Origin of the sequence: Natrinema limicola JCM 13563 (genome assembly GCF_000337475.1) — an archaeon.
Lineage (GTDB): Archaea > Halobacteriota > Halobacteria > Halobacteriales > Natrialbaceae > Natrinema > Natrinema limicola.
Genome location: NZ_AOIT01000010.1, coordinates 114,695 through 223,970 on the forward strand (window position 1 = coordinate 114,695; position 109,276 = coordinate 223,970).

The 109,276-nt window shown below is 63.2% G+C and carries 121 protein-coding genes, 3 tRNA genes, 1 other RNA gene and 1 pseudogene (1 of these 126 only partly in view); 60 read left to right on the top strand and 66 right to left on the bottom strand.

All coding sequences use genetic code 11. The features are described from left to right. Window positions 1-490: 490 nt before the first annotated feature. The 6 genes from C476_RS00720 to rnpB form a co-directional block, all read right to left on the bottom strand. Window positions 491-1,696 (bottom strand): putative manganese transporter, encoded by a 1,206-nt coding sequence (locus C476_RS00720; RefSeq protein WP_083857015.1) that lies wholly within the window; start codon window positions 1,694-1,696, stop codon window positions 491-493. A 182-nt stretch (window positions 1,697-1,878) separates the two neighbouring features. After that, window positions 1,879-2,322: a metal-dependent transcriptional regulator gene (locus C476_RS00725; RefSeq protein ID WP_008008855.1), complete on the bottom strand. Its 444-nt coding sequence runs from the start codon at window positions 2,320-2,322 to the stop codon at window positions 1,879-1,881. A gap of 4 nt (window positions 2,323-2,326) precedes the next feature. Next, window positions 2,327-2,665 (bottom strand): helix-turn-helix domain-containing protein, encoded by a 339-nt coding sequence (locus C476_RS00730; protein ID WP_008008858.1) that lies wholly within the window; start codon window positions 2,663-2,665, stop codon window positions 2,327-2,329. A gap of 148 nt (window positions 2,666-2,813) precedes the next feature. After that, a complete protein-coding gene (locus C476_RS00735; protein ID WP_008008860.1) occupies window positions 2,814-3,173 on the bottom strand; it encodes a hypothetical protein in 360 nt (119 codons plus the stop codon). 104 nt (window positions 3,174-3,277) lie between these two features. Beyond that, a complete protein-coding gene (locus C476_RS00740) occupies window positions 3,278-3,466 on the bottom strand; it encodes a hypothetical protein (protein ID WP_008008863.1) in 189 nt (62 codons plus the stop codon). A gap of 209 nt (window positions 3,467-3,675) precedes the next feature. Beyond that, an RNA gene (rnpB, locus tag C476_RS01405) (RNase P RNA component) lies at window positions 3,676-4,056 on the bottom strand. A 249-nt stretch (window positions 4,057-4,305) separates the two neighbouring features. On the opposite strand from rnpB, the gene C476_RS00745 reads away from it, so the two are divergent. Beyond that, window positions 4,306-4,905 carry a TIGR00296 family protein gene (locus C476_RS00745; protein ID WP_008008864.1) on the top strand — a complete coding sequence of 200 codons (600 nt, stop codon included), beginning with the start codon at window positions 4,306-4,308 and terminating at the stop codon, window positions 4,903-4,905. Window positions 4,906-4,973: 68 nt separating this feature from the next. Here the strand turns inward: C476_RS00745 and C476_RS00750 are convergent, their stop codons facing one another. The 4 genes from C476_RS00750 to C476_RS18250 form a co-directional block, all read right to left on the bottom strand. Continuing rightward, entirely contained in the window at window positions 4,974-5,243 is a 270-nt protein-coding gene (locus tag C476_RS00750; protein WP_008008866.1) for a hypothetical protein, read from the bottom strand. A gap of 91 nt (window positions 5,244-5,334) precedes the next feature. After that, window positions 5,335-6,555, bottom strand: a complete 1,221-nt coding sequence (locus C476_RS00755) for a nicotinate phosphoribosyltransferase (RefSeq protein ID WP_008008867.1) — start codon at window positions 6,553-6,555, stop codon at window positions 5,335-5,337. A gap of 139 nt (window positions 6,556-6,694) precedes the next feature. Continuing rightward, a complete protein-coding gene (locus C476_RS00760; RefSeq protein WP_008008869.1) occupies window positions 6,695-8,350 on the bottom strand; it encodes an Hvo_1808 family surface protein in 1,656 nt (551 codons plus the stop codon). A 61-nt stretch (window positions 8,351-8,411) separates the two neighbouring features. Then, window positions 8,412-8,579, bottom strand: a complete 168-nt coding sequence (locus tag C476_RS18250) for a hypothetical protein (protein WP_193788153.1) — start codon at window positions 8,577-8,579, stop codon at window positions 8,412-8,414. A 115-nt stretch (window positions 8,580-8,694) separates the two neighbouring features. On the opposite strand from C476_RS18250, the gene C476_RS00765 reads away from it, so the two are divergent. Together C476_RS00765 and C476_RS18800 are read left to right on the top strand one after the other, a co-directional pair. Beyond that, on the top strand, window positions 8,695-9,267 hold the full coding sequence (locus C476_RS00765; protein WP_008008872.1) for a cysteine hydrolase family protein: 573 nt from the start codon (window positions 8,695-8,697) through the stop codon (window positions 9,265-9,267). A gap of 117 nt (window positions 9,268-9,384) precedes the next feature. Beyond that, window positions 9,385-9,549, top strand: a complete 165-nt coding sequence (locus tag C476_RS18800) for a hypothetical protein (RefSeq protein WP_008008873.1) — start codon at window positions 9,385-9,387, stop codon at window positions 9,547-9,549. Window positions 9,550-9,660: 111 nt separating this feature from the next. Here the strand turns inward: C476_RS18800 and C476_RS00770 are convergent, their stop codons facing one another. Together C476_RS00770 and C476_RS00775 are read right to left on the bottom strand one after the other, a co-directional pair. Next, complete coding sequence (locus tag C476_RS00770; RefSeq protein ID WP_008008874.1) at window positions 9,661-10,152, bottom strand: PaaI family thioesterase; 492 nt, start codon at window positions 10,150-10,152, stop codon at window positions 9,661-9,663. Window positions 10,153-10,184: 32 nt separating this feature from the next. Beyond that, the gene (locus tag C476_RS00775) at window positions 10,185-11,081 is read right to left on the bottom strand and encodes a hypothetical protein (protein ID WP_008008875.1); all 897 of its coding nucleotides are present in this window, start codon (window positions 11,079-11,081) and stop codon (window positions 10,185-10,187) included. A gap of 56 nt (window positions 11,082-11,137) precedes the next feature. On the opposite strand from C476_RS00775, the gene C476_RS00780 reads away from it, so the two are divergent. Continuing rightward, window positions 11,138-11,836, top strand: a complete 699-nt coding sequence (locus C476_RS00780) for a lipoyl protein ligase domain-containing protein (protein ID WP_008008876.1) — start codon at window positions 11,138-11,140, stop codon at window positions 11,834-11,836. A gap of 76 nt (window positions 11,837-11,912) precedes the next feature. Beyond that, window positions 11,913-12,434 (top strand): DUF7529 family protein, encoded by a 522-nt coding sequence (locus C476_RS00785; RefSeq protein ID WP_008008877.1) that lies wholly within the window; start codon window positions 11,913-11,915, stop codon window positions 12,432-12,434. A 3-nt stretch (window positions 12,435-12,437) separates the two neighbouring features. On the opposite strand, the gene nadC is transcribed toward C476_RS00785, so the two are convergent. The 3 genes from nadC to nadA are packed head-to-tail and all read right to left on the bottom strand — an operon-like array spanning window position 12,438 to window position 15,928. Then, complete coding sequence (gene nadC, locus C476_RS00790) at window positions 12,438-13,253, bottom strand: carboxylating nicotinate-nucleotide diphosphorylase (protein WP_008008878.1); 816 nt, start codon at window positions 13,251-13,253, stop codon at window positions 12,438-12,440. 1 nt (window position 13,254) lies between these two features. Beyond that, on the bottom strand, window positions 13,255-14,793 hold the full coding sequence (locus C476_RS00795) for an L-aspartate oxidase (RefSeq protein ID WP_008008879.1): 1,539 nt from the start codon (window positions 14,791-14,793) through the stop codon (window positions 13,255-13,257). 1 nt (window position 14,794) lies between these two features. Then, window positions 14,795-15,928 (bottom strand): quinolinate synthase NadA, encoded by a 1,134-nt coding sequence (gene nadA / locus C476_RS00800; RefSeq protein ID WP_008008880.1) that lies wholly within the window; start codon window positions 15,926-15,928, stop codon window positions 14,795-14,797. A 400-nt stretch (window positions 15,929-16,328) separates the two neighbouring features. Here nadA and C476_RS00805 point away from each other — a divergent pair, with 400 nt between their 5' ends. Both C476_RS00805 and C476_RS00810 read left to right on the top strand, forming a co-directional pair. Next, entirely contained in the window at window positions 16,329-16,799 is a 471-nt protein-coding gene (locus tag C476_RS00805) for an MGMT family protein (RefSeq protein WP_008008881.1), read from the top strand. A gap of 121 nt (window positions 16,800-16,920) precedes the next feature. Then, window positions 16,921-17,358, top strand: a complete 438-nt coding sequence (locus C476_RS00810; protein ID WP_008008883.1) for a DUF5790 family protein — start codon at window positions 16,921-16,923, stop codon at window positions 17,356-17,358. A 62-nt stretch (window positions 17,359-17,420) separates the two neighbouring features. Here C476_RS00810 and C476_RS00815 read toward each other — a convergent pair whose 3' ends face one another. After that, on the bottom strand, window positions 17,421-18,158 hold the full coding sequence (locus tag C476_RS00815; protein ID WP_008008885.1) for a creatininase family protein: 738 nt from the start codon (window positions 18,156-18,158) through the stop codon (window positions 17,421-17,423). Window positions 18,159-18,259: 101 nt separating this feature from the next. Here C476_RS00815 and C476_RS00820 point away from each other — a divergent pair, with 101 nt between their 5' ends. Beyond that, window positions 18,260-18,604 carry a DUF5789 family protein gene (locus C476_RS00820; RefSeq protein ID WP_008008887.1) on the top strand — a complete coding sequence of 115 codons (345 nt, stop codon included), beginning with the start codon at window positions 18,260-18,262 and terminating at the stop codon, window positions 18,602-18,604. A gap of 54 nt (window positions 18,605-18,658) precedes the next feature. Here the strand turns inward: C476_RS00820 and C476_RS00825 are convergent, their stop codons facing one another. Both C476_RS00825 and C476_RS00830 read right to left on the bottom strand, forming a co-directional pair. Beyond that, window positions 18,659-20,623 (bottom strand): ABC transporter ATP-binding protein, encoded by a 1,965-nt coding sequence (locus tag C476_RS00825; RefSeq protein WP_008008889.1) that lies wholly within the window; start codon window positions 20,621-20,623, stop codon window positions 18,659-18,661. Window positions 20,624-20,720: 97 nt separating this feature from the next. After that, window positions 20,721-21,263 (bottom strand): DUF192 domain-containing protein, encoded by a 543-nt coding sequence (locus C476_RS00830; protein WP_008008890.1) that lies wholly within the window; start codon window positions 21,261-21,263, stop codon window positions 20,721-20,723. A gap of 62 nt (window positions 21,264-21,325) precedes the next feature. On the opposite strand from C476_RS00830, the gene C476_RS00835 reads away from it, so the two are divergent. Beyond that, a tRNA-Val gene (locus tag C476_RS00835) sits at window positions 21,326-21,399 on the top strand. Between the two features lie 262 nt (window positions 21,400-21,661). On the opposite strand, the gene C476_RS00840 is transcribed toward C476_RS00835, so the two are convergent. Next, entirely contained in the window at window positions 21,662-22,108 is a 447-nt protein-coding gene (locus C476_RS00840; protein WP_008008891.1) for a DUF7344 domain-containing protein, read from the bottom strand. A gap of 221 nt (window positions 22,109-22,329) precedes the next feature. Between C476_RS00840 and C476_RS00845 the strand changes: the two genes are divergently transcribed. Next, a tRNA-Phe gene (locus C476_RS00845) sits at window positions 22,330-22,403 on the top strand. 202 nt (window positions 22,404-22,605) lie between these two features. Here C476_RS00845 and C476_RS00850 read toward each other — a convergent pair. Continuing rightward, on the bottom strand, window positions 22,606-22,881 hold the full coding sequence (locus tag C476_RS00850) for a DUF7577 domain-containing protein (RefSeq protein ID WP_049911520.1): 276 nt from the start codon (window positions 22,879-22,881) through the stop codon (window positions 22,606-22,608). Window positions 22,882-23,003: 122 nt separating this feature from the next. On the opposite strand from C476_RS00850, the gene C476_RS00855 reads away from it, so the two are divergent. After that, window positions 23,004-23,864, top strand: a complete 861-nt coding sequence (locus tag C476_RS00855; RefSeq protein ID WP_008008894.1) for an aldo/keto reductase — start codon at window positions 23,004-23,006, stop codon at window positions 23,862-23,864. A gap of 23 nt (window positions 23,865-23,887) precedes the next feature. Here the strand turns inward: C476_RS00855 and C476_RS18805 are convergent, their stop codons facing one another. Both C476_RS18805 and C476_RS00860 read right to left on the bottom strand, forming a co-directional pair. Further along, window positions 23,888-24,055, bottom strand: coding sequence for a hypothetical protein (locus tag C476_RS18805; protein WP_008008895.1), 168 nt, complete (start codon window positions 24,053-24,055; stop codon window positions 23,888-23,890). 233 nt (window positions 24,056-24,288) lie between these two features. Beyond that, window positions 24,289-24,360 (bottom strand) — tRNA-His (locus C476_RS00860). Between the two features lie 147 nt (window positions 24,361-24,507). Here C476_RS00860 and C476_RS00865 point away from each other — a divergent pair. From C476_RS00865 to C476_RS00880, 4 genes are all read left to right on the top strand, one after another. Continuing rightward, entirely contained in the window at window positions 24,508-24,963 is a 456-nt protein-coding gene (locus C476_RS00865) for a DUF5814 domain-containing protein (RefSeq protein ID WP_008008896.1), read from the top strand. A 79-nt stretch (window positions 24,964-25,042) separates the two neighbouring features. Further along, on the top strand, window positions 25,043-25,435 hold the full coding sequence (locus C476_RS00870) for a hypothetical protein (protein WP_008008897.1): 393 nt from the start codon (window positions 25,043-25,045) through the stop codon (window positions 25,433-25,435). A 56-nt stretch (window positions 25,436-25,491) separates the two neighbouring features. Further along, window positions 25,492-26,718 (top strand): hydroxymethylglutaryl-CoA reductase (NADPH), encoded by a 1,227-nt coding sequence (hmgA, locus tag C476_RS00875; protein ID WP_008008898.1) that lies wholly within the window; start codon window positions 25,492-25,494, stop codon window positions 26,716-26,718. A gap of 138 nt (window positions 26,719-26,856) precedes the next feature. Then, window positions 26,857-27,264: a hypothetical protein gene (locus tag C476_RS00880; protein WP_241430457.1), complete on the top strand. Its 408-nt coding sequence runs from the start codon at window positions 26,857-26,859 to the stop codon at window positions 27,262-27,264. A gap of 47 nt (window positions 27,265-27,311) precedes the next feature. On the opposite strand, the gene C476_RS00885 is transcribed toward C476_RS00880, so the two are convergent. After that, window positions 27,312-27,836 carry a DUF5817 domain-containing protein gene (locus C476_RS00885; protein WP_008008900.1) on the bottom strand — a complete coding sequence of 175 codons (525 nt, stop codon included), beginning with the start codon at window positions 27,834-27,836 and terminating at the stop codon, window positions 27,312-27,314. 215 nt (window positions 27,837-28,051) lie between these two features. Between C476_RS00885 and C476_RS00890 the strand changes: the two genes are divergently transcribed. Continuing rightward, window positions 28,052-28,390, top strand: coding sequence for a cupin domain-containing protein (locus C476_RS00890; RefSeq protein ID WP_008008902.1), 339 nt, complete (start codon window positions 28,052-28,054; stop codon window positions 28,388-28,390). A gap of 74 nt (window positions 28,391-28,464) precedes the next feature. Beyond that, a complete protein-coding gene (locus C476_RS00895; protein WP_049911522.1) occupies window positions 28,465-29,832 on the top strand; it encodes an NRAMP family divalent metal transporter in 1,368 nt (455 codons plus the stop codon). 33 nt (window positions 29,833-29,865) lie between these two features. On the opposite strand, the gene C476_RS18645 is transcribed toward C476_RS00895, so the two are convergent. The 3 genes from C476_RS18645 to icd form a co-directional block, all read right to left on the bottom strand. Then, entirely contained in the window at window positions 29,866-30,018 is a 153-nt protein-coding gene (locus C476_RS18645; RefSeq protein ID WP_160162884.1) for a hypothetical protein, read from the bottom strand. Window positions 30,019-30,081: 63 nt separating this feature from the next. Continuing rightward, window positions 30,082-30,525, bottom strand: a complete 444-nt coding sequence (locus C476_RS00900; RefSeq protein ID WP_008008906.1) for a GNAT family N-acetyltransferase — start codon at window positions 30,523-30,525, stop codon at window positions 30,082-30,084. A gap of 183 nt (window positions 30,526-30,708) precedes the next feature. Continuing rightward, window positions 30,709-31,971, bottom strand: a complete 1,263-nt coding sequence (gene icd, locus C476_RS00905) for an isocitrate dehydrogenase (NADP(+)) (protein WP_008008908.1) — start codon at window positions 31,969-31,971, stop codon at window positions 30,709-30,711. A gap of 746 nt (window positions 31,972-32,717) precedes the next feature. Here icd and map point away from each other — a divergent pair. Next, complete coding sequence (map, locus tag C476_RS00910) at window positions 32,718-33,614, top strand: type II methionyl aminopeptidase (protein ID WP_008008910.1); 897 nt, start codon at window positions 32,718-32,720, stop codon at window positions 33,612-33,614. Between the two features lie 121 nt (window positions 33,615-33,735). On the opposite strand, the gene C476_RS00915 is transcribed toward map, so the two are convergent. Continuing rightward, entirely contained in the window at window positions 33,736-33,936 is a 201-nt protein-coding gene (locus C476_RS00915) for a DUF7835 family putative zinc beta-ribbon protein (protein ID WP_008008912.1), read from the bottom strand. 247 nt (window positions 33,937-34,183) lie between these two features. On the opposite strand from C476_RS00915, the gene C476_RS00920 reads away from it, so the two are divergent. Further along, window positions 34,184-34,723 carry an HIT family protein gene (locus tag C476_RS00920; protein WP_008008914.1) on the top strand — a complete coding sequence of 180 codons (540 nt, stop codon included), beginning with the start codon at window positions 34,184-34,186 and terminating at the stop codon, window positions 34,721-34,723. A gap of 217 nt (window positions 34,724-34,940) precedes the next feature. On the opposite strand, the gene C476_RS00925 is transcribed toward C476_RS00920, so the two are convergent. The 3 genes from C476_RS00925 to C476_RS00935 all read right to left on the bottom strand — a co-directional run bounded on the left by C476_RS00925 (window position 34,941) and on the right by C476_RS00935 (window position 37,174). Continuing rightward, window positions 34,941-35,303, bottom strand: a complete 363-nt coding sequence (locus tag C476_RS00925; RefSeq protein ID WP_008008916.1) for a winged helix-turn-helix domain-containing protein — start codon at window positions 35,301-35,303, stop codon at window positions 34,941-34,943. A gap of 190 nt (window positions 35,304-35,493) precedes the next feature. Beyond that, on the bottom strand, window positions 35,494-36,747 hold the full coding sequence (locus C476_RS00930; RefSeq protein WP_008008918.1) for a tRNA (N(6)-L-threonylcarbamoyladenosine(37)-C(2))-methylthiotransferase: 1,254 nt from the start codon (window positions 36,745-36,747) through the stop codon (window positions 35,494-35,496). Window positions 36,748-36,826: 79 nt separating this feature from the next. Further along, window positions 36,827-37,174, bottom strand: a complete 348-nt coding sequence (locus tag C476_RS00935) for a DUF7471 family protein (protein ID WP_008008920.1) — start codon at window positions 37,172-37,174, stop codon at window positions 36,827-36,829. Between the two features lie 232 nt (window positions 37,175-37,406). Here C476_RS00935 and C476_RS00940 point away from each other — a divergent pair, with 232 nt between their 5' ends. Further along, window positions 37,407-37,934: a winged helix-turn-helix transcriptional regulator gene (locus C476_RS00940; protein ID WP_008008921.1), complete on the top strand. Its 528-nt coding sequence runs from the start codon at window positions 37,407-37,409 to the stop codon at window positions 37,932-37,934. Window positions 37,935-37,946: 12 nt separating this feature from the next. On the opposite strand, the gene C476_RS00945 is transcribed toward C476_RS00940, so the two are convergent. Beyond that, on the bottom strand, window positions 37,947-38,972 hold the full coding sequence (locus tag C476_RS00945) for an AI-2E family transporter (protein WP_008008923.1): 1,026 nt from the start codon (window positions 38,970-38,972) through the stop codon (window positions 37,947-37,949). 117 nt (window positions 38,973-39,089) lie between these two features. Here C476_RS00945 and C476_RS00950 point away from each other — a divergent pair, with 117 nt between their 5' ends. Beyond that, entirely contained in the window at window positions 39,090-39,830 is a 741-nt protein-coding gene (locus C476_RS00950; RefSeq protein WP_008008926.1) for a DUF547 domain-containing protein, read from the top strand. 36 nt (window positions 39,831-39,866) lie between these two features. On the opposite strand, the gene C476_RS00955 is transcribed toward C476_RS00950, so the two are convergent. Continuing rightward, a complete protein-coding gene (locus tag C476_RS00955) occupies window positions 39,867-40,403 on the bottom strand; it encodes an amphi-Trp domain-containing protein (RefSeq protein ID WP_008008929.1) in 537 nt (178 codons plus the stop codon). A gap of 105 nt (window positions 40,404-40,508) precedes the next feature. On the opposite strand from C476_RS00955, the gene C476_RS00960 reads away from it, so the two are divergent. Together C476_RS00960 and C476_RS00965 are read left to right on the top strand one after the other, a co-directional pair. Further along, window positions 40,509-41,309 carry a hypothetical protein gene (locus C476_RS00960; protein WP_049911530.1) on the top strand — a complete coding sequence of 267 codons (801 nt, stop codon included), beginning with the start codon at window positions 40,509-40,511 and terminating at the stop codon, window positions 41,307-41,309. Between the two features lie 95 nt (window positions 41,310-41,404). Then, entirely contained in the window at window positions 41,405-41,620 is a 216-nt protein-coding gene (locus C476_RS00965; protein ID WP_008008932.1) for a universal stress protein, read from the top strand. 74 nt (window positions 41,621-41,694) lie between these two features. Here the strand turns inward: C476_RS00965 and C476_RS00970 are convergent, their stop codons facing one another. From C476_RS00970 to C476_RS00990, 5 genes are all read right to left on the bottom strand, one after another. Beyond that, a complete protein-coding gene (locus tag C476_RS00970; protein ID WP_008008934.1) occupies window positions 41,695-42,423 on the bottom strand; it encodes a nucleoside phosphorylase in 729 nt (242 codons plus the stop codon). A gap of 96 nt (window positions 42,424-42,519) precedes the next feature. Next, a complete protein-coding gene (locus tag C476_RS00975; RefSeq protein ID WP_049911523.1) occupies window positions 42,520-42,822 on the bottom strand; it encodes a HalOD1 output domain-containing protein in 303 nt (100 codons plus the stop codon). 148 nt (window positions 42,823-42,970) lie between these two features. Further along, a complete protein-coding gene (locus C476_RS00980) occupies window positions 42,971-43,852 on the bottom strand; it encodes a carbohydrate kinase family protein (protein ID WP_049911524.1) in 882 nt (293 codons plus the stop codon). A gap of 88 nt (window positions 43,853-43,940) precedes the next feature. Beyond that, window positions 43,941-44,762, bottom strand: coding sequence for a DUF63 family protein (locus tag C476_RS00985; RefSeq protein WP_008008940.1), 822 nt, complete (start codon window positions 44,760-44,762; stop codon window positions 43,941-43,943). Between the two features lie 186 nt (window positions 44,763-44,948). Beyond that, window positions 44,949-45,980, bottom strand: coding sequence for a ribose 1,5-bisphosphate isomerase (locus C476_RS00990; RefSeq protein WP_008008943.1), 1,032 nt, complete (start codon window positions 45,978-45,980; stop codon window positions 44,949-44,951). A gap of 72 nt (window positions 45,981-46,052) precedes the next feature. Here C476_RS00990 and deoC point away from each other — a divergent pair, with 72 nt between their 5' ends. The 4 genes from deoC to C476_RS01010 all read left to right on the top strand — a co-directional run bounded on the left by deoC (window position 46,053) and on the right by C476_RS01010 (window position 52,168). Then, window positions 46,053-46,694 (top strand): deoxyribose-phosphate aldolase, encoded by a 642-nt coding sequence (gene deoC, locus C476_RS00995; RefSeq protein ID WP_008008946.1) that lies wholly within the window; start codon window positions 46,053-46,055, stop codon window positions 46,692-46,694. 38 nt (window positions 46,695-46,732) lie between these two features. Further along, entirely contained in the window at window positions 46,733-48,142 is a 1,410-nt protein-coding gene (locus C476_RS01000) for an HPP family protein (protein ID WP_008008948.1), read from the top strand. A 584-nt stretch (window positions 48,143-48,726) separates the two neighbouring features. Next, entirely contained in the window at window positions 48,727-49,932 is a 1,206-nt protein-coding gene (locus C476_RS01005) for a Cdc6/Cdc18 family protein (protein WP_049911525.1), read from the top strand. 778 nt (window positions 49,933-50,710) lie between these two features. Then, a complete protein-coding gene (locus C476_RS01010; protein WP_008008953.1) occupies window positions 50,711-52,168 on the top strand; it encodes a DUF1254 domain-containing protein in 1,458 nt (485 codons plus the stop codon). Window positions 52,169-52,407: 239 nt separating this feature from the next. Here C476_RS01010 and C476_RS01015 read toward each other — a convergent pair whose 3' ends face one another. After that, on the bottom strand, window positions 52,408-53,592 hold the full coding sequence (locus C476_RS01015) for an NAD-binding protein (protein ID WP_008008954.1): 1,185 nt from the start codon (window positions 53,590-53,592) through the stop codon (window positions 52,408-52,410). 205 nt (window positions 53,593-53,797) lie between these two features. Here C476_RS01015 and C476_RS01020 point away from each other — a divergent pair, with 205 nt between their 5' ends. The 3 genes from C476_RS01020 to C476_RS01030 are packed head-to-tail and all read left to right on the top strand — an operon-like array spanning window position 53,798 to window position 56,667. Next, window positions 53,798-55,069, top strand: coding sequence for a hypothetical protein (locus tag C476_RS01020; RefSeq protein WP_008008957.1), 1,272 nt, complete (start codon window positions 53,798-53,800; stop codon window positions 55,067-55,069). Window positions 55,070-55,106: 37 nt separating this feature from the next. After that, complete coding sequence (locus C476_RS01025) at window positions 55,107-56,354, top strand: TrkA C-terminal domain-containing protein (RefSeq protein ID WP_008008958.1); 1,248 nt, start codon at window positions 55,107-55,109, stop codon at window positions 56,352-56,354. A 31-nt stretch (window positions 56,355-56,385) separates the two neighbouring features. Then, window positions 56,386-56,667 (top strand): ubiquitin-like small modifier protein 1, encoded by a 282-nt coding sequence (locus tag C476_RS01030; RefSeq protein ID WP_008008960.1) that lies wholly within the window; start codon window positions 56,386-56,388, stop codon window positions 56,665-56,667. Window positions 56,668-56,714: 47 nt separating this feature from the next. Here the strand turns inward: C476_RS01030 and C476_RS01035 are convergent, their stop codons facing one another. From C476_RS01035 to gatD, 3 genes are all read right to left on the bottom strand, one after another. Then, window positions 56,715-57,665 (bottom strand): GNAT family N-acetyltransferase, encoded by a 951-nt coding sequence (locus tag C476_RS01035; RefSeq protein ID WP_008008961.1) that lies wholly within the window; start codon window positions 57,663-57,665, stop codon window positions 56,715-56,717. Window positions 57,666-57,706: 41 nt separating this feature from the next. Next, complete coding sequence (locus C476_RS01040) at window positions 57,707-57,886, bottom strand: hypothetical protein (RefSeq protein WP_008008963.1); 180 nt, start codon at window positions 57,884-57,886, stop codon at window positions 57,707-57,709. 83 nt (window positions 57,887-57,969) lie between these two features. After that, complete coding sequence (gatD, locus tag C476_RS01045; RefSeq protein WP_008008965.1) at window positions 57,970-59,226, bottom strand: Glu-tRNA(Gln) amidotransferase subunit GatD; 1,257 nt, start codon at window positions 59,224-59,226, stop codon at window positions 57,970-57,972. A gap of 175 nt (window positions 59,227-59,401) precedes the next feature. Between gatD and mfnA the strand changes: the two genes are divergently transcribed. The 9 genes and pseudogenes from mfnA (at window position 59,402) to C476_RS01090 (ending at window position 70,504) form a co-directional block, all read left to right on the top strand. After that, the gene (gene mfnA, locus C476_RS01050; RefSeq protein WP_008008967.1) at window positions 59,402-60,487 is read left to right on the top strand and encodes a tyrosine decarboxylase MfnA; all 1,086 of its coding nucleotides are present in this window, start codon (window positions 59,402-59,404) and stop codon (window positions 60,485-60,487) included. A 136-nt stretch (window positions 60,488-60,623) separates the two neighbouring features. Continuing rightward, on the top strand, window positions 60,624-62,723 hold the full coding sequence (metG, locus tag C476_RS01055) for a methionine--tRNA ligase (RefSeq protein WP_008008968.1): 2,100 nt from the start codon (window positions 60,624-60,626) through the stop codon (window positions 62,721-62,723). Between the two features lie 119 nt (window positions 62,724-62,842). Beyond that, complete coding sequence (locus tag C476_RS01060; protein ID WP_008008970.1) at window positions 62,843-63,607, top strand: potassium channel family protein; 765 nt, start codon at window positions 62,843-62,845, stop codon at window positions 63,605-63,607. 225 nt (window positions 63,608-63,832) lie between these two features. Beyond that, the gene (gene pyk, locus C476_RS01065) at window positions 63,833-65,590 is read left to right on the top strand and encodes a pyruvate kinase (RefSeq protein ID WP_008008972.1); all 1,758 of its coding nucleotides are present in this window, start codon (window positions 63,833-63,835) and stop codon (window positions 65,588-65,590) included. 89 nt (window positions 65,591-65,679) lie between these two features. Continuing rightward, complete coding sequence (locus C476_RS01070) at window positions 65,680-66,027, top strand: DUF7312 domain-containing protein (RefSeq protein WP_008008974.1); 348 nt, start codon at window positions 65,680-65,682, stop codon at window positions 66,025-66,027. A 121-nt stretch (window positions 66,028-66,148) separates the two neighbouring features. After that, window positions 66,149-66,766 (top strand): NfeD family protein, encoded by a 618-nt coding sequence (locus C476_RS01075; RefSeq protein WP_008008977.1) that lies wholly within the window; start codon window positions 66,149-66,151, stop codon window positions 66,764-66,766. A 69-nt stretch (window positions 66,767-66,835) separates the two neighbouring features. Then, window positions 66,836-68,075: pseudogene (locus C476_RS01080) on the top strand (SPFH domain-containing protein). 216 nt (window positions 68,076-68,291) lie between these two features. Further along, window positions 68,292-69,563, top strand: a complete 1,272-nt coding sequence (locus tag C476_RS01085; RefSeq protein WP_008008981.1) for an RNA-guided endonuclease InsQ/TnpB family protein — start codon at window positions 68,292-68,294, stop codon at window positions 69,561-69,563. A 323-nt stretch (window positions 69,564-69,886) separates the two neighbouring features. After that, window positions 69,887-70,504, top strand: a complete 618-nt coding sequence (locus C476_RS01090) for a winged helix-turn-helix transcriptional regulator (protein WP_008008983.1) — start codon at window positions 69,887-69,889, stop codon at window positions 70,502-70,504. Between the two features lie 28 nt (window positions 70,505-70,532). Here the strand turns inward: C476_RS01090 and C476_RS01095 are convergent, their stop codons facing one another. The 3 genes from C476_RS01095 to yjjX form a co-directional block, all read right to left on the bottom strand. Next, complete coding sequence (locus C476_RS01095) at window positions 70,533-71,195, bottom strand: HAD family hydrolase (RefSeq protein ID WP_008008986.1); 663 nt, start codon at window positions 71,193-71,195, stop codon at window positions 70,533-70,535. 117 nt (window positions 71,196-71,312) lie between these two features. Beyond that, a complete protein-coding gene (locus C476_RS01100; RefSeq protein ID WP_049911526.1) occupies window positions 71,313-71,534 on the bottom strand; it encodes a DUF7123 family protein in 222 nt (73 codons plus the stop codon). Between the two features lie 223 nt (window positions 71,535-71,757). Next, entirely contained in the window at window positions 71,758-72,282 is a 525-nt protein-coding gene (gene yjjX, locus C476_RS01105) for an inosine/xanthosine triphosphatase (RefSeq protein WP_008008990.1), read from the bottom strand. Window positions 72,283-72,500: 218 nt separating this feature from the next. On the opposite strand from yjjX, the gene C476_RS01110 reads away from it, so the two are divergent. The 3 genes from C476_RS01110 (at window position 72,501) to C476_RS01120 (ending at window position 74,813) form a co-directional block, all read left to right on the top strand. After that, a complete protein-coding gene (locus C476_RS01110) occupies window positions 72,501-73,481 on the top strand; it encodes a transcription initiation factor IIB (protein ID WP_008008992.1) in 981 nt (326 codons plus the stop codon). A gap of 58 nt (window positions 73,482-73,539) precedes the next feature. Next, a complete protein-coding gene (locus tag C476_RS01115) occupies window positions 73,540-74,214 on the top strand; it encodes a type I 3-dehydroquinate dehydratase (protein ID WP_008008993.1) in 675 nt (224 codons plus the stop codon). 167 nt (window positions 74,215-74,381) lie between these two features. Next, window positions 74,382-74,813, top strand: coding sequence for a zinc ribbon domain-containing protein (locus tag C476_RS01120; RefSeq protein ID WP_008008995.1), 432 nt, complete (start codon window positions 74,382-74,384; stop codon window positions 74,811-74,813). A 98-nt stretch (window positions 74,814-74,911) separates the two neighbouring features. Here the strand turns inward: C476_RS01120 and C476_RS01125 are convergent, their stop codons facing one another. Continuing rightward, entirely contained in the window at window positions 74,912-76,102 is a 1,191-nt protein-coding gene (locus tag C476_RS01125; protein WP_008008996.1) for a 3-dehydroquinate synthase II, read from the bottom strand. Window positions 76,103-76,418: 316 nt separating this feature from the next. On the opposite strand from C476_RS01125, the gene C476_RS01130 reads away from it, so the two are divergent. After that, window positions 76,419-77,093 (top strand): HAD family hydrolase, encoded by a 675-nt coding sequence (locus tag C476_RS01130; RefSeq protein WP_008008998.1) that lies wholly within the window; start codon window positions 76,419-76,421, stop codon window positions 77,091-77,093. 33 nt (window positions 77,094-77,126) lie between these two features. Here the strand turns inward: C476_RS01130 and C476_RS01135 are convergent, their stop codons facing one another. Both C476_RS01135 and C476_RS01140 read right to left on the bottom strand, forming a co-directional pair. Continuing rightward, window positions 77,127-77,660, bottom strand: coding sequence for a hypothetical protein (locus tag C476_RS01135; RefSeq protein ID WP_008009000.1), 534 nt, complete (start codon window positions 77,658-77,660; stop codon window positions 77,127-77,129). A gap of 129 nt (window positions 77,661-77,789) precedes the next feature. Continuing rightward, window positions 77,790-78,362 carry a SprT family zinc-dependent metalloprotease gene (locus C476_RS01140; protein ID WP_008009003.1) on the bottom strand — a complete coding sequence of 191 codons (573 nt, stop codon included), beginning with the start codon at window positions 78,360-78,362 and terminating at the stop codon, window positions 77,790-77,792. Between the two features lie 180 nt (window positions 78,363-78,542). Here C476_RS01140 and C476_RS01145 point away from each other — a divergent pair, with 180 nt between their 5' ends. Both C476_RS01145 and C476_RS01150 read left to right on the top strand, forming a co-directional pair. Next, on the top strand, window positions 78,543-79,496 hold the full coding sequence (locus C476_RS01145; RefSeq protein ID WP_008009005.1) for a cation diffusion facilitator family transporter: 954 nt from the start codon (window positions 78,543-78,545) through the stop codon (window positions 79,494-79,496). 108 nt (window positions 79,497-79,604) lie between these two features. Further along, window positions 79,605-81,050, top strand: a complete 1,446-nt coding sequence (locus C476_RS01150; protein WP_008009006.1) for an amidase — start codon at window positions 79,605-79,607, stop codon at window positions 81,048-81,050. A gap of 134 nt (window positions 81,051-81,184) precedes the next feature. Here C476_RS01150 and C476_RS01155 read toward each other — a convergent pair whose 3' ends face one another. The 8 genes from C476_RS01155 to dapA all read right to left on the bottom strand — a co-directional run bounded on the left by C476_RS01155 (window position 81,185) and on the right by dapA (window position 88,381). Continuing rightward, on the bottom strand, window positions 81,185-81,979 hold the full coding sequence (locus tag C476_RS01155; protein ID WP_008009008.1) for a 2-amino-3,7-dideoxy-D-threo-hept-6-ulosonate synthase: 795 nt from the start codon (window positions 81,977-81,979) through the stop codon (window positions 81,185-81,187). 24 nt (window positions 81,980-82,003) lie between these two features. Then, window positions 82,004-82,936, bottom strand: a complete 933-nt coding sequence (gene trpA, locus C476_RS01160) for a tryptophan synthase subunit alpha (RefSeq protein ID WP_008009010.1) — start codon at window positions 82,934-82,936, stop codon at window positions 82,004-82,006. Continuing rightward, window positions 82,933-84,246, bottom strand: a complete 1,314-nt coding sequence (gene trpB, locus C476_RS01165) for a tryptophan synthase subunit beta (RefSeq protein WP_008009012.1) — start codon at window positions 84,244-84,246, stop codon at window positions 82,933-82,935. Before trpB ends, trpA begins: the two co-directional genes overlap by 4 nt. Window positions 84,247-84,271: 25 nt before the next feature. Next, window positions 84,272-85,072 carry an indole-3-glycerol phosphate synthase gene (gene trpC / locus C476_RS01170; protein ID WP_008009014.1) on the bottom strand — a complete coding sequence of 267 codons (801 nt, stop codon included), beginning with the start codon at window positions 85,070-85,072 and terminating at the stop codon, window positions 84,272-84,274. 191 nt (window positions 85,073-85,263) lie between these two features. Next, entirely contained in the window at window positions 85,264-85,677 is a 414-nt protein-coding gene (locus C476_RS01175) for a ribbon-helix-helix protein, CopG family (RefSeq protein ID WP_008009016.1), read from the bottom strand. A gap of 84 nt (window positions 85,678-85,761) precedes the next feature. Further along, a complete protein-coding gene (locus C476_RS01180; protein ID WP_008009017.1) occupies window positions 85,762-86,403 on the bottom strand; it encodes an RPA family protein in 642 nt (213 codons plus the stop codon). Window position 86,404: 1 nt separating this feature from the next. After that, entirely contained in the window at window positions 86,405-87,334 is a 930-nt protein-coding gene (locus tag C476_RS01185; protein ID WP_008009019.1) for a hypothetical protein, read from the bottom strand. A 156-nt stretch (window positions 87,335-87,490) separates the two neighbouring features. Beyond that, a complete protein-coding gene (gene dapA, locus C476_RS01190) occupies window positions 87,491-88,381 on the bottom strand; it encodes a 4-hydroxy-tetrahydrodipicolinate synthase (RefSeq protein WP_008009021.1) in 891 nt (296 codons plus the stop codon). Between the two features lie 114 nt (window positions 88,382-88,495). On the opposite strand from dapA, the gene C476_RS01195 reads away from it, so the two are divergent. The 3 genes from C476_RS01195 to C476_RS19275 all read left to right on the top strand — a co-directional run bounded on the left by C476_RS01195 (window position 88,496) and on the right by C476_RS19275 (window position 89,426). Beyond that, window positions 88,496-88,807 (top strand): DUF7091 family protein, encoded by a 312-nt coding sequence (locus tag C476_RS01195; protein WP_008009022.1) that lies wholly within the window; start codon window positions 88,496-88,498, stop codon window positions 88,805-88,807. An 87-nt stretch (window positions 88,808-88,894) separates the two neighbouring features. Continuing rightward, window positions 88,895-89,083 (top strand): glycosyltransferase family protein, encoded by a 189-nt coding sequence (locus C476_RS19270; RefSeq protein ID WP_008009025.1) that lies wholly within the window; start codon window positions 88,895-88,897, stop codon window positions 89,081-89,083. A 49-nt stretch (window positions 89,084-89,132) separates the two neighbouring features. Beyond that, complete coding sequence (locus tag C476_RS19275; protein ID WP_008009027.1) at window positions 89,133-89,426, top strand: hypothetical protein; 294 nt, start codon at window positions 89,133-89,135, stop codon at window positions 89,424-89,426. 29 nt (window positions 89,427-89,455) lie between these two features. Here C476_RS19275 and C476_RS01205 read toward each other — a convergent pair whose 3' ends face one another. From C476_RS01205 to C476_RS01220, 4 genes are read right to left on the bottom strand one after another with little or no spacing between them, the layout of a single operon-like run. Continuing rightward, the gene (locus tag C476_RS01205; RefSeq protein ID WP_008009031.1) at window positions 89,456-89,656 is read right to left on the bottom strand and encodes a hypothetical protein; all 201 of its coding nucleotides are present in this window, start codon (window positions 89,654-89,656) and stop codon (window positions 89,456-89,458) included. 1 nt (window position 89,657) lies between these two features. Beyond that, window positions 89,658-91,400, bottom strand: a complete 1,743-nt coding sequence (locus C476_RS01210) for a b(o/a)3-type cytochrome-c oxidase subunit 1 (protein WP_008009032.1) — start codon at window positions 91,398-91,400, stop codon at window positions 89,658-89,660. Beyond that, a complete protein-coding gene (locus C476_RS01215; RefSeq protein WP_008009034.1) occupies window positions 91,387-92,181 on the bottom strand; it encodes a cytochrome c oxidase subunit II in 795 nt (264 codons plus the stop codon). Before C476_RS01215 ends, C476_RS01210 begins: the two co-directional genes overlap by 14 nt. Then, on the bottom strand, window positions 92,178-92,405 hold the full coding sequence (locus tag C476_RS01220) for a hypothetical protein (RefSeq protein WP_049911527.1): 228 nt from the start codon (window positions 92,403-92,405) through the stop codon (window positions 92,178-92,180). The genes C476_RS01215 and C476_RS01220 overlap by 4 nt, the downstream gene beginning before the upstream one ends. Window positions 92,406-92,505: 100 nt before the next feature. Here C476_RS01220 and C476_RS01225 point away from each other — a divergent pair, with 100 nt between their 5' ends. The 3 genes from C476_RS01225 to C476_RS01235 are packed head-to-tail and all read left to right on the top strand — an operon-like array spanning window position 92,506 to window position 96,058. Next, window positions 92,506-92,718, top strand: a complete 213-nt coding sequence (locus C476_RS01225) for a hypothetical protein (RefSeq protein ID WP_008009038.1) — start codon at window positions 92,506-92,508, stop codon at window positions 92,716-92,718. A gap of 14 nt (window positions 92,719-92,732) precedes the next feature. Beyond that, entirely contained in the window at window positions 92,733-93,611 is an 879-nt protein-coding gene (locus C476_RS01230; RefSeq protein WP_008009040.1) for a sulfite exporter TauE/SafE family protein, read from the top strand. A gap of 2 nt (window positions 93,612-93,613) precedes the next feature. Continuing rightward, a complete protein-coding gene (locus C476_RS01235) occupies window positions 93,614-96,058 on the top strand; it encodes a heavy metal translocating P-type ATPase (RefSeq protein ID WP_008009042.1) in 2,445 nt (814 codons plus the stop codon). 29 nt (window positions 96,059-96,087) lie between these two features. Here C476_RS01235 and C476_RS01240 read toward each other — a convergent pair whose 3' ends face one another. Then, a complete protein-coding gene (locus tag C476_RS01240; RefSeq protein ID WP_049911531.1) occupies window positions 96,088-96,327 on the bottom strand; it encodes a CDGSH iron-sulfur domain-containing protein in 240 nt (79 codons plus the stop codon). Between the two features lie 146 nt (window positions 96,328-96,473). On the opposite strand from C476_RS01240, the gene C476_RS01245 reads away from it, so the two are divergent. Beyond that, complete coding sequence (locus tag C476_RS01245) at window positions 96,474-96,764, top strand: DUF7521 family protein (RefSeq protein ID WP_049911528.1); 291 nt, start codon at window positions 96,474-96,476, stop codon at window positions 96,762-96,764. 548 nt (window positions 96,765-97,312) lie between these two features. Continuing rightward, window positions 97,313-98,497 (top strand): NAD(P)/FAD-dependent oxidoreductase, encoded by a 1,185-nt coding sequence (locus C476_RS01250; protein ID WP_008009049.1) that lies wholly within the window; start codon window positions 97,313-97,315, stop codon window positions 98,495-98,497. A gap of 64 nt (window positions 98,498-98,561) precedes the next feature. Here C476_RS01250 and C476_RS01255 read toward each other — a convergent pair whose 3' ends face one another. Both C476_RS01255 and C476_RS18810 read right to left on the bottom strand, forming a co-directional pair. After that, window positions 98,562-99,035, bottom strand: coding sequence for an Hsp20/alpha crystallin family protein (locus C476_RS01255; protein ID WP_008009050.1), 474 nt, complete (start codon window positions 99,033-99,035; stop codon window positions 98,562-98,564). 165 nt (window positions 99,036-99,200) lie between these two features. Next, window positions 99,201-99,359, bottom strand: a complete 159-nt coding sequence (locus C476_RS18810) for a DUF7559 family protein (RefSeq protein WP_008009052.1) — start codon at window positions 99,357-99,359, stop codon at window positions 99,201-99,203. Between the two features lie 112 nt (window positions 99,360-99,471). On the opposite strand from C476_RS18810, the gene C476_RS01260 reads away from it, so the two are divergent. Both C476_RS01260 and C476_RS01265 read left to right on the top strand, forming a co-directional pair. Then, window positions 99,472-101,199, top strand: a complete 1,728-nt coding sequence (locus tag C476_RS01260) for a radical SAM protein (RefSeq protein ID WP_008009054.1) — start codon at window positions 99,472-99,474, stop codon at window positions 101,197-101,199. A 113-nt stretch (window positions 101,200-101,312) separates the two neighbouring features. Then, window positions 101,313-101,723, top strand: coding sequence for a TRAM domain-containing protein (locus C476_RS01265; protein ID WP_008009056.1), 411 nt, complete (start codon window positions 101,313-101,315; stop codon window positions 101,721-101,723). A 298-nt stretch (window positions 101,724-102,021) separates the two neighbouring features. Here the strand turns inward: C476_RS01265 and C476_RS01270 are convergent, their stop codons facing one another. The 3 genes from C476_RS01270 to C476_RS01280 all read right to left on the bottom strand — a co-directional run bounded on the left by C476_RS01270 (window position 102,022) and on the right by C476_RS01280 (window position 103,973). Next, window positions 102,022-102,741 carry a YkgJ family cysteine cluster protein gene (locus tag C476_RS01270; RefSeq protein ID WP_008009057.1) on the bottom strand — a complete coding sequence of 240 codons (720 nt, stop codon included), beginning with the start codon at window positions 102,739-102,741 and terminating at the stop codon, window positions 102,022-102,024. 29 nt (window positions 102,742-102,770) lie between these two features. Next, on the bottom strand, window positions 102,771-103,592 hold the full coding sequence (locus tag C476_RS01275) for an MBL fold metallo-hydrolase (RefSeq protein ID WP_008009059.1): 822 nt from the start codon (window positions 103,590-103,592) through the stop codon (window positions 102,771-102,773). Between the two features lie 99 nt (window positions 103,593-103,691). Beyond that, complete coding sequence (locus C476_RS01280) at window positions 103,692-103,973, bottom strand: MarR family transcriptional regulator (RefSeq protein ID WP_008009061.1); 282 nt, start codon at window positions 103,971-103,973, stop codon at window positions 103,692-103,694. Between the two features lie 210 nt (window positions 103,974-104,183). On the opposite strand from C476_RS01280, the gene C476_RS01285 reads away from it, so the two are divergent. The 3 genes from C476_RS01285 (at window position 104,184) to C476_RS01295 (ending at window position 106,856) form a co-directional block, all read left to right on the top strand. Beyond that, on the top strand, window positions 104,184-104,891 hold the full coding sequence (locus C476_RS01285) for a class I SAM-dependent methyltransferase (RefSeq protein ID WP_008009063.1): 708 nt from the start codon (window positions 104,184-104,186) through the stop codon (window positions 104,889-104,891). Between the two features lie 49 nt (window positions 104,892-104,940). Next, window positions 104,941-105,888: a glycosyltransferase family 2 protein gene (locus C476_RS01290; protein WP_008009065.1), complete on the top strand. Its 948-nt coding sequence runs from the start codon at window positions 104,941-104,943 to the stop codon at window positions 105,886-105,888. 197 nt (window positions 105,889-106,085) lie between these two features. Further along, a complete protein-coding gene (locus C476_RS01295) occupies window positions 106,086-106,856 on the top strand; it encodes an SIMPL domain-containing protein (RefSeq protein ID WP_008009066.1) in 771 nt (256 codons plus the stop codon). Window positions 106,857-107,037: 181 nt separating this feature from the next. Here C476_RS01295 and carA read toward each other — a convergent pair whose 3' ends face one another. Next, a complete protein-coding gene (carA, locus tag C476_RS01300) occupies window positions 107,038-108,117 on the bottom strand; it encodes a glutamine-hydrolyzing carbamoyl-phosphate synthase small subunit (RefSeq protein ID WP_008009068.1) in 1,080 nt (359 codons plus the stop codon). A gap of 102 nt (window positions 108,118-108,219) precedes the next feature. On the opposite strand from carA, the gene C476_RS01305 reads away from it, so the two are divergent. Next, on the top strand, window positions 108,220-108,633 hold the full coding sequence (locus C476_RS01305) for an Lrp/AsnC family transcriptional regulator (RefSeq protein ID WP_008009069.1): 414 nt from the start codon (window positions 108,220-108,222) through the stop codon (window positions 108,631-108,633). A gap of 221 nt (window positions 108,634-108,854) precedes the next feature. Further along, window positions 108,855-109,276 carry the 5' portion of a PAS domain-containing protein gene (locus C476_RS01310; protein ID WP_008009071.1) on the top strand. 1,453 nt of this gene lie beyond the right edge of the window, so the window shows 422 of its 1,875 coding nt (coding positions 1-422); it begins with the start codon at window positions 108,855-108,857; the stop codon falls past the right edge of the window.

The window sequence follows — 109,276 nt, forward strand, 5'->3', positions numbered from 1 at the left end:
TCGTTCGGTCCTGACGTGCCTGACGCTCACTGCGTTCGCGTCAGACTCCGTCAGGACGTTTCTGCCGACACCAAACCGCGAGCAGAGCGAGCGGCTGGTGTCGGTAAAACTCTAACGCGGAGATTTGAGCAGACAAGTTGCAGCCCGGAACGGCGCGTTGCGCCGCATGCCCGGAACATCTTGGCGTGTTCAAATCTCCGTCAGGATGCTCACTCCTTTCGAGTACGTCACGTTGTTCAACAGCCGCGCTTGCGTTCGATCCTATAGTAGCCACTGAAAGTCAATGCACACTCGATCGCACGACGGCTGTGCGATCGGCGTGTAAATCGTTTCCGTTGTTACTATAGCATCCCAACGCTTGCTCGCGCTCGCGTTGGACTCCGGCAGGACGTCGTGACCAATGTAACACCGACGAGCCACCGCCAGGAAGCGCCGTGGGCGAGCACTATAGACGATGCGATCGGTGTGAAAATCGAGTCAGAACCGTAGTTTACCCGGCCAGTGCGAACCAGAATTGGGGAAGATCGAACAGCTGCCAGAGGATGTGAACGGCACCACCGGCGACGGCAGCGGGGATCACCGTATAGATCGTCGCGACGATCGCTGCTCGGTAGTCGATCGCCAGCAGCGGGAAGAACGCATCGCCGTCCTGACTAATCGCGTTGGCGAGAAGTGCCGAAAACGGGATCGCACCTTCGCCGTACGCTGTGGCGATCCCGACGTGCACGCCACAGCCCGGTAATGCCCCGATGAGAGCACCGCCGATGGGTGCAAGCATCCCCGCAGTCGGCAGTTGTGCAAACTGGACGTCGGCCATGGTCGCGAGTTCGAACGCGAGGAGTGCGACTGCGACCCAGAGCACGATCCGGCTCGTCGACGCGGCACTCCGCCACAGCGCGGACATGAATCGATACAGACCGGTCCGATCGGTGGCCGGCGCCGTTCCGCGGGCGTACACGTATCCGGAGAGTGCGATCCCCGCCACGCCGACGGCCGCTATGACGTCGGTTTCCCAGAGGACGAGCTGTGGCTCGGATTGCGTGAGGAGTGCGCGCATACTGACGCCCAGTCCGACGAGGGCGATCGTCCACCACGAAACCAGCACGACCCACGACCACAGGTTTGCCGCGGTGGCGACCGAACTGGCCGGCCGACGGGCAGTGCCACAGGCCGCGTGCCCGGATCGAGTGGCCATGCCGCCGTCGGCGGCCGTCGCCGGCTGTCTGACGATCCGATCGATTCGGGCCGTCCCAGTCCCGTATTTTTCTATTAGCAGCCCGGAGAGAACCGCCGTCACGAATGCGATCCCGTACGCGATCGGGGCCACTTCGGGTGCGACAGCGAGCAAGACGAACGCCGAATCGCCGGCCGTCGCCGCCAACGTCGCGACGACGGTTCCGAACCCGACGGCACCACGACCGTACAGTGGCATCACGGCGATCGCTCCCCCACAGCCAGGAATCAATCCGAGTACCGCTCCAACAACCGGCTGGAGGGACTCCGACTCACTGAACCAGGATACAATCGTGTCATTGACGAGGATCCGTCCAAGTTCGACTACTAGGACCGACAGTGCAACGAGCGACCCGATGATCGCCCACGTTTCGATGGCTACCCCCGAGAGCATCTCCACGATCATCTCCAACCACCAGCCAGACATCCCCTGCAATCGGGGCACCGATGTGAATACCACCATTCGAGTCTCCCTGCAGCGATCGTTCGTCGCATCTTTGTTTTTAGGTTGCCCTAAAACAACTTAACCGTTACAGACGACGAAACCGTTTCGGGTTTGATACGCGCTCTCGATCCGGCTTGTGAAATTATCGCTGATAATCGAGCGGAAGGGGGAACCGCGAAACCGTCACTGCCCGTCGTCGATCACGAGACCAGTATATTGCACTCGTCGGGCTCGGTTGCCTCGCAGTACTCGCTGCATGGCTGATCGAATCGGTCGCTGAGTTTGCAAACGTCCTCGTGCGAGAGCAGTCGGCCGATACGATAGGCCTGTTCGCTCTGTAACTGGACGCGTGACGTGGCCTCGAAAAACCGTTGGACAGCACAGCGTCGCCAGCGGAATTCCCGGGCCACGCGCTCGCCACACGCTGTTAGCTCGGCACCGTAGTACGGTTCGTGCGTTACCAGTCCCTCCTTCTCGAAGCTGTCGAGCATTTCGGTAACGCTCGCCGCGCTGACCTCGAGGAAGTCGGCGAGTTCGCTGTTGCTAATCGGTGGGTCGTCGGCCAGCGTCAGGGTCAACATCCCACAGAGATATCGGCCTTCACTGAGGCTGATTGTCCGCTCGTCGTCACTTGTGGTTGCCATCGGCCTAGTTCGGGGTTTCAGTACTCACCGAATCGATCGTTCCGTCCCCGCGACCGTCTGCTCGCCAGTAGACGACCGTCCGACCGGTCTTTCGTCGGCACAACTCGCCGTCGGAGACGAGTCGATTGAGTTTCCGTCGTGCGGCTTCCGTCGTGATCCCGAGGCCGTCCGCGACATCGGTCGTCGTGACGACCGGGCCAGCGACGTCGTCGAACACTGCGAGCACGTCGTTGCCCCCGATCGTCTGGACGAACTGTCCGTCCTCGTCACGCAGCCGTTTCCGTCGTCGCTTTCGGCGGCCGGTCGTTCTCGCTCCCCGCTCTTGTCCGTGTCCGGATGCCATCACGTTCACTACCCGTGGCGGTACCTATACCCTGTTGCTAGTACCAATATTGTATTCGAAACAGCTCTCTCTCTCCCACAAACCCGAAACGCGAGTCCCTTCGAGGCGCGCTCTCGAGGTTGCATCGGCACCGACGTACCTGCTTGTGTCAGAGTTTGTTAAACTCGATATCGTCTTCGTCGACACGGGCTTGTAACGAATCGCCGTCTTCGACGTCGAATTCCCGTTCACCGGACGGACCGCCTTCGACATCGACGCTGAGCGTGTACGTACCCGACGACAGCACCTCGTCGTGTTCGAACGCATCGTCGGGCTCGATGGCCGCACGTTTGGATAACAATTCCTCGCCATCGGTGTCGACGAGCGTTATGTCGGCCCTCAACTCGCTATCGGTTCGGTTGAATACGACCACGTCCGGATTCCCGCCGAGGATACTGCTACAGCCCGCCAGAAACGTTGTTCCGGCAATCGCTGTCCCGACGAGGGTGGCCCTTCTAGTCGTAGCCATTAGCCATGCAATAATATTCTACCAACCATATTAAAATCATTAAGAAAATAGGAACATAATACAATCCAGATATGAACGTCGCAGCGGATCGCTGCCGGGCGGGATCATCCTAGGCGATCACGAAGGACCAGCAAAGCGCCGCCGACGACGAGGACGACGGCGATGACCGTTGGTGCGAGTTGTCCACCTCCCCACTCCCACCCGAGTAATCGGGTTCCGACGATCGCTATGATCACGATGACGACACCGAGTACTGTCCCCGGTGACGGCTGGCTGTTGAAGTCGGAGGGCATATCCACTTCCGCAGACGATAATTCAATATAAAATTCTTTTCTAGAATGACAGGGCATGTCTCCCCGAGCGTGGGCTTTCCCTCAGAGTCACGGCGTCATACGGTCTGCTATCACTGGGTACCGGCGCACCCACGACCCGTCCTGCGGGTGCGCCGGAACTGACTGATCGGAGTCCGTATCAGCTACTCGCCTCGGTCTCCGTAGAAACTGGGTGAGAGGAGTAAGCCCCCTTCTGTTCATCCCGGCATTCGGCTGAGCGTCCACGCCGTCCGCGGCGATGCCGCGGGGTGTTCGGGCTACCACGGCGCGGACTTGCACCGGTGAGGGTTCGCCGTTCCATCGATCCTCGGCCGTCAGTGCGTGGTCGGTCACGTCGAGCGTGACCTGCGGAGTTCAACCGCGAGCAACATGCGACCACGCTTCCCTCTGCGGGTTAGCTCCCCTTCCTCTCGGTCGGGTTCGCGCGCATCATCGGTCGGGCCGAGACGTGTCGTTTCTGTTCCAGAGCCAGCGGTCTCCCGCTCCGGACTTGCGTCCGGTCACCTGCCCGAACAGGTGGGGGGACTTTCCTCGCGGGCGTTGGGCAACCCAGAGGGTTGGCCAACGTTACGAGCGTGATGCGTCCCGAAGGGACGATCACGTTACGAGCGTGGAGCGACTCGGAGAGTCGGTCCACGAGAGGTGGTCGCGCCGTTGCCGGCGCGACCATCGCGGCAGCCAGGCTCTCTCTCCCAGTCATTCTAGGGTCGGTTGCCGAATAAGTCCCCCGATTGGGACTCCAAAAAGCGCCCATCGACGAATGGAAGCGCTTTAGGACGACTACTGCCATGGTTATCTGTATGTCCCAGGGACAGGGCGTCGACCTTTCCTACGAGGACGGTGCACGTGCGGTCGAACTCGCGCGCGAAGCCGTCAACTCTTACGTACGACACGGGCAGCGAGAACAACCGGGCAGCATGCGCGAAGCCTTCTACGAGCGAACCGGGGCGTTCGTCCGCCTCGAGTCGACCCGCGGCCGTGGCAGCCTGCGTGGCTGTGCGGGTGGCTATCGCTCTGGCGATCAGCTCGGCCACGTCATCGTCGACGCGGCGATCGAAGCCGCCAGTGGGGACTCCTGTGGCTCCGAGGTGAGTCCCTCTGAGCTGTCGAACCTGACGGTCTCGGTCTGTATCGTCAGAAACGTCGTGCTGACCGACGACCCGCTAGCCGACCTCGAGGTCGGCACCCATGGCGTTGCCGTCGACGGCGGCGATGGCGGCTGGCTCTATCCGACGGTCCCAGTCGAAAACGGCTGGACCGCCCGCGAATATCTCGAGCGCACCTGCCGGAAGGCAAAGCTCGCACCGGATGCATGGCAAGACGACAGCGTCGGCGTCACGCTGTTCGAAGGCCAAGTGTTCCGCGAGCGCGAGGCCGACGGCAGCATCGAGCAGGTCTGAACGGGCTCACGGTTCTTCGAGACACTCAGTACGCCGATAGCAATGCGCAACGCAGTCCGGTCCCGCGCCTAGCTCGTGTCGTCGCTCGATTCGGCTGCTCGATCGGGGTCCAGCCGCTCGAGTTTCGCCTCGAGCAGGGCGTTCAGCGCCGCGAACACGTAATGGACGGTAAACCAGAGGACGAACAGGTTGACGATGAGGATCAGCGGGATCGAGAGCAGTGTCGGTCCCGGGAGGAGGACCACCGTACAGACGCCACCGACCGCAAAGACGATGACGAGGCGGATCGCAAGCTGCGTCGCGATTCGAGAGTGTGGGGGGTCAGCGGCGGCGACCATCGATGATCGGTTTTCTCGCGTCCGGCAAAAAGTCAACTATCGTACCTTCGTTGGCGTCTTTTCGCGCTTGCGTCCAGTCCAGTTCAGGCAGCTATCGGTCGGGTGACGGCGTCTTGTGGTCGAATCCGACCGCCTCGGCGTCGGCCAGACATCGCTCGGTCGCCGTCTCGAGGTCGAACTCGCGGACGATCTCGCCGTCGCGGACCAATGGCTCGAGCAACGATTCACCGTCGGCTGGCCCGTCGCGGTCGGCGAGCGTGACGTGGTGGCCGCCGTCGGGGGTTCGATAGACGTCTTTGACCCCAGAGAGTTTCCCGCGCTTGGAGATGGGTTCGCCGTCGTCGCCGGACTGCGTCCGGCTGCTTGAGGGATCTTCCGATCCCTCGCTGATTTCGACGATGTCCAGACTGAAGTCCACCGAGTCGGCACTGGTGATGTGGCTGCCGACGCCAAAGCCGTCGGCGACGTCGTGCAGTTCTCGGATCGTCTCGGGGGTGAGCCCGCCGCTACAGAAGATGTCGACGTCATCGTAGCCCCGTGCGTCGAGTTCCCAGCGGACTTCGCGGATGATGTGTCGGAAATCGCCGCGTCGGGAGCCAGTCGTGTCGATGCGGACGCCGTCTAGGTCCTCGCCGAGCGTCTCGGCGGCCAGCAGACTCTCGCTTTTCTCGTCCCAGAAGGTGTCGACCAGCGCGGTTCGGGGGACGTCGTCGCCGACAGCCTCGTCGAACGCCGTCCAGGCCTCGTCTTGGTGGCCCTCACCGAAACAGAACATGAGTGCGTGAGGCATCGTTCCGCCTGCCTCGCGGCCGAGGATCTCCCCTGCTGCGACGTGTGAGAACCCATCGAGGCCGGCGAGCAATGCGGCGCGTTCGACGGTCGCCGCGATCGACGGGTGGACGTGGCGCGCGCCGAACGACAACACCAGCGACTCGGGGGCTGCCAGTCTGGCCTCGAGTGCGGCCGTCGCGAAGCCACTCGGCTGGGAGAGGAAGCCGAGCAGCGAGGTCTCGAGTGCGGCAAACTCGAGGTACGGGCCTTCGATTCGGAGGACGGGGCCGCCGTCGAACAGCTGGCCGTCTGGAAGCGCGTCGATATCGACGGCGCGGCCCTCGAACAGCGTCGCCACGTCTTTTACGCCGGTGAAGACCTCGAACTCCCCGGTCGGGAACTGGTCGGCGGTCACTTCGGCGACGACGTGGGGGTTTTTCCCCGCGTGCTCGAGCGTGGCCCGCGTGCGCTCGAAGTAGGCATCAGTCGCGTCCCCCTCGAGAATAGCCTCTGCGGGAACGGTTCCGAACGGGTTTGACATATCGCCGGTTTCCCGTGGGAGGCAAAAAAGCTACCCGTCTGCCGGCGCGCAACGGCGATGAACGGTCGCCGTCAATTCGATATGGAAGCGTTTCCGACGCAACCAGTCGATTGAATGAGAGATGTCGCGAGGACAGTCGCTATCGCCTGCGGCCGACGGCAAGCCAGATACCGATTCCGAACACCGTGACTACGATCGCGCCGACCGCGGCTGTCATCCCGAAGCCGGCGGTCGATTCGGGCGCGGCACCGGCGTCGACGTTCGACAGTGCTGCCACCGACGGAGCGCGGACGATCGTCGCCGTCGTCCCGTTTCGCTCGAAATAGTACGCGCCCGAGTAGCCGCCATCGTCGATCACGAACGTGTTCTGACGAGCTGCGACGGGCTCGGCACCGTGGTTCTCGAGCAGTTCTCGATATCCCTCGAGGAACTCGCCGGTATCCTCGGCCGACTGCCACTTCGTTCGCCAGACGTAGCCGGCCTGGCCCGCCGCGTCGGCGGGATCGGTCGTGTTGTCGATCTCATCGGTGGTGTAGATGACCAGTTTGTCGCCGGCCCAGCCGTCGGTGTAGTCGTGGTCGTAATTGAACCCGCGACCGCCGCCCATGACGTCGAGATCGGTCCTGTCGAGCACTGACGGTTGCTCCTGAGTCATCGCGTCGGCGGCGAACATCGCCACCATCCCTGCTTCACCGATGGTGTCGTTTGCCACCACACCGTCGACGGTGAGCTGTCGCCAGCCGTCGCTCGAGCGGTCGGGGACCGAGACGGCGGCCGGCTCGCGCTCGGAGCCGGGATGGATGACTGCCGACGTGGTTGCCGGCGGCTCGTCGTAGGCCGCGTTGACCGCCGACCAGCCCTCGCCTTGCTGGCGCAGGTAGTCGATGTAGTCTGGCCCGTCGCTGTAGGGCTGGTAGATAGCGAAGTAGATGCCCCAATTGACGTCGAACTGGCCGGATCCCCCGTCGCTACGGGGTGTAAGACAGTCCCACGTGACGCCACAGCGACGCTCGTATTCGCGTTCGACCCAGCTCGCATCGCCTTCGATCAACCCCTTCGTCGCTAGGGTCGCGTCCTGTGTCGAGCCGTTGAGTTCCGAGAGGTTGAACCGCTGGTCTTGCAGGGCATGGACGAGCTCGTGGCCGAGCGTGAGTTCGTCCAACGCCGGTGTGTCGGGATTTTCGGAGACGATAACGATCTCGTCAGTCTCGGGATCGTAGTAGCCCTTGACGGCACCGCCGTACACTGTCTTTGTCGCGTTGACCGCCGTCGTGTCCCGACCGACTGTAAACAACGCTTCGTAGCCGATGTTCTGTTCTACCCGTTCGGCTGTCGTATAGTTCTCGAAGCGCTCGTCGTTGGTCTGCCGGTAAGTTTCGCGGGAGACGACGTCGACGGCGACTCCCTCTTTGAACGTTTGGCCCCGAAGTACCTCGACGCGGGCCATCGCTCGGTAGACGACGGGCTCGAGTTCATCGTCGTCGACGACTGTGTCCGACTGGTTGTCGACCGGGAAATCGTCGTCGTACCAGTAGCCTTCGACGTAGCCGACGGTGTTCTCGGTCGATGGGTTCTCGGGGCGGTCGTCCGGTGGGGCAACCGCGGCGGTTGTGGCCGTGGTCGATTCCAGACGAGGGGTCGGTTCGGCTCGATCGACACTGGCGGCAGTCGTCCCGCTGGAAGCTGCGGTCGCGCTGGCTGCGAGGACCGGGCCAGCGAGGCCGCTTGTCACCAGCGCTCCGACGAGGACCAGTACGAGGAGGACGACGGACGTGCGGGGGCGCGTCGATGGCATCTGACGTGACTAGTGATCCATTTGAATAGAAGTGCAAAAAGCACGACGGTCAGACCGCCACTCACTCGGCGTCGGTCGACGCCGCCCGCCAACCAGACAGGACGCTCAGAACCGCAGCCACGAGGCCGGCCAGCAGGGCGAGCGCTCGCCGGTGCATCGACGCCTGCAGCTCGTAACTCCGGTCGCGCGCCTGATCGTTGAACGGTAGCCACTGAAAGTCAATGCACACCCGATCGCATGACGGCTGTGCGATCGGTGTGTAAATCGTTTCAGTTGTTACTATAGAACCGGGGCTGCAGCGGACACGAACGTTTTCACGACTCCGCCCGTACGACCGTCTAGCTATGCGCCTCGAGCCAGACCGCACAGCAGTGGTGGTCGTCGACATGCAAAACGGGTTCTGTCATCCCGAAGGATCGCTGTACGCGCCGGGCAGCGAGGCCGTCATCGAGCCGATCGCAGACCTAGTCGATCGCGCCCGCGAGGCCGGCGTCCAGGTAATCTTCACCCGCGATGTCCACCCACCGGAACAGTTCGACGACGCCCACTACTACGACGAGTTCGAGCAGTGGGGCGAACACGTCCTCGAGGACTCGTGGGAGGCCGAGATCGTCGACGAACTCTCCGTCATGGCGGGCGATCAGATCATCGAGAAACACACCTACGACGCCTTCTACAACACCGAACTCGAGGGATGGTTGAATGCCCGCGACATCCACGATCTGGTGATCTGTGGCACCCTCGCGAACGTCTGCGTGCTCCATACCGGCGGCAGCGCGGGTGTGCGGGACTTCCGGCCGATCCTGGTCGACGATTGTATTGGCGCGCTCGAGGACGAACACCACGAGTACGCCTTAGAGCACGCCGACTGGCTGTTCGGCGAGGTCGAATCGAGCGCCGATCTCGAATTCGCCTAATTGCGACAGCCGTCCCACCGGCTTTTTCGTCGCCGGCGATCCAACGTGCGGTATGAACGGCTTGCTGCTACGTCGTGCGCTCTCGACGATCCAGATGTGGACGGACGGTGACGGTCGATGAACCAACAACAGTTGCGACCACTATATCTGCTCGGCATTGCGGCCAGTGCGTACGCGCTCTGGTATTTTGTCACGGCAGGCTCGAATCTGTATGCGATCGTGTTCGGGCTCGTGACTGTCACTCTCGTGGTACGGCTCCGAAAACTGACTGCTGACTCCTGAGGCGGACTCCTGTCAGTCAGTCAGTCAGTGCCGGTGGGACCGTGACCGCCCTGCAGTCCAACCGGGACATCGGGACAGCAGACCGTCTGAGTCGGTGTCGTGGACTCGCACTTACTGTGACCGAAAGACCCGGTATGCGCCCTGTCCGATGGCGACGACTTTCGTCTCCCCGTCTGGCGTCGTACTTTCGACGGTGACCTCGCTGACACCGACGCTGCTACCAACTCGGATCACGTCTGCAGTCGCAACGAGATCGCCCGTCGCCGGGCGCAGATAGTTGACGTTCAGGTTGATCGTCGCGATCTTCGTCTCGAAGGGGTCGTCCATCGCCGTCCGAAGCGAGAGCCCACCGACAGTGTCGATGAGCGTCGCCGCGACGCCACCATGGAGGTCCGCCCGCTCGTCGGGGTCGGCGGTTGGCCGCGTGTTCGTCAGCTTCTCGTCGTAGGGAATCGACATCGTCATCGTCCCATCGCCGACGTTGTCGACGCTCGTATCGAGCCACGCGAGGAACTCGTGGTCCTCCTCGAGAGAGTATTGGAGCAGACTCTCGAGGTCGTCGAACTCGTCGAACACGTCCGCCGGTGGCGTCTCCTCGGTCATAGCATCTCGTCTGTGAGCGACGGTCTTGACGGCTACGTTTCTCGATGTCTCTCTTCGTCTCGGTCGCTCGAGCGAACCCGCACCTGAACCCGGTTGCCGACCGCGAACGACCGCTCGGGACAGATCAGTTTCGCGCCGAAGTCGCCGTCGCGCGCACAGAACAGCGACAATCCGGTGATCGGCTCGTCGTTTGCCATCACGGTCACGTCGTCCCACGTGATCGTGCGGCCGTCGGCGACGCCGAGTCGATCGCCGTTGAGCGCGACCACGGGGTCGGTGTCGTCGTCACGCTCGAGCACCCCACCGCCGTCGTAGTGTGGCAACCCGCCGTCTAGGACGCCACCCCCGTCGGCGCGCACGCCGACGAAGCCAGTGCCGGGTTCGGGGTGTGCGGGTGCATCGAGCACGGCGTAGGTGTCGCCGGTCGAGACGACGCGGCCGGTGCCGTCCCACGCGAGCGGCCGGACCGAGACGCCGAGTTCGAGCGGGAGCGACCCCGACGCTCGATAGGGGTTCTGCTCGGGGCCGCGAACCCCCACGTGGAGGTGGTTGTCGACCCACGGCGCGAAAAAGCCCGCCCGGACGAGTCGGCCGAGCGACTCCCCTCGTTCGACAACGTCGCCGGCCGCGACCGACGGCTCGACGTGGAGGATTCTGACTGTCAGTCCCGCGAGTGGACTCGAGTCAGTGGGCTCGAGCAGGATCAGGTGATCGTGTTCGGGCGCGTAGGGTTTCGGCGGTGCGCGGACAGTGCGGGTCTCGCGGACGATGCCGGCGACCGGGCTCGGCGCGGCAGTCGTCCGCCCGTCGACCAGCGTCCCGGGATAGAGATCGATCGCACAGCCACCGTCGTGGGCGGGATACGGCGAGTTGTACAGCGAGAAGCGCTCGTACTGCGCCAGCACGGACGCGGGAAGCGTGACGGCCATCGGATATGAACGCTGGGTGGCGGGAGCGTTTAGACCCACCGGGTCTAACTCGTGGTATGCGCGTCTTTCGTGGCCGGGCAGGGTCCATCGAGACTGATCGCGAGGCGAGCCGACGGCTGCTTTCGATCGCCGCCGACGGCGAATCCGCCGTCCGCGTCTGGACTCCCCATCGACAGGTCGCCTTCGGCCGTCGGGACGCTCGCCGCGAGGGGTACGACCGCGCCCGCGCGGCCGCCGACAAACGTGGGTTCCCGCCGATCGAGCGCGACGTCGGCGGCCGTGCGGTGGCCTACGACGGCGCGACGACGCTGGCGTTTGCCCGTGCTGAGCCGGTCACGGACAGCAGGACTGGCACGACCGAGCGGTACGAGCGCGCCACGACCGCCCTCGAGCAGGCGCTTCAAAACCTCGGCCTCGAGCCAAGCCACGGCGAGCCCGACGACTCGTTCTGTTCCGGCACGCACTCGCTTTCAGTCAATACGCGCGCGGACGGGCGAGAGCGCAAGGTCGTCGGCATCGCCCAGCGCGTTCGCAGTGACGCTGCCCTCGTCGCCGGAATCGTGCTCGTGGCCAATCGTGGTGATCTCGCGGCCGTACTCGAGGCGATCTACGACGCACTCGACGTGGCGCTCGAACCGGCGTCAGTGGGGAGTATCACAGCCGCAGGCGGGCCGTCCGATCCCGAGCCCGTTCGCGCGGCGATCGAGGACGCGCTGGTCGGCGACGCGACCGCCGTTTCGATCGAATCGCTATGAGCGGCTGAGATACTGTTTTTTGCTTCGCGGTGTTCGACTCGCATATGACGAGCCGATCACGACCGGAGGGAGCGCAATGACGACGGACGAGTCAGCCGATGACGGGCCGGACCTGACCGAATCCCTGTGGAACGATCTCCTCGAAGATACACGAGCGGTCGCAGATGAGTACCGCGAGGACGGCTGGGACGTCGCCGTCCTCGAGCCCACCGACATCGCACCGGTCGACAGCGAGGAGCGAGTCGGCCTCGATGTGACGGTCAGCGCAGACGAGTACGACGTCGTCGCTGGACTCGTCGAGGACGGAGACGTGACGATCACCGCAGCGGACGTGTACTATCGACCGCTCGCCGCCGAGGAGACCGACCAGCGAGTCGCCCTCGCAGTCGAGCGCGACGACGACAGCGAGACGGCGATCTTGGTCCCACTCGCCTACGACATCACGGCCTGTCGCTCCGTCTTCGAAACGGCGCTGCTCGAGGAACAACTGCTGGTGCACGTCCTGGCCGATCCGGACGACGGCTGGGTCAGCTTCTCCCACGACGATCCGTCGCTGTTTCTCGAGGAGTCGGACGTTCGAGCCTGGGACGAAGAGTAATACTCACTCCCCGGTTCGAAACGACAGATCGAGCGACGGCGCGGAGTGGGTTAGCGACCCCATCGAGATCACGTCGACGCCCGTCGCGGCGTAGTCGGGCACGTCCGCGAGGGTGATGCCGCCGCTGGCTTCGGCCAGCACGCTCTCGTAGTCTGTGAGTTCGTCGACGGCCGCCGCCGTCTGTTCTGGCGTCATGTTGTCGAGCAAAACGATGTCTGCACCCGCTTCGGCCGCCAGCGGGGCGTCGGCGACGGTCTCGACCTCGACCTCGACTTTCGTCGCGAACGACGTTCGCTCCTGAAAGCGTTCGACGGCGTCCTCGAGTCCCAGTTCGGCGACGTGGTTGTCCTTGACCATCACCATGTGGGAGAGATCGAGCCGGTGGGTGTCACCACCGCCTGCGACGACCGCGCGCTTCTCGATGCCGCGCAGACCGGGCGTGGTCTTTCTGGTCGCCGCGATGGCGACGTCCTCGGATTCGGTTCGCGCCTGTTCGACCGCCTCGCGGGTCCGCGTCGCGACCCCCGAGGCATGGCCCGCGATGTTGACGGCGACGCGCTCGCCGCGCAGCACCTCGCGGGCACCCCCGACGACCCGGAGCAGTTCGTCACCGGGTTCGACCGCGGTGCCGTCCATGAGCCGATCGGTCACGGGCACGTCGAGGTACTCGAAGACGGCCGCCGCGGCCTCGAGGCCAGCGGCGACGCCTGCCTCTTTCGCGACGAGCCGGCCGACCGTCTCGCCGGGAACCTGATTGGTCACGTCGTGGTGGCCGACGTCCTCGCGGAGCCAGCGTTCGATCTGTGTGTCGGTGATCATCTCAGTCGTCCGCCGTCGGTTCGACCGTCGATTCGTCGGCGTCCGTCGCGACGTAGTGACAGCCCACCGACTCCGTATTCTCGCCGGCCGCACGCGCGATCAACAGCGCGACGACGCTCGCGTTCCGGAGTTCGTAGAGGTCGCGCGCCGTCCGCGTTCGAATGTATGCGTCGACCTCACCTTTCAACCGCCGAAGGACGGCACTCGCGCGCGCGATCTCGTCGGGGTCGCGCTCGAGGCCCAGATACTCGTCCATCGTCTGCTGGAGGCGCGTGAACTTCTCGGCCGCGAAGCGTTCGGGCAGTTCGGGATCCCGATTCAGTAATTTGGGTGCCTCGACGACCTCGGGATCGAACCCGGTTGCGTCGTCGCCCGCGCGTAGGCCCCAAACGAGGCCCTCGAGCAGGCTGGTACTCGCCAGCCGGTTCGCGCCGTGGACGCCGGTGCGGGCACACTCGCCGACGGCGTAGAGCCGATCGAGCGAGGTGCGACCGCGGTCGTCGACATCGATGCCGCCACACAGGAAGTGTTCGGACGGCGCGACCGGAATTTCGTCGCCCTCGATGCCGCGATCGCGACACTTCTCGGCGATGGCAGGGTAGTCGGTCTCGAACTCGAGCGGGCTGACGTCGAGGACGACCTCGCCAGTTGCCTCGCGTTCGGCCTCGACTGCGCGGGCGACGACGTCCCGCGGTGCGAGGTCGCCCTGTGGGTGGTAGTCGTCCATGAATCGCTCGCCGTCGCCGTTGCGAAGCACCGCACCCTCGCCGCGCAGCGCCTCGGAGAGGAGGAACGGGTCCTCGCCGTCGTAGGCAGTCGGGTGGAACTGGATATACTCCATGTCCGCGATGTCCGCGCCCGCAAGCGCGGCCATGGCGATGCCGTCGCCGGTGGCGTCGTCGGGGTTGGTCGACCGGCTGTAGAGCGCGCCGACCCCGCCGGTCGCGAGCACCGTTGCACCTGCGTAGATCGGTTTGCCAGTCGGTTCTTCGTCAGAGACCACGCCGTGGACGCGGCCCTCGTTGGTGATCAACTCGAGTGCCGCGGTGTCCTGACGAACCTCGATACGATCGTGGTCGTCGACGTACTGCAGGAACGGCCGGAGGATGTGCGTGCCCGTCGCGGCGTCGACGTGGAGGATGCGGAACTCCGAGTGGGCGGCCTCGCGCGTGTAGTCGAGGTCGCCGTCGGCGGTCTCGTCGAAGCCGACCTCGAGCGTATCGATGAGCACGTCCTCGACGGCGTCGTCGGCGTGGTTGACGAGGGTGTCGACGGCCGCGGGATCGGCGGTACCGTCGCTGGCTGCGATGATGTCCCGTTTGAGGCTCTCTGAGTCCCCGCGCGTCGTCGAGATCCCGCCCTGTGCCCAGTCGGTGCTGGCGTCGTCGGGTTTCGTCGCTTTCGTCAGCAGGAGGACCTCCGCGCCCTCCCGTGCGGCCGACAGGGCGGCCGCACAGCCCGCGATACCGCTGCCGACGACGAGCACGTCGGTCGTTTCGCCGTCTGTCGTCGTCGCCGTGCTGGTGGTAGTTTCAGTCATCTTAGATCTCGAGCATCCGATCGAGTGCGACGCCCGCGAGTTCTTTCTCCTCGGGGGCGACCTCGATCACGTTGTGTTCGCGGCCCGCCGCGAGTTCCTCGAGCACCCAGGTCAGATAGTTGGGGTCGATCTGGCGCATGGCGTTGCAGTCCATGCAGGCGTCGCCACAGAGCGGAACGACGTCGACCTCGGGGTGCCACCGCTGGAGGTGGTTCGTGAGGTGGACCTCGGTGCCGATCGCCCAGGTGTCGCCGGGGTCGGCCTCGGCGATCGTCTCACAGATCGTGGCCGTCGAGCCGGCTTTGTCGGCGGCTTCGACGACTTCGCGGCGACACTCGGGGTGGACGATGACCTTTGCACCGGGGTTGTCTTCGCGAACCTGTTCGATGTGTTCGACGCGGAATCGCTCGTGGACCTGGCAGTAGCCGTCCCAGAGGATGATGTCGCGGTCCGCCACTTCGGCGGCGTCTTTGCCCTCCGGATTCCAGGGGTCCCACTGGGCAATTTCGTCTTCCATGCCGAGTCGGTGGGCAGTGTTCTCCCCGAGGTGCTTGTCTGGCAGGAACAGCACCTTGTCACCTTTGTCGAAGGCATATTCGAACGCTTTGTGGGCGTTCGACGAGGTACAGACGAGCCCGCCTTGGCTCGCACAGAAGGCCTTCAGGTCGGCATAGGAGTTCATGTACGTGATCGGGATAATGTCGTCATCGGACGCGGCGGCGGTGATCTCGGCCCACGCGCTGTCGACCTGCAGCGCCTCGGCCATGCCCGCCATCGGACACGACGCCTCCATGCTCGGGAGGATCACTGACTGGTCGTCGTCCGTGATGATGTCGGCGCTCTCGGCCATGAACGTCACGCCGCCGAAGATCACGTATTCGGCGTCGGCCTCGGCGGCCTGCTTCGAGAGCTGGTAGGAGTCACCGATGAAGTCCGCGTGCTCGACGATCTCCCGTCGCTGGTAGTTGTGGCCCAAAATGACGACGTCGTCGCCGAGTTCGGCGAGCGCCGCCTCGATGCGTTCTGTCCGCTCGTTTTCTTCGAGATCGCGATATCGTGGCGGGAGTTGTTCGAGATTGTCGTATTTGAACAAACTGAGATCGGTTTCGAACTCCGCCGTTTCCATATTGGCCATTTCACGTCACCTATGGGTAACACCACATCACACGCGAGTATTGAATAACTTTTTCCTTCGAAAGTAGAATTCGGGAGAATACTATCCGTGAATACGCCGACCGAAAGTCGATAGCGCGGGATTTGGCCCGCCGGACGTCGTCCTCGAGAAGATGACTGCCGAGAGTGGCGACGACGAGCTAGCCGATCTGTGCTCGTTCTGTTTTCAACTCGAAGCTATACGACCGGACAACAATCAGTGAATACGCGATCGCGTCTCGACGACTGTCGCCGTCGGCGACAGCGTCGTGGGTGCGATCAGGGATGAACCGTTTTGTCCGGCAGTATAACAGGACCGATGTGAGCCGCCAGTGAGATCCAAGACCGGCGGCTATTCAAGTCCGGCTTGCCTACGGAATCGTATGGAGGACGTTACCGACGCTGGAATCTACGCGCGGGAATCGCCCTATCTCGATCGGTGCGTGCAAGTGGGGGCTGCCAGCGGGCGAGTCCTCAGCGTCTCGTTTCCGGACGTGCCCGACGCCGATGCCGAGGCGGATCATCCCGTTCTCGATCAGATCTTCGAGTACTTAGACGGCCTCGAGCCGGTCAGCTTCGACGACGTACAGGTCGCGATGACCATGCCGACCGACCAGCGGGCTGTTCTCGAGAGCGTCCGGGAGATCCCCTACGGCGATCAGGTCACTGTCGACACGCTCGCCCGGATGACCTCGGGGCTCGATCACGAGGACGACGACGACATCATCCTCGTCCGGACTGCACTCGACGAAAACCCGACACCGATCCTCATCCCGGACCATCGCGTGAGCGACGGCCCGAGCGCCGCGCCGCCGGACGTCGAACAGAAGCTCCGGTCGATCGAGGAACTCTGATCGGTTGAAGACCTCCCTTTCGAAATTCGGTCGCTGTTCTTCCGGCATTGATCCGCTCCGGCCCGATTTCACTTTCACTTTCGGGCTACCTTTTAACCATGGGCCCCGTGAACACGATGACATGAGCCAAGCGACGCTCGGCGACGACGAGGAACTGTTCGGAGAAGCGGCCACCGAGATGCGTGCGGACGTCGAGTCCTCGCTCGCGGACGCCTGGGGAGCACTCCCTGATGCCGACGACGTCTGGGAGACCGATGCCGACAACGTGTTGGGCGTGCTCAACGGCCTCAACTCGGCGCTCGAGGTCGGCGACGCCGAGGCCCACCTCCGCGATGCGAAAAAGTGGTTCACCATGGGCCAGCGTGCCGACGCCTTCGACGACGCCGACGACCTCAAGGCAGAAATCGCCGACCTGGAAGCAGCAATCGCGGATCTCTCACGGGCCAGCGAGCAGGTCGGCGACCTCACGTCGACGATTCCGGCGCTTCGCGGCACGCTCGAAGATGCCGGACTCGCAGACGACGCAGCTGACGATGACGCGGACGAAGCCGAGGAGTAATCGATTCCGTTCGGCCGACGTTCCGAATCGTCCCGGCTCTCGGCCGACCCGCCGTCCGATCCTTACCGATGGTCGGGCCGCGAGACGTCACGCTCGGCGACCGTCTCGAGCAGCCGAGCCAGCGAGTCGGCCGCTAACTCGAGCAGCGTTTCCCCGCGTTGGGCGTCGCCATCGGCCGGATCGCCGACGACACCGTTTTCCGAAAACTCCGCCGAGTCGTAGGCCAGATTGACGTGACTCGTCCAGTCGCCCCAGCCGTCGGCCGCGTCGGCACGGGCCTCCTCGATCCGATCCTCTCGGACCAGCTCCGGCTCACAGTGGCGAAGCAATGCCGTCTCTAAGGGGCCGCCGTGGCCCATGTCGGCGCTGTGCTCGCTGACGGCCTCGAACCAGGTGAAGGGGACGACGTAGGCGTCGCCGGCTCGCGTGAGCCGGCCACCGACCACCCGGAGGGCGTCGACGTTGCCGCCGTGGCCGTTGACGATGACGACGCGGTCGAAGCCGTGGTGTGCGAGGCTTTCGACGGCCTCGCCGACGTAGTCCCGGAAGGTGTCCTCGGAGACCCACATCGTCCCGGGGAACTGGCGGTGTTCCGCGGCGATCCCGACCGGAATCGCCGGTGCGCGCACGACCTCGCGATCGGTGCGTTCGATTCCCGCGTCGGCGACCGCCTCCGCGGTCAGCACGTCCGTCCCGAGAGGCGCGTGTGGGCCGTGTTGTTCCGTGCTCCCCACGGGAACGACGGCGAGATCGGTCTCGAGGTCTCGAACGTCCGTCCACGTCGCCGCTGTGAGATCCATGCACGAGTATACTATCGGCTGTACGTCAGTATGGCGGTTCGCCGACTCTCATGGCGAGCGCAGGCCCAATCCGTTTTCGGCCCCGTCGCGTCCCGTCATCTATGTCCGACAAGAGCCGCGAGCGCGGCGTCGAACTCGGCGACGTACAGGCGACGCTCACGAACGTGGAGTTCCCGATCGGTCACGACGAGTTACTCGACGCACACGGCGACGAGGAACTCCAAATGAGCGATACCACGACGACACTCGAGGAGGTCATCGGATCGCTTGGCGAAGATGAGTTCCAAGACTACGGTGCGGTCGAGGGAGCGATCATGAACATGGTCGGCGACGAGGCTATCGGTCGGAAAAACTACAGCGACCGCACGCCGCCCGCAATGGGCGAGGAGCGGCAAGATGAGGGCGCACCGGACACTGATGGGTACAGCGAGCAAGAGTCGTTCTAGGCGTCGCGTCGCCCTCCTTCCATCGCGTCGAACGATGGCTGTCGGCCGGCACTCTTAGTCGTCGTCACCGATTTCGGTCCGTGCCTGCCGGCGCTGCGCACGTTCGATGAACTCCTGTGGGAGTTCGTCGATCTCGCCGGCTTGCACCCCCCAGAGATGTGAGTAGAGTCCGTCGTTCCTGAGCAACTCCTCGTGTGTCCCGCGCTCGACGATCTCACCGCCCTCGAGGACGAGAATCTGATCTGCGTCCCTGATCGTCGAGAGTCGGTGCGCGATGGCGAACGTGGTTCGATCTTCCGCGAGCTCGTCGATCGACCGCTGGATGAGCATCTCGGTCTCGGTGTCGACGTCACTGGTCGCCTCGTCTAACACGAGGATCGCGGGATCTCTGAGGATCGCACGGGCGATCGAGAGTCGCTGGCGCTGCCCACCCGAGAGCTTGACGCCGCGTTCGCCGACCTCCGTGTCGTAGCCGTCGGGCAGGTTCTGAATGAACTCGTGGGCTTCGGCCATCTTCGCGGCTTCGATCACGTCCTCGCGGTCGGCGTCGAAGGTGCCGTATTTGATGTTCTCTGCGACGCTGCCATAGAAAAGGAAGGTATCCTGACTGACGTAGCCGATCGATTCGCGAAGACTCCGGAGGGTGACGTCCTGGATGTTCTGGCCGTCGATCCGAATCGCTCCCTCGTCGACGTCGTACATTCGCAAGAGGAGCTTGAGGACCGTCGACTTGCCGGCACCGGTCGGCCCGACCAGCGCGAGCGTTTCCCCACCCTCGACGGTAAAGTCGATGTTCTCGAGGACTGGCTCCGCTGTCTGTGAATCCTCCGTCTCACGGTCCTCGTAGCTAAACGCCACGTCGTCGTACTCGACGCGGCCGTCAGCCACCGTGAGGCTGGGCGCGTCGGGGTCTTCGCTGACTCGGTTGGGTTCGTCCATCAGCCCGAAGATGCGTGCGCTCGAAGCGCGAGCGCGCTGATACATATTGATTATTTGTCCGAATTGAGCCATCGGCCAGATAAACCGCTGCGTATAGAGAATGAAGACGACGAACATCCCGGTACTGAGCTCACCCGAAAACGGCCCCGGCGGGCCCGAGATGACCCAGAGGCCGCCGACGAGGAAGGTAATGACGAAGCCGATCCCCGCGAGCACGCGCAACCCGGGGAAGAACTTGATCCGCGTCCGGATCGCATCCCAGTTGGCGTCGAAGTACTCCCGAGAGACGTCTTCGACGCGGTCGGATTCGTAGGACTCGGTCGTACTCGACTTGATGACCTGAATCCCGCCGAGGTTGTTCTCGAGCCGGGAGTTGACCGTCCCGACGGTCGAGCGCACCTGTGCGTACTTCGGCTGGATGGTCTTGATGAACAGGTACGTAAAGCCGGCGATCAGCGGCACCGGCAGCAAGGCAACCAGTGCGAGCTGCCAGTTGATCGCCAGCAGTAAGCCGCCGATACCCACCACCATCACGAGCAGCCGAAACAGGGAGTTCATCCCGTCGTTGAGGAATTTCTCGAGGCGGTTGACGTCGTTCGAGAGGATCGACATCATCTCGCCGGTCTGTTTGTCGGCGAAAAAGCCCATGTCCAGTCGTTGCATCTCGTCGTAGGTGTCGGTCCGAATGTCGTGTTGGACGTTCTGGGCGAACGTGTTGAACCCCCAGTTTCGGGTCCAGTGAAAGATCGCCGAACACAGAAACGCCCCCGCGACGATCCCGATCGTCAGCCAGAACTGGGCGACTCGTCCGGTTGGGACATACGGTTCAATGAGACCCCCACCCACTGGAAACGCCGCCGCGTACGCGACCTCCTGACGGATCACGGCGTCGATCGCGATCCCGAGCATCAGCGGTGGCAACAGATCCAGGACTCGCGCGCCGACGCTCGCGATGACACCGATGACCGCAGCCCCGACGTAGTCACTCCCGTACTCGAGGAACAGCCGCTTCATCGGGTTCTCGACCTCCGCCCGTTGTTCCTCGAACGGATCGTCCTCGTCTCCGTCGGGGCGATTCATTGCACGGGAGTCAGGGATCGCCAGCAATAAGAATTGTCGACCGATCGAACCAGATCCGGCGTCGGCGGCTGTGGGTCACGCACGTTCTCGCTGTGGCTTACGCGCTGTCACCGGTACCGAGGCTGGTGATGGTCGTCTGATTCGACTCGAGATCGATGTCGACCTCGTCGCCGACTTCGATCCCGGTCTCGTTCGTGTAACCGCGTGGCACTTCAAGCACCCATTTGCCGCGGCCGGAGTACTCGAGATCGTTGCCGTCTTCGTTCGGGCCGGGCGCGCGGGCGTGGTGAATCGTCGTGATCTCGCCGTCCGCACCGATGAAGACGATATCGATATCGAAGTCCATCTCGCGCATCACGTAGGTCAGGTCTTGCTCGTTTTCGTAGATGAACAACATGCCATTACCCGGCTCGAGCGAGTCGTGGTCGCTCAGCCCTGTCCGGCGTTCACTGAAGGAGTCTGCGACGTCGACGTCGATAACCGCTTTCGGCTCGTCGCTATCGGCATCGTCGGCGACCCGTACCTCGCCGCTGTCGGGCCCCCACGGCGTCGAGACGAGCCCGGCCTGAACGAGGACGACACCGGCGATCGAGAGGACCGCGATCGCGAGCAATCCCTTGCCTACGCGCCCGATTGTCATACACGATAGCTGCACGGCCAGAGAGTAAAGGTTATTCGGACGGACCTACTCGTCTCGGATGCGGGCTCGTGGTCTAGCTGGTCATGACGCGGCCTTTACAAGGCCGAGGTCGGTGGTTCGAACCCGCCCGAGCCCATATTTCTGCCGCGAACAACTCGTGAGCGGCAGAAATCTGTCGTGAGCGGCGGGTTCGAACGAGAGAAGACGGAGCGAACGAAGTGAGTGACCGTCTTCACGTGGTTCGAACCCGCCCGAGCCCAGTTCTGGGGACCGACAGTGGGTCACGGAACGGTCTCCGAGGACACGTTCTCTAGCGCACGTCACGAACAGAAGCACACTACACCGCCGATCTCGCAGGAGTCCCCTCGAGTACCCGATTCGACCAGGGTTGCTCGTCGTCAGTGTTTGAGCCGCGCAACGTTTTCTCGAATCTGGCCGAGGAGGCCGTCTCCCGATCTGGGCTGGAGAGCCGAATGCAGCGTCGAGTTTTCCGGTTCGTCCTCGACGACGACCCGGAGATACGGCTCGAGTTGCTCGAAATTATCCGCGAGGACGACAGTGTGATTGTCTTCGTTGTGTTCGACGACACCCGCGTCGTCCAGCTTCGGGACGTGACACTGGACCGACGAGACGTAGACGCTCTTGTACTCGTTTTTTGCCACCTCCTCCGGTGGCACGTCGTGTTCCCAGCCGGCAACCGTCTCGGCCAGCGTCGACAGCTCGATGGGGTCGTCCTGTCCCCGGAGCGCATAGAGGAGGTACCGTCGCCGCCGGTTCGCCAGTAACTCGAGGATCGTGTCGGCATCGAGTTCGGTGGGCTCTTGACTCGAGGTAAGGGGTTCCATAACACGGTATTACCCTCCGGAGCGGAAAAGGGTGTCTTGAATATCCGATAATCTAACAGACGAACGGTAATCTCACATAGATCTCCGCGTATTGTCTCCGTTACTGGTTTTTCAGTACCATACTCAATATATTATCCCCCGCTTCAGTCTCCTGTAAGCAGCGTGGAACAACGATCGCGATTCGAAATCCTTTTTTATATCATGGACAGACATTGAGGCAGGCCGCCTTAGCTCAGACTGGGAGAGCACTCGACTGAAGATCGAGCTGTCCCCGGTTCAAATCCGGGAGGCGGCATTTTTCTGCGAACCAGTGAAAGAGCAGAGTAAGCATTTCTGGGCGGAGATCATCCGGGGAGCGGTATCCCGATTTTACGTGATTCTCGCTCGAGACGCGAGTGCTCAGCAGATGCTGTCAACGTGAAACGTACGTTCGCGGGGTGTCGCCGATCGACGTCGCGGTCCCGTTTACAGGCGCTGGTCGCGATGCCGTGGAGACGTCACAGCGGTTCGAGACAGTTTCGACAGTACGTAAATGCGGGATCGTTTTCCACACCGCACTGCTGACACGGGAGTCGCTTGCGGTCTTCAGTGGCGTCGTCAGACGCCGTTGGCTCTGCTATCGTCGCCTCCGCCTCGAGATCGTTGTGTCGTCGCTCGGACTGTCGCTCGAGGCCGTCCCGATAGATTCCTTTGAGCACCGGGATACTGATCCCGATCGCAGCGAGTAAGAGGCCGATGACCACTGCGGCGTAAATCTGTTCGGGAGTGGTCACAGAGCTACTACGGTCGCGGGCTGTTTAGTGCTGTCCACTGGTCGGAGCGCCGAACAGTGCTGGGTCTGGCAGAACGTTCGCAACCGCCAACGACTTTCCCGTTACGTCTCGGTACCCAACCTGTGAGCCACAACTCGATCACAAACGAAAGCGAGACGTTCGAGATTGGCGAGACGACTGTTCACCGACTCGGCTTCGGTGCGATGCGACTCTGTGGGGAGGACATCATCGGCGCGCCCGACGACGAGGAGGCTGCACGCAAGGTCGTCCAACACGCCGTCGACTGCGGCGTCGACTTTATCGACACGGCCGACTCCTACGGCCCGGCCGTCAGCGAACGATTGATCGGCGAGGCGATCGGCAACCGAGACGACGTGGTCGTCGCGACCAAGGCGGGGCTACTGCGAAACGACGCGGGCGACTGGATCGCGCATGGCGATCCGGACTACATTCGCAATCAGGTACTTACCTCGCTCGACCGGTTGCAAACCGACACGATCGACCTCTACCAGTTTCACCGGCCCGACGACGACACGCCCTTCGAGGACTCCATCGCGACGTTTGCGGAACTCAAAGACGACGGGCTCGTCGACGAAGTCGGCGTCAGCAACGTCTCGGCCGAACTCCTCGACCGCGCTCGCGAACAGGTCGAGATCGCGACCGTCCAGAACCGGTACAACCTGCACGACCGCGGGAGCCGCGAGGTCCTCGAGATCTGTGCCGACGAGGGCATCGGCTTCATCCCGTGGGCACCGATCGACGGCGACGATCTGGCCGCATACGGCGACCTCCTCGACGAGATCGCCGCGGCCCACGACGCGACGCGCCGGCAGGTCGCGCTGGCGTGGCTGCTCGAGCGGGCCGATGTCATGCTCCCGATTCCGGGCACGTCCAACCGCGATCATCTCGAGTCGAACGTTGCTGCCTCACGCCTGTCGCTGTCCGACGCGGAGGTGCAGCGACTGACTCAGGCTGCAGAGTGAGTGCCTGCGACTGTCGGCACGTCTCACTCGCCGACGTAGATCGTCTGCAGCCGCGAGCCACAGGACGGACAGCACAGTGTCTGCCATTTCGTCGGATCCAGCCCGCCTATCGTCTTCGTTCGGCGCACCTTGTCGAACGGGACCGTTTCACCACAGGACTGGCAGTCGAAGGGATCGTCCGTCTTGGTCATCGGCTGAGATAGCGCGTGCACACGTATGGGTGATACTGTCTGGAGGCGGTGGGGGACTGGTGTCCGTGCGTCCCAGACCGGGACTCGGTCCGAACACACGCGAACGGGGGCGCACCCTCGAGAGCCCAGCGATACCTGACGAGTTCCGTGACTCGAAGAGTAGTACGCAACAGAACGTCCGGGTGCGAGAACCAAACCACGTCGAGACGTGCTCACTTCGTTCGTCGGAAAAAGTCCGGGTGCGAGAATCGAACCCGCGTCTCAGCCTCCACAAGGCTGAAGGATAACCACTACCCCAACCCGGACGCGCTTACATCATATCCTACACGCGGTTGGCCTGAAATACGTTACGACTCCAGGATCGGAGTGTGCGATTCCATACCGCGCGATTTCGATCACACTACGCGCGACCGAGACGTTTTTCGGCACACGGCCGGTACCACCGGTAACGCGTGGCCATCACCGACAAGATCTACATCAAGAACCACCGTCAGCTCAGCTCCCAGCTCGAGACGAACATCCCCAAGGGAGCGTTCAAGGGTGCAACGCTCGATATGCTCTTTCAGGGCGAGGGCCTCGAGAAACTCGACGACGCGACCCGTGATCGCGTCCTCGATTTCACACAGGACTTTCTCGACTGTGGTTGTGACAACAACCCCTACTGTGGCTGCCCGGAGCGGAAGTTCATCCAGTACCTGCTCGAGTTGCGTGCCCAGGGGCTCGGGCCGGATGCGATCGTCGACGTGATGACCGACGACTACATGGTCTATGCCTACCCGGGCGACGTCCTCTCGTTTCTCGACAACGCCGTCCGCACCCTCGAGGCTGCGGAGGGCCTTGCCCGCGTCGACGGCGCAGACGAGGCCCGCGACGAGATCCAGCAGGCAAAGCGGGACCTCGCGCGCTGAGTCATCGCGCGCTCACACCTGGGCCGCTGAAACTGCAACTGAGCGCAAGGTTGACCTGTTCGGCCGGTGATCGGTCACTATGATCGATCGGGAGGGACGCGTCGTCTTCGGCTCGTTTCTGGCGTTCGTCCTCCTCGTCGCGTGCTCGGTCGTCGTCGAGCGCCAGACTGGGATCGCGCTCCGCGAGAGGCCACTGGTGTCTTTCGTTCTGGTCGGCGGCGTTGCCATTGCCCTGCCGCAGCTGTACCTTGCGTATACGGAGACAGGGGCACGTTCGCGGACGCGACTCCGATTTGCGGCCGTTACCACTGCTGTGTTCGCGGTCGCGTTCGCTGACGACGCAGCGGGCGTGCGCTATCTGCTGCTTGCGACGATCGGCACCGGCGCACTGCTTGGGCTTTTCTGTTACGAGGCGCTTTCGGGATATCGTGCCGTCAGCGACGATGTCTCGTTTGATCTCCAGGATCGGTGACCCTCGAGTCAGGAGAATCAGCAACTGTTAGGGTAGCCGACCGTCTCGACCCATCCATGACAGATCCCGAGGAACTCGCCGCGCGGGTGCGCGATGGCGACGTTCGCATTCACGAACTCGAGGACCATGCCGACTACGACACTGCGGCCGAAGCACGCCGGCTGCTCGTCGAACGCGAGACGGGAGCTGATCTCGAGGCCGTCGGCGACTACTCGTTCCCCGCCGAGCAAGCGGAGCCGAACATCGAGAACATGATCGGTGCAGCACAGGTTCCGATGGGCGTCGTCGGTCCCGTTCCTATCCACGGCGGCGCGGCCGACGGCGAGCACTACCTGCCGCTTGCGACGACCGAGGGCGCATTGCTGGCGTCGGTCAACCGCGGGCTGGGCGTAATCCGCGCGGCCGGCGGGGCCGACGCACGCGTCACGAAAAACGGGATGACCCGCGCGCCAGTCTTCCGGGTCGACGGCGTCGCCGAAGCCGCCGAAACCGTCGAGTGGGTCGAGGACAACCTCGAGACGCTCCGTGAGGCCGCCGAGTCGACGACGAGCCATGGCGAACTGCTCGACGTCGAACCCTACGTCGTCGGCGATTCCGTCTATCTTCGCTTTGCCTACGACACCAAAGATGCGATGGGGATGAACATGGCCACGATCGCCACCGGCGAGGCCTGCGAGGTCGTCGAGGCCGAAACCCCCGCCTCGCTGGTCGCGCTCTCGGGCAATCTCTGTTCGGACAAGAAACCAGCCGCGATCAACGCCGTCGAGGGTCGGGGCCGCTCCGTGACTGCCGATGTCGTGATTCCGGGCGAACTCGTCGAGGAGCGCCTGCACACCACCGCCGACGCCATCGCCGAGGCCAACACCCGCAAGAACCTGATCGGCAGCGCCAAGGCGGGTAGCCTGGGCTTTAACGCTCACGCCGCCAACGTCGTCGGCGCAGCTTTCCTCGCGACCGGCCAGGACGAGGCCCAGGTCGTCGAAGGCGCGAATACCATTACCACCATGGACACCCGCGAGCGCGAGGACGGTACCACCGACCTCTATGCCAGCGTCTCGCTTGCCTCCCTCGAGGTCGGCACCGTCGGCGGCGGGACGAAACTGCCGACCCAGGCCGAAGCGCTCGAGGTCCTCGGCCTGCGTGGCGGCGGCGACCCGCCGGGCTCGAACGCCGACGCGCTCGCCGAGATCATCGCTGTCGGCGCGCTCGCGGGCGAACTCTCCCTGCTCGGGGCGCTGTCCTCGCGACATCTCGCGAGTGCTCACGAGGATCTGGGCCGATAGGAGCGCTCTCGATCACGGACAGTAGCGGTATAAGTCAGAACCCAGTGTTCTAGAACTATCACAGAAATCGTCATGAGCCTCGGAAGGCGAGTTGTGGGGTGGCTGATCGTTATCGTGGGTCTGTTGGTTCCGGGTCTGGTGGCGACGATCTGCTGGGCTCCGTTTCTCGCGTCGAAGCGGCTCCGGTCACTGTTCAGCCGGTTGCCGCCGTTCGACTCGATGGGAGTCACGTACGTCGTCGTCGCTATCACAGCCTCACTTCCGTACGTTCTGGCCCTCGTTGGCGTGGCAGCGACTGCCGGTGAGAACGCGATCTGGGGGCCGCGGATCCTCGGTGTCACCCTGCTGCTCACCGTCTGCTACATCGTCGGGATTCCGCTTCTCGGCGTGTTCGGGCTTCCTCGAGCGGGGATCGACTGGGACCCGACCGGGTACGGTATTTCGACGTGGGCACTTCTCACCGCTGGTGCGGTCTGGTACGCGATGCTCTTCGCAGTTCCTGTCACGATTCTGGGGCTCGTCCTCTCGAGTCCCGGCGGGTGGTAGTGTGATACTCGAGGCTGCGTATCCAGCGGACAGCGACGTCCGCACTGTCACAGTAACCGATATCGGCCGCGACTCTCGCTGACGACGCCACGCCGCGTGAGTTTCTCGAGCGCCTTTCGCACGTACTCGGTCGATACCCCTCGCTCGCCCGCGTACGCGACGATCTCGTCTTCGGTCGGCTGCTCGAGGGCCTCGAGTGCCCGCTTTACGATTTCCTGTTTGCTCCCACGACGGGTCGGCCCGCGCGGATCGCGGTCGCCAGCCGCCTCGATTTCGTCGGCATCGAGGCCGGCTTCCTCGAGATATTCCGTCTCGTCGACGACGCCGTCGGCCACGTCGATCTCGAGCTCGGCAAAGGAATCCAGTTTGGCAAAGGCCTCACCCTCGCCCTGGCGGTTTGCGAGCATGGATGCGCGCACGTCGCGGGCGTGGGCGGCGTCGTCGGTCTCGACGAACTTCTTGCGCTTTTCGTAGGCCTTGCGCGCGCCACAGCGGGGACACTTGCTCGTCTCCGATCGCCCCTCGAGGATCCAGAGGTTCGAACACTCGCTACAGCCGACAACGGCGTACATAGCTGCCAGTGGGACGTCCCGGCAGTTCAACCTTCGGCAACCGGATCGGAAGTGATACTGTCGGGCAGCAGTCAATACGAAGTCGGTCGCGGATTCGCGGCCGTCTCCACCGGCGACGGCCGCAGCAGCACGACCGATCGTCACGTCGTTCTGTCCGGCAGTATGAAACAGGGCTTGCTGTGGGATTTTAGACGGTTGCCCTCGTCTCGAGGCGTATGGAGCGCGTTTCCCTGACCGATAGCGAGCCCTCGGAGGCAGCCGACGGTGTCCATCTGGCGCTGCTTGCCGGCACCGAGTCGATGAACGTCCAGCATTTCGAGATCGAACCAGGTGCGGTCGTCGAGGAACACAGCCATCCCCACGAACAGACCGGCTTCATTTGTGAGGGCGAGTTGACCTTCCTCGTCGATGGCGAGACGGTCGTTTGTGGCCCCGGCGACTCCTATGCGATTCCGGGTGAGCAGCCTCACGCGGCCGAAAACCGCGGCGACGAGACGGTTCACGGCGTCGATATCTTTAGCCCGCCACGGGAGAACCCGAACTGGCAGGAATAATCAGATTACTGTTGCATCTATCCACCACTACTGAATACCACGAGGTTATCACAGCTGAGTTGTAAGGCTCTCTCATGGCAACCGAACAGCGGTCTATGGAACGCGGCCGAATCAGTACGGCGCTCGAGCGACTCGGGCCGACGTGGCTCGCCGGCGCGATTGCGGCGGGGCCGGCAACGATGGGCAGCCTGCTAGTCGCGGGCGCGAGCTTCGGCTACGCCTTGTTGTGGGTCGTTGTCTGTTCGGCGGTGTTGGGTGCCCTCGGCCAGTATCTCGCCATGCGGTTGGGGCTGCTTACGGAGGACGGAATCGTCTCGGTCGTCGACCGCCATCTGGGATCGACCTGGGCCTGGGTGCTTGTAGTTGACGTCGTGTTGGCCGCCGGCTTGGCGCAGCTGATCATCATGAAAACGTTAGCCGAGGTCAGCGCGACGATGGTTGCCAGTGCGGGCGTCGACGTCACCGTCTTGGCCGATCCGCGCCTCTGGGGAGTCACGTGGGCCGTGATTCTCGCGCTGGGACTCGCCGGCGGCGGCTACCGGGTTGCCGAACTCGGGGCCAAGGTGCTCGTCTCGATGGTCGTCGTCGCGTTCGTCGCAGCCGCGTTCGTCGTCCCGATCGACCCCACTGCGGCGGCGGGCGGACTGGTGCCAGCGATTCCCGCAGGCGTCGATGGCGCACTCGTCGCCGCGGGCATCCTCGGCGGTGCGGTCCACATCACGCTGCTGACGATGCAAAGCTACACGATGCGCGCCCGTGGCTGGACCGTTCGTGATGCCGACACCGCAGTCGTCGATATTCTGAGCTCGATGCTTGGCGCGTTCGGGGTTTTCAGCCTCGCGGTCTTTCTCGTTGCGGCGAGCGTGCTCCCGGCCGCTGGTGTCGATCCCGCGACGATCGACGGGATCAGCGCCGCCCAGACCCTCGGCCCGGTCGCTGGCGAGTATGCGACCTGGGTGTTCCTCGCCGGCCTCCTTGGTGCGGCAGTCTCGACGCTCGGCGGGAACACGATCGTTCCACCGTACCTGCTCGCTGACAAACTCGGCTGGGAACAGTCGACAGACGACAGCCGGTATCGCGCCGCCGTCGCCGGCGTCGCACTCGTCTCTGCCGTCGGTGCGTTTCTTGGCGGCGCGTTCTTCCAGTTGCTCGTGCTCACGCTGGCCTTTGGCCTCGTCGGGACCCCCTTTGCCATCGCCATCATCCTCGTGCTGCTGAACGATCCCGACGTCGTCCCGGAAACGAACTCACGTGTGGCGAACGTCGGTGGGCTCGTGCTCTTCGTCGTCGCCGCCCTCCTCGCGGGTGAGTTCGTCCGCGGGGAACTCGAGACGATTTCTGACCCGCTCTCGGCGTTCGTCGTCGCCTTCGCGGTCGCGATGGCCCTGGCACTGCTCGGACTAGCGGGACGATACGTTCGCGATCGGGTCAGCGGGGACTGAACCACGTGTCACTGCTGGGGCGAAATCGAACCGTCACGGGAGCGCGGTTACCACACCGAAAAAGACGAGCAGCCCGAGTCCGGTAACGAGGGCCGCGATCCCGAGCGGAACGAGTATTCGGCCAGCTTTCCACATCGCGGCGATCATGGCTGCCATCGCCTTTGTTGGGGTATGTATAGCTGACATGTGGTAGTGGCTACCATATCGGAGGCCTTGAAAGTCAGTCAGACGAGTGACAGACGCCATGTCTCAGCGCCGCTCGAGTGGCTTTCGCATCTCGACGTGCGGAATGCCGGCTTCCTCGAATTCTCCGCCGTGGCGCTCGTAGCCGAGGCGGCGATAGAAGTCGGCGGCTTGTGTCTGTGAGTGTAGTTTGAGGGTCACGAAGCCGAGCGTCTCGGCATAGTCCTCGAGTCGTTCCATCAGCGCCCGGCCAACACCCGATCGACGCCGTGACTCGCGGACGGCGACGCGTTCGACCTTCCCGACGCCGTCTGCGTACTCGCGAAGCCGTGCCGCGCCGATGGGGTCGTCGCTGTCGTATGCGACGAAGTGAGTGGCCGTCTCGTCGTATGCGTCGTACTCTATGGCCTCGTCGACGCCTTGGCCCTCGACGAATACCTCATGGCGGACCGCGAAGGCGTCCTCGCGCTTCTGGTCGCTCGTCGCGATCTGTACCTCGAGTTCGTCCATCGCGAGCGGCTACGCCTGCCGGCGCTGAGAACGTTACGGGAACAGCGCGTAGAGACAAAGAAAACGGAAATCGCGGCTTCAAGAGCGGCAGAACGAGACGCGTTCTACCCCCTCAAAAGCTCGCTTTATGCGAACTTTTCGATGTCATCAGACACCGTTGTGTCTGATTGCTCGAAAACTGGCTTATGCCAGTTTCTCGATGTTGTTGACGACTTCCTCGGCGAACTCGCTGGTGGCGAGCTTCTCGGCGTCCTCGAGGTTGCGCTCGAGGTCGTACGTGACCTTGCCGGAGGAGATGGTCTCCTCGACAGCGTCACGGACGAGGTCGGCGGCGTCGTCCCAGCCCATGTAGTCGAACATCATGCGACCCGAGAGGATCATGGCGGTCGGGTTGACCTTGTCCTGACCCTCGTACTTGGGTGCGGAGCCGTGGACGGGCTCAGCCAGCAGGAGGCCGTCACCGAAGTTGGAACCGGGGGCGATGCCGAGGCCACCGATCTGGGCACCACAGGCGTCGGACATGTAGTCCCCGTTTAAGTTCATCGTCGCGATGACGTCGTACTCGTCGGTGCGGGTGAGGATCTGCTGGAGCATGTTGTCGGCGATGCGGTCGTTGACGACAACTGCGTCCTCGGGCGCTTCGCCGTCGCGCTCCTCCCAGAGGGTGTCCTCGGTGATGACCTCGTCACCGTACTCCTCGTTGGCGACCTCGTAGCCCCAGTCGCGGAACTGCCCCTCGGTGTACTTCATGATGTTACCCTTGTGGACGAGGGTAACGGTGTCACGGTCGTGCTCGAGCGCGTAGTCGATGGCGCGGCGGATCAGCCGCTTGGAGCCGAACTCCGTGATCGGCTTGACGCCGATGCCGACGGGGCCGTCGTGGATGACATCGTCTGCGCCCATCTCGTCTTCGACGAACTCTTTGACCTGCTGGACCTCGTCGGTACCGGCTTCCCACTCGATGCCGGCGTAGACGTCTTCCGTGTTCTCACGGAAGGAGACCATGTCCATTTCCTCGGGCGCTTTGACGGGCGACGGGACGCCGTCGAGATAGTAGGTCGGGCGGACGTTCGCGTAGAGGTCGAGCTTCTTGCGCAGCGCGACGTTCAGCGAACGGAAGCCGGCACCGACGGGCGTCGTCAGCGGGCCCTTGATCGCGACGCGGTGTTCCTTGATCGCTTCGACGGTCTCAGCGGGCAGGTTCTCGTCGTATTTCTCGCGTGCGGACTCGCCAGCGTACAGGCGCATCCAGTTGATCTCGCGGCCAGTGGCGTCTGCGGCAGCCTCGAGCACTTTCTGTGCGGCAGGGCCGACGTCGCTTCCGACACCGTCACCGTAGATGATCGGGATGATCGGGTTGTCCGGCACTTCGAGCTCGTCTTCGGTTCCTTCCTTCAGCGTGATCTTCTCCCCGTCCTCGGGGACGTCGATCTTGTCGTAGCTCATCTCGTCTGTACGGTTCGCCGACGGGGGTAAAAGGTCTACCATTTCTGTCTCCGACTGGCAAAACCTGCCCGATATTTACACGAGATGTATTTCTTGAAAATGCCGAAAACGAGGGTTTGAGGGGCCGGAACCGCGAAAATGGGATGGTAAATAATGTAGAATACCGTTAAATAAAGGGTGGGAAGAACTGTCTTTTTATATCACCCAAACGGGTAATTTGTTCGATAAGCAGATCTTCAGTGGCACTCTCTCGACGATGGCCCCCACTGGCAGATACGAAATAGTCTGGCACGTCCACGCGAGGAACAAACTATCATAATATAGTAACAACAGAAACTGGTTACGAACTGATCGCACAGCCCCCGTGTGATCAAGTGTGCACTGACGTTCAATGGCTACGATAACTGCCGCTTCGAGACCGCTCGAGCGACCCGCCGGGAGCGTTCGTGCCTGCGTGCGGTCTCGTGGCGACAGTTGGTTGCTCGAGCCGGCGTCTGTGATGACGTGCTCGGTTCGTGGCGTCTCTCACGCCACCGTACTCAAGGCGTGCATCCGGTATAACCCGTGGCGACTGTTTCGTGAAACGGCAGGGTATTATCCCGTATTACTTCCGTAACAGTCGAGCGCGCCGTCGGTCGCTCACCGCTCGCGTCCGGTCGCAGTGGCCACACGGACGGCGACACAGTGACAGCGCCGTCCGACGAGGAGACGGAACCTCTTTTTGTCGACCGGACCAACCCCGGTGCATGGCCGAATCCGAGGTCGACCTCGAGTCAGAGCAGTACGAGAAACACCGCGAGGCGGGCGAGATCCTCGCGCAGGTATGCGAGGAGGCAGCCGACCGCGTCGAGGTCGGCGCGAGCCAACTCGAGGTTGCCGAGTGGGCCGAAGACCGCATTCGGGAACTCGGCGGCCAGCCCGCGTTCCCCGTCAACATCTCCGTCGACGAGGAGGCGGCCCACGCAACCCCGTCGATCGGCGACGAGACGACCTTCGGCGAGGAGATGGTTAACCTGGACATCGGCGTTCACGTCGACGGCTGGCTGGCTGATACCGCTGTCACCGTCGACCTGTCGGGCACTCCCGAGCTCGCGGAGGCTTCCGAACAGGCGCTCGAGGCTGCCCTCGAGATCGTCGAACCGGGTGTCGAGACCGGCGAGATCGGCGCGGAGATCGAGGACGTGATCGACGGCTACGGCTACAACCCCGTTGTCAACCTCACGGGCCACGGCCTAGGTCACTGGGAACAACACACCAGTCCGAACATCCCCAACCGAGCCGTCTCGCAGGGGACGACGCTCGAGGTCGGCGACGTCGTCGCGATCGAGCCGTTCGCGACCGATGGCGGCGGCAAGGTCACGGAGGGGGCAAGCGAGGAGATCTTTTCGCTCCAGCGCGAGGGCACGGTTCGCAACCGGCAGGCCCGCGACGCGCTCGAACAGATCACCGAGGAGTTCCGGACGCTGCCGTTCGCGACGCGCTGGCTCGAGACGGATCGCCCGGAGATGGCACTCCGCCGGCTCAAGCGTAACGATATCGTCCACGGCTACCCCGTTCTCAAGGAAGACGACGGCTCCCTCGTCAGTCAGAAAGAGCACACGATCATCGTCACCGAAGACGGCTGCGAAGTGACGACGAAGTAAAGACGAACCTATCGGTAATCAGCATCGGTAATCGTCACAGTGAGACGGGAGACACCGCGGAGGAAGCGACGAACACGGGAGCCCAAGCAACGGGCGCTGGTGGCCGAACCGTGAGGGTCGGTTAGGCGTTGTTCATCCGTTGACTCGTGCGGTTGCCACACCGCTGACACTCGGCTACGCGGTAGGGCTCGCGAGAGAACTGCGCGTTCTCTTTCTTGAGGCTCTCGGTTCGGAGCTGGACGGACACCTCGTGGAGAGTTTCAAGATCGCATTCATCGCAGTACTCAGTCATCCCGTTAACGGAATCGTCAGTCGTTGCCATTGTCATATTACCTGCCGTAGCATTATCTTAAAACCCTGCTTTATTTTGTCGTGCGAAACGCAAAAATCGCAAGACTGCGGTACCATCGCCGAAAAATCCTCGTCGAACGTTCGAACCGTTTACGAGGAACGCGCGTTCCTTCAAGACCTAGTTGTAGTCATCTATAACACCTATCCAGGGTGTATCGAACTGCTTGAGCGGACATCCAGGCTGAAACCCTTTAAGACCTCCTCGAGAGATCAGTAGTATGGAGCAGGTGTTCGCACCATGGCGTATCGAGTGGATCAGACGCGAGGACAAAAACGCGGAGATCGAGGACTGTGTCTTCTGTGAACTTCCAGAGCAGGATACCGACCGGGAGAACCTGATCGTCGCGCGAAGCGACCACGCCTTCGTCATGCTGAACAACTATCCGTACAACCCGGGTCACACCATGGTGATCCCTCACGCACACACCGGCGAGTATGCAGCGCTTGAAGACGAGATTCTCCTCGATCATGCCCGCTTGAAACAGCGAACCTTCGATGCACTCGAGGCTGCACTCGAGCCAGACGGCTTCAATGCCGGCTTGAACCTCGGAAACGGGGCTGGTGGCTCGATCGACGACCATCTGCACACCCATGTCGTCCCACGCTGGCAGGGAGACACCAACTTCATGCCTGTGCTAAGCGGTACCACAGTAATCGTCGAAGCGCTCGAGGCGACGTACGAGCACGTCCACGAGGCGTTTGCCACACAAGAGGGAACGACTGTTCCCGACGCGGACAGCGCAGTCGTAATCGAGTAGCGGCGTTCGTCGGCGGGGTCGTCGCAGACAGGCATCTGGCACGCAGTGCCGATGCAACTGCGAGCAGCCCTGCGATCGCGCCGGGGCTCGAAACCGCCATCACCAACTGGAATCGTCCGGAACGAACGCGACCGTCATACGGACTACTGTCAGTCATTTCCGGTGCAACTGCGACCCGCACTGCGGGCCCACCGGGACATCGGGACAGCAGACCGTCTCAGTGTTCGCAGTACAACGTCTTGCCATTCCGGACACATTCGATCCGGATCGGCTCGTCGTAGGTCACCGACACGTGGTCGGCCGATCGAACGTAGATGGCGGGTGTCTCGCCGGACTGACGGTTGAGGTTGGTGAGCAGGCCGGACTCGTGGAGTCGGTCGACTTTTCGATAGGCCGTCGAGAGCGGGAGGTCGTGCTCCGCCGCCAGCTCACGGACCGTCGTCGGCTCGTCAGCGGACAGGAACACGGCCCGCGCGTCGTCGTCACTCAGCAACTCGATGATCTGGCCGGGGTTGCACCCGAGTTCATCGTCCCGCTGGGCGCGCGTACACGGGGAGAGTTGTCTGGCTGTCTCACTCATGCACGATCGGTCGCCGCGAGGCGGTTTATCTGCGGTTCCAATTCCCGCGAACTGAAGATTAGGTCACGCATTGACTCTCTCGAGTCGAATCGAACCTATCGTCCGGCGTCAGACCGACTCCTGTCAGTTATTGCCGACGCACCCGCGACCCGTCATGCGGGTGCGCCGATACCTCGCAACGACAGCCATCTCAGACCGGGTCGCCGAACGCGTACATGGTCTCGTGGGCCGTTATTTCGAGGTCGACGAAGTCGCCGGGCTCGAGGCCGTGCTCGCTTGCGTTCTGGACGATGATCTGTCGGTAGGCCGAATCGCGACACTTGACGGAGTCGGCGGTCCCTTCCTCGACGACGAGACAGTCATCGCGGCGCTGGCCGACCATCTCCGCATAGGCGTCGGCGACGAGGTCGCGTTTGAGGTCGCTCATCTCCTTCGAGCGTTCCTTTTTGACGGTCCCGCCCAGCCCTTTCATCTCGGCGGCGTCGGTGCCCGGCCGCTTCGAGAATCGGGTGACGTTGATTTTCTCCGGGCGCGTCTCCCGCAGCAACGCCATCGACTGTGCGTGGTCGTGGTCGGTCTCGGTGGGGAAGCCGACGATGAAGTCCGTCGACAGTGTCCAGTAGTCGAGGGTGTCGTCGAAGGTGTCGACGACCTCGAGGTATTCTTGGACCTGATGCTGGCGGCGCATATCGCCGAGGACGTCGTCGCTTCCGGACTGGACCGGCGCGTGGAGGAAGTCGTAGAGTTCGTCGTTCGCAGCGAAGACGTCAGCGAGTTCCTCACGGATGCCGTGGATGCCCTTCGGGTTGGCCATCCCCACGCGGACCCGGAAGTCGCCATCGATGGCGCAGATTTTCTCGAGCAAGCGGTGAAGCTTGCGTTCGCCCTCGTCCCAGCCGTAGACGCCGGTGTCCTGGCCCGTGATGCGGATCTCCTTTGCGCCGGCGTGGATCAGCGCGCGGGCCTTTTCGACGTTTTCCTCGATCGACGGAGAGTCGATCTTGCCGGTGGCCTTTTTGGTAATACAGTACGAGCAATCGGACATACACCCGCGCGCGATCGGGAGGATACCGACGACGCCATCGAGAATCGGTTCGGCGTCGGGGGTCGTCGTCGGACACTCGCCGTTGGTGACGGCTTCGGGGACCTCGTCCCAGTGGAGGACCTGGCCGTCGATGTCGGCCTGGGCGAACTCCTCGCCCTGCGCGAGAGCCATACAACCGGTAATAAAGAGATCGGCCGTCTCGTCGGCCAGTTCCTCGGCCCGTCGGAGCATGTTGCGCTCGGTCTTTTCGACGACGGTGCAGGTGTTGAGGATCGCGACATCGGCCTCGTCCGGTCCGTCGACCCGGTAGTGACCCGCATCACGGAGCCGTCGCTCGATCTCGCGACTCTCCCCGCGATTCGACGTACACCCATACGTTTCGATGTGATACCGGGCCATCCGTTTCGTCCAACTGTCGGGGACCGGACGGCAAAAGCCCGACGGATCGGAGCAGCGACAAGCGATCTCGATCCGTCGATTAGTCGTCGAAGCCTCGAGACACGCGTCGGCTCGAGGAACCGCTCCGATAGACCACATAGAGGAGCAACACCGCGATGAGGAAGTCGAACCCGTGCTCCATGAGGTGATGGACAGTCATCGGGGTGAGTCCGAGGACGGTCCCCAGTCCGATCACCGAACGGACGACGAGGATTCCCAGCACGGCTGTGATCAGGACGTAGCGGGCCGACCGACGCTGCGAGTACGCGACAAGGCCGATGACGAACAGTGCCGTCGTTCCGATGACGGCGAGGATGATGACGGCGACGAGGATCGGCGCGAGTTGCGGATCGAGCCACTCGTCAGCAAACGACAGCGCAAGCACCATGTGATCGACATTTGAACTGGGAAGGGCAGTAACCTATTCCCTTTGGTCTGTCTGTGAAAAGCTCGTGACTGACCGCAATGCTCGGTCGGCGGCCAGAACAACGGCTTTCCCGGTTGTTTTCGGGTTCATGCATCGTACACGGGCGGTTCTCGGCGAGTGGGAACGCGGGAAACCCGTTATATGTCCTGCACCGCTAGGCACGGGTACGACCCATCAGGGGGGAAACAGTGATATGACCGATACGCGAGATGAGATCCACGCTCACATCCGAGCCAATGCCGGCGTTCATTTCAACGAACTCGTCAGAGAGTCGGCGTTCGCGCCGGGACAGGTCCAGTACCACATCCGTCGACTGCTCGAGGACGATCGCCTCGTTCGGGAGGAGTGGTACGGCCGGACCCACTACTACCCGCCGGAGTACGACGCGTGGGAGCGAAGCGCCCTGGCGCTGTTCCGTCGCGAAACCGCCCGCGAGATCGTCACGCACCTGATCGAGAACGAACCCGCCGCGCCTGGCAACATCGCCGACGAGCTCGGAATTGCCCGGAGTACGCTCGAGTACCACCTCGACCGATTGGTCGAACACGAGATCGTCGACAAGCGCTACGACGAGCAAAACCGCGTCGTCCTCGAACTCGCAAACCCCGATGCGACTGGCCGGCTGTTGACGACGGTGACGCCGACGGTCCCCGATCGGTTCGTCGATCGGTTCACGCGACTCGTCGACGAGTTGCTCGCAGGGTCCGAGTCACACTCCTGACGGCTTACCCCGTCACTGCACTCCCTGAGCCTCCTCGAGTTCGTCGTAGTTGTCGTTGACCACGTTCAGCGTCGCGATCAGCGCGCCGAGGACGACAGGGCCGTAGAACAGCCCCATGACGCCGAACGCGTAGACGCCGCCGAGGACGCCGAGGATGATCACAGCGGGATTGAGATCGGCGTAGCGATCGACGAGGAGGGGCCGGAGGTAGTCATCGGAGAGGCCGACAACGATCGTACTGTAGCCGAGAAGTCCAACCGCAAGCACCGGTTCGTTCGTCAGGAACAGAAAGCCCACGGCCGGCCCCCACACGAGAAACGAGCCGATCAGCGGGATCAACGAGAGGACGATCATGATGACCGTCCAGAACGCGGCGTTTGGAACCCCTGTCGCGACCAGCCCGAGCCCGGCGAGGGTTCCTTGGACGATTGCGATCAGGACGTGGCCAACGAGGACCGCCCACATCACCGCGTCCAGTTCCCGATAGAACTCGTCCTGAACATCGTTCGGCAGCGGCGTCAACTCCCTGATCCAGGCCAACAGTGTGTCCCCGTCTTTGAGCAGGTAATAGAGCAGAAAGATCGCAACCCCCAGTCCGACGGCAGTATGGGTCAGTGCGCTAAACCACGCCGTCGACTGCTCGAGGACCGTGCTGCCGATTCCCTGTGCGGAATCGGTGAGTGTGGCTGTCAGATCGACGCTCATGCCGGTCTGTTCCTCGATGTATCGCTCGAGGTCAGTGGTTCCGATCGATCCCGTCTCGGTGTTTTCGACGAGTCGTCGGGCGTCGCTTGCGACCAGTGCGATGACGATGACCAGCGGCACGATGACACCCGCAACCGTCGCGGCGACGAGGACGAATGCGGCGATCGGCGGTGAAATCCCGCCCCGTCTCTCGAGTCCCGTCTGGACCGGAGAGAGGATGTATGCCACGAGAATGGCGCCGAGAACGTACTGGGCAAACGGGAGTACGAGCAGCAACGAAAGATACGCAAAGATGGCAACGACAACCAGTAGAAAGCCCTTGCTGAGGTTCACGGGCGTTATTTACAGGGATAACGGGATAAAACTACGGCCCGAATGTATCGCCAGTCAGGACTGTCGTCACGAACCGTCACACGGCTTCAAGGGCCTGGTTCGTGAAGCTAGGCTCGAATGTCGACGCAGCTCGATCCACTCTCGCTCTCGGCTGATCTCCTCTATACTGTCAAGACCGAGGGCAACGCGGACCCGTTGCGGGAACGCCTCGCGACGCTCGAGCGGTCGCATCTGGATCGGGCACTGACCGGTCGCAAGGGAAAGCTTGCGTTCTGGCTCAACTGTTATAACGCGTACGCCCAACTCCTCCTCGAGGAGGAGGCTGACGACGACCTGTTCGATGGCGGGCTGCTCGACGAATGGAAGTTCTTCGCGCGCGATCAGATCCCGATTAGTGGGGTCTGGCTGAGTCTCAACGACATCGAACACGGGATGCTTCGGAGTTCGAAACTGCCGTGGGGGATGGGCTATCTGCCACGACTGTTCCCGTCGTCGTTCGAACGACAGTTCCGCCTCGGGACGTGTGATCCGCGGATCCACTTCGCGGTGAGTCACGGGGCCGATCATTGTCCGCCGATCGCCGTCTACTCGCCCCGTGACGTCGACGAGGAACTGGACATCGCCATCGAGTGGTTCCTAGAGGAGAACGTTTCTTACGATTCCGACGAAGCCAAAGCGACGATTCCGCGCCTGTTCCGCCAGTATCGAGGGGACTTCGGCGGGACGAGCGGGATCGTCGCGTTCCTCCGGGAGTACAACGCCGTTCCGGCTGAGACCACCCCGTCGCTCGAGTACGAGCGCATCGACTGGTCGGCCGATCTCGACGTCGATCTCGACGGAAACGACGTTCGGCGGTAGTCCATCGGCCGCAGGTGCGGGAGTCGGCGACGGTGCTCAGTCGCGCCGTTGAATGGTCGCCGTCGGCGCGTTGCGCATGACACCCCGAGCCGCCCGTTCGGCGTTGAACCGCGAGGCGTAGCCTTCGCCGCTATCGGCGATGATGTTGCCGTTCCAGTGGACGAGCCGCCAGCGCCACTCGCCCGCCGCATCCTCGTAGACCTCGAAGCGGCTGGTTCGCTCGGTGTCGTTCGTCGGCTCGGCGTCCGTCGTGTCGCCGTCATCACGACCGGTGACCCGAACACTCGAGCCGTCGGGATCGTCCCACTCGAGTTCGAGGGCCAGGTCGGCGACCGGGTGGTCAGTTGTCGAATCGCTCGTCGCTTCGAGTCCGGCGACGACGCGGTCCGGAATCGTGATGCTGACCGTCTGGCCGTCGTCGGAGAAGGTAACCGGTCGTCCCGACTCGGCAGCGGCCGTCAACTCGCGGAGGAGTTCCGCGACGTCCGTGCGGTCGTACGCCCGCTCGAGGGCGAAGCTATCAGCTGTGTCTGATCCCTCCGATCGATCGGCATCGTTCGGTGTGTCGGTCATAGCGGAAGTTCGTGGCGCTGTGAGTTAGTGGTTGGTTCTCGCCGTCGGTGTGTCCCGATCGTCTCTGCCGGTGTGTTTTTGTCGCCGCGCTGTCTTCGCTCGCTCGTGACTGCACGCGACTGGACCGCCGATCGAGAGTCCGTATTCGACCGCGACGCGTTCACGTGTCGCCACTGCGAGACCGTCGGCGACGACGCGGCGGCGCTTCGACTCTATCCTGTCGGTGACGTGCCGCGCGAGGGGACCGTTCACGAAAGCGCGCTCGTCACCGTCTGTGCGGACTGTTTCGGGACACTCGAGACAGCTCCGGCGACGCCCTCCGCCACCGCCGAGACGCTGTTTCACCGCGTCCGCGAGACGACCCGGCTGCAGGGAGCGACGATTTCGGACGTCGCGACCGTCGCGTCGCTGTCGACATCGCTGCCCGCGACCCTCGAGTCCGCTCGCGATGACGGGACCGAGGGCGACAGCGACGCGGTGTCGAACTACCGCCGCACCCGGCGCGACGTCTTGCTTGCGATCGCGATCGTCGACGCCCACCTCGAGGAACTCGCTGCTCTCGAATCGGCCGTCGACCCCGACGTTCAGCAGTCGCTCGAAGCGTTCACCGAGACGGCAACAGCCCTCCAGTCGGAGCTCGTCGAGGTCGTCGAACTGAGCGAGACGGTCGTGTCGGCACTCGAGCGCTGTCACGGCTGTTTCGACTCGCTCGAAGGAAAGACGTGTTCGACCTGTGGACTCGAGGCCTGCGAGACGGCTGCCTGGCACCATCCCGGTGGGTCGTCGATCGCGTTCGATCGACTCTTCGGCACGATCAACGAGACGCTGCAGGACGCTTCCGAGACGACCGACACGCTGACCGATCGGACGACGGCACTCGCAACACAGCTCACGGCGGAGCTGTAAGCACACGGATGGTGGCGGAGATTTATACTCACACCGCCGAAACGGCTTGACGATGACTGAACACTTCGAGTGCAGCCACGTCGGGGGGTGGATCGATGGGGTGCCTCCTCGAGACGGAGACCCTGTACGGTACCGACGTTGCGGCGACGATTCTTGACGCTGCACACGAACTCGACGCGACGGCGATCGTCTTTACGCCCCGTAGCGCGAACCGGTGGCTGAAGCTGCTCTCCGGCGACGTCGAACGCAAACTCCTTTCGCAGGCCGATCGGCCACTCGTCGTGTTGCCGCGGTCCGATCAGGAGACGTAACGAGACCCTCGCTGTCGCCAGCTACTTCGATTCGCTTGACTCGGGAACCCTCGGCGGTTCCGCCGAGGAGGGTGTCATAGGTTGGTCGCTGCCTCGAGCGTGATGTCGATCGCGCGACCGACGTTGTTCTTGGCCTTGTCGGGGAGTTCGTCGTCGTCGGTGTCGGTTCCTTTCTGGGTGCCTTCGACGAGGTTACCGTCGACGGTACAGATCGCGCCGGCGCGGAGACCCTTGCGGCGGGCAAGCGAGAAGACGGCGGCGGCTTCCATTTCGACGGCGAGTAAGCCAGCGTCCTCCCAGTCGTCGACGGTATCCCCAGTCTCGGCGTAGAAGGCGTCGTCGGAGGTAACGGGGCCGACGTGGACGTCCTCGTCGTTCGCTTCGGCGGCGTCGACCAGCGCCGACAGCGCGTCGTAGTCAGGCACGGCGGGGTACTCGACGGCCTCGTAGCGCTTTGTGGTCCCCTCGTTTTTCGCTGCGCCGGTCGCGACGATCATGTCGCCGATCTCGATGTCCGACTGGAGTGCTCCCGTGGTGCCGACCCGGAGGAACGTCTCGACGCCGACGTTTGCCAGTTCCTCGATGGCGATCGCGGCGGAGGGACAGCCGATCCCCGTCGAACAGATCGTCAGTTCTCGCCCCTCGTAGGTGGCGTTGACGATCTTGTACTCACGGTTTTGGGCGATCGTTTCGGCCTCGTCGCAGTGATCGGCAATGCGATCGACCCGCCCGGGATCGCCCGGGATGAGCGCGATATCCGTCAGCTCTCCGTCGTCGACCAGCAGATGTGGCTGCGTCGCCATACTGATGGCTTCCGTCGGTACTGAGAAAAAAGGTTCGTCGTCTCGGTTCTCGTGCTATCCCCCAACCCGTCCCTTACCGACGTGCATCCACGGCGGTTACTTCGTGGGACAGACGTCGATGCGGTCTGATCGGATCGTGACGACGGCGTCGTCGATTTCGAATTCGACTGTTCCAGTCGGCCGTCTAGCACCACGATTCGTTTCGGCAAAGAGGCTATCGAGTGCATCCGGATCGATGTAGTCGTATAGCCGTGTACTGGTCGCAGTAACGTCGTCACCGAAGTACTGGGCCAGTGCCATTGCAGCGGCGATACTCGGCGGCTCGTCAGCGTCTCGTTCGTACTGGATGTGCCGTCTGAGGCCGCATCCGTGGGACTCGGTTACCCTTCCTTTCGTCATGTCTCTCAGTCACGGAATCGTGACCGTCTTACTCGAGTTGGCCACGCCTCTCCGTATATAACTACCGTCAGACGGCACCCGGTGAGAACCACCTGACGGCAGCCGATTGCGGTGGGTCCAATATCCTCAAGAACCGTTTACCGGTCTATCAGTTCGTGAGAACGTCTTCGACGGCTTCGGGCGTCGGTGCGCTCCGTGCGCCGTCACGACTCGCAGTCAGCGACCCGCAGGCGTTTCCGTAGGCGAGTGCGCGATCGACGCCGCCATCCGCGAGCCAGGTCGAAAGAAAGCCCGCCGCGAAGGCGTCGCCCGCACCGGCCGTATCGACCGGCTCGATGTCGAACCCCGAATGGACGAACGACCCCTCTGGGGTGTACGCTTCCGCGCCGTCGGCACCACAGGTGACGACGATGATCCGGTCGTCGACCAGCGCCGCTGTCGACTCGTCTGCGAGCAGTGCTGTCGCCTCTCGATCGGTCACGAAGACGACGTCGGCGAGCGCGAGCGCATCGCCGTAGTCCCGGTCTACGAGTCGGCGGCCGGGATCGAAACTGACGGACCCCCCGGCCTCGCTGGCAGTGCGTGCGATCGCCGCGGCAGTGTCAGGCCGCTGGCCGGTCAGATGAACGTGGTCGGCCGCCCGGATCCGGCTCGGCTCGAGGTCGTCGGGCGTGACGGCTTCGTTGACGCCGTCGTTGCCCAGGATCGCGACCTCGCCGTCGTCGTCGACCAACAGGTACTTGACGGCCGTGTCGGCGTCCTCGATCACGCGAACGCCCGAGACGGAGACACCCGCTGCCTCGAGTTCTCGGCGGGCGAGCAGGCCATGGTCGTCGTCACCGACGCTGCCGATCAGTTCGGTTTCGATGCCTAACTCGGAGAGTGCGGCGGCGACGTTGGCTGCGCTGCCACCGCCGGACTGGCGCTGTGAGCGGATCGCGGCCTCGCCGTCGGGTTCGGGGAGCCTGTCGACCCGAAGGGTGACGTCCCAGTTGACGTGTCCGGCCACGAGAACCGATACAGAAGCCATTCGATGATAGAAGGTGCACGAGAGCCGTCGATAAAAACCTAGTGACGGTGACCGTCATTCTGCGCCGGACTGACGGACAGTAGTCATGTCACCCCACCATGAACAGCAGCGTGTTGTGAACGGCTGGACCGAGGCCGACCGCGGCGACCAGCGTGAGAAGCGTCCGGGCCTGTCGAGGGCGCTCCTCGACGTATTCTCGAAACAGCCCGAGGATGACCATCGCGAGGCCGACTTTGACGAGGACGAACAGCCATCCAGCACCGATAACGCCAGCGGTCGGCAGCGCTTTCCCAGCCTCTAAGATCAGCAACGAGAGCGGGACGTTCTCGCTGGCTCCGAGGACGTCGTAGCCGACCGCGGTCGACACGCCGTCTAACGTGTGCCCGAAAACGACGAGCGCCCCGGTCATGCCCGTCGTCGCCGCGACGTCGGTAAACCAGAGGCCCAGTACGAGCCACGCGATGGCGGTGAGGATGCCGGCGACGATGACGGAAACGACGGGCCAAAACGGCTCGAAAGTCCCCAACTCGATGCTCTGGAAGATCGCGACCATCGCGAAGACGGTGAAAAACGCCGTGCCAGCGATGCCGACGAACCGCGCGACCGTCGGCTGCAGGCCACCGACGTGGAGAAAGATCGCGACGATCCAGGCGAGTCCCGCGACGACCGCGGTCACCGCATAGACCATCGGGGCGCTGAACAGGGGTTCGATGGTCGCTGGAAACGCGTCCAGCTTGTAGAGCACGTGGAGACTCGAGCCGAACATCATCCAGGGTGCAAACGAAAGCACCGTGCGATCAGTTACCGGCGGCTCGAGCGCCCACAGCAGTGCGATGACGCCCCCCAGTATCACGACGACCGGGACCAGCAGGTACCATGGTGGGACGACGAACCCCTCGGGAACTACCATAGCGAGGTGTTGCTCACACCAGTAACTAACACTTTCCGATTGCCGGATAAACACGAGCGAAATCAGTGGTAGAACGGATGAGACATCGATCGAAGGGCCGTTGCGATCGGGAGACGATGGCGGTCAGTGATGCCGATCGCAGTGCCACAGTGTGGGTGCTCCGAGACGTTGGTATCGCAGTTCGTCTTAGCCGTCCCATGGATCGTCCGTCGGTTCGCCGAACAGCTCCCGCATGAGTGTCACGATGCTTTCGGGCGGAAACTGGCCGCGTTCGGTCACGATCGCGTCGACGTATCGCGGCGGTGTGACGTCGAAGGCGGGATTCTCGACGGTCAGCCCGCTGTCGGTCACTTGGGTTTGGTTGCTGTCCTCGGTTGCCCCCGCCTCTGCAACCTCGCCCGTCGCGTCGTCGATGATCGCCGCTCGCTCCTCGTCGGACAGCAGTTCGCTCTCCGATCGCATCTCGATCTCGACGGTGTGGCCGGTCATGGTGTCCGGGTGGAGTTTGATCGTCTGAGCTGCAACCATCACCGGCACGCCCCGTTCGCGAGCGTTGACCGCCACCCCGCTCGTGCCGATCTTGTTGATCACGCTGCCGTCGGCTGCGATGCTGTCGGCCCCGACGAGGACGTGGTCCGTCCGGTCGAGATAGCGTCGGGCCGCGTTGTCCGCGATCAGCGTCACCGGCACGTCCCACTCGCGCAACTGTCGGGCCGTGATATGGCCCTGCTTGCGCGGGCGGGTTTCCTTGACGATCGCCTCGAGGTCTTTGCCTGCCTCGAGGGCGGCCTCGACGCACGCGAGCGCGTCCGTCGAGTGACAGTGTGTCATCACGGTGTCGCCGTCCTGGAGCCGGTGGGAACCGATCTCGCCGAGGCGATCCTGGGCTTGTGCGAGATCGCGCTTGAAGCGCTCGGCCCGGGCGATCGTCGACGAGCGAAGGGCAGCGACGGTGTCGCCGTCCATCCCGCGAAGGACATACCGGAGGGCGTTCGGAAGGCTCACCGCGGTCGGCCGCGTCTCGTATAGCGTCGCCGCCGCTGCCCGGAGTTCCTGCTCGAACGCCGCGGGGCTGTCGGCCGTAGAGCGTTCGGCCTGCGTTGCGAGTGCTGTGGCGGCTGCATCGGCAATCGCTGCGGCACCGCGAATCCGCATCGCAGTGATGTCGTCGGCGGTGGATTCGACGGCCGGTACGACACCGGATTCGGGACCATCCATGTGAAGGGGTTGCACACCGGCCGTGAAAAGTGACCGGGCGGGTTTTTGCCCGTCCGGCGAGTCCACACCGGTATGAATCGCAGCGACCTCGCGCCCCTGATCGATCATACCGTTCTCGGTCCCGCGATAACACCTGACGACGTTCGCATGACTCTCGATGAGGCCCGACAGTACGGAATGAACGCCTGTCTCCCGCCGTACGCGCTCGAGCTGGCTGTCGAGTACGCCCCCGAGGTGACGCTCATGACGGTCGTTGGCTTTCCACATGGCCACCACGACCCCGCTGTGAAGCGGGACGAAGGTGTGACAGCGTGGCGGGCTGGAGCTGACGAACTCGACGTCGTTCTCAACGTCGGCCGACTGAAAGCCGGCGAGGACGACGCGGTCAGGGACGAACTCGCAGAACTGATCGCCGCCGTCCCGATTCCTGTGAAGGTCATCATCGAAACCGCGCTCCTGACCGACGCGGAGAAACGCCGGGCCTGCGAGGCCGCCGCGGCTGCCGACGCAGCGATGGTCAAAACCTCGACCGGCTTCGCCGACGGCGGTGCAACGGTCGACGACGTCGCCCTCATGAGCGAGTCTCTCCCCGTCAAGGCAAGCGGCGGCATCGGCAGCTACGACGAGGCCGTCGCCATGCTCGAAGCCGGTGCCGATCGCATCGGTGCCTCGAGTGGCGTGGCGATCCTCGAGGGCGCACCGACGCAAGCGTAGCCAAACAGTTTTGGTCGTGCCCGGACCAACGAAACGCTATGCTCGAGGGGGTTCGAGAGCGGCTGTGGGCGCTCGCGAGACGACTACGACGCCTCGAGCGACGCGAACTCGACGCCTTCTTGCGCTGGATCGAGCGGACGGGTAATCTCTTGCATCTCTCGGTATTGCTGTTCGTCCCGCTGTTGATCGCGGTGGTGACGTGGCTGGCGAACGCGACCGCGGCGGTCTCGTTCCTCCTGTTTCCGCCGCTGGCGTCGGGGACGTACACGCTCTTTGCCGATCCCGAGGGAACGTACGCCACGCCGTCGACGTTCGTCGGGGGGATGACCGTCGGCGCGCTCTGTGGCTGGCTCGCGCTCGCGCTGGCAACGATGGTCGGACTTGGGGGTGGCCGCGTCAGTGCGACTGGTGCGGCACTCGGCGTGTTCTTCACCGGCGTCTGTACGTGGGCGCTCGATCTCGAGGAGCCGGCGGCGTTCTCGACAGCACTGCTCGTACTCCTGACCGGCAACGCGCAGTTGGCGTACGTTATCGGGATCGTCATCTCAAGTACGTTCGTCGCGGTCGCGTTCGTCGTCTGGCGGCGTCACTTCTACGAACAGCGCGCCCGCTATCTCTACGGGACGACGAGCGGTGACGATCACGTGCTCGTCCCGATGGACGACGCCGACGAGACCGTCGCCCGATTCGCCGCGTCGATCGCTACCGCCCACGACGCCGGCAAGGTCGTGCTCTTCGACGTCGTCGACGAACAGCACGACGACGTCGATACCGATAGTGACGACGAGTTCCCCTCCATCGAACAGGCAGCCGACGACGCGGCCCGTCATCTCGAGTCACTGGCGGCCGATCTCGAGACTGCCTACGACGTCTCCTGTGACGCCGTCGTTGCGGCCGCACGCGACCAGTCCGCGAGTCTCGTCCTCAGAACTGCCCGCCAGCAGAACTGTGATCTCGTCGTCGCACCGTATGCCGAACACGAGAACGGCGGGCTCTCGTCGTTTCTCAAAGGATTGTTCGACAGCGAGATCGACGTCATCGCGTTCCGGTCGAACGGTATCCGGCGACGACACTGGCGAAGCAGCTTGGTCGCGGTTCGGGGTGCCGGCGACACCGCTCGCGCGATGGTCGACTTCGCGATCCGTGTCACCGAACCCGGACGTCCGGTCACCGTCAGTACCTGTATCGACGACGAGTCGCGTCGTCGACCGGCCGAGAACACGCTCGCCGATCTCGTCGATGCGTTCTCGGGCCGATTCGAAACACACGTCGTGACCGCGCCGGTCGAGACCTATCTCTCCCGTGTCGCACCCCGGTACGACGTCTGCTTCGTCGGCTCGAGCACCGATCGGTCGGCCGCCTCGCGGTTCGTCTCGCCGCCGACGTTTCGCAAACTCAGCGACCTCGAGGCCGACGTGGCGATCGTTCACCGGGGACGGCATCGCTGATGGTTCCGGTTGTTCCTGTCCATCAGTCTTTATTATATGAATAGCTAGTATTACTAGCTGCTGCTAGACAACCGTATTTCTAGAAAAACAATCGCCGTGGCAGAAAAGAGAGGGTTCTGCGCTGTATCTGTATGATCATCAGTTATTGTTGTGACCCCTCGTACCGAGTGAGTCAGTGTCGTGATACTCCTCCGGACACCCCCCTCGTACCGAGTGAGATCGTCTCAACTAGAACCGTGTCTTTCGGTGGAACGCCCGCCACAGTCCTTCAAAGAGGTTTTGTATCCATTCAGAAAACTGAATTTAATAGTTAGCATTGTATCTTACTATATTAATGTTAGTTATTACAGTACAGTAGTCGTTTTTTGAAGCCGGCCTATCGATCTACGGAGTGTTTATATAGGGTGTGTGAATTAGATACCAAGTAGATTCGCAACTCACTCGGTATGAGGGGTGGGACTGTTCTCGACGATTCTTATTAAGGACTATTGAACACCGTTAACAGGTGCTCTTGCACTCGAATTTCATGTCTCAGTCAGCATCTGGTTCGGTGCGTTTAATTTCCTGGAACGTAATCTCGGTTCATGGCAGAGGATGGGGAACTGACTGATATATTTGATACTGGTGACATCTTCGCAAACCGAGAACTGGTTCGAGTCGGTCACGTTCCTGAGCTTGACCGCGTTGTGGGCCGTGACGAGGAAATCCGATCGGTTGGGAGTGCGCTTGCTGCTGCAACCGAAGGTGGGCCGCCAGAAACGACGATCATCTACGGGAAAACAGGGACCGGGAAATCGCTCGTCTCGAGATGTGTCACGCGTCAAGCGTCCAGACGAGCCGCTACCAATGGAGCCGCGCTCAAATATGCATACGTGGATTGCTCGGATTATCAGACAGAAACGCAAGCAAGCCGTGAATTAGCCCGGGAATTGAACGAGCATCTCGAAGCAGGGGAGTCTGTCCCGCAAACAGGATTGAGTGCCGTGGATTATCGTGACATCACGTGGGACCTGCTTTCTGAGTACGATGTCGACTCACTTGTTGTCATCCTCGACGAAATCGATAAGCTCGAGAACGAAGATCTGCTTCGGAGCCTCTCGAGAGCGCGCGAGAGTGGGAAATCAGATACGTTCATCGGCGTTATCTGTATCAGTAATAAGATCGAATATCGAGAACGGTTGAACGAGCGCGTGGATTCGAGTTTGCAGGATAACGAGCTCGTGTTCGATCCATACGGCGCAAAACAATTACGCGCGATCCTTGAAAACCGGAAAGACGCGTTCAAACCGGGTGTCCTATCGGACGAAGTCATTCCGAAGACGGCAGCGCTTGCGGCTCGAGAACATGGTGATGCACGCAAAGCCGTCGAGACGTTCTACGAAGCAGGCCGTCTCGCAGAGAAGAACGGCGACGGGCAGGTAACTGAAGCACACGTTGATGAGGCGATTACCCAAGCAGAGGTCAATCGATTCCATCGCCTCGTGAGTGGACAGACACCACACGTGAAGTACATCTTACGAGCGCTTGCTGCACTGACCGCGTCAGAGGAGAAAAAACAGTTCCGGACAGCGGAAATATACGATCTCTACACGACGATCGCGACCCAGGAGGGATCGGACCCGCTGTCACACGATCGAGTCAGACGGCTCCTCAAAGAACAAGCGTTCCTGGGGATTACTGAAAGCGAGCATACTGGTGGTGGTGATCGAGAGGGGAGTTATCTCGTTCATCGGCTGATGCGTGATCCGGATATCGTGTTCAATGCCCTCAACGCTGATCGCGGTTCTTGATACTCCTCTGAAGTGCGAGTGGGCCTTTGCTGGAGCGACAGTCACAGAACTAGCGTCTCATACGGACTACTGTCAGTCAGTGCCGGTGCAACCGCGACCCGCACTGCAGTTGCACCGGTACATCGGTACAGCAGTCCGTCTCACTCACTCGGTGCGAGGGGTGGCTGGCTCGCTCTACCCGTGACGAGGCTGACAGAGATGGATTTCCCAAGTACTGTTCATGGGTTGGTTGTATTCAATCTCACAGCGAACTAGAAGATACGTAGGCGTGCTTATTGAACGCTGGACGGTCTATCAGGACTGAGAGATATTCGGAATCGCGTGCTGAATACAAGGCGCGAGTGTAGCACAAACTGAAGTTTGAACAGGGGTCCGTGAGCGCTCACTACAGGTACAGATAGAATATTGATAATTCGGGCAAAGATATCAAGCTAATACTACCATCATGTCATGAAATTATTCTCGAGTATCGTCGCTGTTTTATATGAAATGCTGGTGTGTGGTTGTCTGAGTCGGTTCCAACCGCTGCAGCGGGACCGGAGAGACACGAGCCATGGGCAACGAACCACCAGACACGACGGGGGGATCAAACGTCGAACCAAGTCAGAAACCGCACCGAACCGCGCTTCGTGGAACGAGTACTCACCAGGGAATCCAGGATTCAGACAGGACAGTTGACGGAGTACGCCGGTTCCGTACCCGAACGCTGACGCGCCGCGAGGCCCTCCAGAGAGGGGGACTCGTCACAGGCGGACTCACACTTGGTGGATCGACGGTGATGCGGACAGTCGCCGCCGATCGAGAATCCGAAGATAGTCGGGACAGCGGCACGGATACCAGCGTGGCAGCGATTGCAGAAGAGGCGTACCGCTACGGACTCCAGCAGGTCATCTTCTACGCGACGCGCTTTAACTACACGCAGAAGGAAGACAGCGACGTCTTCGTAGGCATCAATCGGTTGTACTATCCTAACGATGGCCAACCGATAACGGCCGACTTCACGGCGATCGTCACTCCGAACAACACCACCCTGTACGGAATGGGCTTCCTCGACCTGCAGGACGACCCCATCGTCATCGAGATGCCCGAGGTTACCGACCGCTACTTCTCGCTGCAGTTGATGAACCAGTACGGAATCTTTCCTCTCTACGCCGGGAATCAGTTCAACGGCACCGACGCGCGGTCGTACCTGATCCTGCCGGACGACTACGAGGGCGAGATCCCGGGCGACTTCGCCGCGACAGACGTCGTCCAAGCAGGGACGAAGACCCTATTCACCCTCGTCCGGTACGCATTGCGCAACCCCACGGACGAATCCGAAATCGCGTACGTCAACGACCTGCAGGAGCAGACGACCATCACCCCGCTCAGCGAGTGGCTCGCCAACGACCGCTCGGGCGTGCCACGGGCGGAACAGTCAGTCGTTGCTGGCAACTACGAGACAGTCCCGCGAATGGCAGAGCTCACAGAGCAGCAGGTCGAAAATCAGACCGCAGCGGACTTCTTCACCTTCCTCAACCTCGTTCTGAACGACCCGAGCATGTCACTCATCGACGACTCCCGCAAGGAGGCTGCGATGCTCGAGCGGTTGGAACAGATCGGAATCGGCCCGGGACTGGAATTCGACTGGTCCGCCCTCGAGACCGACGTGCAGGAGGCCCTGACCAGCGGATTCGAGAGCGGGTTCGAGCGCGTCAGAGCCACCGTCGTGGAGGGCAACAGCGACGTCGTAGTAGACATGAATGGCTGGAACATCGTTCAGAACACGGCGGACTTCAGAACCGACTGGTTGACCCGGGCCGTCATGGCCGACTTCGGCTGGGCGGGCCCCGACTCGCCCGCGTCTCACGTCGCTGGGTTTAAATTCACCGACGCGAGCGGCGAGCAACTGGACGGATCGAACCGGTACACCATCACGTTCGACCTCGACAACCTGCCGCCGGTCACCGAGTTTTGGGAGATTCCGATCTACGACGCGCAGGGCTACTTCGTCGAGAACGAACTCGACCGCTACAGCATTAACAGCTACATGCTCGAAGAAGGGCTGTTGCACACCGACGGTAACGAACTCGTCATCTACGTGCAGAACGAGGAACCGGATGATCCCGAGCAGGCGACGAACTGGCTGCCTGCCCCCGACGGGGGTATGCGATTCGCAGCGCGGTTCTACGGTCCCCGTTGGTCGGTGGTCGACGGCTCCTACGACATGCCCGAAGTCGTCCCTGTGGAAGAGTGATACCTTCTCATTTCATCTCCAACCAGACAGTTGGCTTGTGTTTTCTGCGTCCAGTACGCCGTTTTGACAGCGACTCGGGATTTCGGTCAGAGTCTGCTGAATAGAAGGCGCGAATGTATTAATGGAGAACATAGCCATAGAACCGTATAATTCCAGTAGTGAGCAAAAATGAGCTACTGCTCTCTACTTTCCACTGCCAGCGGCTCGTAGGCAGGCATTTGTCCCTCCGTCGTCTATGATTACCTCTCGAGGATCCGATCGATCAGGCCACTCTCGTCGCTGCCGAGTGCCGAGCGCACGAGCAGGTGGCCGCCCAGTTGTGCTGGGCTGATCACCGCGTCCGCGCCGGCGCGCTCGAGTTTCTTGACGTTCTCACGGTCGGTCGCCGCGGCGACGATTCGCATCTCCGGGGCGAGTTGGCGAGCAGTGAGGACGGTCAGTGCGTCCTCGGCGTCGTGATTCGTGGCGACGAGGGTCGCGGCCGCCCGATCGATCTTCGCACGTCGAAGCGGGTCCTCGTCACTCGGATCGCCGGTGACGACCGGCATGTCTCGGTTCCTGAGTGCCGTTGCGGCCTCTTGGTCGTTAGTGACGACGACGAACTCACGGCCGGTGTCTGCGAGCTCGTCGACGATCGGTTCCGTCAGTTCGCCGTAGCCGAGCACGAGGAGGTGCTCGTCTAAGAGTTGGAGCTGTGAGTCGGTCATCATTCCGAGTGTTCTCGAGATACGGTCTTGGATCAAGGGGCCGACGAGCGCCCCGATGGCGATACCGAAGCTCGCGACGCCGAGGATGAGCACGGACATCGTAAACAGCATCGCCTGTACCGACCCCGTGTTCGGTGTCACGTCGCCGTAGCCAACCGTGCTCGAGGTGATCAGCGTGAAGTAGAAAGCGTCGAGGATGTTGCTGATGCCGTCGAAGTCCTCCCGGAGGGTGTACCCGCCGATGGTCCCGTACACTTGGACTCCGACCAGTGCTGCGCCGGCCGCGAGCTGGGTCGTCGACAGCGAGAGCGAGTTGTCGAACCGCTTGCGGGTGAGCAGGAGGACCGGAATCGACACGCCCGAGAGGACGACCAGCGGAAGCGAATAGGGACTCGACTGGAGCAGTCCTTGTGCTGCGGTCAGCGGGAGCAACAGCAGCGTCGCCCACCAGCCCGCTCGGAGCCCGCGTCGAAGCGACAGCGCGCTGCCGACCATCAGAAAGCCGGTAAGCGCGCCGGTGAAGGCCGCGGCGTTTCGGACGGCGTCGGGGACGTATTCCTCGAGCGGGCCGCCGACGGCGTTGGTCCCGATGTTGACGACGGCGGTCGCGACCGAGAGCAACGCGACGAGCAAGATGAGCACCACGGCTGCTCGCGTCGTGAGCACACGCCGCCAGTTCTCCGGCAGGCGCGCTCGCAGCGACCGGCCGTCGACCATACACACCGCTCGGCGGTGGTGTTAGTTAAACGTCTCCGTCTCGAGACGGTCCAGATCGATCGAATCGGTAGAGACCGAACTGCACCAGCGTCGAATTTTCGAGCGCGAACTCGACCGTCAGGAACGAGAACGCGCGATGAGCATGGCCGACCCAGAAACCCCGTTCGCCGATGCTCCTTTACCCGTTCCGCGCCACCTGCCCACAATGCCATCCCTTCCGGTCGAAATTCTGCTCGGCCTCTATCTCGGGCTCCTGACTGGCATCGTCCCGGCGTTCGTCGCCGGCTCGCTGGGGTTTCTCGTCCGGTATTTTACCGGCGTTACGCTGCCCGGGTTCGGTGTCGTCGTCCTCGCGCTGTCGATCGCCAGCGTGCAGGGTGGCCTGCTCGGCCTCGTCGAACCCACGATTGCCCAATCACCGCGGCTACTGGTCGCCGTGCTGGTCGTACTCATGCTCGCACTCTATGCCCACAATCAGGGTGACAAACTCGGGGCCGAACTCCCGCGCCGACTCTCCCTGACGTCCCTGCGACAGCGTACCCTCTCGGCTGACGTGGTCGAACTCGTCGGTTCGGTCGGTCAGGTCACGGTCCGTCCGACCAGCGAGATCCGTGACATGGAGGGGTACCCGCCGCTGTCGCCCGACCTCCGTCGGCGGCTCAAAGCCGACTCGTGGCAACTCCCTGCCGATCTCCCCCTCTCGGAACTCGAGGCCCGACTCGAGGAACGACTCCGAACGGACCACGACCTCGCGGCCGCCGAGGTCGCGATCGACGAACGGGCACGGGCGACGATCGCGGCAGCACCACCTTCTGGCAGCCTCTCGCGGCGGGTGTCAGCGGGACAACGTGCCGTCTCGATCGCGACGCTCGTCCCCACTGGCCTCGCTCGCGGCGATGAGGTCACCGTCAGCGCCGACGATCGGTCGATCACCGGAACGGTGCTGAGCGTCCGGACCGACCACGACGACGATCGCGGTACGGGCTCCACTTCTGACGAACTCACAGACGAGGTGGCAACCAATGGAGGCGACGCTGACGAGAGCGAGGTCAGCGGGTCGCTCGTCGCCGCAGCGCGACCGACCACGGCGACCGCCGGTGGCCCCGGCCGTGTGACCATCGCTATCGCTCGCCGAGATGTCAAACCGCTTCTCGAGGCCGAGTCGATCCGTCTTGTCGTCCGCTCTCGAGGAACGAGCCGGGAGTTCGAGGCGTTTGCACTCCTCAAAGGCGAGGGCTACGCTATCCGTCGGCTGGCAGTCGGTGCAGACGGCGAGCCGGAAGCCGACACCGAACCCGCCTCGATGCCGGACGTGACGGTCCTCGCCGTCCGACGCCAGGGGAGCGAAACCGGCAGTCGTCATCACGGCTGGGTGTTCGCACCCGGTATCGAACGCCGACTCGAGGTCGGAGACGAAGCGTTCGTCGCGGGCCCGGACGCTGCGGTCGACGCGTTCGTGGAGGCGATCGCGCGATGAGCCGGATTTTCGGTGCCGCTCGAGGAGGTGCCCATCCATGCCCGTGATCGATCCAGTCCCTGCACAGATGATTCCGACGGAGACGCTGCTGACCGCAGTCCTCCGAATCGTCGGGTTCGCCGTACTGTCGGCTGGGACGACGGCCATGGTGGCGGCGACCTACCGATGGTACAGTGCAGATCGAATCCCCGACGGCGTCGCCGTCCTCGTCGGCGTCACGATCGTCGCGCTCTGGCTCAACACCCAGACCGCACTGCAACAGGCGATTATCGGGAACACCGGACTGACCGAACCTGGCACTGCTGTCTACACCGTCGCGGTGTTCGTCGCCAGTGCGATCGCTGCCGACGGCGGCCGCCGACTCGGTGACTCCCTCGCTCGAGACGTGTTCCTGACGGCCACGCCGCGGACGATCACCGACGTCACCCAACTCGTTCGGTCGGCCGGTCGCGTCGTCACCGTCGATCTTCCCGACGAGATCGCGGACATCGACGGCTACGACCCCGTCGATGAGTCGGTAAAGGACGACCTCGCTGGCCAGACCTTGCTCTTCCCACGTCGGCTTTCAATCGACCAGCTTCGTGAGCGACTAGTCGCCCGCCTCGAGCGTGACTTCGGCGTCGGACACGTCGACGTCGAACTGACTGCCGACGGAACGGTCGACTACCTCGCGGTCGGGAGTCGACCGGCTGGAATCGGCCCGACGCTCGCACCCGGAACGGTCGCCGTCGCGCTCGAGGCCGACCCCGCAGCCGACGCCAGCCCTGGTGACGCCGTTCAGATCTGGACCCGTGACGAGGGCGGGACCGTTCGGCTGGTCGCCGGCGGCGAACTGCGAGCCGCCGTCGATGACGTCGCGACGGTGGCCGTCGACGCTGCCGACGCACGCGACCTCGAGTCAGACCGACCCTATCGCCTCACGACGCTGCCGGGGAGCCCTGATGCCGAACGGGAACTCGTGTCTCTGCTCCGGGCGGCCGACGAGACAGTGACGGCGATTGCCGTCGCCCCGGACGACCCGCTGGTCGGCCTGCCGATCGACGCGCTGCCGCTTCTGGTGGTGGCCCTCGGGCGCGCGGGCGACGACGAAAAACACCTGCCGCTGCCGGCCGACGACGTCCAGCTCGCAGCCGGCGACGTCGTCTACGTGCTTGGCCGACCCGACGCGCTCCGACGGGTGACTGACCGGACGCTGGTCGAATCGGGGGAGAGCGATGTCTCTGATCGAAGCCGAGAGCCGGACCGCACACGCGATTCGGCACCCGAACAGTCGGGGGAGCGGTAGCTACTTGCCGCCGGCAGCGATAGCGCCACGTATGCCAACGGAGTGGAAACTGTTCGCAGACCTCGCGGAACGCGCGGGGGACAAACACGTGACCGTCGACGCCGCGGCCGGCGACACCGTCGGCGACGCTTTCGAGGAACTGCTCGCGGCGAAACCGGCCCTCGAGGATCGCGTCCTTGAGGACGGCGAGTTGCGATCACAGATCAACGTACTTCGCAACGGCACGAACGTTCTAGTCGAGGAAGAGGGGCTGGCGACGGAACTCGAAGGCGACGATGAGTTGGCGCTGTTTCCGCCGGTCAGTGGTGGGTGACGCTCGACTCAAGCGAGTACGACGGCTCGAATCGGCATAAGTCGGCGCTATTCCGTGAGATCGATCCCGAGCACGAAGTCGGGTTCCTCGGCGATATCGGCCCCCGCAAACGGTACGTCGGTGACGTGGCGGGCCGTTTCGGGAATCAGGACGCGCGTGGCGTCGGCACCGCAGGCGGCGCTGTCGCGGGCGATCGCGGCCAACAGCGAGCGAGCGGCGTCGATGTCGTCCCACGCGGCGACGCCGTACTCGGCCCACGTCTTGGATTCCGTCTCCGACTCGCTCGAGTCGTCAGCTCCGATCGCGCTGTCGTACGTTCGCGACCGGTAAGCCGTTCCGGCGAGTCCATCGGTGCCCTCGACTGCGAAGACAGCTGTCTCGTCGGCCAGTCGCTCGAAGTCGGCACGCGTGAGTTCCCGAACAGCCCACGACTCCCCGAGCGCGAGGCCGAGTCCGGACAGATGCTCGCGAGCGTCGCTGTGGGTCCAGTAGCGCCAGGCTGCGGTGGGATCGTGGGAGACGTGAAACGGCCCGTCGGCCTCCGGGTCGGGTTCCGGATGGGCGAACCGGAACTCGGTGATCGGTGCGAACCCGCTGGCGCGTGCCGCGCCGAGCGAGGTGGCGTTCCACGAGAAAATCATGACCCGACCGACGGTCGCCCCCTGCTTGCGGGCCCACGCGAAGGTCGCTTCGTTCAGCCGGCGGCTGACGCCCTGCCGGCGGTAGTCGGCCGCGACGCGCATTCCCTGAAACCAGGCCTCGTCAGGCGAGAGCATGACGGCCTGCACGATGCCCGCGGCCTCGCCGTCAACTTCCGCGAGGAAGGTTTTCTTGCCCTGTCCGGGTGCGTCCTCGAGCCACTCGTGGTAGACCTGTGGGATGTAGTCGCCGCCGCGGTCAGGCCAGATGTCGCTCGTGAAGGCGGTGACGGCGTCGTAATCGTCGTGGGTTGCACGGCGGATCTCGATGGTGACGTCGGCGTCTGAATCTGTCGGCATGACGGTCGAAACACCTCACGCAGTCGCTCGGAACGGGTCCATTATCGCTCCCTGTGCCGATCGGTATCGGTGACGTTATCGAGCCGGTCGAGTTCCCGTTCTGCCTCGAGCGACCGTCGATGTTGCGGCGAGACGATCGCCGCTCCGGATCCCTCGATTCGTTCTTCGGGGTCCTCGACGGAAATCCACTCACGGAGGCGCGAGAGCACACTGCGAATCATACGCGGACACTCAGCGGCCACGCCCAAAAGTGTAGCTCCGAATATGGTTCTCAACTGTCCGCCCGGTCAGCCGGCAGCCGATCTCACTCCCAGGGAACTGATCGTTCCTGAAGCTCGCCCGCAAGCGACGTGTCCATCGCTTCCTCGACGTTCTCGCTGTTTTCGAGCGCCCACATGAGCTTGACCTTGGCCGTTCCCGGCAACGTGTCGCCCGCTTCGATGACCCCTGCCTCGAGCAGGTCCCGCCCCGTATCGTAGACCCGGTCACAGACCCGCCCCTCGAGACACTGGCTGGTCATGACGACCGTCGTGCCGTCCGCGATTAGTTCCTCGAGCCGCGGGATGAGATCAGTGTGGACGTGGCCGAGGCCGGTCCCCTCGACGATCAGCCCCTCGCTGCCCTCTGCGACATCGAGGAACGCAGGGTCCATCCCGGGCGTGAACTTGACGAGTTCGACGTCGGCCTCCAGCTCGGGTTCGATGGCGAGGTCGGCGTCGCCACGCTGCTGGTAGTCGCGTCGGAAGGTGATTTCCTCGTTCTCGTAGTCGACTTCGCCGAGCGGCTTCGCGCCGACGGTCTCGAAGGCGTCGCGACGCGAGGTGTGGTTTTTCCGCACGCGGGTCCCGCGATGGAGCGCACAGATATCGTCCGATTCGGAGGCGTGCATACAGACCATGACCTCCGCACAGTCGCTTTTAGCCGCCTCGACGGCCGAGACAGCGTTCATAACGTTGTCCGACGAGGGTCGGTCAGCCGAGCGCTGTGAGCCCGTAAAGACGATCGGCACCGGCGTCTCGAGCATGAACGCGAGCGCCGACGCGGAGTACTGCATCGTGTCGGTGCCGTGCATGACGACGACGCCGTCGGCACCGGCCTCGATCTCCTCGGCGACGGCCTGTGCGAGGTCCTGCCACAGCGGCGGCTCCATGTTTTCCGAGAGGATGTTGGCGACGACGCGACCGCGGTAGTTCGCCCGGCCCGCCAGATCCGGCACGGCGCGCAGGACGTCCTCGGCGTCGAACTGTGCGGTCACCGCGCCGGTGCGGTAGTCGACCGTCGAGGCGATCGTCCCGCCGGTCGAGAGCAGGGAGATCGTCGGCAGGTCGTCATCGAACTCGATTTCGGAGCCCTCGTCCTCGTCGGTTCCCGTCGAGTCCGTTCCGTCGATCTCGTAGACGTCCTCCGCGAGGACGTCGACGTCGGCATCGTCGCGATCGACGCCGACGTTGTAGCCGCCCTCGAGTTTCACCACGAGGTGCTCGTCCGTGCTCGAGGGGAGCAACACGCCTTCGTACGTGCGATCCGCGCGGTCGACGCGGACGCGGTCGCCTGGGTTCATAGGGAGGCGTTGCGCGGCGGCGGACTTGAAGGCACGCTTTCGGCGGGCATGAGTTGCTACCGTCGGCACCACTCCGACTCACCGAACGTCCAGTCGCCGGCGGTGTCGACGCGGTTGCCATCGTGAAACGTCGTCAAACGCAACAAATAAACCGACGACCGTTTACATACGTGATATGCAAATCGAGCCGCAAGCGTTCGACCGGGTTCTCTCGTCGATGTGTACGGAACCCCACCCGGCGGCGCGCGACGCGGCCGAGCGGTTTCTCGCGACGAACCCCGGTGATCCAGGCACGTATCCCAACGTCTCGGCGCTCGAGGACGATGCCGTTGCCCTACTGGGCGAGATCGCAGGTCTCGACGACCCGGCTGGCTACATTACCAGCGGCGGCACGGAAGCGAACATTCAGGCCGTCCGCATCGCTCGCGAGCGGACCGACAGTCGGACGCCAAACGTCGTCATGCCCGAATCGGGCCATTTTAGCTTCCAGAAGGCCGCCGATCTGCTCGGCGTCGAACTCCGGATCGTCCCGACCGACGACCGGCATCGAGCCGACCTCGAGGCCGTCCGTGCCAGCGTCGACGAGAATACGGCGCTGGTGGTCGGCGTCGCGGGGACCACCGAGTACGGCCGCGTCGATCCGATTCCGGCACTCGGCGAGATCGCCCACTCGGCCGATGCCATGCTCCACGTCGACGCCGCCTGGGGTGGGTTCGTCCTGCCGTTTACCGACTACGAGTGGCACTTCGGCCACACCGCGGTCGATACCATGACGATCGATCCCCACAAGATGGGCCAGGCCGCGGTGCCCTCGGGCGGGTTGCTCGTGCGTTCGCCGGAGTTACTCGACGAACTCGCCGTCGACACGCCGTATCTCGAGTCGACCTCGCAGGCGACGCTGACAGGGACCCGCTCGGGTGCCGGGGTCGCAAGCGCCGTCGCCGCGATGGAAGCGCTGTGGCCTGCCGGCTATCGCAGCCAGTACGTCCGCTCGCAGAACAACGCCGAATGGCTCGCTGACGCCTTAGAGAAACGTGGCTACCGGGTCGCCGATCCGACCTTGCCGCTGGTCGCGGCCGACGTGCCCCGATCGACATTCGACGCCTTACGCGCGAAGGGCTGGCGAATTTCGCGGACTGCCACCGGTGAACTGCGGGTTGTCTGTATGCCCCACGTTAGCCGCGAGATGCTGGCGTCGTTCGTCGGCGATCTCGATCGGCTCGAGGTGCGTGCGAGCGTGCCCGTCGCGAGCGACGATTGAATAGCCAGCACTTGAACTGGAAGTAGCGCTCCAGCGCGTCACCACAGATCACCACTCGTTCGCCGAACCGATCGCGGCTGTCGACTGGGCGATCGAAACCGGCGGGTTTTACGCCCGGCAGCGCAACGTGACGACCATGAGCAACGACGAGTTTCCGACGGACGAACCCGCCGTCGTGACCTGCGGGTTGCCCTACGCCAACGGCGACCTGCACATCGGTCATCTGCGGGGGTACATCGGTGCTGACGCGTTCAACCGTGCACTGCAGACGCTCGGCCAGGACTCGATCTACGTCTGTGGCTCGGACATGCACGGCACGCCGGTCGCCGTCAACGCCGAACAGGAGGGCGTCGATCCGGAAGACTTCGCACTCGAGTGGCACCACCAGTACGAGGAGACGTTCCCGCAGTTCAACGTCGACTTCGACAACTACGGCCACACGCACGACGAGACCAACGTCGAGACGACCCAGGAGATCGTCCGCACGCTGGACGAGGAAGGCTACATTTACGAGAAGGAGATTCAGGTCGCCTACGATCCGGATGCCGACCAGTATCTGCCCGACCGCTACGTCGAGGGGACCTGTCCCTACTGCGGCGCGAAAGCCCGCGGCGACGAGTGCGACGAGGGCTGTCAGCGCCACTTAGAGCCCGGCGAGGTCGAAGACCCGACGAGCACGATCACGGGCAACCCCGCGGAGTACCGCGAGCGGACCCACAAGTTCTTCGAGGTCTCGGAGTTCGCCGACTTCCTCACCGACTTCTTAGACGACCTCGAGGGAACCTCGAACGCGCGCAACCAGCCCCGCCAGTGGATCGAAGACGGCCTGCAGGACTGGTGTATCACGCGCGATATGGACTGGGGGATCGACTACCCCTCCGCAGAGGGCGATGACGAAACAGACCTCGTCCTCTACGTCTGGGTCGACGCGCCGATCGAGTACATCTCGAGTTCGAAACAGTACGCCGAGCGCGCCGACGACTTCGACTGGGAGCAGGTCTGGAAAGGTGACGGCGAGATCATGCACGTCATCGGCCGAGACATCATCCAGCACCACACGATCTTCTGGCCGGCGATGCTCGAGGGGGCAGGCTACAACAAACCGCGTGGGATCGCCGCGACCGGATTCATCACGATCAACGGGAAGGGGCTCTCGACCAGCCGCAACCGGGCAATCTGGGCGAAGGAGTACTTAGAGGAAGGGTTCCACCCCGATCTGCTTCGCTACTACCTGACGACGACCGGCGGCCTCCAGCAGGACGTCGACTTCTCGTGGGAAGCCTTCCAGGAGAAGGTCAACGGCGAACTCGTCGGTACCGTCGGCAACTTCTGGTACCGCTCGCTGCTGTTTGCCTACCGTAACTACGAGGGCACCCCCGACACGGACGTCTCCGCGGAGGTCGGAGAACGCATCGAGGAGGCGATCGCCGACGTCCGCGAGCACGTCAACGACTACTCCATGCGCGGGGTCGGCCAGGCCGCGACCCAACTCGCCCAGTTCGGCAACGAGTACATCCAGCGCAACGAACCCTGGAAGCTCACCGACGACGACCCCGAGGCGGCCGCACAGGTCATCCGCGACTGCGTCCAGATCGCCAAGGCCGTCGCCGTCGTCCTCGAGCCGATCGCCCCCGACAAGGCCCAGGCACTCTGGGAGCAGATCGGCGAAGACGGCCAGATCGCCGACGCCCACCTCGAGGCGGCACTCGCGGCCCCACCACAGTCCTTCGACGAACCCGGCGAACTCTTCGCAAAGATCGAAGACGAACGTGTCGAGGAACTGACTGCCAAACTCGAGGAACGCGTCGAAGCCGCCGCGGCTGACGATGACGACGAGGCCGAAACCGAAAGCGACGACACCGACGGGGACGAAGCGGGCGATATGGCAGACACCGAGGACCTCGAGCCCCTGCTCGAGGACCGGATCGGATTCGAGGACTTCCAGGAACTGGACATCCGCGTCGGCGAAATCGTCGACGCCGAGGGCATCGAGGGTGCCGACGACCTCGCGCGTCTCGAGGTCGACATCGGCTTCGAGACCCGACAGGTCGTCGCAGGGATCAAGCAACTCCACGACCTCGATGAACTGCCGGGGACGCGATGCGTGCTGCTGGCGAACATGGAGCCCGCGGAGCTGTTCGGCGTCGAATCCAACGGGATGATCCTCGCAGCGGGCGACGAGGCGGACCTGCTGACGACTCACGGCGACGCCGCGCTCGGCGAGAAGATCCAATAACAGCGTCCTGTTCGTCGAATTTTTGCCGGGATCAGACGGAGTGATCGCGTTAGCCGTGCGGATCGACTAACGTTTGCGCCAACGCATAGAAATATGTGGGGTGCTATCATGGGTCGATTGTGCACCGAGGGTTCGTTTCACACCTCGCAGGGCGGCCGGTCCTGCGACGGGCACTGGTTCCGATCGGCTGTTTCGCCACGGTCGTCGTCGCCGGCATCGTCGGCTTCTCGGCTCTCGGCGGTGTCGGCCCTCTCGAGGCGACGTTCTGGCTGGTCGATCTGACGAGTATCGATCTGCACTTTCAGGAGCACGCTGGCCCTGAGCGAGCGACGAAAGCCTACGCCATCGCGGTAACGGCTGGACTCGTCCTCTCGGGGCTGTGGCTCGGCGAAACGGTTGTCACCGAGACGTTCGGCGGGCAGATTCCAACGGAGGTATCACGAGCAACGATGCAACGACGAATCGACGACAGCGACGAGCACGTTATCGTTTGTGGATACGGCATGTTCGGACGAACGATCGCCAACCGGCTCGCCGAGGCGGGCCGAACGGTCGTCGTCATCGAGCGCGACGCGGACACCGCGGAACGCGTCCGAGAGGACGACCATCTCCTCGTCGAGGGTGACGCCAGACAGGAACAGACACTGCGCGCCGCGGGTATCGAGCGAGCGACGAAACTCGTCGCTGCGATCGACGATTCGAACGTCAACATCCAGATCGCGGTCGTTAGCGGGACGGCGACCGACGCACCCGAAATCCTCGTTCGCGTCGGTGAGGAGATGTACGAGTCGGTCGCGAAGGAAGCCGGTGCCGACGCGGTCATCATCCCCGAAGTCGTCAGCGGCGAGCGCGTGACCCGACTGCTCGAGCGACCGGCGGACTGATACGGATTATTGTCACTGTTTACCGGTGCACCCGAAGGACGGTCGCGGTCCCACCGGCACTGACTGACAGTAAACCGTATGAGACGGGCTGCTGTACCGATGTCGGCGCGACCGACAGTCGAGTTACGGTCGCGTCGGCTGCGACTTCGAGCCACGGTATCACGACAACAACTCGAACACGAGTAAGTGACCATCTTTTAGGGAGTGCTGGCGGTAGCTCCCGATATGAGAAACGCGAAGATCGTCTGTACGCTGGGGCCGGCGTCGAACGACCGTGAGACGATTCGGGACCTCGCCGCGGCCGGGATGTCCGTCGCACGCCTGAACGCAAGCCACGGGACCCGCGAGGACCGCGCGGCACTGATCGACCACGTCCGCGCAGTCGACCAGGAGCGAGCCGAACCTGTCGCAGTCATGCTCGACACGCAGGGCCCGGAGATTCGGACCGCGCCGCTGCCCGAGGGCGAGACGGTAACGCTCGAGACCGGCTCCGAAATCCGGTTCGTCGACGGTGATGGGGCGACCTCGGAGACGGTCGGCCTTTCGTTGCCGATCGACGCTGTCGAGCCGGGCGACCGCGTCCTGCTTGATGATGGCTTGATCGAGACGACCGTCCTCAAGACCGACGCCGATGGGGTTCGCGCCCGCGTCGACACCGGTGGCGAACTGGGCGGCCGCAAGGGGGTCAACGTCCCCGGCGTCGAACTCGGATTAGATGTCGTCACGGAGTCGGACCGGAAAGATCTCGAGCTGGCCGCCGAGAAGGACGTTGACTTCGTCGCGGCGAGTTTCGTCCGGGACGCCGAGGACGTCTACGAGGTCGGCGAGGTGCTCGAGGACCTGGGCGCGGACATCCCGATCATCGCGAAGATCGAACGCGCCGGCGCAGTCGAGAACATGGACGAAATCATCGACGCCGCCTACGGCGTGATGGTCGCACGCGGCGACCTCGGTGTCGAGTGCCCGATGGAAGACGTCCCGATGATCCAGAAACGGATCATCCGCACCTGCCGCGAGATGGGGCGACCGGTCATCACGGCGACGGAGATGCTCGACTCGATGGTCACGGCTCGCCGGCCGACACGTGCGGAGGCTTCTGACGTCGCTAACGCTGTCCTCGATGGCACCGACGGGGTTATGCTTTCGGCAGAGACAGCGGTCGGTGACCACCCCGTGGCCGTCGTCGACGCGATGGACAGTATCGTCCGACAGGTCGAAGAATCCGACGAGTACGACGAGTTGCTCGAGCAGCGGGTCCCAGCCTCCGGCGAGGCGCGGACCGATGCCCTCGCGCGCTCGGCGCGCTTCCTTGCGCGGGACATCGACGCGGACGCCGTCGTGGCCGCGACCGAGTCCGGGTACACGGCCCTGAAGACGGCGAAGTACCGTCCCGGCGTGCCGGTCGTCGCCTCGACGCCGAGCCAGCGGGTCCGCCGCCAGCTCGCGTTGAGCTGGGGTGTGACGCCGCTGTACGCCGACGTTTCGGGACAGGGGGCCGACGCAGTCGTCGAAAACGCCGTCCAGGCCGCCCTTGATGCCGGCGTCGCCGAAAGCGGCGATACCGTCGTCGTCCTCTGTGGAATGATGACCGAACTCGAGGGGGCGAACACGACGAACATGCTGAAAGTCCACGTCGCAGCCGACACCCTGACGACCGGCCAGGTCGTCGTCGAGGGACGGGCGACCGGTCCCGTCGTCCACCTGTCGGATGGCGATCTCTCGGCGGTGCCCGACGGGGCCATCGTCGCACTGCCAGCCGACTTCGACGAGGAGTTTTCGGGTGAGACGAGCCGGCTCGGCGGCATCGTCAACGCCGAGCGAGGGATGACCGGCTATCCGGCGCTGGTCGCACGCGAACTGGGGATTCCAATGCTCAGCGATGCCGATGTCACGGCGCTGACGGAGGGCGAAGCGGTCACCCTCGACGCCGAACACGGCGTCGTCTACGGCGGCGACATCGGGGACCGACACGAGCGAGCCTGATACTGTTGGCCACTACCGGTTCCCCCTGCGCTTACGTCGTCGACAGGGCGGACCGCGGGTTTTTGACGCCCCGGCCAGTATAACCGCGTATGGCAAACGAGCCGTCCGGACCCGGCGACGACGCCGCCGATCGATGGAACGAGTCGTCGACGGCGAACCCGGACAGCGGACCGGCAGGCGACACGAGCCAGGGCGATCGCGGGGGGCGAGCCGACGAGGACGCCGACGATCGGATCCCGATCGACCTCTCCGCGAGCGACGATAAGGACGATAGTGATGACGCGGTCGCGACCGAGTCGGACGGGTACACACCCGAAGCCAGCTCGACACCGATCGAACCCGGCGATCCCGACCTCGAGAACGCGCTGTTCGTCCTGCTGGGTGCGATCGCGATGGTGCTCGTCATCGCTCGGCTCCTGATGCTCCCGCTCGGCTGAACTGTCGCCGGCTCGTTTCGTGGCTGGCTGTCCCGTACTCGGGACTGTCTGCCGTTCGACCGATTATCTCACTTCTTCCGTGCGGTAAACATTTAATCGGCACAAGACCTAACCCCCGCATATGGTCGAATCCCTCGTCGGGAACATCCCACTGCTGTTGCTCGTTGTGGGGCTCGTGTTGATGGTCCTCGAGGCCATCTCGCCCGGTGCCCACCTCATCGTCATCGGGATTGCGCTGGTCGGTGCCGGCCTCGTGGGTATGGTCTTCCCGCCCGCAGCGAGCCCGTTCATCTTGGCCGCATTGACGCTCGTGATCGGGCTCGCTGCAGCCTACGTCTACCGGGAGTTCGACTTCTACGGCGGGAAAGGGACGGCCCGGACGACGGACTCGGACTCGCTTGCCGGCCGAACAGGCTACGTCACCGAGACCGTCACGGCCCGCGACGGCGAGGTCAAACTCGACGGCGGCGGCTTCGCGCCTTACTACAGCGCGCGGACGACCGACGGCACGATCGCGGAGGGAAAGGAGGTCATCGTCCTCGACCCAGGCGGTGGGAACGTACTGACGGTCGAATCGCTCGAGGCACTCGGCGAAGACGAGATCGATCGGGCGCTCGCACGCATGGATGAATCGTCCGAGTCTGAGCCCGATTCCGCCGACCAACTCGATAGTGAGCGAACCGACGATGGTGACGACGAGCGAGAGCCCGAAACCGAAACGGAACGGTCGGGCAATTGATTGACATTCTCGCGCATATGTTGCTGAAACAAGGGAACGCTTTTCTCCCCGCCGTCGTAACTCCGAAATATGGAGATACCATTGGTTCCACTGCAAACCGCCGGCACTGCCCTGTTGCTCGTCGGTGCCCTCGTCCTCATTCTCGTCGTCGCTGCGTTGTTGAGTGCGATCGAGATCGTCGACGCCTACGAGAAACGCGCCCTCACGGTCTTCGGTGAGTACCGCAAGCTCCTGGAGCCGGGGATCAACTTCGTCCCGCCGTTCGTCTCGAACACCTACCGGTTCGACATGCGAACACAGACGTTAGACGTTCCCCGCCAGGAAGCGATCACGCGGGACAACTCGCCGGTGACCGCCGACGCCGTCGTCTACATCAAGGTGATGGACGCGAAGAAGGCCTTTTTGCAGGTCGACGACTACAAGCGCGCCGTCTCGAATCTCGCTCAGACCACGCTGCGTGCCGTGCTGGGTGACATGGAACTCGACGACACGCTGAACAAGCGCCAAGAGATCAACGCCCGCATCCGCCAGGAACTCGACGAACCCACCGACGAGTGGGGCATCCGCGTCGAGTCCGTCGAGGTCCGCGAGGTCAACCCCTCGAAGGACGTCCAGCGCGCGATGGAACAACAGACCTCCGCCGAGCGGAAACGCCGTGCCATGATCCTCGAGGCACAGGGTGAACGCCGCAGTGCCGTCGAGAAAGCGGAGGGTGACAAACAGAGCGAAATCATCCGCGCCCAGGGTGAGAAACAGAGCCAGATCCTCGAGGCCCAGGGTGACGCAATCTCGACCGTCTTGCGTGCGCGCTCGGCCGAGTCGATGGGCGAACGCGCCGTCATCGACAAGGGCATGGAGACGCTGGCCGACATCGGCCAGGGCGAGTCGACGACGTTCGTCATGCCCCAGGAACTCNATGGAGACGCTGGCCGACATCGGCCAGGGCGAGTCGACGACGTTCGTCATGCCCCAGGAACTCACCTCACTGGTCGGCCGCTACGGCAAACACCTCTCGGGCAGCGACGTCGAAGGAGACGGCGCGGAACTCGAGAGCCGCGAGTTCGACGAGGAGACGCGCGAACTGATCGGACTCGACGACATCGCCGAGATCATCGGCGAGATCGACCAGGAAGCGGACATGGATGTCGAGGCGATGGAACAGGAGGCCCAAGCCATCAAAGAAGGCAAGGATCCCGCGGAGATCTCCGATCCTGACGAGGTCATCGAGGAGATGGATCAGGAGTTCCCGGGACAGACCGATGGCGGGACCGATAGTTCGGTTGACGACGCGGACGACGCGAGCGAGTGACCGGCCACGTCACGCTGTGACTAGCTGTCCCGTGTTGCCGGTTCGTGCGTCTTCCCTCGCTTGGATCGGTTCACAGAATAGCGAGCGGATGCCACGGGGCTTGACCCCGTGGAGGAAGCCGACACTCGATGAAACTCACCACACTCGCTGGCAGGGCCGACTCCCTACTCCACACGTAATCTTTTATTAGCCATCGACAGTAAATGTGAACCATAGATGGACGACGCGCCACGACGCACCATACCCATCAAACTCGACGTACCCAGAGAGCGTCGTGGCGACCTCCATCAAACCAAAACCCAATTCCTCCACTGCGCCAACCGCACCAGCGAGTGGGCGTGGCGCTACGACGACTACTGTGTCACCAGCAAGAGCAAAGCCGAAAACGCCCTCTACAGCGAGTTACGCGAGGAAACCGACCTCACCGCCAATCTCGTCCAGAAAGGCATCCGCCGCGCCATCGAAGCCGTCACGAGCGGCGTTGAGAAACTCAAGGACGGCGAGAAGACGAGTCAACCTGAGTTCGACTCGTGGAGTGTCGTGTACGACAAGCGGAGTGCGACGTTCAACGACGACCATGCCACGCTTTCCACCCCGAACGGCAGAATCACCGCCGAATACGTCCTCCCGCCCAAGGAGGAGCGAGAGGAGACGCCGTTCGGACGGTACTACGAGAACGACGACTGGGATGCCTCAAGCGCCACGCTCCAGTACGACGACCGTGAGGACACGTTCTACCTGCACGTCACGCTGAAGAACCCCGACTACACGGTTGACGGAACGGAATACCAAGAAGCCAGTCACGATGATGATGGTGCCGAGAACGGAGTGGTTCTCGGCGTGGACTTGAATGTGACTGGCGCGTTCGCCGTCACCTCTACTGGAGAGTTCATCGGCAGTGCGGATTACCTCACCCACAAGCGCGCCCAGTGCGAACAACGCCGCGCCCGCCTCCAACAGGTGGGCACTCGGTCGGCTCATCTCACCATCCAGTCCATCGGTAGCAAGTTTAGTGATTGGTCGTTGGACTGGCTGCACAACCGGGCGAATAACCTCATAGCGGAAGCCCAGTCTGCTGACGCTGACGGTATCATTTTCGAGAATCTCGACCACATCCGCGAGAATATTGCGAATGGGTCGAAGTTTCAGCAGTGGGCGTATGCGAAGTTCGTGGAACTCGTGGAGTACAAGGTCGAGTCTACGGAGTTGTTCGTTGACTTTGTGAATCCTGCGTACACGAGTCAGCGTTGTTCGCATTGTGGTTTTACCCACGAGGATAACCGCGACGATAAGGAGTTCATGTGTCAGGACTGTGGATATGATGTGAACGCGGATTACAACGCGGCAAAGAACATCGCAAATCGGTATTGCGGGTATATCCATCGCGGGCAGAAGTCTCGCGGTGGATGGGCTATCAGTCAACTAGCCCTCAAGTCAGGGATGTTGAACGTGAACGGCGAGTACACGCCTGCCGAGTTACTCGGTTAGAACGGGAGTCCACTGACAAGCCTCGGGGCTTGACCCCGAGGCGGTTGACACTGCTCCGTTCTCGCCGCTGTCTCGTCGCTATTGTCGACAATCTACATTGAAGTACTGCCAGTAGTGACGGTGTAGGCGCGACTCGAGAGTCCGACTTCCCTCCTCAACGTTTTCGTGTCTAACGCCGGCGCGGAGACGCTGGCTCCCGATCCGATCGGCGGTTCAACATCGCTTACCGAAACGTCCATGCGACGAAATCAGTCACTTTCAGTGAACAAAGCGGAGCGAAACCGGTTTTACGCGGCGGCCCGTGCTGGACTATAGGTATCGAAATGACATCGCCCGATGGGGTCGACGACGAGAAACGAGCGACCCTGCGCCGGTTTGCCGCTATCGGTGCTGCCTCGCCGTTGATTGGCCGCTCGAGTTCATCGACGGCGAAGATGGGTGAAAGCGAGGCTCGCGATGCGATCGCGGGCTATCTCTCGACGACACCCGGGGCGCACTTCTCGAAGATCCGTGACGATCTGCAACTTGGCACCGGCGAAACGCAACATCATCTGCGCCAACTCGAGGACGCGGGCGTCATCGAGCGCTATCGCGACGGCGACTACAAGCGATTCGTCACGGCCGGCCGGTTCGACGAGTTCGAGAAACGAGCGCTTGGCTATCTCCGACGGGAGACCCCGCGCGGCATGCTGATCGAACTCCTGTCGAATCCCGACGCCACCGCCGGCGACCTCGCCGAGGCGCTTGACGTGTCGGCCCCGACGGTGAGCAAGTACGCCGGCCAACTCGAGGACGCCGGCCTCCTCTCGCGGGACGACGGCTACGCCGTCGAGCGCCCGGAGACGGTGTTGATACTGGTCGTCGGCCACGCCGACTCCTTCGGTGATCGGGCACGATCCCTCGCCCGCAACGCGGATCAGTTACTCGACTACCGTGGATAAGCCGTTGTTAGCAGCCGGTAAGATCGACTTACAACACTGACTCGTCGATGACCGACAGCACCTCGGCCACCGACTCGAGTTCGTACGTCGCGTTCGGTGGGCACTCGCGCCCGCGGTTGTGTGACCGCCGGAGGAACGCGGTCTCGAGGCCCGCTGCCTGCCCGGCGACGATGTCTTTCGGGGAGTCGCCGACGTAGAGCCCGTCCGAGACACCAAGCTCGGCAAGTGCGTCCTCGAGATAATAGGGATCCGGCTTGCGACGTTCGTAGCCCTCGAGCGTGGGCTCGCGCCCGCGGACGATGTCGAAGTCGATTCCGACGTACTCGGCGACGAATTGGGCGGTCTCGTGGCGATTGTTGGTGACGAGCCCGGTCGTGGTTCGGTCGCTTAGTTCGCGGATCGCGTCAACGCCCTCGTAGATGCCGCGCTCACCCGATCGAAGGCGGTCGTGGGTGCCACTCGAGGCGTGTGTCTCTTTCAGTTTCCAGAACCGCGCCGGATCGATCCCGAGCTCCTCGCAGTGTGTCCGAATCCGTTCGACGTCGTGATTTCTGAAGTCGCGGCGCTGGGCCGGCGTTGGTTCGGCGTTCAGTTCGGCGAGGGCTGCGTCGGCCGCGTCGGCGTACACCTGCGGGTCCGTGCGTGGTCCCTCAAGGAGAACTCCGTCCATGTCGAACAGTACCGTCGTCATCCAGCCGGAGAGATGTGGTGTAGCGAAAAGAGGGTTCGGCGTTGCTCGTCGCTGAACGTTCGCGACCGAAACGATCGGTAAAAACGAGCTGAAATGGCACCGGGTGCCGGGGTGGCGTTAAACGTCGACTTTCCAGGTGGTACTCGAGGAATACCCCCACTTCTCGATTTCGACGTCATAGTCGCCCTCCTGCAGGGCGGTGATGTTCGACCCGACCTCTTTCGCCGTCATCCCGAGTTCCTTGCCGATGAGGCGAGATTTGAAGTACGTCTTCGTCGCCGCATTGTTCCGGAGGTACTCCAGAATCCGCTGTTGTTTGCTCGTGAGGTCAGGGGCCATTGCAGTGCTCATACACAGATGAATAACAGGAACGGTCTTAGGGGGTTTGGTACGCACAGTTAACTGGCCGCTGTCGTGCGATTTCACCAACGAGTAAGCGACGAATAATCGGTCGGAAAGGTTTCGTTGGTACGGCCGGTTAAACCATTCGCAACGCTGACACTCTGCTGGTCGTGATAGTCACCAGCCGGTGAGCGGATCGATATCACGACGTCACGAGACATCAGTCGTCGCTGTCGTAATACGCCGTCAGGAAGGGACCGATCGAACACGCAACTGCCTCGCCGAGCGCCTGCGTTCGGTCGGTCAGTCCAGCCGTCAGCGCACCTGCGGCCCCTTCGGATTCGGCGAGGCCGTCAGTTCCGAGCAGGTCGTCCATCACCGGTCCCAGCTCCCCACCGGCTTCGAGTCGCTCGGTGACGCCGTCGGGGAGCCGAAGCGTCGGACCACTACCGCGCTCCGTTCGCGTGCCGTCGGTGACGGCTCCCCACATGATCAACGAGAGTCCCGGCACGCCCTCGAGTCGCGCAACCCCTCCCTCGAGCCCAACTCCGTAGTCGGCGTCGGTCGCTGCGAGCGCTCGCCGGGCGCGGGTTTCGGCACCGGTGACGGTTTCTTCGATCGACCACGGCTGTTCGCGCACCCCGGAGTCGACGTCGACGGCGATCACGGTCGGCTCGTATGACGCGAGGGTTCGCTCGACTGCATCGATCTTGACCGGGTTCGTACTCCCGACTGCAAGCTTCATAGCGGTCGTTCGAACGGCGGGCAGTTGGTGGCTCCGGTTCGAGTCGATACTCTGCTTTAATGTTTCTATTTATCATACTCTTTTGCCCGAATTACCCGTTTTCGAGGGGTATCTGGCTGAGATTTCGAAACCCTTATCCCTCGAGTGTCTGAACGTGGGAGGTAACGGATCCGTCCGGGCTTTTGCGATCGGTTCGGCCGGGCAGCACTCGCCATCGTATGACTAACGCACCATCGAACACGAGAGTACGACGTAGCGAACCCCAAACGAACGAACAGGAGACCGAAACCGAGGACGAGGACTTGGTCTGTCCCGAATGTGCCGGCCAGCTCGTCGTCGACGACGAGCACGGCGAGACGGTCTGTGAGGACTGTGGGCTGGTCGTCGAGGAGGACTCGGTCGACCGCGGTCCCGAATGGCGTGCGTTCGACGCCGCCGAGAAAAACGAGAAGTCCCGCGTGGGTGCGCCCACGACCAACACGATGCACGACAAGGGACTCTCGACGAACATCGACTGGCGCAACAAAGACGCCTACGGCAACTCGCTTGGCTCGCGCCAGCGTGAGAAGATGCAGCGCCTGCGCAAGTGGAACGAGCGCTTCCGCACGCGTGACTCCAAGGAGCGCAACCTGAAACAGGCACTCGGTGAGATCGACCGGATGGCCTCCGCACTCGGCCTCCCCACGAACGTCCGCGAGACGGCGTCGGTCATCTATCGGCGCGCACTCGACGAGGACCTCCTGCCGGGACGCTCGATCGAGGGCGTCTCGACGGCCTGTGTCTACGCCGCCGCCCGCCAGGCTGGCGTCCCCCGGAGCCTCGACGAGATCGCCGACGTCTCCCGCGTCGAGAAAAACGAGATCGCGCGCACCTACCGCTACGTGGTCCGCGAACTCGGGCTCGAGGTCCAGCCGGCCGACCCCGAGAGCTACGTCCCCCGCTTTGCCTCGGGGCTCGAGCTCTCCGACGAGGCCGAACACCGCGCGCGCTCGCTGCTCCAGAACGCCAAGGAGAAGGGTGTCCACTCGGGTAAATCGCCGGTCGGGCTCGCAGCCGCCGCTGTCTACGCCGCCGCGCTGTTGACCAACGAAAAGACCACGCAGGCTGCCGTCTCCGACGTCGCGGACATCTCCGAAGTCACCATCCGCAACCGGTACCACGAGCTCCTCGAGGCCGAGGAGACCATCGGGATGGCATAACCGCGGACACTCGCCGGAACGATACCGTTTTTGTCGCGCTCGGTCCCAGTCGATAGCAATGGGACTTGATTTCGACTCGTTTGTACTCACAGCAGCGACGGCAGACCTCTCGGATGAACCGGCGGCCCGCGAGCACGCCGATGCGGTCGAATTCCGAATGGACCTCGCTGATGAGCCGCTTGTAGCGCTCGAGGCCTACGACGGCGAGTTGCCGATCCTCGCGACGAACAGGGCTGAATGGGAGGGTGGTGAAGCTACAGACGAGGGTCGACTCGAGGCGCTGGCCGACGCGACCGCGTTTGAGGCCGTCGCAGCGATCGACGTCGAACTCGAGTCGATTTTGGATGGGGAGGCCGAGGCGCTACTCGAGACGGCTCGCGAGCGCGACGTGTCGATCGTCGCCTCGGCCCACGACTTCGAGGGGACGCCGCCGCGGAAAGAGCTGGTGCGGACGCTGACGGAGGCGGGAAAGTACGCAGATGTGGCAAAGCTGGCGGTGACGGCGGAATCGAAAGCGGACACGCTCGCGTTGCTGTCGGCGACCGAGCAGCTGACCTCGCATGGTGATACCGTCGCGACGATGGCGATGGGTGAAGTGGGGAGTCACACACGTGCGGTCGCGCCGGTGTACGGGTCGAAGATCGGGTATGCACCTGTTGATCCTGCAGACGCTACTGCGCCGGGGCAGTACGACCTCGAGACGCTCGCGGAGCTCGTGGCACACCTCGAGTGAGCTGATACTGTCGGACAGCAGTCAATACGAAGTCGGTCGCGGATTCGCGGCCGTCTCCACCGGTGACGGCCGTAGCAGCGCGACCGATCGTCACATAGTTCTGTCCGGCAGTCTGAAAAACAGCCGAAATCGGAATGTTAAGGACAGCGGTCCCCCACTAGCCGACAATGACATGGCTCCGCGCGATCCTCGCTGCCGGTCTGTCGGTGATCCTGCCCGGTGCGGGTCACGTCCTCTCTCGTGACTGGCTTCGCGCCGCCGCTTTCGCTGGCCTGTTCCTCGCTGCGAGTGCCTTCTTGCTCCCGATCGAGCAACTCGCGGCCGCCGAGCCGGCGAGTTACGACGAGGCCATCGCACAGGCAACCGCCATGGCCGAGGACGTCGATCCAATGGCACAGTTTTCCCTCTCGTTTATCGCCCTGTTTGCCACGATCGACGCGGCCTTTCGGGCACTCGGCTATCCGTCCGGCGGCGACGAAAACGCAGACGGGACGACCTGTCCCGAATGTGGGAACGACGTCGATCCGGACCTCGAGTTCTGTCACTGGTGTACGACGCGACTCGAGTCCGACGCGCCTGAATCGGAGACAGACAACTGAGACGGTCTGCTGTACCGATGTCCCGGTGCAACCGCTGGACGGGTCGCGGTCCCACCGGAACTGACTGACAGCAGATCGTATGAGGGAGAGCCGAACCGTTACTTCTCGATAATACTCTCGTCGACGGCTTCGCCGAAGTGCCGTGCCGTATCCTCGTAGTACAGCAGGATCTCGTCGCCGGCTTCCAGTTCCGTCACTGCCTTGCGGCCCTCTTTGGCAGCAACTTTGATCGTCTCGGCGTTCTGGAGTAGCGTCTCGACCCGGTCGCCGTTTTCGGTCTCGAGGGCGACCCGGAACATCGGCCGCTGTTCGATCTTGACCCGGCCGACGATGGCCTCGCGGGTGTTGCCGTCGGTGTCGACGACCTGTACCTCATCGCCGCTTTGCAGTCCTGCGAGGTACTTCGTCCCGCCGCCGGGCGTGCGGACGTAAGCGTGGACTGCACCTGCGTTGACCCGGAAGGGACGCGAGGCGACGTACGGCGATTCGGCCGTTTCCGCGTGAACGAAGACCAGCCCGCGACTCATCGAGCCGACGAGCATTCCCTCGTCGTGCTCGAGCAGACTGCCGGTATCGACACAGACCCGGTCGGCGCTGCCCGCGCGCTCGACGTCGAGGACTTCGGCGTATTCCAGATCGAGGCTCTCGCGGGCGGCCTCGTCGCGGACCTCGACCGTCTTGCGGATCTCGTCGGGATCGTCCGAGTCGAGCAAGACGGCGTCGGAGCCGATTTCGAGTGTCTCGAAGGCCGTTTTCGCTTCCTCGGCGCTGGTGACGCCTGCGACGAGGTCGGTCTCCTCGCCGATACGGGCGATCAGGTTCTCGAGTGGGATGATCGTCCAGTCCTCGCCGACGACGATCGTGTAGTCGGCTTCCTCGGCGGCGGTCTCGGCGAAGTGCTCGTACTCCTTGCTGAGAATTCGGACGTACGCGCCGCGATCGAGGTCGCCGTCGCGACGCAGCGTCGAGAGGTCCGCCGAGCCCGAAAAGTCCTCCGGCAGGTCGATCGTCGCGTCACCCTCGCCGTCCTTGCCGACGACGATGGCGTCGGCCTGTGTGGACGGCTCGTCATCGCTCTCGGCGTCGTCGATGTCGTCGACCAGCGTTACGTCGCCGTCGGTCCGGAACGCCGCGACGTTGATGTCGCCGAGTTCGCGGACGCGCTCGACATCGTCTTCGTCGACCAGTACCCAGTCTGCACCCGCCTCGAGCGCGGCGGTGATCCGTGCCCGGCGGTCGTCCCAGTCGCCGACGGTGTCGTCGGCTTTTACCCAGACAGTTCGCGTCATAAATCGACTCTCGAAGGGAACCGGCTTGAACGTGGCGAATCGGGCAGGGAAGGCGAGTGTTCGACAGCCTTCGGCAGCGGATACCCGCAGAGCAGGCGTCGGTCGAGCGTCACAGACGGCCGCCGAATCACTGGCTGTGGAATTGCCGTCTCGGCTCGAGTCGAACCCCATCCGACCAACCGGCGCGTTTCAGCCAGCCGGACGGACTGTTGTCGGGGCTTTCGAGGTGTTCTCGATGGCGCTGACGATAGCAGCGACGAATCAGTCATATCGTCGGCGAAACGTTGAGAACGCCCGCGCTCTTACACCAGCATAGATGGCCGCCTACGACGCGATCTGTTTCGATCTCGACAGTACGCTCTGTAAGCCGACCCAGGACGCCGCCGACGTGCTCGAGTCAACGTTCGAGCGGGCCGGCCACGAGCAGTTCTGTACGCCGGCAGCGCTTCGGGCTGCAGTCCCCGACCTGCCGACCGCCGAGACGGATCGCGAGTTCTACGAACACCTCTTCGCCGAAGTCGCAGCCCGATCTGGTGTCGAGACAGAGATCGCATCGACACTCGCCGCGGAGTATCTCGAGGTTCGGGATCCAACCGCCGTCGAGTTCCGCCCCGGCGCACAAACCGCACTCGAGCATGCCCGCGATCGAGGACAGGTCGGCCTCATCACGAACGGTGGTCGGCCGACACAGACCCAGAAGCTCCAGACGCTGGGTATCGAGGACGCCTTCGACGTGCGGGTGTTTACGGAGCCAAGCGCCGGCATCCATCCCAAACCCAGCACGGCACCGTTCGAACACGCGCTAGCCGAACTCGAGGTTGCCCCCGACGCGGCGATCCACGTCGGTGACTCACTCCACGCCGACGTCGCCGGCGCGAACGCGATGGGACTCGATTCGGCCTGGCTTGATCTCGGCCGCGACGACGGCCCCGGCGATCACGCGCCGACCTACGAACTCGCGTCGCTCGAGACGCTCGAGACGATCGTCTAAGCCACCGGAGACAGAGCCGTTTGCGGGGTTCCGTTATTGGTCAGGCAAGATATCAGTGTGGACCAGTGCACGGTACTGGGTATCGGTTCCAGCCTCGAGCCGCTTGAGCAGCGCCGCCGCCTCTGAGAAGGTCTCGGGGAGTTCGAACGGATCCTCGCCGTCTTCGTCACGTTGCTTGCAGAACTTGACGAACGCCAGCAGATTCTCGTAGGCACCCACGCGGGCGTAGACGACGCCGATGTCCTGGTCGACTGCGTCCTGCCAGGTGTCGATTATGGGCTCGACTGCCTGCCGGGGGCTGGACAGCTGCTCGGCCAGTTCCTCGGCGTCGACCTCTCCCTCACCGACCATCCCGTCGAAGACTGACTGGAGGTCGTCGCTGGTGTCTGCAAGCGGCGGCGCGTCCGCTTCGGCTGCAACCAGTTCGGCGAACGCCTCGAGTTCGTCGCGCCGGACTGCGACGGGATAGACGAAGTCGTGTGTCTCCTTCGGGAGCGTGTACGATTGCCCTTCGATACCCTGTTCCCCAGGTCGCGTCTTGCCCAGCATCTGCTCGAGTATTCCCATACCAGAAACAGGTGTCGTAAGGCGAATAAGTGTTCCGTGGTCAACTCGATACGTCTTCGATTATGATCAGTCTTCGGTGAGAACTCGAGGTGCTGTCGACGATCGAAACGGGCTGGCTCGTGTATCGTGCTACCAGTCGTCGCCGAGTGCCGCCTTCGCGCCGCCGTAGCCGCTTGCAGTCGTCCACGTCCGGCCGCTTTTGGTGTGTTCGACCTCGTAAGCTCCGCCGCAGCCACCACAGCGGTACTGGTCGGGCGATTTCACCGGCTTCGATGCCCGGTGGCGCTTCGCACACCAGTCACAGCTACCCGCGAGACAGCGGAGAACGTATCGCGGCTCGGCGAACGCATCGCAGTAACGCGGGGCCGCGAGCGCCCCAGCCCGTTTACGAAACCGGTCGCCGTGACCGGACTCGCCGAACTGCTGGAACTCCCAGGCGTGAACGAGTTCGTGGCGGACAATCCCTGCGAACGTGGACCAGTCGTATCGTTCGTAGGCCCGTCGTGCGAGGACGATCGTCGCCACCTCGCGATCGGCATGCCACTGACACGCACCAGCTCGGCGGCGCGCTCGCGCTGATACTTCCCACTCGAGGGCCGACAGGTCAACCGCCAGCTCGTGTTCGTCGACGACCTCACGGGCGTGAATCCGCGCGCGGGCGACGATTTCGTCTGCAAGCGTGTATTCCTCGCCGTCGGTCACGGACTCGAGAAGGGAGACTGGTTCCGAAATTCTTCCGATGGGTCGACCACTCCGGGCGGTCGACAGCCCAGCCGTCGACAGGTTAGTAACTTAGCCAGATAATCTTGTTAAGATTACTAGCCTAAACGCCGCTTAATAGCAGCTGAATTAATAAATAGAACGATCCGAGTTCGAACTACGATGAGTCACACCGAGTCGGCGCACACCCACGACTCACACGACGGTCACACTCACGATCACGGTGGACACGGCCACGGTGGCGAGTCGACCAGCAGCCGCAAACTCGCCGCCGTCTCGCTGATCAACGTCGTCGGCTTTCTCGTCGAACTCGCCGGCGGACTGGCGTTCGGATCGGTCGCGCTCATCAGCGACGCCGTCCACATGCTGTTCGATGCACTCGCGTACGTGATGGCCTTCGCTGCCTCCTACGTCGCCGAACACTACGGCGAGGACGAGCGCTGGTCGTACGGCCTCCACCGCCTCGAGCCGTTCGCCGCCTTCCTCAACGGTCTTCTCCTCCTCCCGATGGTCGCCGTTATCCTCTGGGAGTCCTCCCAGCGATTTCTCGAACCTGTCGCCATCGGAACTGGGCCGACGATTGCTATCGCCTTCGGTGGCTTGCTGGTCAATATCGGGTCCGTATACGTCCTCCACGGCGACGCGATGAGCCTCAACGAGAAGGGTGCGTTCTACCACCTGCTTGGCGACGCCGGCGGCTCAGTCGCCGTTATCGTCTCCGTGGTGGCGATCGAGCTGACCGGGATCCGTGTCATCGACCCGATCACCGCGGCGCTGATCGCGGTCGTCGTGGCCTGGTCGGCAGCCACCGTGTTGCGCGGCAGCGGCGAGATCTTCTTCCTCAAGACGCCTCTCGAGAGCGAGGAGATCCGGTCGCATATCCGCGAGATCGACGGCGTCGAGGCGGTCGACGACTTCCACGCCTGGCAGATCTGCAGTCAGATCACGGTCGCGACGGTCCACGTCGAAACGGACGTCGAGACGATGATCGCAGCGGAGTCGGTCACGCGCCGTATCCACGACGAACTCGCCGGCCACGGCGTCGATCACGCCACCGTCGAACTCTCGCCGCACTATGACGATCGCGATATCCATCTGGATACGCACTGTCACTGACCGATCCGGCGATTTGGGCCACAGCGTGTCTCGAGCGAGCCTCCATCAGTCGGATCTCGAGCGACCGAGCACCCCGACTTTTATCGTCTCGAACCAGTTCGATAGTTTATGGCAACTGACACCATGTTGTCGGCACGAGAGCTCGCGGACGCGATCCGACGCGGAGAGCGGTCCTCGCTAGAACTCGTCGAGACCGTCCTCGAGCGGATCGAGACGACGACTCGCGACCTGAACGCCTACGTGACGGTCATCGCGGATTCTGCCCGAGAGCGTGCCCGCGAGGCCGACCGCGCGGCGGCAGCCGACGAGGATCTCGGCCCACTGCATGGGGTCCCGGTCGCGATCAAGGATCTCCGGGATCGGAAGACAGGGGTCCGGAACACGATGGGGCTAGCTCCACTGTCCGATCACGTCGCCAGCACGGACTCGATCACTGTCGAGCGACTCGAGGCGGCCGGGGCGGTGATCGTCGGCACCACCAACACGCCGGCGCTTGCCCACACGATCAAGACCGACAACCGTCTCGTTGGCGCGACGGCGACGCCGTTCGACCTCGAGCGGTCGGCCGGCGGCTCCTCCGGTGGCTCCGCGGCGGCGGTTGCGGCCGGCCTCGCGACGTTCGCTACCGGCTCGGACATCGGCGGCTCCCTTCGGGTGCCGGCCTCGTGCTGTCACGTCGTCGGCCTCAAACCCACCTTCGGACGCGTGCCGTCCGACTCCCGGCTTGATTCTTTTGGTACGCACACCCCGTTCATGGTCGGCGGCCCGATCGGGCGGTCGACCGAAGACGTCGCGCTTGCGTTCGATATCCTCTCGGGACAGGACGACCGCGATCCGTTCAGCGTGCCGGACGGTGACGACGTGCTCCCGGCGACGGATCGGTCGGCCGAGGACCTCTCCGTTTGCTATAGTCCGAATCTGGACTTCCAGCCCGTCGACCCGACCGTCCGCGCGATCGTCGGCGACGCCGTCGACGACCTCGCGGCAGCGGGCGTGGCCGTCACCGATGTCGACGTCTCGCTGCCGGACTACGAACCGCTGCGATCGGCGTATTACACGCAGGTCGGCGGCTATTTCGCTGCGCTCGCGGCCCGAGTCGAGGAGCGATTCGGGATCGATCTCGAGACCGCTGACGTCGAGGAAACACTTCTGTCGACGATCGCGCTGGCAGACGACACGAGCGCGGTCGACGAACGGCTCGCAAACGGCCCTCGAACGCAGGCCTACGATGCGATCGAGGACGCGCTGGCCGGCCACGACGCGCTCGTGACGCCGACGCTTACCGTTCCGCCGTACGGCAAACGGCTGGCCGATCGGTACCCGACGGAGATCGACGGACAGGCCGTCGACGGAATTCCGACCGATGCGATGCTCACCTGGATATTCAATCTGACCGGCCATCCAGTCGCGTCGGTCCCTGCAGGCCTTACAGACGATGGTCTGCCGATCGGCCTGCAGATCGTCGGTCGCCGGTACGCGGAGGCGGACGTGCTCGCGGTTGCTGGGGCCCTCGAGCGGGCGCGGCCGTGGACGGCGCACTATCCGCCTTACTGAATGGTGGTCCAAAACGGACCGATAGAGAGCCTGACGGGGAAAATCAGTCGTTCATACGGACTCCTGTCAGTCATGTCCGGTGCACCCGCGACCCGTCCTGCGGGCCCACCGGGACATCGTGACAGCAGACCGTATCAGGCCTCGAGTGCGAGTCCCGCTTCGGCCAGCGCATCCTCAGTCGAGAGATCGTCGTGGACGACGCCGGCGACCGCGCGGGCGATCGCTTCGGGGTCTTCGTGCTGGAAGATCGAACGTCCCATCGAGACACCGGCACCGCCGGCGTCCATCACGCCGCGGACCATCTCGATGGTCTCGCGGTCGGTTCCCTTCGAACCGCCGGCGATGACCACCGGCAGCCGGGTCGATTCGACGACGTGCTGGAAGCTGTCGGCGTCGCCGCTGTAGCCCGTTTTGACGATGTCGGCACCCAGTTCTTCGGCGAGGCGGACTGCGTGGCCGAGCGCTTCGGGGTCTTCGGGGTCGACGCCCGGACCACGAGCGTAGGCCATCGCGAGCACTGGCATTCCGAACCGCTGGGCCTGTTCGGTGACCTCCGAGAGCTGGGTGAGCTGGTCGGGCTCGTGGTCCGAGCCGACGTTGATGTGGAAGGAAACGGCGTCAGCACCGACCCGGACGGCTTCCTCGACAGTGCCGGTCATGCGCTTGTCGTTCTCGTCGGGGCCGATCGTCGTCGAGCCATTGAGATGGACGATGTAGCCCTTGCCGTTCTTGTTGTCGTGGACGCGCGGCGCGATCCCTTTCTGTGTGAGAACCGCGTCGGCACCACCGCTGGTGACACCATCGATTGTCGATTCGATATCCTTCAGTCCCTGAACGGCACCGATTGTGATGCCGTGGTCCATTGGGACGATTACGTACGATCCGTCTGTCCCGATTCGATCGAGTCGTGCGTCAGTTCCGACAGTCATTGCGGGAGTGTAGCAAGCTTGCAGTTATGGCTGTTCTGGTTCCGGTGCCACTTCGTCGGTCTCAGCGCCGCGGCGTGCGCCGCGTTTGAGTTCCGCAGCTTTGGCCTCGAGCGCGTCGGCTGCGTCGCTTGGCTCGTCGCTCGAGGCGATCAGATCGATCAGGGCACTGCCGACGATGACGCCGTCCGCGCCAGCCTCGATGATCTCGGCGGCGTGGTCGCCCTTGCTGACCCCGAACCCGACTGCCTTGGGCACGTTGTACGCCGAGAGTCGCGCGAGGCTGTCGTGGGTCGCCCCCGACACGTTCGCGCGTGCACCCGTCGTTCCGAGCCGGGCCTGCACGTAGGCAAAGCCCGACACCTGGGACATGATCCGCTCGAGGCGCTCGCCCTCGGTCGTCGGCGCGACGATGAAGACGAGATCGAGCCCGTGCTTGTCACAGGCCGCACGGAGTGGTTCGGACTCCTCGGCGGGCAGGTCGGGGACGATGATCCCCGAGAGCCCGGCTTCGGCCGCGCGTTCGACAAAGGGCCGAACGTCGGGCTCATCGCCATACTGCAGGATCATGTTGTAGTAGGTCATCACCAGCAGTGGAGCCTCGGTCTCGAGATCGTCGACCAGCTCGAAAAAGGCCTGGGGGGTTGTGCCAGCATCGAGCGCGCGGTTGATCGCGGCCTGAATCGTCGGTCCCTCTGCGATCGGCTCCGAAAACGGCAGGCCGAGTTCGATCAGGTCCGCGCCGCCGCGATCTAAGGCCTCGACGTATTCCTTCGTGGCCTCGAGCGATGGGTCACCCGCGGTAATGTAGGTGATCAGGGCGGGGTAGTTCTCGCGGATGGCTGCCTCGATGTCGCTGTCGTACTGTGCGTCGTCGCTCGCGGCTCGCCGCCCACCGCCGCTCTCCGCTCGCGTTTCTCGAGAATTGCCTTCCTTCGGGCGTCGATTCTCGTCGCTCACTGGTCGAACACCTCCACTTCGGGCGCGGCCGCGAGATCACGCTTCTCAGTTTCCTCGAGCACCGTCTCCAAGTCCTTGTCACCACGGCCGGAGACGTTGACGACGACGAGATCGCCGAGTTCTTCGTGTGCCTCGTCTCGCGGGCTCCGCCCGCTCGCTTCGTCCGCGGCGGTTCCCGCCGCGCGCTCGAGATAGCCGAGTGCGTGACTCGACTCGAGCGCCGGAATGATCCCCTCGAGTCGGGAGAGTCGGTGGAAGCCGTTGAGCGCCTCTTCGTCGTCGACGCTCGCGGGCGTGACACGACCGGTCTCGACGAGATGGGCAAGTTCCGGGCCGACGCCGGCGTAATCGAGTCCCGCGCTGACGCTGTGGGACTCCATGATCTGGCCCTCTGTACTCTGGAGGAGCTTCGTCATCGCGCCGTGGAGAACGCCGACGGTACCCGTCGACAGCGTCGCGGAGTTTGGCGCGAGGCCTTCGGCTTCGTCGATCTCGAGGCTCGAGCCGCCAGCCTCGACGGCGTACAGATCTACGTCGTCGTCGGGAACGAACGCGTGGAAGGTTCCCATCGTGTTCGAGCCGCCGCCAGCGCAGGCGACGACGCTGTCGGGCAGCCGTCCGGCCTGCTCCTGGATCTGCTTGCGGGCTTCTTTTCCGATGACCGACTGGAAGTCCCGGACCATCTTCGGGAACGGATGCGGGCCGACGACTGAGCCGATCACGTAGTGGGTTCGCTCGACGGTGGTCGCCCAGTCGCGCATCGTCTCGTTGATCGCCTCTTTTAATGTGCCGCTGCCAGCCTCGACCGGGTTTACCTCGGCCCCGTTCATCCGCATCCGGTAGACGTTGGGTCGCTGGCGGTTGACGTCGGTCCGACCCATGTAGATCTCACAGGGCATGTCGAGGTGGGCCGCGGCCATCGCCGTCGCGGTGCCGTGCTGGCCCGCACCGGTTTCGGCGATGATCCGTTCTTTGCCCATGTACTTTGCGAGCAGGACCTGTCCGAGCGCGTTGTTGAGCTTGTGGGCCCCGCCGTGGACGAGGTCCTCGCGCTTGAGGTAGATCTCGCGGTCGTAGCGTTCGCTCAGCCGATCCGCGCGCTGGAGCGGCGTCGGCCGGCCGCCGAACTCCCGCATCCGCTCGCGGAACTCGTCCATGAAGCCATCCTCGTTTTCGAGGACGTAGCGTTCGTAGGCATCCTCGAGTTCCTGAACGGCCGGCATCAGCGCCTCGGGGACGTACTGGCCGCCGTACTCGCCGAACGTTCCCGTTCGACTGCTCTCTCCGTCGCGTTCGCGTTCCGTGCTCATATCTAACTGTCTCCGTCGTTGTTGCTCATGTCGTCTCCGTCTCGGTCGCCGCGTCCGATTCCGCCTCGACCAGTCGCCGCGTGTTTTCGGTTACGTCGCTGTCGTCCGTACCGTGGTCCATGATCGCACTGCCGACGAGTAACGCGTCTGCGCCCGCCTCGCGCATCCGTCGTACGTCTTCCGGCGACGAAATCCCGCTCTCGGCGATCAGCGTCACGTCATCCGGTACCTCGGGTGCCACTGACTCGAAGGTTTCGAGGTCCACCTCGAGTCGTCCTAGATCGCGGTTGTTCACGCCGATGATTTCGGCCCCGGCTGCGAGGGCAGTCTCGAGTTCATCGCGGTCGTGAACTTCGACCAGCGGCTGAAACCCACGCTCGCGGGCAGCGGCGACGAGACGCTCGAGGTCGTCGACGAATCGCGCGATTAGCAACAGAAGGTCGGCCTCGACGACGTCCATCCCGGCTTCGTCGAGAACGAAGTCCTTGCGCAAGACGGGGACATCGACGGCCTCCCGAATCCGTTCCAGTGCCTCGGGTGAGCCGCCGAAGTGTGTCGGCTCAGTGAGCACCGACAGCGCCGTCGCGCCGCCATCGACCATCGCCTGCGCCAACTCGACTGGGTCGTCGTCTCGCGTCCCGTCGGCTGTCGGACTCGTCGGTTTTACCTCCGCGATCACTGGGACTCGCCCCGCGGCCTCGGCGTCGGCCAGCGCGTCGGGCAGCGAGCGTGCGTCGACAGAAACGACGCCCTCACCACCCGACCGCTCTCGAGCCGCCTCGAGAATCGACTGCACCGCGGGAGCGAGCTCCGTATCGGAGTTCATTATTGTACATCGACGTACTCATATGTACATAAGGCTTGCGCCATCGTGACGCGATCCGGTCTTCCCGAGCGATAGCTGACAGTCTACAAAGTAATCTGAGCGACCGAACGAGACCATCGAAATCAACGCAACGATCGCTTTCGAGTCGACGCTGCTGTCAGTAGCAAAAGACCGTCTCTGGCGCGGTGCGGTTACCGAAGCTGATACGTGTCGTTCTCGTCGTCTAACTCGTCGAGGAGGATTTCCTCGTCGTCGTCCTTGCCCTCGTCCTCGAGTCGGTCCTGGAGTTCGGTGACGTAGCCTTTGTACTCGTCGAGTTGTTCCCGAAGGTGTTCGGCCTCGAGTTCCAGTCGCTCGTGTTCGCGGATGAACCGCTTTGGCACTTCGACGGTCGGCGGGAACGAGACCTCGTCGTCATCGCTCGCGCAGTTCTCGAGGTCGGCTTCGGGGACGACTTCGACCTGGCCGTCGTGTTCGACGAGTTGGTCGACGTAATCCCGGAAAACAGCAGACAGCGAGATGTCACGCTCGGCGGCGATTTCCTGTAACGCCTCGAACGCGTCCTCGTTGACCCGAAACGAGATGGTCTTGTTCTTGTTCCCCATCGATGTCCCTAGTCGTCGTTCACGACACTTAACCATTTGTCAGACGGCGGAAAACGGGGCGACTCGAGTCCGGTGGTAGCCGCGTTAGACCGTCGCTTCCGCGTCGTCGTTTCCGACGGTCTCTAAGCTCTCGAGTGCTTGAATTACGTCGTTGCGGTAGTTGATGACCGGCGAGTCGTACTGCTCGTGGGCCATCTGAGCGTACTCGTTGGTCGGTGCGGTGGAGGCGCTTTCGGGTGCCTCCTGTTCGCTTTCCCACTCCTCGAAGGCTTCGATGCGATCGAGCGTGCGCTCGGCCGTTTCGACGACCCAGCGGTCGCGCGTCTCGTCGTCGACGACCGAGATCGATTCTGGTCGCAGGGAGACGTTGATGGTGCCGTCGTCGGTCTCGTAGGTTCGGGGTTTGCCGACGATGGAGACGTACGCCGGCGGCTCCGTCTCTCGCAGAACCGAGGCGGCCTCGGGCTGGTACTGCCCGGCGTAGACGAAGAACGTCCCCGTCGGGTCGACGACCCGGCCGCGCCAGTACTCGCTTTCCTCGCCGACGTCTTCGGTTTCGGTCAAGGTCCCGGAAACGAACACGCGGTTCGCGCGATCGCCCGTTGGGAGCAACGCGTAGTTCGGTGCGCGCTCGTCGTCGCTCTCTTTGAAGGCGTACGTCGAATCGTTGAATTCCGATGCGAAGACGCGGCGGGCGACTTCGCGGGTGAGTTCAGACTGGCTCATGTTACATCGACCTCGCTTTGATCAGCAGTTCCTCTGGATCCGCTGGCCCGCCGAGTTCCTCGACGTCGTCGGCCAGGACGTACCGGCCGAACGTCGGCCCCTCGATGCGGTAGTAGGTGCCCACGATGTCCTCGCGGATCTCGTCGGCGACGATGGTCGTGTCCAGCGCGTCCATCGCCATCTCTTTTGCTTCCTCGAGACTGAGCCCGGTCAACTCCTCGGTGGCGTCCTTGTCGAAGATGACTTCGTGGGCGTCGATGCCGTCGTCGACGACGGCCTTGATCCGAAGGTCGAACTCGCCTTCGACCTCGCCGTGTTCGTTACAGCGCCCGTTCTGGAGGACGCGGGTGCAGTCCTCTTCCGGGCAGCGCTTGATGAGGCCGCTGCCGCGTTGCATGTCGACCAGTGCGCCTTCGACCTCGCTGGTGTCGTTGCCGACCTCTATGTCCTCGTCGAGTTCCTCGATCACCGTCGTCGAGTTGAGTTTGACCGAGTACCGGCCCTGGTACTCGTCGGTGACGACGTTGCGAAGTTCGTAGACGCCGCCTTCCTCGAGCGCCGGAAGCTCTGATTTCGCCCACTTGGTGAACTTGATCGTGCCCGTCGGATCGCCCAGCAGGCCGACCTGTGCGACCGAGTCGCTCCGTGGATCCCAGAGTTCGATGACCTTCGCGGTGAGGTCGATCCATTCCTCGGGCTCGTCGACGTCCTCGATGGTGGCCGCCTCGCTGTCGCCACCCGAGATGTCCTCACGCTCTAAGCCGGCTTCCTCGAGGTAGTGATTCGTCACACTCCGGCGTGCCTCGTCCATCGGCACTTTGTACTCGTCGACGAGCGTCGTCAGGCGCTCCTCGACGTCCTCGATGTCGACGTCGATGTGGTCCGAAAACTGCGCGTGTATGTCGTCCGCGTGCTGTCGTACGTCGCTCATAGTGTCTCGCCTCCTCTTTGGTTTCACTGGGAGGCATACCGCTGTTCGCGCCCCATCGTATTTAAACTGAGGGGAGCGGAGTGAAAGTGAACCGTAGCGAAAGAAACCGCCAGCGTCTCGAGACAGTGATCGTCACCCGTCGAGACACCGATCGTCCTACTGCTCTGTGACCGCGAGTGCGGCCTCGAGCGCATCGCCGATCGTCTCCGTGCCAGCGTCGTCGACGGCGACCAGCGGCGGGCGGACCTCGTCGGCGGGAATGACGCCGCGTTCGGCCAGTGCCGTCTTCGTCGCCGGGGCGAAATCGTGGGTCGTACACGCGTCGAACAGCGGTGCGATCGCGTCACACTGGAGTTCCCGGCCGTGCTCGTCGTCGGCGCGTTCGAATGCCTCCCGCAGTACCTCGGGGATGACGTTCGACAGGGCGTTGATCCCGCCATCGGCACCCATCCGGAGTGCCGGGACTAACAGGGCGTCGTACCCCTGCAGACACAGGAATTCCTCGGGTGTCCTTTCGAGCACCGAGAGGAAATATTCGAGATCGCCGCTCGAGTCTTTGATCCCGATGATCTCATCGTGTTCTGCGACGGCGGCGACGGTCTCGGGGTCGATGCGCTGGCCGGTACACTGCGGAATATTATAGAGGAGGACGGGGAGTGAGGACTCCTCGAGGACGGCCTCGAAGAACCGCCGGTTCCCCTCGGGCGCGTTCGCGGTGGTAAAATAGGGTGCAACGATCGCGGCGGCGTCGGCACCCGCGTCGGCGGCGCGGTCGATCGCCGCGACCGTCTCACCGACGCTCGTTGCGCCGGCACCCGCGATAACCGGAACCGCGGCGTGGTCGACGATCGTTTCGACGACGCGGCGGTGCTCGTCGGCCGTCAAACTCGGATACTCGCCGGTCGTCCCGCAGGGAAAGACGGCGTCGATGCCACCATCCTGTAGGTGTTCGAGCACATCGATGAGTGCCGCGTCATCGATCGATCCGTCGTCGAACGGTGTCACCATTGGACAGGTGATTCCCCGAAGTGCGTCGTGGAGTGCCATGTCTGTGTGAGATGTGAGACCACGCCAAAATCGTTGTTATCGGTGGTCCACGATCGAGGCCCGCTGCGTCGAGCCGTCCGACAGTATATGTGTCCGGCAGTCGAACGGACGCATATGGCGGATCGGCGTCGGCTCGAGCGATTCGTGCGCTCGACGCTGCAGGGCGCAGGTGAGCAGTTCGAGGAGCTTCGCAGATCGACCGACGAGCAACTCGAGGAGGCCCGCGAGGCATACGAGATGGCGAAACACGCGCGTCAGTTGCCGACCGATGAGGCGGGACGGGCGAAAATCGTCTGTCGGCGCTACGCCCAACAACGGGCGGCGAAGCTCGACGACGAGTACCGACCGGCCTGTTATGAGGCGGGCCACCCTGACTGTGAGGGGTGTGCAGAAGACGTCCGCAACGGCCGAATCGAGACCTGGTGAGATGGATCGTCCCGTCGTCGCCTGCGTGCTGGCGGCGGGATCGGGAGTCGATTGTATCCTGCGAGCCGACGTGATCGGTCCACACAGTTGCGGTCGCTCGTCGGCGAGCGCTCGTTGCTCGCATGGACAATGGACCGAACGGCGTTTGCCGACGAACAGTACGTCCTGACCCGCGAGTCGTTTGCCGACACAGTCTCCGAGCACGCACCAAAAGCGGGCGTGCTGGTCGAACCGGCCGGAAAAGACACCGGGCCGGCGCTGGTCTATTCGGCCTAGCGGCTCCGCAAGCAGTTCGACACGGAGCCGGTCTTGGTCTGTCTCCCCAGTGACCACTACGTTGCCGACGACGCGGCGTTCACAACACGGCTCGAGCGCGCCGCCGAGATCGCCGTCGAAACAGGCGGGGAACGTCGTCGCTGCACCCGACGCCCACGTCTCGCTGCTCGAGGTCGACGAGCTGATCGTGGCGGCGTTCGAGAATCGACTTCTTATCGCCCCGCGCAGCGAGTACGCGATGTGGTTGATCGCTTGTGCCATCGGGACGCTTTCCAACACGTCTGACAATACATCACACGCCGGCTACGCTCAAGTAGTTTCACCGACTGTTGTTTGCCAATAAAAAATCGATTCAGAATTCGTTCGCGGTTGTTAGGCTAGCTTGGCCTCGGTGCCACCGTTTGACGGCCACAGCGCCCAGATGAGGACCGCACCGATGAGTGCCAGTCCCAGTGCGCCCGTCTCTACGACGGACAGCCTGATACCGAACCACGAGAGCACCGTTCGCAACTCGACGATCAGTGGCGTCAGAAACGCCATGATGACGAGGAGTCCGCCCTTCGAGATCCGCATACTAGGGCATCACCCCACGCACGGACTCGAGGACGAGGCTCGGGTCGGCAACGACGCTTGGCTTCCAGGGGTCGATGCCGGGGCCGAACAGCCCACCGGCGTCGATGATGCTCGCAAGCGGGAGCGAGTAGGCGATGATCACGAGGACGACGGCGATCGAGGTCCAGAGCTTGAGGTTATCGATGATCACCGGCGCGTCCTCGGGGCCAGAGAGCGTGCCAGCATAGGTGTTGTCCGGAATCGCATCGCTGGTGGAGCCACCGATGGTGGTCAGGACCATGTTCGTGATGAACAGGTACACCGAGAGAGTCAGCAACGCCGCGCCCAGAGCGACCTGTGCGTCGATCTCAGCGACGGTCCCGACGGCGGGCTCGAAGTCGAAGCCCTGATACTGCGGCTCGGCAGTCCGGCGAGGCATCCCGAACAGCCCGGCCCGGTGCATCGCGTTCGACATGAAGGTCATGCCGATAAACCACAGCACGACCTGGACCAGCCCGAGCGAACGGTTCCAGATCTCTTTGCCGGTCAGCTGTGGGATGAACCAGTAGGACGCCGCCATGAAGGTCAACGCGGCGGCGGTACCGACGGTGAGGTGGAAGTGACCGACGACCCACCAGGAGTTGTGGACGAGGTAGTTGATGCTCAGACCGGCGTTGATCATGCCGGAGAAGCCACCCGCGGCGAACATCAGTCCTGCAAGCGCCATCCCGGTAAACGCCGGGTCGCGCCATGGAAGTGCTTTGAGCCAGCTGAGATAGCCCTTACCGCCGCGCTGGCGCGCGCCGTGTTCCATGCTGGCGACGACGGTAAACGCGGTCAGCAGGCTCGGCAACAGCAGAAACATCGTGTTCGTCATCGCGATGAACTTGAACCCTTCCGCGATGCCGGGATCCAGATACTGGTGGTGGATCCCGACTGGCGTCGACAGGATCAGAAACAGCACGAAGACGACGCGTGCGAGCGGATCGCTGAACAGCTTGCCACCGGAGAGCTTCGGCAGCATGGTGTACCACAGCATGTACGCCGGCATCAGCCAGAAGTACACGACTGGGTGGCCGAAGAACCAGAACAGCGTCCGGGTGAGCAGCGGGTTAACGGAGTCGATGATTCCCAGCGACCACGGGAGCAGGAATGCGAGGATCGAGATGGCGACACCGATCGAGCTGAGATACCAGAACAGCATCGTCGTCAACGCCATGAACGTCGGCAGCGGGATCCGTTCGTCGGGATTGTCCTTCTTCCAGGCCCACCATGTCCGGAACCAGTCGAAGCCGGCGAGCCAGGTACCGACAACGAACAGAACGAAGCCCACATAAAACGCCGGATGGGCCTGAAACGGCGAATAAAACGTATACAGGACGTCGGCGTTCATTGGAATCTGGTCGACGACGCCACCGAGGATCGAGACGCCGACCAGGAGCGTTCCGATCATCATTATTGCGTACCAGCCCCACGTAAAGCGGATGTCTTTGACACCGCGATCGAGGCTAGTCGTTACTGCCCAGGTGAAGATCCCCACAAGGAAGAAAATCGTGAACGTGATCACCAGCAAGACGCCGTGGGCCGTCAACACGGTGTAGTAGTCCTGCGATGGGATGAACCGCAAGACGTTCGTTCGGTGCAGGCCCTGGATGAGCCCAAGCGTCCCGCCGATCGTCAGCGCGAGGAAGGAACTCCAGAGTATGGCTCTGATTACGCGTGCCTCCTTCGGGAACTGGTCGATGTAGGCGTTACGCATCGCCATCACCTCCTTCGGTTGCGTTGGTGACCGTGAGCGTATCACTTTCCTCGTGGCCGTCGACGGTCACCGTCCAGTCGTGATCGCCTGTTCCAAGGTCAGTCGTGTCGACCGCGAACTCGACGGTTTCGCTGCCGTGTGCGGGCACCGTGACGTCTTGCTCGAGTGACTGCTGATCGCCGATCTCGAGGGTTGCGGTCGTTTCGAGGTCGTAGTTCATGTCGTTGCTGACAGTGGTGTTGATCGTCGTCTGGTTGCCGAGCTGGGCTTCGTCGGACGCGTCGGTCGACAGCTCGGTCAGATCGAACTCGTCTTGCGGAACAACGTTCAGTTTCCCTTCCATCGTGTGGTGATATGCACCACAGTACTCGTTGCAGAGAATGCCGTACTCGCCGGGTTCGTCGAACTCGACGGTCATCTCTGAGATCTGTCCAGGGACGACCATCGTGTTCACGTTCGTCCCGGCGACGGTGAAGCTGTGTGTCACGTCTCGGCTCGTTACGTAAAACGTCACGGTGCTGTTCGCCGGCACCGTGATCTCGCTTGGCGTGTACGTCCACGCCTGAGCGACGACGGCCGCCTCGTATTCGTTTTCACCGACGTGTGTGACACCGGGGTCGTTGAACCGCTCGTCGTCGTTGATCGTGTCCGGATCGATGGAACCTCCATCGTCGTCGATCATCGCGATACCAGGGCCGACTGCCCCGTACGTGACCGTCGCGATGAAACCAACGATTAACACCATCGACACGGCAAGCCAGGTCTTTTCGTAGGTGTGAATGTTCATGCAAGCCCCACCACCGTCAACAGCACCCCGGTGACGGTCGGTCCGTTACCGAGGAACTCGACGAAGTACATGAATATCCACAGTGCCACCAGTATGAGAAAGTAAATCCCAACTAGGATCGCTGTTCCGATCGGATCGTACTCGTCGTGATCGAGTTCACGAACCTGATCGGTCTCATTCGTGGGATGCTTCCCATCCACCCCTTTTTCGATAGCCGAACTCATACGGAGTGGTAGGGAAAGGGGATGACTTACTGCCAGTCATCGTTCCCGGCCACTGGGAATGGGTTGGGGAATTAAGCTATCGACCGCCAAACGTATGTGTATGAGCCTCGCGACACTCCAACCCCGTCACGCGGCAGCTGTCGGGTTGCTTGCGTTGATCCCGCTTATCGTCTATGGAATCACGGACTCGGTATTCGCCGGTGGCGTCAGCGCGCTCAACACTTGCCTCATTTACGGCTCGCTGTATCTCGCCATGTCACCGGTCGAGACGTCCCACGGCCACCATGGTGACGGCAGCGGCACCCTCGGCTAACGCTTTCAGTTCAGATGACCCTCGTTTCATCCGTATCGAGCCCGCTCTCGACCGCCCTTCCGCTTGAGTCCGGCGTCCACTCACTGATCGTACCGCTGATGGGTGCGTCGGTACCGTCGGGTGCCGTCCTCGAGCGCGTGAACCTGCTTTTGCTCTTCGTCGTTGGGCTGCTGGCCGGCGCACACTGTTTGGGGATGTGTGGCCCACTGGTGACGGCGTATGCCGACCGGATCGGTGCGGCGAGCAGTAAACGCCGCGACGACACGCTCACCGGCTACGAGGTGCGCCAGCATGCGCTGTTTAACCTCGGTCGGACGGCCAGCTACGCTGCGGTCGGCGGCCTGTTCGGCCTGCTTGGGGCGATCACGATCGCCTCGAGCGAGGCCGTTGCCGCTATCGGCGACAGCGTCAGGGGCGTGACGGGGATCCTCGTCGGGATCGCGATCGTCACCAGCGGCCTGTACTATCTCCGGGGGCAAACTGCCGTTCCCGGCCACGGGCTGCCGATCATCGGAACAGTCTTCCGCCGACTCTCGGATCTCCTCTCGAGCCGGATCGACCGCTACGCGACGTCGCCGGGGATTTTCGCACTCGGTGCGGTTCATGGCCTCATGCCGTGTCCGATCATCTATCCGGCGTATCTCTATGCGTTCGCGCTCGGCTCACCGGCACGCGGAGCGCTCTCGCTTGCCGCTCTCGGATTGGGGACAATTCCCACACTGTTTGCCTACGGGACCGTTTTGAATACGATCGGGCCTGACACGCGCGTGCAACTCCATCGTGGACTGGGGGCTGCGTTCGTCGTCCTCGGCTACATTCCCCTCTCACACGGGCTGATGCTGTACGGCATCCATCTGCCACACGTCCCGCTCCCGTACATTAACCTGTTCTAACGATGGGTGAGAATCCACGACAGTCCGCGCAGTCGCCCGCGGCGGCAGCCAATGCAGGAACTGCGAACCCGACCGGCAACGGGTCACCGGCCGAGACCGACACCGATACCTGCGATCTCTGTGATCTGCCGACTCCGCCGACCCCGATCACCGAGCCCGACGTTGACGGCTCGTTTTGCTGTCAGGGCTGTCTCGAGGTCGCCCGGACGCTCGACCGAACCGACGGCCCTGACGAGGCGGAGCTCCAGTCACGACTGGACGGCGATGACGGTCCCGACCTCGATGATCTCGAGGGTGAGGACGCCTTCCTCGCGGTCGATGGGATGCACTGTTCGACGTGTGAGGCGTTCCTCGAGACGACCGCCGAACGCGAAGCGGGCGTCCGCGGCGTGACTGCCAGTTACGCGACGGACACGATCCGAATCGTCTACGATCCCGACGAGCTCGCGGCCGACGACCTCCCGGAACTGGTCTCCGGCTACGGCTATACTGCGTCAGACCGCTCGAGTGCCGACGACGAAGACGCCGATGATCGGCTCGGTGCGCTCTTGTTCGGGGCCTTTTTCGGCATGATGGTCATGACGTGGTACATCCTGTTTCTGTACCCGACCTACTTCGGCTTTGAGCCGATTGCCGACTTCGGCGGCTATGACGGCATGTTTCTGACGGCGAACATCTGGGTGTTTACGTCGTTCGTCCTCTTTTATACCGGTTATCCGACCCTCCGCGGGGCGTACGTCAGCCTCCGGGCGGGTCGGCCGAACATGGATTTGCTCGTTGCGCTCGCCGCACTCGGCTCGTATAGCTACAGCGCGATCGCGACTCTACTAGGGCGGACCCACGTCTACTTCGACGTGACCGTCGCGATCATCATCGTCGTCACCGCGGGCACTCACTACGAGCAGGCGGTCAAACGCCGTGCAACCGGCCTCCTCTCAGAACTGACCGAACAGCAGGTCGACGAGGCCCGCCGCGAGAGCGGCGAGACGGTCCCGCTCGAGGACGTCGGCCCCGGCGACCGCCTGCTCGTCCGCCCCGGCGAGCGGATCCCCCTCGATGGAACCGTCGCGGAGGGATCGGCTGCCGTCGACGAGTCGCTCGTCACCGGCGAATCGCTGCCCGTCGGCAAGACGCCGGGTGATCCGGTTCGGGGTGGCACCGTCGTTACCGACGCCCCGCTCGTTGTCGCGGTCGGCGACGAGGCCGAAAGCACGCTCGACCGGCTCGTCTCTCTGCTCTGGTCGATCCAGAGCGCCCGTCCGGGCGTCCAGCGGCTGGCTGACAAGCTCGCGACGGTGTTCGTCCCGCTTGTCGTCACCCTCGCGGTCGGGACGACCGCCGTCTTGCTTGCGACCGGCTCGAGCGTCTCGCGGGCGCTGCTGATCGGTCTCACGGTCGTGATCGTCTCCTGTCCGTGTGCGCTCGGGCTCGCGACGCCGCTTGCGATCGCTGCGGGAATTCAGTCCGCCGCCGAGCGGGGTATCGTCGTCGCCGCGGAGACGATCTTCGAAGACGCCAGAGACGTCGACGTCGTCGTCCTCGACAAGACGGGGACGCTCACGACCGGGACGATGGCCGTCGAGGACGTTCACGCCGTCGATGACATCGATGCCGACGAACTCCTCCGGCGGGCTGGCACTGTCGAGGCACTCTCCGAGCATCCGATCGCAGCCGCCATTGCGGCCGCGGCTCCCGAATCCGCGACCGAGGACGCAACGACCGCCGTCGACGAGTTCGAGCGGGCCGACCGCGGCGTCAGCGGCTGCGTCGACGACGACCGCGTCGTCGTTGGCCACCCAGACTACCTCCGCGAGCACGGGCTCGCCGTTCCCGACGCGCTCGAGTCTCGAATCACCGAAACCCGTGACGCGGGTGACGTACCGGTCGTCGTCGGCTGGGACGGGCAGGCTCGCGGCGTAATCGTCGTCGGTGACTCGCCGCGTGAGGAACTGAGTGAGACGCTCGAGACCCTTTCGGCGGGCCGCGACGTCGTCGTTCTGACGGGCGACGAGGGCGCAGCGGCCGACCGGTTCCGCGCGCTCGAGGGTGTCGACGAGGTCTTCGCCGGCGTTCCACCGGAGGCAAAAGCCGAGACCGTCGACCGGTTGCGGAGCCGAGGGACGGTCGCGATGGTCGGTGACGGGAGCAACGACGCGCCCGCGCTGGCGACCGCAGACGTCGGCATCGCGATGGGCAGCGGGACGAAACTCGCGACCGATGCGGCCGACGCGGTGATCGTCGGCGACGATCTCGGTGCCGTCTCCGAGACGTTCGAGATCGCGACGAGCACCCACCGGCGAATCCGGCAGAACCTCGGCTGGGCCTTTGCTTACAACGCGGTCGCGATCCCGCTGGCAGTGCTTGGGCTGCTGAACCCGCTGTTCGCTGCCGTCGCGATGGCTGCCAGTAGCGCGCTGGTCGTCCTCAACTCCTCGCGGTCGATGTAGCGACGTGAACCGACGCCATTTGGCCGTCGTTACTCCTCTGTATCCTCGTCAGCTGTGACGACCCGCTCGAGTTCCCGGCGCTTGCCGTTTTCGTAGACGTAGGTCGTCTCATCGTCCTCGTCGCGTGTCCGTCGATGACTGCCGTCACAGAAGGGAAACGACTCCGACAGGCCGCACTGACAGACCGCGATGTCACCGTTTTCGTCGTCGATATCGGACGGCTCGAGTTTTCGTGGCCCCGTCGCCTCGAGTTCGACAAGTCGTGACATGACTTCGTCTCGGATCGCTGGCGACAAAACCTTTCGCTCGCGTCGGGGGTCGAACGGACGACTACGATTGTTGCTGTCACACTGCACGGGTTCCGGGAACGGCAAGGTTCTTGGTATGGCTCTCGAATATCGGGGTACGCACAGCTATGTCGTCCTCTGCGGCAATGCCGACGGCGGTCGCACTCGCGGTCGTCAAAACGCTCGTCCTCATCGTCGGCGGCGTTATCACGTCGTTTGCGTACAAGGCCTATCGGCGAACCCGGCAGCCGGCGCTTGGCTATCTCACACTCGGGTTCGGGCTCGTGACGCTCGGGCTGGTGCTCGCCGGCATGCTATATGAGTTGCTCACTGTTCCGTTGATGACAGGTATCCTCTTTGAGAGCCTGCTGGTTCTGGCCGGCTTTCTCGTGATCGCGCATTCGCTGTATGTTACCTAATGCCGTATCGAATATCGATCGAACGCGACACGCAATCGATCCCTCACGGACTGGTGTCCGGCAGTATACGAACCCAAACTGTTTTGGGATTACTCGTATCCGTGATCGGGTAATACGTCGGCACACGGCAGGGAGATATAGTAACAACTGAACGTTACTGCACACCTACTCGTACGACCGCTGTGCGATCGGTGTAATCGATACAGTTAGGACTAGCGGGCACTGACAGGTCTGCTGTCAGTCAGTGTCGGTGAGACCGCGACCGTCTTGGGGTCCTACTGGTACCCAGTGACAGGAAACCGTATGAACCATGGCGCTCCGCCCTGCCGTCGTACCCCCCTTCTTTCCGACGCACTTCCAGAGATGATCGTCGACGAACGAGCAGCATACGGGGCGGCCCAGCTGGTCGCGAACCTGCCGTAACCACCCAGACGTAAGTAGACAGCATCACGAGTGATGGGTATGAGCGGCGATCCTGTCTACGCAAGACCGACGTGGGGACGTATTTCGAGTTGTCTGTATCGACGCCTCTCGACGAGTGATCGGCCATGAACGACGCCGACGACCCGGCCCTGGCCGTCGGTGCCGACGCGTTCACGGACCAGGGTGCCGGTCTCGAGGTCGCGGTCGTCGGCGCGGGTGCCATCGGTGCGACGACGGCCTACGATCTCGCACGCGAGGGTGCAGCCGTCACGCTCTACGACAGCGGTCGCGTCGCAAGCGGCGCGACGGGACGGGCCGCAGGGATCTGCTACGATGCCTTCGCGGACGGACTCGACGCCGAACTCGCGGGCGAGGCGATCGAACGCTTTCGCACACTCTCAGGCGACGATACCTTCCCGTTCGTCGAGTGTCCGTACGTCTGGCTTGCTCGCGAGGGCGACATCGACCGGGCCGACGCGATTCGCGATCAGATACAGCGGATGCAGGACAACGGTGTCATTGCCCTCGAGATGGACGGCGACGCACTCGCCGATCGGTTCCCGGCCCTACGGACGGACGACGTCGCAGTCGCGGGAATCGCCGGCGCGGCGGGGTATGCCGATCCGGCCGCGTACACCGCCTGTCTCGCGGCTGCAGCTACCGGTGCCGGGGCGACCCTCGAGACCGACACGCCGGTCGACGTTCGAACCGATCCAGCGCGCGTCATCCGTCCGGATGGGACAGTCCACGAAGTCGACGCAGTGGTCGTTACAGCAGGTGCACGCACGAAGGCGCTGCTCGCGGATGCGGGCATCTCCCTTGCCGTCAAACCCTACCGCGTGCAGGCGCTGATCGCTGACGGCGATCTCGCGGAGCCGATGTGTTACGACGCGACGGGCGGCTTCTACCTGCGACCCCATGCGAACGGCGTGCTCGTGGGCGACGGCACTGAGAATCGCGAGGCTGACCCTGACAGCTACGACCGCAACGCCGGTTCGACGTTCACTGCTGACATCCGTGATCGAGTTGCCCACCGGGTTCCGGGTCTCGCAGACGGCGGCCTCGAGCGGGCGTGGGCTGGCCTCTGTACGGCGACGCCGGACCGAGATCCACTCGTCGGCGCGGTCCGTGATGGGGTGTACGTCGCGACCGGTTTCCAGGGACACGGCTTCATGCGTGCGCCGGCGGTCGGACAGCGACTTGCAAGAGAAATCTGTGGTGGGTCGGGGATCGACGCTTTCGACCCGACACGGTTCGACGGTGACGAGGCGTTCGATGTCGTCGATGGGATGTCGCTCAATCCGAACTAGAACCAGTTGGGGATCGGTCGCCCGGATTCGGCCGACTTTCGCGGTCGACTTCGTACCGCCAGTCTCACTCGTTGTCGACGGCGACCGGCTCCGCGTTCGGATCCGGGTCGGCGTCGTCGGGTGTGTCGAGTCCTGCCTCCGTTTCGGTCGTGTCCCCGATCGCAGACGCCTTCGGAATTTCGACGCTCAGTGTCCCGGTTTCGGAGAGACGCGCCGTTCCGGCGTCTGGATCGACGACCGCGTCGGCCGGTAACTCGGCGTCGCCGGACAGCGACATCCCCCGGCCGGGAAACTGCATCTCGTAGCCCTCGTGAAACTGCCGGAACCGGTCGATCTGGATCCGGACGGTGCCGTCGAGATAGCGGACCTGTACGTCGTCCGATTCGGCACCGGGCGCATCGAAGACGACGCGATAGGCGGTGTCGTTCTCGAGAATATCGACGGGGAGCGATCGGTGGTTCTGTACGCGACCACTCGCACGGCCGACCTGACGGTAGAGGGCGTTGCCGAGCGATTTTCCGAGATCTTTGAACCTCACAGGGCGTCACCTCGGACGGTACGTGCGGCGTGGGCAGCGGTTACGGAGACCGAGAGAAGGGCCTGACAGTACATGGCAGACATGACCGTGTGAACGGTTATGATCGCCCCGTAGATATCCCTTTTGTTCCGTCCAAAAGAAACGTCTGACATGTGAATAGTTCACTTACAGTTCGACCTGCTCGAGGCAGTCAGTGCCGCCACAGACCGGACACGAAAGCTCCGAGAGATCGAAGTCGTCGGGCACGTCGTAGGTGTAATGATTCTCGAACAGATCGAGAAAACAGTCCTCGTTGGTACAGACGATCTCTTCTGTCGCTGGCATAGCAGGGCCTAGCGCCACGACGCCTATCAACACCGTGGTTGGCGGAAAACTGGCGATGGTTGCGTTCGCGCGTGTAGTCACCGTTTTACCATTCGAGGCGCTATCGGGAGCCATGACTGACCCCGAGACGCTGTCGGTGACGATCGTCGACGGCTACGTCGACGAGCCCGCTCACTTCGGGGTGCCGCCATACATTTCGACGTACCCCCGGTATACGGCCGGGGCGCTCGTCGATGCGGGGGTTCCCCGCGAGCAGATCACGTACCACACGATCGATGGGCTTCGCGACGACACCGACCGTTGGCGGGACGTCGACGAGGCCGATCTCATGATCTATCTGGGGGGCATGACTGTCCCCGGAAAGTACGTCGGCGGCACGCCGGCCGAACCCGACGAGGTTCGCAAGCTCGCCTGGACCGCAAGCGGCACGAGCCTGATGGGTGGCCCCGTCAAGTTCGGCGTTGGCGACGAAAACGCCGGTGCGACCGAGACCGAACGGCAGGACTTAGACTTCGATTTCGTCGCCAAAGGCGACGTCGAGGCTGCCGTCTTCGATCTCGTCGAGAGCGGCCTCGAGGGCTTTAATAACCGCATGCGCGACGTCGATGAGGTCTCGCGATGGGCCCAGGAGGGTGCGTTCGTCGTCGAACAGCATCCCAACCACCCGGATCATCTCATCGCCGAACTCGAGACCTCCCGTGGCTGTGCCTACCGGTGTTCGTTCTGTACGGAACCCCTCTATGGCAATCCCTCGTTTCGGCCGCCACCGACCGTCGTCGGCGAGGTCGACGCCCTCTCGGATTACGGCGTGAAACACTTCCGGATCGGCCGTCAGGCCGACATCCTCGCCTACGGCGGCGACGGCGAAGCGCCCAACCCCGACGCCCTGCGCCAACTCTACAGCGGCATCCGCGAAGTCGCCCCCGACCTCGAGACGCTGCATCTGGACAACATGAACCCAATCACGATCGTCAAGTGGCCTGAAAAGAGCCGCGAGGGGATCCGGATCATCGCCGAGCACAACACGCCCGGAGATACGGCCGCGTTCGGACTCGAGTCGGCCGATCCAGTCGTTCAAGAGCAAAACAATCTGAACGTCAGCGCTGAGGAGTGTTTTGAAGCGGTCCGGATCGTCAACGAGGAAGGCGGCTGGCGACCCGGTGAGGAACCGACAGATGCGCCAACGTTCGGTGACGACGCACCGCGGCGACTGCCCAAACTGCTGCCCGGGATCAACCTCTTGCACGGACTCAAAGGCGAGCGCGAGGAGACCTACGAACGCAACATGGCGTTCCTTCAGCGGGTCTACGACGAGGGCTACATGCTCCGGCGGATCAACATCCGGCAGGTGATGGCCTTCGACGGCACCGACATGTCCGATACCGGAGCCGAGATCGCCAACGAACACAAAAAGCTGTTCAAACGCTACAAGAAGCAGGTTCGTGAAGAGATCGACAACCCGATGCTCGAGCGGGTCGCTCCCCCGGGAACCGTCCTGCCGGACGTTCATCTTGAATACCATCAGGACGGAACGACCTTCGGCCGCCAGCTCGGCACCTATCCGTTGCTCGTCGGCGTGCCGGGCGAGCGCGCGCTCGGCCAGACGATCGACGTCGCGGTCGTCGATCACGGCTACCGCTCGGTGACGGCCGTCCCCTATCCGCTCGATCTCAATGCGGCGTCGATGGACGAACTCACTGCCATCCCCGGTATCGGATCCAGTACCGCCGGTGATATCGTCGTCGATCGCCCCTACGAGTCGGTCGCCGACGCCGGGCTCGACACGACGGTCGATCTCTCCCAGTTCGTTACAACCCGGCCGCTCGAGCGCGCGAACTGACTTCAATCGCGTCTGATTCGACCCATGAACGGGCGCTTTTTCCGTCAATTGGCAGTTCTGTGTCGGTAGTTCTATTATGGATGGGAATCAGAGGTGAAATAGAGGGTCTACCTGTGGAGATCTCTGAAAAATTGTTGTGTCTGTTCAGTACGGACGTATCGGAGGAGGAGGATCGCTACGTCATCGAGGTACCGCGGCAGGAAGTCGAGACCGGCGACATCGATCCCGGCGAGGTCTATCGTGTCGCGCTTATCTCGCGTGAAGACGAAACGAGCGGCGACGAGGGGACGACGACTACGACACCCAAAAGTGCGCCATCGGAGCCCCAGCCACCGGTCGATGTCGGCGAAACGCGCTACGTCGAGATCGAAGACATCGGCAAACAGGGCGACGGGATCGCCCGCGTCGAACGCGGCTACGTCATCATCGTACCCGGAGCGGATGTCGGCGAACGCGTCAAGATCGAAGTCACCGAGGTCAAGTCGAACTTCGCCGTCGGCGAGATCATCGAGGAGACGTTCTAACAACGACCTTTTTACCCGAGTCCTCGCGCGGCCATCGGCCGCGCTCGAACCCGGGCAAAAAATCTCGACCAAAAACACCGGCAGAGCAGAGCTCTCCCGAGCTCCCGTTCACTTCGTTCACGGGAAAGATCGAGCGCGCCGCCGGCGCGCTCGGTGAAACGGCGCGCAGAGCGCGCCGTACAGTGGCTGCCACTACAGTAAAGCCATCAGTTAACCTTCGGTTTTGCTACTCGAGTCGAGACTGTTCGTCCGCGTCTCCGTGGAACCGGTGTACGTGATCGATCTACCGCCGCTCGTCTCAGTCCTCGAGCGGCGTCCCATCCATCCGTTTCGCCCCTTCCGAGTCGTGGACGACGACCTCGCTGGGGCCGGGATCGGCAGGCCGGTAGCGATCTCGGACGGCGATCGCTTCCTCGAGTTCCCGGATCGCGCGTTCTTTCAGCGCTCGAGCCAGTTCCTCGGCGTCGTCGCGGGAGATATCGCGGCCGAGACCCTCACACTCGTGGGCGCGGACAATCCCCTCCTCGTCGCCGGCTTCGCCGGCTTCCCGTTGCGCTTCCAGCGCAACGCTGTCGACGGCTTCGCCCATCGGCTGGCTGGTGCCCGCGAGCGCAATACTGAACGGATACGTCTGGCAGATGAGTGGGCGGTCGTCGTGAGCGACACAGGAACCACGTCCCGCATCGTCTTCCTCGTAGAAGACGCAGTCGCCACAGCCGTCGGTCTGGAGCGCCCACTCGAAGGTCTCGCCCTCGAGGTCGCCGTCGTCGGATTCGGCAAGCCCGTAGGGCATCGGGCGGGCGACGTCGCGCCAGTCGTGCTCCTCGTCGCCGGTCGCGGCTGCCTGCTGGAGGTCGCGCACTTCGTCGGGAAATACCGTCGCGGTGTGGTCGTCGTCATCGGCTGTACAGCAGGCTCCACAGCGGGTACACTCGAAGCCGATCGACTCGATCGCGTCCGCGAGATCGGCAACGGCGAGCTGGCGAGCGGTGTCGAGTTCGTCCTCGAGCGATTGCACACCTGATGGTCGGTGTCCATGGAGAAAAGTCAGTCGTCCGCGAACGGCGATACCGGCCGGTCGTCCCACGTGACGTGTCCTTCGACGGCGAGTTTCTCGAGATGGGCGGCGACGGTCGCCCGCGCGAGGTCGCGCACGCCCGCGAGGTTTTTGTCGTATGCCGTCTCGAGGATCTCCGCGATCGTATCGGCACCAGTCGTGGCTGCCTCGTGAATCCGCCGTTCGCGCTCGGTCCGGTGGGAAAGCAGGCGCTCGAGGATTGCACGAGGAGCGTTGATCTCGGGCCCATGACCGGGATACAACGTCGGTGGGTCGATCGCCCGGAGTCGACGCAGCGTCGTCATGTACGCACGCATATCTCCCTTTGGCGTGCCGACGACGACGCTCCCCTCACGGACGGCGCAGTCGCCACAGCAGATCGGGCCGCCGCGACCGGCCTCGAGCGCGACGTGATCGGGCGCGTGTCCCGGCGCGTCGAGGATGCGGATGCGCTCGTCGCCGAGTGGGATCGTCGTGCCGGGCGTAAACGTGCGGTCGGGATCGCAGCCGGTCGCGTCACGGAATCGATCGACGCGGCCGTCGCGAGCCCACACTGTCGCGTCAGTTGCGGCCGCGTACGGCTCGACGCCGCCGACGTGGTCGGGATGGGTGTGCGTAACGAGGATGTGATCGATGGTGTGTGCCTCGAGCAGTCGGTCGAGCGCGTCGGTTTTCGCCGCGGGATCGACGAGTATCGCGGGCTCGTGGCCGGCCTCGTCGCGTCGTGTCTCGGTTTCGCTGACGAGGTAGGCGTTGGTCTCCCCACCCGGTGCGCGCGTCGCGACCGGGATCGGACACCGCGTGACGTGCATATCTCAACACTGTGAGCGAGCGAAAAAGGATCTATCGTCGGCCGGTTAGCGCTCTCGCACAGGACCGTCCATGATCGTCACGCGTGCGAGCCGGGCCGGTCAGCACTTGAGGAAGTAGACCTGTTTGCGTGCATCGCGGAAACTGTACCGCGAGCCGATGAGGCCGACGTCCTCGAGTCGGTTGAGCGCGTACCGAACGGTGCGGTCGGGAAGTAGCGATTCCTCGGCGAGTTGGCCCTGCGAGAGCGGCGAGTCGGTTTCTAACACTTTCGCGACGAGCTTCGCACTCGGTGGCAGGTCACGGAGGCGGTCACGGTATTCCTCCTCCGAGAGGAGTTCCTCGGCAGCGGTAGCACGGTCTTCGGCTGTACTCATGCTCATACTCGAGCCAGCGGCGTCGTCGGTGGTAAAGCTTCCCTATATGTGGATACGGATACTGAAGTTTGTATAAGGCATATAAGTAAGATATTAACACAGCCATATAGTTCGGGTTTCGGCAACGATGGTCACGCAAGATAGCAGTACAGAGCCGGGTTCGTCGGCTGGACTCCAGTATCGTTTTATCCCAGCACGACAGTAGATTCGCCCAGTGTGAAAGGACAGGAGTGGTACCAGGCCGACGACGTCGCCGAGGAATACGACGACAAGCGCTTCTCCCGGGGCGGCCAGCTGATCGACCGTCGGGAGAAAGAAGCCGTCCTCGAGGCGATCATGCCCGTCGAGGATCAGAAGGTCCTCGAAATCGCCTGTGGTACCGGGCGGTTTACCGTCATGCTCGCCCACCAGGGAGCCGATGTCGTGGGACTGGACATCTCGGCAGCGATGTTACAGCAGGGACGACGAAAAGCACAGGACACCGAACTCGCAGGCACGCTCGAGTTTCTCCGCGGTGACGCGGGCCGGTTGCCGTTTCCGGACGATCACTTCGATACCGTCATCGCGATGCGGTTTTTCCATCTCGCAGACGATCCGGAGGCGTTCTTAGAGGAGATGCGACGCGTTTCCCGCGATCAGATCGTCTTCGATACGTTCAACCGCTTTTCGGCTCGCAGCATTTACAACTGGGCGCTGCCGATGGGGTCGCGGCTCTACTCGAAAAGCGAAATCGCGGTCCTGCTCGCGAAGACGGATCTAACGCTCGTCGACGTCGAGGACGATTTCCTCCTTCCCTACGGGCTCTATCGGTCGATCCCCAACTCCCTCGCGTCACCGCTTCGGACGTTGGACAAGGCGATCGGTGAGTTGCCGATCACCGACCACGTCGCATCGGTCTCGTACTGGAACGCACGTGTTCGCTGACCAGATTGAAATCCAACCTATTTACTACGAGGGTCTCCTATAGGTTGGTATGGAGCTCTCGGTGGTCGTCTCGACGCTCAACGACCGAGAGCGATTAGTGTCGTGTCTCGATGCGCTCGCTAAGCGAACGCCGACTGAAACCGAGTGCATCGTCGTCAACGGCCCCTCCTCGGACGGCACGACTGGCGTCGTCCGTGACCGTGACGACATCGACGTGCTCGTCGAAATCTCCGAGCGCAATCCGAGCGTCTCCCGCAACGCCGGCCTCGAGCTCGCGACGGGCGACGTCGTCGCCTTCCTCGACGGCGGGTATGCGATCGACCATAGCTGGTATTCAGCCATCGACGAGTCAATGGCTGATGGGACCGATGTCGTCACCGGCCCCGTGACCGGTCATCCCCTTCACGCCGGTCAGTCGTCCGACGCCGTCGCTGGCCGGACTGTAACCCATTTTCACGGGGACAACGCCGCATTCGATCGATCCGTCCTCGATGCGCTGGATGGCTTCGACGAGTATCTCACAGCGGCGGGTGAGCGCGACTGTGCACATCGGATCGCGAGCCTCGACTTCGAGGTGTCCTGGAACGCGGCGATGGCCGCTCGCTGTGAGGTCGGAACCGATTGCGGCGCGGTGATCGACTCACGGGAATCTTCGTCGAAACTTCGTTCTGACGGTGGCCGCACCGATCCTGACTGGGGGGCAGCCTATCGGTCGCTGTCGTACCGGCTGGCGAAAAACTACGGGCTGCGACCGGGCGTCTTCGCTCGGACTGCCGGCAGCGCGCTTCGAGAAGGGGCTACCGGCGTGTGCCGGCTGGCGGCCGGCGAGGCGACACCGACGAGCTGGCTCTCCGATGGGACCGATGTCGTCAGGAACGTCACACGCGGCCTATGGGATGGCGTTCGAGCCCGATACCGTGATCGTTCGCCTCGCCGGAACCCCAACGGACTCTCACAGCGACACGATCGGGCAGTGCAGGTCTACGACTGGCGGTAACTGACGGCCTCAAAAGCGACACTCGAGCGCGCCAACTCGTTCGGCGGCATCGACGATCGCGCGGACAATCTGGTGGCTCATTCGAGGACACTTACGCTACCGATCAGTTCCCCTGAACGTCTTCGTCTGTTGGGATACGTCAAATGAACATTTCAGTCTAAGGTACCTTTATCCCCGCCCCCGACCGTCGATTAGGTATGGATCGACGACAGTTTCTGGCGGCCTCGAGCATCGGACTCACAGCAGCGGCGGCGGGCTGTCTGGGCAGTCCGCTCAGCAGTGAGAATCCCGAATCGGCTTCCGGGGCCGATCCCGGAGCAGAATCGGACATGAAAGCACGAGACGGTGAGATCACGGTCAGCGCCAGCGGCGAAGTCGAAGCCGAGCCCGATCAGGCAGTCATCGATGTCGGTGTGGAGGCGACCGGCGAAAGCGCAGCCGCCGTCACCGAAGAGCTCTCGACCGGCGCTGCCGAGTTGCGGACGACGTTCGACGATCTCGAGATTCCCGAGGAGAACATTGAGGATGGACGATATCGGGTTCATCAAGCACACGGTCGAACCGCAACCGGCTACGAGGGGGCACACTCCTTCGAGGTGACGGTCACCGACGTCGACCGCGTCGGTGAGATTATCGATGCAGTGACCGAAGCCGGTGCGGACGACGTGGGTCACGTTCGCTTTACGCTCCGTGAGGAGACCCGCTCGGAACTGCGAAACGACGCGATCGACGACGCACTGGCAAACGCCGACGAGGAGGCGTCCCACATCGCGGACAACCGTGGCGTCACACTCGAGGGGACGACGGCCGTTTCGACCGGTGACGTACGGGTTCACCCGGTCCATCTCGAAGCCGAAGCCATGACGAGCGCTGACGCGGCAAGCGGTGGGGCACCGCAGACGGAAATCGGGACGGAGCCGGTTCGCGTGAGCGCCAGCGTAACGGTTACGTATGCGTTTGCGCCGTAACTGGCGACTGTGAGGCTGGCTGACCGCGACCGGGAGTACAGTCGACGAGTGATCAGATCACCGCCCGACAGCAGCCATCATCTTCGTTTTCTGCTGTCGGACACTCCGAGCAGTTGCCGAGAAACAGTTGTCACTGCGTAAGTGACGGACGAAAGACGAAACGCTCAGTCAGCAGTCGTCGTTAGTCGTCGGCTGGAACCGCTCGCGAGTCAGCTCGCCCGGAAGCCATGGCGAGCACGTCGTCGAAGAAGTCGAGGGTGTCTTCGGGGCCGGGGTTCGCTTCGGGGTGGTACTGGCGGGTGATCACGTCGTACTCGACGCCGTCGATTCCCTCGGGCGTATCGTCGTTGACGTTGATCTGGGTGACCTCGAGGTGTTCGCCCGGTTCGGCGACCGTGTAGCCGTGGTTCTGGGTGGTCATGACGACCTGCCCGGACTCGAGATCGAGCACGGGCTGGTTGACGCCGCGGTGGCCGAAGTCCATCTTCTCGGTCGAGCCGCCGAGGGCTTCGGCGACGATCTGCTGGCCGAGACAGATGCCGGCGACGGGCGTGTCCTCGACGAACTCCTCGACGAGCGTGATGGCCTGCTCGAAGTTGACTGGGTCGCCGGGACCGTTCGAGATGAAAAGGACATCCGGCTCGACGGCCGCGACGTCGTCGACTGTCGCGTTGTAGGGGAACACGTGGACGGTCGCGTCGCGCTCGATCAGCGAGTCGACGATCGAGCCTTTCGCGCCACAGTCGATGAGCGCGACGGTCTCGCCGTCGTTGTCTTCGCCGTGGACGACGGGTTCGTCGACGCTGACCTGTGCGCCGATGTCGGTGTGGTCGCTCATGGCCTTGCACTGTTCGAGTTCGGCCAGTGCGTCTTCCTCGGTGACGTCCTCGCCGACGGCGATACCGCATTTCATCGCACCGCCGTCACGGATATCGGTAACCACATCACGCGTGTCGATGTGGTCGACAGCCGGGACGTCCTCGCTTTCGAGCCACTCGGCGACGTCCTCGGTGAGTTCCTTTGCAAGCACCGCACGCGGATGGACGCGGTCGGACTCGAAGCGCTCCTCGCGGACGCCGTAGTTGCCGATCAGCGGGTACGAGAAGGTCAGGACCTGCTCCTCGTAGGAGGGATCGGTCAGACTCTCCTCGTAGCCTGTATATGCTGTTGTGAAAACGAGTTCACCGCGGGCCGTACCTGACGCACGACCACGTCCCTCGAGTACGTGGCCGCCTTCCAGTGCGACGTAGGCTTCCGTCATTACGATCTACGTATCGGATGGACGTTCATAAGTGTTGTCTTCGAAGCTCAGTTACGATTTTCGTAATCGGTAAGTGCGGGTCGGCTGTAGGTACGTATCTCTATGGACGACCTGGACCGACAGATCCTCGATATCCTCCGGCGTGACGCCCGAACGCCGTATACTGAGATCGCAGACGAGGTTGGGACGAGTGAGGGGACCGTGCGCAATCGTGTCGAACGAATGATGGACGACGACGTCATCGAGCGTTTTACCATTTCGACTCGGACGGGGAACGTCCAGGCGATGCTCGAGATCAGCGTCGCGGTCGACGTCGATACCAAGGGAGTCTCCGAGCGGATGGCGGAGTGGGACGAGGTCGACTTCGTTTGGATGGTCTCGGGCGAGCAGGACATCGTCCTCGTCGTCGACGCCGCGGACACGCGCGGGGTTAACGATCTCATTACGAAGGCCCGCGATCAGGACGAGGTTGTCAGCACGAAGACACGGCTAATCTTAGACGAAGAACTCGGGTAAGCGTGGTCTGTGGTCGTTTCGAGCGACCTGATGCTGTCGGACAGAACGACGTGACGCCGGTCGCGAATTCGCGGCCGTCTCCACACAGGCGATGGCCGCATGTCTGCGGCCGGCTTCGTCGTGACTGCTATCCAGGGGTATGGAGTCCGGATTCCGCCGGTATTCTCACTGAGTTGGAAAACCTCGATTCCTTTTTCGAGTTGGTTCTATAGTCATGGATAATGACTACTGGGGAGACGCCTGCCGAGCAACCCGACTCGGCAGTGTCCTCCGATCGCGGGACACGGTCGGATCAGGAGTGTTCGACGACGCTCGAGGAGTACGAAACGATATTCGACGCCGTCGAGGACGCCGTTTTTCTCCTCGATGTCGATCGAACGGCTGACGGTCGCACGTACCGATATCGACGCGTCAATCCCGCATACGAGGGGATCACTGGCCTGACAGACACGGAGATCCGTGGACGGACACCGGCCGAAATCTTCAGCACGGAAACGGCGGCTGCCGTTACCGAGCGATACGACGCATGCATCGAACAGGCGGCGACGATCGAGTACGAAACGACGCTGTCGCTTCCTGCCGGCGAACGCACGCTCGAGACGAAACTGACGCCAGACGAGACCGTCGGAAACGAAACGGTCGA

Excerpts from the sequence above, each read along its gene's own strand:
- C476_RS00720 (WP_083857015.1), bottom strand. The coding sequence starts at position 1,696 with ATGGTGGTATTCACATCGGTGCCCCGATTGCAGGGGATGTCTGGCTGG.
- C476_RS00725 (WP_008008855.1), bottom strand. The coding sequence starts at position 2,322 with ATGGCAACCACAAGTGACGACGAGCGGACAATCAGCCTCAGTGAAGGC.
- C476_RS00730 (WP_008008858.1), bottom strand. The coding sequence starts at position 2,665 with ATGGCATCCGGACACGGACAAGAGCGGGGAGCGAGAACGACCGGCCGC.
- C476_RS00735 (WP_008008860.1), bottom strand. The coding sequence starts at position 3,173 with ATGGCTACGACTAGAAGGGCCACCCTCGTCGGGACAGCGATTGCCGGA.
- C476_RS00740 (WP_008008863.1), bottom strand. The coding sequence starts at position 3,466 with ATGCCCTCCGACTTCAACAGCCAGCCGTCACCGGGGACAGTACTCGGT.
- C476_RS00745 (WP_008008864.1), top strand. The coding sequence starts at position 4,306 with ATGTCCCAGGGACAGGGCGTCGACCTTTCCTACGAGGACGGTGCACGT.
- C476_RS00750 (WP_008008866.1), bottom strand. The coding sequence starts at position 5,243 with ATGGTCGCCGCCGCTGACCCCCCACACTCTCGAATCGCGACGCAGCTT.
- C476_RS00755 (WP_008008867.1), bottom strand. The coding sequence starts at position 6,555 with ATGTCAAACCCGTTCGGAACCGTTCCCGCAGAGGCTATTCTCGAGGGG.
- C476_RS00760 (WP_008008869.1), bottom strand. The coding sequence starts at position 8,350 with ATGCCATCGACGCGCCCCCGCACGTCCGTCGTCCTCCTCGTACTGGTC.
- C476_RS00765 (WP_008008872.1), top strand. The coding sequence starts at position 8,695 with ATGCGCCTCGAGCCAGACCGCACAGCAGTGGTGGTCGTCGACATGCAA.
- C476_RS18800 (WP_008008873.1), top strand. The coding sequence starts at position 9,385 with ATGAACCAACAACAGTTGCGACCACTATATCTGCTCGGCATTGCGGCC.
- C476_RS00770 (WP_008008874.1), bottom strand. The coding sequence starts at position 10,152 with ATGACCGAGGAGACGCCACCGGCGGACGTGTTCGACGAGTTCGACGAC.
- C476_RS00775 (WP_008008875.1), bottom strand. The coding sequence starts at position 11,081 with ATGGCCGTCACGCTTCCCGCGTCCGTGCTGGCGCAGTACGAGCGCTTC.
- C476_RS00780 (WP_008008876.1), top strand. The coding sequence starts at position 11,138 with ATGCGCGTCTTTCGTGGCCGGGCAGGGTCCATCGAGACTGATCGCGAG.
- C476_RS00785 (WP_008008877.1), top strand. The coding sequence starts at position 11,913 with ATGACGACGGACGAGTCAGCCGATGACGGGCCGGACCTGACCGAATCC.
- nadC (WP_008008878.1), bottom strand. The coding sequence starts at position 13,253 with ATGATCACCGACACACAGATCGAACGCTGGCTCCGCGAGGACGTCGGC.
- C476_RS00795 (WP_008008879.1), bottom strand. The coding sequence starts at position 14,793 with ATGACTGAAACTACCACCAGCACGGCGACGACGACAGACGGCGAAACG.
- nadA (WP_008008880.1), bottom strand. The coding sequence starts at position 15,928 with ATGGCCAATATGGAAACGGCGGAGTTCGAAACCGATCTCAGTTTGTTC.
- C476_RS00805 (WP_008008881.1), top strand. The coding sequence starts at position 16,329 with ATGGAGGACGTTACCGACGCTGGAATCTACGCGCGGGAATCGCCCTAT.
- C476_RS00810 (WP_008008883.1), top strand. The coding sequence starts at position 16,921 with ATGAGCCAAGCGACGCTCGGCGACGACGAGGAACTGTTCGGAGAAGCG.
- C476_RS00815 (WP_008008885.1), bottom strand. The coding sequence starts at position 18,158 with ATGGATCTCACAGCGGCGACGTGGACGGACGTTCGAGACCTCGAGACC.
- C476_RS00820 (WP_008008887.1), top strand. The coding sequence starts at position 18,260 with ATGTCCGACAAGAGCCGCGAGCGCGGCGTCGAACTCGGCGACGTACAG.
- C476_RS00825 (WP_008008889.1), bottom strand. The coding sequence starts at position 20,623 with ATGAATCGCCCCGACGGAGACGAGGACGATCCGTTCGAGGAACAACGG.
- C476_RS00830 (WP_008008890.1), bottom strand. The coding sequence starts at position 21,263 with ATGACAATCGGGCGCGTAGGCAAGGGATTGCTCGCGATCGCGGTCCTC.
- C476_RS00840 (WP_008008891.1), bottom strand. The coding sequence starts at position 22,108 with ATGGAACCCCTTACCTCGAGTCAAGAGCCCACCGAACTCGATGCCGAC.
- C476_RS18805 (WP_008008895.1), bottom strand. The coding sequence starts at position 24,055 with ATGACCAAGACGGACGATCCCTTCGACTGCCAGTCCTGTGGTGAAACG.
- C476_RS00870 (WP_008008897.1), top strand. The coding sequence starts at position 25,043 with ATGATCGATCGGGAGGGACGCGTCGTCTTCGGCTCGTTTCTGGCGTTC.
- hmgA (WP_008008898.1), top strand. The coding sequence starts at position 25,492 with ATGACAGATCCCGAGGAACTCGCCGCGCGGGTGCGCGATGGCGACGTT.
- C476_RS00885 (WP_008008900.1), bottom strand. The coding sequence starts at position 27,836 with ATGTACGCCGTTGTCGGCTGTAGCGAGTGTTCGAACCTCTGGATCCTC.
- C476_RS00890 (WP_008008902.1), top strand. The coding sequence starts at position 28,052 with ATGGAGCGCGTTTCCCTGACCGATAGCGAGCCCTCGGAGGCAGCCGAC.
- C476_RS00895 (WP_049911522.1), top strand. The coding sequence starts at position 28,465 with ATGGCAACCGAACAGCGGTCTATGGAACGCGGCCGAATCAGTACGGCG.
- C476_RS18645 (WP_160162884.1), bottom strand. The coding sequence starts at position 30,018 with ATGTCAGCTATACATACCCCAACAAAGGCGATGGCAGCCATGATCGCC.
- C476_RS00900 (WP_008008906.1), bottom strand. The coding sequence starts at position 30,525 with ATGGACGAACTCGAGGTACAGATCGCGACGAGCGACCAGAAGCGCGAG.
- icd (WP_008008908.1), bottom strand. The coding sequence starts at position 31,971 with ATGAGCTACGACAAGATCGACGTCCCCGAGGACGGGGAGAAGATCACG.
- map (WP_008008910.1), top strand. The coding sequence starts at position 32,718 with ATGGCCGAATCCGAGGTCGACCTCGAGTCAGAGCAGTACGAGAAACAC.
- C476_RS00915 (WP_008008912.1), bottom strand. The coding sequence starts at position 33,936 with ATGGCAACGACTGACGATTCCGTTAACGGGATGACTGAGTACTGCGAT.
- C476_RS00920 (WP_008008914.1), top strand. The coding sequence starts at position 34,184 with ATGGAGCAGGTGTTCGCACCATGGCGTATCGAGTGGATCAGACGCGAG.
- C476_RS00925 (WP_008008916.1), bottom strand. The coding sequence starts at position 35,303 with ATGAGTGAGACAGCCAGACAACTCTCCCCGTGTACGCGCGCCCAGCGG.
- C476_RS00930 (WP_008008918.1), bottom strand. The coding sequence starts at position 36,747 with ATGGCCCGGTATCACATCGAAACGTATGGGTGTACGTCGAATCGCGGG.
- C476_RS00935 (WP_008008920.1), bottom strand. The coding sequence starts at position 37,174 with ATGGTGCTTGCGCTGTCGTTTGCTGACGAGTGGCTCGATCCGCAACTC.
- C476_RS00940 (WP_008008921.1), top strand. The coding sequence starts at position 37,407 with ATGACCGATACGCGAGATGAGATCCACGCTCACATCCGAGCCAATGCC.
- C476_RS00950 (WP_008008926.1), top strand. The coding sequence starts at position 39,090 with ATGTCGACGCAGCTCGATCCACTCTCGCTCTCGGCTGATCTCCTCTAT.
- C476_RS00955 (WP_008008929.1), bottom strand. The coding sequence starts at position 40,403 with ATGACCGACACACCGAACGATGCCGATCGATCGGAGGGATCAGACACA.
- C476_RS00965 (WP_008008932.1), top strand. The coding sequence starts at position 41,405 with ATGGGGTGCCTCCTCGAGACGGAGACCCTGTACGGTACCGACGTTGCG.
- C476_RS00970 (WP_008008934.1), bottom strand. The coding sequence starts at position 42,423 with ATGGCGACGCAGCCACATCTGCTGGTCGACGACGGAGAGCTGACGGAT.
- C476_RS00975 (WP_049911523.1), bottom strand. The coding sequence starts at position 42,822 with ATGACGAAAGGAAGGGTAACCGAGTCCCACGGATGCGGCCTCAGACGG.
- C476_RS00980 (WP_049911524.1), bottom strand. The coding sequence starts at position 43,852 with ATGGCTTCTGTATCGGTTCTCGTGGCCGGACACGTCAACTGGGACGTC.
- C476_RS00985 (WP_008008940.1), bottom strand. The coding sequence starts at position 44,762 with ATGGTAGTTCCCGAGGGGTTCGTCGTCCCACCATGGTACCTGCTGGTC.
- C476_RS00990 (WP_008008943.1), bottom strand. The coding sequence starts at position 45,980 with ATGGATGGTCCCGAATCCGGTGTCGTACCGGCCGTCGAATCCACCGCC.
- deoC (WP_008008946.1), top strand. The coding sequence starts at position 46,053 with ATGAATCGCAGCGACCTCGCGCCCCTGATCGATCATACCGTTCTCGGT.
- C476_RS01000 (WP_008008948.1), top strand. The coding sequence starts at position 46,733 with ATGCTCGAGGGGGTTCGAGAGCGGCTGTGGGCGCTCGCGAGACGACTA.
- C476_RS01005 (WP_049911525.1), top strand. The coding sequence starts at position 48,727 with ATGGCAGAGGATGGGGAACTGACTGATATATTTGATACTGGTGACATC.
- C476_RS01010 (WP_008008953.1), top strand. The coding sequence starts at position 50,711 with ATGCGGACAGTCGCCGCCGATCGAGAATCCGAAGATAGTCGGGACAGC.
- C476_RS01015 (WP_008008954.1), bottom strand. The coding sequence starts at position 53,592 with ATGGTCGACGGCCGGTCGCTGCGAGCGCGCCTGCCGGAGAACTGGCGG.
- C476_RS01020 (WP_008008957.1), top strand. The coding sequence starts at position 53,798 with ATGCCATCCCTTCCGGTCGAAATTCTGCTCGGCCTCTATCTCGGGCTC.
- C476_RS01025 (WP_008008958.1), top strand. The coding sequence starts at position 55,107 with ATGCCCGTGATCGATCCAGTCCCTGCACAGATGATTCCGACGGAGACG.
- C476_RS01030 (WP_008008960.1), top strand. The coding sequence starts at position 56,386 with ATGCCAACGGAGTGGAAACTGTTCGCAGACCTCGCGGAACGCGCGGGG.
- C476_RS01035 (WP_008008961.1), bottom strand. The coding sequence starts at position 57,665 with ATGCCGACAGATTCAGACGCCGACGTCACCATCGAGATCCGCCGTGCA.
- C476_RS01040 (WP_008008963.1), bottom strand. The coding sequence starts at position 57,886 with ATGATTCGCAGTGTGCTCTCGCGCCTCCGTGAGTGGATTTCCGTCGAG.
- gatD (WP_008008965.1), bottom strand. The coding sequence starts at position 59,226 with ATGAACCCAGGCGACCGCGTCCGCGTCGACCGCGCGGATCGCACGTAC.
- mfnA (WP_008008967.1), top strand. The coding sequence starts at position 59,402 with ATGCAAATCGAGCCGCAAGCGTTCGACCGGGTTCTCTCGTCGATGTGT.
- metG (WP_008008968.1), top strand. The coding sequence starts at position 60,624 with ATGAGCAACGACGAGTTTCCGACGGACGAACCCGCCGTCGTGACCTGC.
- pyk (WP_008008972.1), top strand. The coding sequence starts at position 63,833 with ATGAGAAACGCGAAGATCGTCTGTACGCTGGGGCCGGCGTCGAACGAC.
- C476_RS01070 (WP_008008974.1), top strand. The coding sequence starts at position 65,680 with ATGGCAAACGAGCCGTCCGGACCCGGCGACGACGCCGCCGATCGATGG.
- C476_RS01075 (WP_008008977.1), top strand. The coding sequence starts at position 66,149 with ATGGTCGAATCCCTCGTCGGGAACATCCCACTGCTGTTGCTCGTTGTG.
- C476_RS01085 (WP_008008981.1), top strand. The coding sequence starts at position 68,292 with ATGGACGACGCGCCACGACGCACCATACCCATCAAACTCGACGTACCC.
- C476_RS01090 (WP_008008983.1), top strand. The coding sequence starts at position 69,887 with ATGACATCGCCCGATGGGGTCGACGACGAGAAACGAGCGACCCTGCGC.
- C476_RS01095 (WP_008008986.1), bottom strand. The coding sequence starts at position 71,195 with ATGACGACGGTACTGTTCGACATGGACGGAGTTCTCCTTGAGGGACCA.
- C476_RS01100 (WP_049911526.1), bottom strand. The coding sequence starts at position 71,534 with ATGGCCCCTGACCTCACGAGCAAACAACAGCGGATTCTGGAGTACCTC.
- yjjX (WP_008008990.1), bottom strand. The coding sequence starts at position 72,282 with ATGAAGCTTGCAGTCGGGAGTACGAACCCGGTCAAGATCGATGCAGTC.
- C476_RS01110 (WP_008008992.1), top strand. The coding sequence starts at position 72,501 with ATGACTAACGCACCATCGAACACGAGAGTACGACGTAGCGAACCCCAA.
- C476_RS01115 (WP_008008993.1), top strand. The coding sequence starts at position 73,540 with ATGGGACTTGATTTCGACTCGTTTGTACTCACAGCAGCGACGGCAGAC.
- C476_RS01120 (WP_008008995.1), top strand. The coding sequence starts at position 74,382 with ATGACATGGCTCCGCGCGATCCTCGCTGCCGGTCTGTCGGTGATCCTG.
- C476_RS01125 (WP_008008996.1), bottom strand. The coding sequence starts at position 76,102 with ATGACGCGAACTGTCTGGGTAAAAGCCGACGACACCGTCGGCGACTGG.
- C476_RS01130 (WP_008008998.1), top strand. The coding sequence starts at position 76,419 with ATGGCCGCCTACGACGCGATCTGTTTCGATCTCGACAGTACGCTCTGT.
- C476_RS01135 (WP_008009000.1), bottom strand. The coding sequence starts at position 77,660 with ATGGGAATACTCGAGCAGATGCTGGGCAAGACGCGACCTGGGGAACAG.
- C476_RS01145 (WP_008009005.1), top strand. The coding sequence starts at position 78,543 with ATGAGTCACACCGAGTCGGCGCACACCCACGACTCACACGACGGTCAC.
- C476_RS01150 (WP_008009006.1), top strand. The coding sequence starts at position 79,605 with ATGGCAACTGACACCATGTTGTCGGCACGAGAGCTCGCGGACGCGATC.
- C476_RS01155 (WP_008009008.1), bottom strand. The coding sequence starts at position 81,979 with ATGACTGTCGGAACTGACGCACGACTCGATCGAATCGGGACAGACGGA.
- trpB (WP_008009012.1), bottom strand. The coding sequence starts at position 84,246 with ATGAGCACGGAACGCGAACGCGACGGAGAGAGCAGTCGAACGGGAACG.
- trpC (WP_008009014.1), bottom strand. The coding sequence starts at position 85,072 with ATGAACTCCGATACGGAGCTCGCTCCCGCGGTGCAGTCGATTCTCGAG.
- C476_RS01175 (WP_008009016.1), bottom strand. The coding sequence starts at position 85,677 with ATGGGGAACAAGAACAAGACCATCTCGTTTCGGGTCAACGAGGACGCG.
- C476_RS01180 (WP_008009017.1), bottom strand. The coding sequence starts at position 86,403 with ATGAGCCAGTCTGAACTCACCCGCGAAGTCGCCCGCCGCGTCTTCGCA.
- C476_RS01185 (WP_008009019.1), bottom strand. The coding sequence starts at position 87,334 with ATGAGCGACGTACGACAGCACGCGGACGACATACACGCGCAGTTTTCG.
- dapA (WP_008009021.1), bottom strand. The coding sequence starts at position 88,381 with ATGGCACTCCACGACGCACTTCGGGGAATCACCTGTCCAATGGTGACA.
- C476_RS01195 (WP_008009022.1), top strand. The coding sequence starts at position 88,496 with ATGGCGGATCGGCGTCGGCTCGAGCGATTCGTGCGCTCGACGCTGCAG.
- C476_RS01205 (WP_008009031.1), bottom strand. The coding sequence starts at position 89,656 with ATGCGGATCTCGAAGGGCGGACTCCTCGTCATCATGGCGTTTCTGACG.
- C476_RS01210 (WP_008009032.1), bottom strand. The coding sequence starts at position 91,400 with ATGGCGATGCGTAACGCCTACATCGACCAGTTCCCGAAGGAGGCACGC.
- C476_RS01215 (WP_008009034.1), bottom strand. The coding sequence starts at position 92,181 with ATGAACATTCACACCTACGAAAAGACCTGGCTTGCCGTGTCGATGGTG.
- C476_RS01220 (WP_049911527.1), bottom strand. The coding sequence starts at position 92,405 with ATGAGTTCGGCTATCGAAAAAGGGGTGGATGGGAAGCATCCCACGAAT.
- C476_RS01225 (WP_008009038.1), top strand. The coding sequence starts at position 92,506 with ATGAGCCTCGCGACACTCCAACCCCGTCACGCGGCAGCTGTCGGGTTG.
- C476_RS01230 (WP_008009040.1), top strand. The coding sequence starts at position 92,733 with ATGACCCTCGTTTCATCCGTATCGAGCCCGCTCTCGACCGCCCTTCCG.
- C476_RS01235 (WP_008009042.1), top strand. The coding sequence starts at position 93,614 with ATGGGTGAGAATCCACGACAGTCCGCGCAGTCGCCCGCGGCGGCAGCC.
- C476_RS01240 (WP_049911531.1), bottom strand. The coding sequence starts at position 96,327 with ATGTCACGACTTGTCGAACTCGAGGCGACGGGGCCACGAAAACTCGAG.
- C476_RS01245 (WP_049911528.1), top strand. The coding sequence starts at position 96,474 with ATGTCGTCCTCTGCGGCAATGCCGACGGCGGTCGCACTCGCGGTCGTC.
- C476_RS01250 (WP_008009049.1), top strand. The coding sequence starts at position 97,313 with ATGAACGACGCCGACGACCCGGCCCTGGCCGTCGGTGCCGACGCGTTC.
- C476_RS18810 (WP_008009052.1), bottom strand. The coding sequence starts at position 99,359 with ATGCCAGCGACAGAAGAGATCGTCTGTACCAACGAGGACTGTTTTCTC.
- C476_RS01260 (WP_008009054.1), top strand. The coding sequence starts at position 99,472 with ATGACTGACCCCGAGACGCTGTCGGTGACGATCGTCGACGGCTACGTC.
- C476_RS01275 (WP_008009059.1), bottom strand. The coding sequence starts at position 103,592 with ATGCACGTCACGCGGTGTCCGATCCCGGTCGCGACGCGCGCACCGGGT.
- C476_RS01280 (WP_008009061.1), bottom strand. The coding sequence starts at position 103,973 with ATGAGCATGAGTACAGCCGAAGACCGTGCTACCGCTGCCGAGGAACTC.
- C476_RS01290 (WP_008009065.1), top strand. The coding sequence starts at position 104,941 with ATGGAGCTCTCGGTGGTCGTCTCGACGCTCAACGACCGAGAGCGATTA.
- C476_RS01295 (WP_008009066.1), top strand. The coding sequence starts at position 106,086 with ATGGATCGACGACAGTTTCTGGCGGCCTCGAGCATCGGACTCACAGCA.
- carA (WP_008009068.1), bottom strand. The coding sequence starts at position 108,117 with ATGACGGAAGCCTACGTCGCACTGGAAGGCGGCCACGTACTCGAGGGA.
- C476_RS01305 (WP_008009069.1), top strand. The coding sequence starts at position 108,220 with ATGGACGACCTGGACCGACAGATCCTCGATATCCTCCGGCGTGACGCC.